Genomic DNA, 112145 nt, shown 5'->3' with positions numbered 1-112145 from the left:
GCCCGTGCCCGCGAATGGTTCGACCAGCAGAAGCTGGACGTGCTGATCGGCGGCACCAACTCGGCCACCAGCCTGGCCATGGCCGCCGTGGCCGCCGAAAAGAAGAAGCCCTTCCTCGCCATCGGCGCGGGCGCCTCCGACCTGACCAATGCCCAGTGCAGCCCCTACACCGTGCACTACGCCTACGACACCGTCGCGCTGGCGCGCGGCACGGGCTCGGCAGTGGTGAAGGACGGCGGCAAGAGCTGGTTCTTCCTGACCGCCGACTATGCCTTCGGCCATGCGCTGGAGCGCGACACCTCCACCGTGGTCAAGAACTCCGGCGGCGAGATCAAGGGCACGGTCCGCGCCCCGCTGGGCGCGGCGGACTTCTCGTCCTTCCTGCTGCAGGCCCAGTCCTCCAAGGCGCAGATCCTGGGCCTGGCCAACGCGGGCGGCGACACCATCAATTCGATCAAGGCCGCCAATGAATTCGGCGTCACGGCGAGCATGAAGATGGCCGGCCTGCTGGTGTTCATCAACGACATCCACTCGCTGGGCCTGAAAGCCACGCAGAACATGTACCTGACCGACGGCTGGTACTGGGACCTGGACGATGCCTCGCGCGCCTGGGCCAAGAAGTTCCAGAACAAGGTGGGCCGCAAGCCCTCGATGCTGCAGGCCGGCGACTATTCCTCGGTGTCCTACTACCTGAAGGCGGTGAAGGAAACCGGCACGGACGACGCCGACACGATCCTGAAGTGGATGCGCGGCAATCCGGTCAACGACTTCTTCGCACAGAACGGCCGTGTGCGCGAGGACGGCCGCATGGTCCACGACATGTACCTGATGCAGGTGAAGACCCCGGAAGAGTCCAAGGGGCCGTGGGACTACTACAAGGTCGTGGCCAAGCTGCCGGGTGACGATGTCTTCACCAAGCTGTCCGAGTCGACCTGCAAGCTGGTCAAGAAGTAAGACCGGGACGCACGGAATCCTCCGTGCGCCCGACGATGCCGCGCGCGGCCCCTGCCAGGGGTCCCGCCGCGCGCGGCGCCCGCAACGTTTCTTGTCTGTCGCTTCACTCCGATGACTGAAATCTTCGGCATTCCCACCCAGGCGCTGCTCGGCCAGTTGCTGCTCGGCCTGGTGAACGGCTCCTTCTATGCCATCCTGTCACTGGGCCTGGCGGTCATCTTCGGCCTGCTCAACGTGATCAACTTCGCGCATGGCGCGCTGTACATGCTGGGCGCCTTCGCGGCCTGGATGGGCATGGAGTATCTCGGCCTGAACTACTGGGTCATGCTGCTGCTCGGGCCGCTGCTGGTCGGGCTCTTCGGCATCGTGATCGAGAAGCTGTTGCTGCGCCATCTCTACAAGCTGGACCACCTGTACGGGCTGCTCCTCACCTTCGGCATCACGCTGCTGCTCGAAGGCCTGCTGCGCAGCTTCTTCGGGGTCTCGGGCCAGCCCTATCCCACACCGGACGCCTTGCGCGGCGCCACCAACCTGGGCTTCATGATCCTGCCGAACTACCGCGCCTGGGTCGTCGTCGCCTCGGTCGTGGTCTGTCTGCTTACCTGGTTCGTCATCGAACGCACCCGCCTGGGCGCCCTGCTGCGCGCGGCCACCGAGAACCCAAAGCTGGTCGAATCCTTCGGCGTGAACGTGCCGCTCATGATCACGCTGACCTACGGCTTCGGCGTCGCGCTGGCCGGTTTCGCCGGCGTGCTGGCGGCGCCCGTGCTGCAGATCTCGCCGCTCATGGGCAGCAACCTCATCATCGTCGTGTTCGCCGTGGTGGTCATCGGCGGCATGGGCTCCATCATGGGCGCCATCGTCACCGGACTGGGGCTGGGCGTGGTCGAAGGCCTGACCAAGGTCTTCTGGCCCGAGGCCTCCAGCACCGTGGTGTTCATCATCATGGCCATCGTTCTGCTGCTGCGCCCGGCCGGGCTGTTCGGGAAAGAGAAATGAATCGACAAGTGCTGGGCTATGTGGCTGCCGCCGCCATCGTCGCCATCCTGCCTTTCGCCGGGGTCTATCCGATCTTCGTCATGAAGATCCTGTGCTATGCCCTCTTCGCCTGCGCCTTCAACCTGCTGCTGGGCTTCACGGGCCTGCTGTCCTTCGGCCACGCGGCCTTCCTCGGCAGCGCGGCCTACGCCACCGGCCACGCAGTGAAGATGTGGGGCTTTCCCACCGAGCTGGGGCTGATCTTCGGCGCGGGCGTCGCGGCCTTGCTGGGCTTGCTGTTCGGGCTCCTGGCCATCCGCCGCAGCGGCATCTACTTCGCCATGATCACGCTGGCCCTGGCGCAGATGGTGTTCTTCTTCTTCCTGCAGGCGCGCTTCACCGGCGGCGAGGACGGGCTGCAAGGCGTGCCGCGCGGCACGCTGTTCGGCATCATCGACCTGCGCTCGGACATGAACCTGTATTACCTGATCATGGCGCTCTTCGCGCTGGGATACTTCATCGTCTGGCGCACCGTCCACTCGCCTTTCGGCCAGGTGCTCAAGGCCATCCGCGAGAACGAGCCGCGCACGCTCTCGCTGGGCTACGACGTCGACCGCTACAAGCTGCTGGCGTTCGTGATCTCCGCCGGCCTGGCGGGCCTGGCGGGCTCGGCCAAGACGCTGGTGTTCGTCTCGGCCACGCTGTCCGACGCCACCTGGCAGATGTCGGGCCTGGTGATCCTGATGACGCTGATCGGCGGGCTGGGCACGCTGACCGGCCCGGTGCTGGGCGCCTTCATCGTCGTGCTACTGGAGAACAAAGTCGGCGACATGGGCCAGGCGCTGGCCCAGCTCACCAATATCCAGTGGTTCCTGCGCATGGGCGAGTCGGTGACGATCGTGATCGGCCTCATCTTCGTCATCTGCGTGCTGGCCTTCCGCCGCGGCATCGTGGGCGAATTCCTGCACTGGCGGGAGCGCCGCGCGGCGCTGGTCGCCGAGAAGTAGGCGATCCGCTTGCGTCGCAAGCCGCCTGGCCGGATCCGGCCAGGCGCGAGCGCACTCACGTGCCTTCGCCTGCCCCCGTCTTCCCCAGCCCCAGATAACTCTCGATCACGCGCGGATTCGTGGCCAGCGACGCCGCCGGCCCTTCCAGCACGACCTCGCCGGTCTCCAGCACGTAGCCATAGTCGGCCACCTGCAGGGCCGCGCGGGCGTTCTGTTCCACCAGCAGGATGGAGACACCGGCATCGCGCAGGCGCGCGATGATGTGGAAGATTTCGCGCACGATGCGCGGCGCCAGGCCCAGGCTGGGCTCGTCCAGCATCAGCAGCGACGGCTTGGCCATCAGCGCGCGGCCCACGGCCAGCATCTGGCGCTCGCCGCCCGACAGCGTGCCGGCCGCCTGGCTGGCGCGCTCGCGCAGGCGCGGGAACAGGGCATAGACCTCGTCCAGCGTGCCGCGCCAGCCGCGTTCGCCCGCGCGATAGCGGCGGAAACCGCCCAGCAGCAGATTGTCCTCCACGCTCATGCTGGAGAACAGTTCGCGCTTTTCCGGCACCAGCGACATGCCGGTGGCCACGCGGCGTTCCACGGGCCAGCCACCCAGTGCCTGCGCGTCATAGCGCACATCGCCCGCCGCATGGCCGCTGACAGGCAGCGCGCCCATGATGGCGTTGAGCAGCGTGGATTTGCCGGCCCCATTGGCGCCGATCACCGTGACGATGGCGCCTGCCGGCACGGCCAGCGACGCGCCCGTCAAGGCATGGACCTTGCCATAGCGCACGGACAGGTTGGAGACTTCAAGCAGGGTGCGAGTGGCGTTCATCACGCGCGCTCCTCTTTGGCGGCCGCCTGCGCGGGCGCCACGTCCAGGTCGTCGTCGATGCCGCCCAGGTAGGCTTCCAGCACCGCGGGGTTGGCCTGCACCTCGGCGGGCGGCCCTTCGGCCAGCTTGGTGCCGAAATCCATCACCACCAGGTGGTTGGTCAGGCGCATCACGAAATCCATGTCGTGTTCGACCAGCAGGATGCTCATGCCTTCGGTGCGCAGTTGCGACAGCACGGCGGCCAGCGCCTGCTTTTCCTTGTAGCGCAGACCCGCGGCCGGCTCGTCGAGCAGCAGCAGCACCGGGTCGGCGGCCAGCGCGCGGGCGATCTCCAGGATGCGTTGCTGGCCCAGGGCAAGGTTGCCCGCCTGCTCATACAGGTACTCTCCCAGGCCCACGCGGCGCAGCTGGGTGGCCGCTTCGTGCAGCAGCCGTGCCTCGTCGGCGCGGTCGGCGCGCAGCGCGCCGCGCACGACGCCGGCGTTCGCGCGCAGGTGCGCGCCCAAGGCGACGTTCTCCAGCACCGACATGCCAGGCAACAGTTGCACGTGCTGGAAGGTGCGCCCCACGCCACGCGCCGAGATGGCGCGCGCCGGCAGGCCCAGGATCGATTCGCCGCGAAAGTGCACGCCGCCGGACGTGGCGGGCAGCACGCCCGTGATCAGGTTGAAGGTGGTGCTCTTGCCGGCGCCGTTGGGCCCGATCAGGCCGACGATCTCGCCCGCGCGCACCCCGAAGCTGATGTCATTGACCGCCACCAGGCCGCCGAAGGTCTTGCGCACGGCGTCGACCGCCAGCACCAGCTCGCCCGCCACGGGCCGGGCGCGCGCGGGCAGCGCTGGCGCCTCGGGCGGCGCGGCGCGGCCACGCGCGCCGGCACCGCCCGTCACGCGCTGCCAGCCCGCGGCAAGGAAAGGCCACAGGCCGTCGCGCGCATACTGCAAGGCGATGACGACCAGCACGCCGAAGACGATCATCTCGAAATTGCCCGTCAGGTCCAGCATGTGGGTCATGACGGTCTGGATCTGGTCCTTGAGCGTCAGCACCAGGGCCGAGCCCAGCAGGGCCCCCCAGACGCTGCCCGCGCCGCCCACCACGGCCATGAACAGGTATTCGATGCCGTGGTTCAGGCCGAAGGGGCTGGGGCTGACGGCGCGCTGCATGTGCGCATAGAGCCAGCCCGACACGCTGGCCAGCAACGCCGCATAGACGAAGATCACGACCTTGTAGCGCGCGGTGTTGATGCCGAAGGACTCGGCCATGCCCGCCCCGCTCTTCAACGCGCGGATGGCGCGACCCGGCCGCGAATCCAGCAGGTTGTGCGTGCCCCACAGCGCCAGCAGCACCGCGATCCAGATGAGGTAGTAGATGTCCCGCCCGGCGGCCATCGGCATGCCGAAGAGCGAAATGGGCGCGATGCCGGCGATGCCGTCATGCTTGCCCAGCGATTCCATGTTGCCGAAAAGGTAGTACAGCGACAGGCCCCAGGCGATGGTGCCCAAGGGCAGGTAATGCCCCGAGAGCCGCAAGGTGATGGCGCCCAGCACGAAGGCCAGCAGCGCCGTCGCGGCCAGGCCGGCCACGAGGCCCAGCCAGGGCGACAGCCCGATCTGCACGGTCATCCACGCCGAGGCATAGGCCCCGATGCCCACGAAGGCGGCCTGCCCGAAGGACGTGAGCCCGCCCACGCCCGTGAGCAGCACCAGGCCCAGCACGACGAGGCTGGCCAGGCCGATGTAGTTGAGCTGCGTGATCCAGAATTCCGGCGTGCCCGGCACCTGGGGCAGCACGGCCAGGAGCAGCAGGAAGCCGCCAAGAAGCAGACGCCGCGCCATTTATGCGTCCTCCTCGTGCACCGGGCCGCTGGCGATCGAGCGCCACAGCAGCACCGGGATGATGAGGGTGAACACGATGACTTCCTTGTAGGCGCTGGCCCAGAACGAGGCGAAGGCCTCGATGAGCCCCACCAGCACGGCGCCGCCCGCGGCCACCGGATAACTGGCCAGGCCGCCGATGATGGCCGCCACGAATCCTTTCAAGCCGATCAGGAAGCCGGTGTCGTAGTAGATGGTGGTGACCGGCGCGATCAGCATGCCCGAGAAGGCGCCGATGAACGCGGCCAACGTGAAGGTGAGCCTGCCCGACAGGGCGGTGCTGATGCCGACCAGGCGCGCGCCGCGCCGGTTGACGGCGGTGGCGCGCAAGGCGCGGCCATACAGGGTGTGGCCGAAGAAGGCCCAGAGCGCCGTGATGAGCACGGCGCTGGCGCCCACCACGAAAAGGCTTTGCGCCGACCAGCTGACCGCGCCGAAGTCCACCTGCCCCTCCAGGAAGGCCGGCGTGCGCCAGCCCTCGGCGCCGAAGAACACCAGGCCCATCCCCATGAGGGCGAAGTGCACGGCCACCGACACGATGAGCAGCACCAGCGGGCTGGCCTCGGCCAGGGGCTGGTAGGCGGCGCGATACAGCAGGGGGCCCAGCGGCACGACCAGCGCCAGGGACAGCAGCACGTTGCCCCAGAGCGGCAGTTGCTCGGCCACGGCGATGGGCGTGAGATAGAACAAGGCCCAGGGCACCAGCACACAGGTCAGCAGCGTGCCGCGCAAGGCCGAATAAATGCCGGTGCGCAAGGCCTGCACCAGCTCCATGCCCAGCACGACCGTGCCCGCGATGGGCAGCAGCCACACGGTGCCAGGCACCCTGCCCTCCACCAGCATGGCCAGGGTCAGGGCCCCGAAGGTCACGAATTCGCCCTGGGGAATGAAGATGACGCGGGTGACCGCGAACACCAGGACCAGCGCCAGGCCCAGCAGGGCATAGATGGCGCCATTGACGATGCCGTCCTGCGACAGGATCAGGGCGATTGTGAAATCCATCGGGAAAAACGCTTCCTTGCGCCGGGCCGCGGCGGCCCCGGCGGATCAGGGGGAAAAATCAGAGATCGGGCTGGTAGACCCACTTGCCGCCCTTGACGGTCACCATGACGCGGGCACGTTCGTCGAAACCGGCGTGCTCCGTGGGGCTCATGTTGAAGACGCCTTGGGAAACCGCCAGGTTCTGCACGCTTTCGATCGCGTCGCGCAGGGCGGCACGGAAAGCGGGCGTGCCCGGCTTGGCGCCGGTGGCGGCGGCCTTGGGCACGGCAGCCAGCACCAGCTGGCCGGCATCCCACAGGTGGCCGCCGAAGGTGTTGGTGGAGCCGGCGCCATGCGCTTTTTCGTACAGCTCGGTGTAGACCAGGGCCGAGGCCTTCACCGGGTGGCTGTCGGGCAGCTGGCTGGCCACCAGCAGCGGGCCGGCCGGCAGGATCATGCCCTCGCAGTCCTGGCCGCACACGCGCAGCACGTCGCTGTTGGCCGCGCCGTGGGTCTGGTAGATGCGGCCGGCATAGCGGCGCGCCTTCAATTCCTTCTGCGGCAGCACGACGGGCGTGCCCGAACCGGCCACCAGGATCGCGTCGGGGCGCGCGGACACGAGCTTCAGGATCTGGCCGGTGACGCTGGTGTCGTTGCGCGCATAGCGTTCCACGCCCACGACCTTGATACCGCGCTTTTCCGCCGCCTGGGTCATTTCGGTCAGCCAGCCCTCGCCATAGGCATCGGAGAAGCCGATGAAGCCCAGGGTCTTGACCTTCTGCCTGACCATCGCGTCGCCCAGGGCGGCGGCCATCAGGGCGTCGTTCTGCGGCGTCTTGAAGGCCCAGCGGCGCTTCTCGTCCACCGGCTGCACGATCTTGGCGCTGGCGGCCACGCTGATCATGGCCGTGCCGGTCTCGGCGGCCACGTCGACCATGGCCAGCGAGCCGGGCGTGCCGTTGGTGCCCAGCACCACGTCCACCTTGTCCTCGGCGATCAGCTTGCGGGTATTGCGCACGGCCTGGGTCGGATCGGTGGCGTCGTCAAGCACGATGTACTCGATCCTGATGCCGTCGACGTCGGTGGGCAGCAGGGCCACGGTGTTGCGGCTGGGGATGCCCAGCGAGGCGGCGGGCCCGGTGCTCGACACGGTCACCCCCACCTTCACCTGGGCCTGGGCGGCGCCCAGGGGCAAGGACAGCGCCAGAGCGGCAGTCCATGCGGACAGCCGGAACATGCTACGAGAGGTCATGGTGTCTCCTGGGTGCGGGGGCGCGATGCCAGACCGTGCCGCAACGCAGAGAATTTATGGGAATGAGCTGCTTTTGTAGGGCGGAATGATATCAGCCCCCCGGGATGGGATAATGGACAGAACCCTGGTGCGGCGCCGTGGTCCAATACCCTTCGATCCGTCCCCTTTGCAGTCCGGCAGGAGACCTCATGCAGAAAGTCACCAAAACCGACGCCCAATGGCGTGAGCAGCTCACCCCCGAACAGTATTACGTGGCCCGCCAGAAGGGCACCGAACGCGCCTTCACCGGCGAATACTGGAATACCAGCACGCCCGGCATCTATCGTTGCGTGGGCTGCGGCACGCCGCTCTTCGCCTCCGACACCAAGTTCGACGCCGGCTGTGGCTGGCCCAGCTATTTCGACCCCATCGACCCGGCGCGCGTGCGCGAGGAAACCGACACCAGCCACGGCATGGTGCGCACCGAGGTGCTGTGCAACATCTGCGACTCGCACCTGGGCCACGTGTTTCCCGACGGCCCGCCGCCCACCGGCCTGCGCTACTGCATCAACTCCCTTTCCATGACTTTCGAGCCCGATCCCGCATGAAGAAGTTCCTGTTCGATCTCTTTCCGCTGATTCTCTTCTTCGCGGCCTATCGCTTCGCGGACATCTATGTAGCCACGGCCGTGGCCATCGCCGCGGGCGTGCTGCAGATCGCCTGGCTCAAGCTGACGGGCAAGGCCATCGAGGGCATGCACTGGGTCAACCTGGGCGTCATCGTCTTCTTCGGCGGCGCCACCCTGCTGCTGCACGACGAGGCCTTCATCAAGTGGAAGCCCACGGTGGTCTACTGGCTCTTCGCCGGCGCGCTGCTCGGTTCCCGCTACCTGCTGGGCAAGAACCTGCTGCGCAAGCTGCTGGGCGCCAAGATCCGGATGCCCGACAACATCTGGGACCGCTTCAACGCCAGCTGGGCCCTCTTCTTCGTGCTGGCGGGCTGCGCCAACCTGTACGTCGCCTTCTCGGGCCACTACACCGAGAGCCAGTGGGTCAGCTTCAAGGTGTTCGGCCTGATGGGCCTGCTGCTGGTCTTCGTCATCGGCCAATCGGTCTGGCTGGGCCGCCACATGCAGGCGCCCGAGGAAACCGGCGCAGGCGCCGGCGACGACCTTCCCGCCAAGCCGCTGGCAGAACAGGAGCGCCAGCCATGAGCGGCGCCGACACCGAACGCATGGCGCTCATCCGCGCCCGCCTGGCGGCCCTGGAACCCCAGTCGCTGGACATCCTGGACGAGTCCCACCTGCACGCCGGCCATGCCGGCGCGGCAGGCGGCGCAAGCCATTATCGCGTCCGCATCGTGGCCGCCTGTTTCACCGGCCTGACGCCCGTGGCGCGGCATCGGCTGGTGTATCATCATTTGCAGGATTTGATCCCCTATCCCATCCATGCCCTGGCGCTGGATGCCCAGTCTCCCTGAAAGGAAGTTCCTTCCCATGAAACGTATCGCCCTGGCGCTGGCGGCCCTGACCCTCTCCGCTCCGCTGTACGCCCAGAACGTCGCGACGGTCAACGGCAAGGCCATCACGCAGAAAAGCGTCGACCAGTTCGTCTCGCTGCTCGTCACGCAAGGTGCCACCGATTCGCCCCAGTTGCGCGAACAGGTCAAGCAGGAACTGATCACCCGTGAAGTGCTGCTGCAAGCCGCCGAAAAGGCTGGCGTGGCCAAGCAGCCCGAAGTCCAGACCGAACTCGACCTGACCCGCCAGGGCATCCTGGTGCGCGCGCTGCAAGCCGACTTCCTGAAGAAGAACCCCGTCACCGACGCCCAGGTGCAAGCCGAGTACAACAAGCTGAAGGCCGAGCAAGGCAATCAGCAGGAATACAAGGTTCGCCACATCCTGGTCGAAGACGAGAAGCTGGCCAACGACCTGACCGCCCAACTGACGGGCAAGAAGGCCAAGTTCGAAGACCTGGCCAAGAAGAACTCCAAGGATCCGGGCAGCGCCGAGCGTGGCGGTGAACTGGGCTGGGCCCCGGCCTCGAACTACGTCCAACCTTTCGCGCAGGCCGTGACCGCGCTGAAGAAGGGCGAGATCAGCGCCAAGCCGGTGCAGACCCAATTCGGCTGGCACGTCATCCAGGTCGAGGACGCCCGTCCCGTGGAATTCCCCCCGCTGGACCAGGTTCGCCCGCAGATCGAGGAAATGCTGCGCCAGCAAGCCTTCACGACCTACCGCAACGGCCTGCGTGAAAAGGCCAAGGTGCAGTAAGCACGACGCGCCTTACGCGTGAAAAAGCCCCGGTCAGTGCATCTGCCGGGGCTTTTTCCTTGCCGGCGCCACACGGCATGGCATCAGGCAGGCAACACCGCGGTTGCCTCGATCTCGATCAGCATGCCATCCAGTGCCAGACGGGGCACGGGGATCAGGGTGCAGGCGGGCGGCGGCGCTTTCCCCCACAGGGCCCCCAAGGCCTGCGAGAACACACCCAGGCGTGCTTCGGAATGATCCACCACCAGCACGGTCAACTTGGCCACATCGCGCGGCTGGGCTTGCGCGGCATGCAGCGCGGTGACGAGATTGGAAAGGGCCTGCTGCACCTGCGCCGCGAACTCCGCGGGCAGCGCGCCGCTGGCATCCTCGCCGCCCTGCCCCGACACGTAGACCATGCGCGTGCAGGGGGAGACGACAGCCACGTGCGAATAGCCGTTGGGACGCGGATCGTACAGGCCGGGCGGGTTGATGAAGGTCAGGGGGGAAGGTGCAGCGGTCATGAGCGGCTCCTGGTGGCGGATGGCCCGGGAACCAGGCTGGCCACGGGCACGCATGCAAGTGCGATACCCGGCATGGTCGGACCTCAAGCGGGCTTGAGGTCAAGCCGTCACGGTTCGCTCACGCCACTTCCTCGTGCCCGAGCGTGCGCGTTATCGGCGCTGGCGCGACGACACGCCCCAAGGCTTCGTCTTCAGCGTCAAGGCGCCGCGCTACATCACCCATATCCGCAGGCTGCACGACGTGCGCACGCCCATGGCAAATTTCATGGCCTCGGGGGTGTTGGCGCTGGGTGACAAGCTGGGACCGATGCTGTGGCGGCGAGCCCGCTGACGCACGGCGCGTGGACGGTCGCGCGCCGCGCGCGGCGCACCGGGACGTGTATTGCTACTTCGACAACGACGTGAAGGTGTGCGCGCCACGCGATGCCCGCAGCCTGATGCGCAGGCTGCGGGTGCCGCTTGCGCCGGTCGCGCCGGCGCAGCGTTGGGCAAGCAGGCAGCCGTGCCCCGAGCCCGCTGTTCCCAAACCCGGCGCTAGGCCACTCCCAGCAAGGCTTTCAGCCCTGCCTCGTCCAGGATGGCCACGCCCAGCTCCTGGGCCTTGGCGAGCTTGCTGCCCGCCTCTTCCCCCGCCACCAGATAGGCGGTCTTCTTCGAGACGGAACCGCTCACCTTGCCGCCCGCCGCCAGGATGTGGCGGGTGGCGTCGTCGCGGGTCCATTCCGGCAAGGTGCCGGTCAGCACCAGGGTCTTGCCGGCCAGCACGCCGCCGCCCTGGGCCTGTGCCTCGGGCTGCGGATCCACGCCCTGCTGCTTCAGTTGCCGCACGACCTCGCGGTTGTGTTCCTCCTGGAAGAAACGATGCAGCGACCCCGCCACGACCGGGCCGACGTCGGGCACCGCCAGCAGCGCTTCTTCCGATGCATCCATGACCGCGTCGATGGAGCCGAAATGCCTGGCGGTATCGCGCGCGGTGGTTTCCCCGACATGCCGGATGCCCAGGGCAAAGATGAGGCGGCCCAGCGAGGGCTTGCGCGCCACGTCCAGCGCCTGCACCAGGTTCTCGGCGGACTTCTGGCCCATGCGGTCGAAGTCGGCCAGTTCCTCGGCCTTCAGCGTGAAGAGATCGGCCAATGATTTGACGCGATCGCTGTCGACCAGTTGATCGACCAGCTTCTCGCCCAGGCCCTCGATGTCCAGCGCCTTGCGTCCCGCGGCGTGCAGCAGCGACTGCTTGCGCTGCGCGGCGCAGAACAGGCCGCCCGTGCAGCGCGATACGGCCTCGCCTTCCGGACGTTCGATGGCCGAGCCGCAGACCGGGCAATGCGTGGCCATGACGAATTGCGTGGCGTCTGCCGGACGCTTGTCCAGCACCGGCCCCACGACCTCGGGAATCACATCGCCCGCACGGCGCACCACGACGGTGTCGCCGATGCGCACGTCCTTGCGTTCGATCTCGCCTTCGTTGTGCAGGGTGGCGTTGGTGACGGTGACGCCGCCCACGAACACGGGCTCCAGCCGCGCCACGGGCGTGATGGCGCCGGTGCGGCCCACCTGCACCTCGATGGCCAGCAGTCGTGTCGTGGCCTCTTCCGCGGGGAACTTGTGTGCGACGGCAAAGCGCGGCGCGCGCGCCACGTAGCCCAGCACGCGCTGGCCGGGCAGGGAATCCAGCTTGTAGACGACGCCGTCGATGTCGTATCCCAGGCCCGCTCGGGCCTCGCCCACGGTCGCGTAATAGTCCAGCAGGCCATCCGCGCCGGACTTCAGCGCGTTGTGGCGCGTGTTCACGGGCAGGCCCAGCGCGGCCAACCAGGCCAGCATCTCGCCGTGCGTCTCGCGCGGCAGCTCGGACGCCTCGCGCACGCCCGGCGCGGGCTCGTCGAAAAGGCCCGGCTGGCTGCGTGGCAGGCCATGCACTTCACCCCAGCTGTAGGCATAGAAGCGCAAGGGCCGGCGCGCGGTGATGCGCGGATCGAGCTGGCGCAGGCTGCCCGCGGCAGCATTGCGCGGGTTCACGAAGACCTTCTCGCCACGCTCGGCCTGCGCCGCGTTCAGGCGCTCGAAGTCCTCGCGGTTCATGAACACTTCGCCGCGCACTTCCAGCACGCGCGGCGCGGCGTCCTTCAGGCGCAGGGGAATGGACTTGATCGTCCGGATATTGCTGGTGACATCCTCGCCCGTGGTGCCATCGCCGCGCGTGGCGGCCTGCACCAGCACGCCCTTTTCATAGCGCAGGCTGATCGCCAGGCCATCGAGCTTCTGCTCGCAGAAATAGGCGGCCTGCGCCTCGGCGCCCAGCAGGCCCGCGCGGCGCAGCGTGTCGCTGACCCGCTGGTCGAAGGCGCGGGCTTCCTCGGGATCGAAGGCATTGCCCAGCGACAGCATCGGCACGGCATGCGTGACGCTGCCGAACGCGGCCACGGGCGCGGCGCCGACGCGCTGCGTGGGCGACTCGGGCGTGATGAGTTCAGGGTGCTCGGCCTCCAGCGCCTGCAGCGCGCGCATGAGCGCGTCGTACTCGGCGTCGGAGATTTCCGGGGCGTCCTGGGTGTAGTACAGGACGTTGTGATGCTCGATTTCTTCGCGCAGGCGCGCCGCTTCCTGGGCTGGGGCGACGCCGCCAGCCGACTTGCCTTGGCTCAAGAGAACACTCGCTGGGCTCGCGGGCTGGCGGCGCGCAAGCCGGCCTGCTCCAGTTGGGTATACAGCACCTGCAGGCGCTCGTCGATGCCGGCGTGGGCGCCGTCATGCAGGGGCCTGCCCTGGTCGTCCACCAGGTCCGCGCGCAGGCGCGCGGCCAGCTCGCGGCCAACCTTGACCATGCGGCCGAAGGGCTGGTCGTCGGGCGGGCTGCACGGCACGTCCAGCAGCAGGCTCAGGCGCTCGACCGTGCCCGGTCCGCCTTCGAAGGGTTGGCCATCGCCTCGCGACAGCGTGAAACGGGCAATGCCTTCGTCGGACAGCCAGCCCAGCCGGCCGTCCAGGTCGGCGAAGCCGATGTCGCGGGCCGCGCGCAGCACGGTATCGACAGGCTGGGCCGCGCCCAGCAGCACCGTCAGGCCCACCTGGGTGTCCAGGGCGGCGCAGGTGTCGTCCAGCCGGGCAGCGCGATCCAGCACGGCCTGCTGATCGGGCCCCTCGACCGTGGCCTCCAGCCTTTCGGCCAGGTCTTGCGCCCGTCCCCAGACCTGCGACCACTCGATGGCGGTCAGCGGACCGCTGCGGTTGGCCAGCAGCACCGCCAGTTGCAGCGACACATAGGATTCGTCGGACCGCAGGCGCGCCGCGTGGCGGCCGCGATCGCTTTCGGCAAAGACGCGTATGGGCTTGCGGCCGGCGCTGCGCAGGCCCTGCAGCATCGGGATCAGGTCGGCGCCACGCACCGAACCGGCCAGGGCGAGATCGATGACGACCTCGCTGCCATCGTCGGTTTCCTCGGTGTCGTGGGCCTCGGGCGCGGCAGCCGCGGCATCGTCACCGGCCGCGTCGTGGCGCGACGCGGCCATGCCCGGTTCACGGCGCCCCTCCGCGGGGCCGGCTTCGCCCGCGCCCAGCAGCGGGTCGTGCTCGGAGGCCGGGAAATGCGCCTGCATGCGCTCGCGCGCACGGCGATCCTGCCACCAGTTGAATCCCAGCACCAGGGCGATGATCAACACGCCCAAAACGACCAGTCCGATCTGCAAATCACTCATTCTTTTTACTCCGCTGCCAGTCCGCGAGGGACGGCGCCTACGGTACTCAGGCCGCCTCGGCAGCCCATTGCACCGCGGAATCGATGTCCACGGCCACGATACGCGAAACCCCTTGTTCCTGCATCGTCACGCCCACCAGTTGCTTGGCCATCTGCATGGCGATCTTGTTGTGCGAGATGAACAGGAACTGGGTCTGTTCGCTCATGCTGCTGACGAGGTTGGCATACCGCTCGGTATTCGCGTCGTCCAGCGGCGCGTCCACCTCGTCGAGCAGGCAGAACGGCGCCGGATTTAGCTTGAAGAGCGCAAACACCAGGGCGGTCGCCGTCAGCGCCTTCTCTCCCCCCGACAGCAGGTGGATGGTGCTGTTGCGCTTGCCCGGCGGCTGCGCCATGACCTGCAGCCCCGCATCCAGGATTTCCTCGCCCGTCATGATGAGCTTGGCCTCGCCGCCCCCGAACAGCCTGGGGAACAGGTCTCCAAAGTGACCGTTCACGGTCTCGAAGGTTTCCTGCAGCAAGGCGCGCGTCTCGCGATCGATCTTGCGGATCGCGTCTTCGAGCGTCTCGATGGCCTCGTTCAGGTCGGCGTGCTGGGAATCCAGGAAGCCCTTGCGCTCGCGCGCGGTGTTCAATTCGTCCAGCGCGGCCAGGTTCACGGAGCCCAGGGATTCGATCTGGCGCGAGATGCGTTGCACCTCGGACTGCAGCCAGTTCACGCGGCGCCACGACTCGTCCAGCGTTTCCAGGTCGGCGGCCAGCGCATCGCGGTCCACCTGGCGCGCGTCCAGCTGCTCGGCAAACTGCTCGATGGCCAGGCGCGCGGCCTGCTCCTGCAGCTGCAATTCCATGATCCGCGCCCGGCGCGGCTCGAGCGAGCGCTCGCGTTGCAGGCGCTCTTCGTCGGCGGAACGCAGTTGCGCCGACAGATCATCCAGCTCGATGCGGGCGCGCGACAGCGACTCCTCGCGCTCGGCACGCAGCTCCAGCGCATCCTGCAAGCCGGCCTCGGCAGCCGAGGCATCCAGCACGGCCAGGTCTTCCTGCAACTGTTCGAGCTCGACGCCGGCACGGCGGGTCTGCTCGGCAGCCAGCTGCTGGTTGCGCTGCAGGTCGACGATGCGGGCACGCAGGCCACGCTCGGTGAAGTCGGCCTCCTGGGCGGCGCGCTCCAGCTCGCGCAGGCGGGCACGGGCAGCCTCGGCCTGGGCGGCCAGGTCCTCGCCCGCGATCTCGGCGTCGGCGAAGACGGATTGCTTCTCGCCCAGCTCCTCGTCCAGCGACTCGAAACGGGCTTCCGCTTCCTCGCGGGCGGCGCGCAGCTCTTCCTGCTGCACGCCGATCTCTTCCATGTCTTCGCGCAGGCGCGCGGCGCGCTCGCCGGTTTGCTGGGCCTGCTGCTGCAGGCGTGAATGTTCAAGCTGCAGGTCGTGCAGGCGGCGCGTGACCTCGGACACGCGCTGGCGCGCCGGGGCCAGCGCCTGGCTGACCTGCTGCCAGCCGGCCTCGGCGCGGGCCACCGCGCTGCGGGACTGGTCGGCGATCAGTTGCTGCGCCTTGATCTCTCGCTGCAGGTTCTCGATTTCCTGCTGTCGCGCCAGCATGCCAGCCTGCTCGGAATCGGCGGCGTAGAAACGCACGCTGTGCGCATCGACCAGGTGGCCGCTCTTGACGACCAGCACCGCCCCCTCGGGCAGGCTGGCGCGCGCGCCCAGCGCCTGCGCCAGGTCTGGCGTGGTGTAGACGTTGCGCAGCCAGTCGGCCAGCAGGGTGCGTAGCGCCGGATCGGTGATGCGCAGCAGGCTGGCCAGCGGCGTCAGGCCGGCAGGCGGCGCCGGCACGGCAGCCGGCACGGGCAATTGATAGAACGCCAGGCGCGCGGGCGGCGCGTCCTCGGCGAAGGCGCGCGCCCAGTCCAGGTTGCGCACCTCCAGGCCGGCCATGCGCTCGCGCAGGGCGGACTCCAGCGCGGTTTCCCAACCCGGCTCGATGTGCAGCTTCTGCCACAGGCGGCCCAGGCCTGCCAGTTCGTGGCGGGCCAGCCAGGGTTCCAGCGTGCCCTGCTTCTGCACGTCTTCCTGCAGCTTGGACAATGCGGCCAGGCGGGCATCCAGCTTGGCCAGCGACTGGGCCTCGGCCTGCGCGGCCTGCTGGGCGCTGGAACGCTCGGCATCGGCCTGCGGCACGCGGGCCTCGAGCTCGGCCAGCGTCTCCTGGGCTTCATGCAGCTGGTCTTCGGCCACCGCCTTGGCACCGGCCAGTTCTTCCAGGCGCACGGGATCCGGCGCCTGCAGTTCGCGCAGTTCCTGCTCCAGGCGCTCGCGGCGCTGCTCCAGGCTTTGCAGCTGGCGGTCGGCGTCGCGCTGTGCCTGCGCGGCCAGCGCCAGGCTCTGCTCGACCTTTGCCAGCGCGCTGCGCATTTCGTCGCGTGAGGCGGCCGCTTCACGCACCCGGCGCTCGGCATCGGGCAGCAGCGTCTGCGCATCGGCCGCGGCGGCCTGAGACGCCTCGGCGCGCGCCGCGCCCTCGGCCAGCTCTTCCTCGGACTGGGCGATCTGTTCGGTGCAGTGTTCCTGCTGGGCGCGCCACTCGTCGATCTGCTGCTGCAACTGCACGCGACGCGCCTGCAGGCGGTTGCGCGAATCGACCACGTGGCGGATCTCGGCCTCCAGCGTGCTGACCTGCGCATTCGCTTCGTACAGGGCGCCCTGGGCCGTGTGCACGGCATCGCTGGCGGCGTAATGGGCCTGGCGGCGCGACTCCAGCGCGGCCTCGTCGGTGCGCAGGGCGGCGACCGCGCCTTCGAGTTCGGTTTGCGCCTGCTCGATTTCCAGCGCCTTCTGGGCGCGCTCTTTCTTGGCCGCGGTTTCACGCTGGAACCAGAGCAGGTGCTGCTTGCGCTCGCCGTCGGCTTCCAGCTCGCGGTACTGGCGCGCCACCTCGGCCTGGCTTTCCAGGCGCTCGAGCTGGCTGCCCAGTTCGCGCAGGATGTCTTCCACCCGCGTCAGGTTCTCGCGCGTGTCCGACAGGCGGTTCTCGGTTTCGCGGCGGCGCTCCTTGTAGCGCGAGACGCCCGCGGCCTCTTCCAGGTAGACGCGCAGCTCTTCGGGCTTGGCCTCGATGAGGCGGTTGATCATGCCCTGGCCGATGATCGCGTAGCCACGCGATCCCAGGCCCGTGCCCAGGAAGATGTCGTGGATGTCGCGGCGGCGGACCTGCTGGTTGTTGACGTAGTAGCTGCTGGTGCCGTCGCGCGTCAGCACGCGGCGCACGGCGATCTCGGCGTAGGTGCTCCACTGCCCGACGGCACGGCCCTCGGCGTTGTCGAACACCAGCTCGACCGAGGCGCGCGCGGCCGGCTTGCGGTTGCCCGAGCCGCTGAAGATCACGTCCTGCATCGACTCACCGCGCAGTTCGGACGCCTTGGTCTCGCCCAGCACCCAACGCACCGCGTCGATGATGTTGGACTTGCCGCAACCGTTAGGCCCCACCACCCCCACCAGCTGGCTGGGCACGGGGATGGCGGTCGGGTCGACGAAGGACTTGAAGCCGGCAAGTTTTATCTGGATCAGGCGCACGGTTGCAAGAAGGAAGAGAGAAGCGCAAGGTATTGCGGATCCGGGCGGACAAGGACCCGGGGCTAGGCCAAGGGACAGCGGCGATGCACGGCGTGGGCCGGGAACAACAGCCCGGCGCGCAGGTCCAGCCTTCAGGCCTGGCGCCGGTTTCCCTGGCGCCACCGGCATGCAAGGCCTGTCGGGACGGGATACCGCGGTGCAAAAGCGGCCCCATCCGGGGCCGTCTTCGTCATCGAGGCCAATGATACCGCAGGCGCCGCCGGGCCCAGCGGCTATACTCGCTGACACTTTTTTCCCAGCGATACAAATAGCCCCCGGCGCGCCCCAGCGGGGGAGTGACGCGGGCACCATCGGAGGCAACGCTTGAAACGAGGCTTTTACCTGGTCATGGGCGCGCAAGCGCTGTCGTCGCTGGCCGATAACGCGCTGTTCATCGCCGCCATCGCGCTCATCCAGGAGCTTCACGGGCCCGACTGGATGACGCCGGCCATGAAGTGGTGCTTCGCCGCCTCGTACGTCGCGCTGGCCGCCTTCGTGGGCGCCTTTGCCGACTCGTACCCCAAGGGCCGGGTCATGTTCATCACCAACGCCCTGAAGGTCACGGGCTGTCTGCTGATGTTCTGCTACGCCAGTTTCGGCCTTTCGTCCACCGGCCAGACCTATCTGGTGTGCGCCGCCTATGCCCTGGTCGGCATCGGCGCGGCCGCCTACTCGCCCGCCAAGTATGGCATCGTCACCGAAATGCTGCCGCCCCACCTGCTGGTCAAGGGCAACAGCTGGATCGAAGGCCTGACCGTCATCTCCATCATCCTGGGCACGGTCGTGGGCGGCTGGCTGATCTCGTCGAGCGTCTCCAGCTGGCTGCTGGCCCACGAATGGGCCCGCACGCTGGTGAGCACCCCCGCCGAGGCGGCGATCCTGGTGATCGCCTTCGTGTACCTGGGCGCCGCGGCCTGCAACCTGCTGATCCCGCACACCCACATCACCTATCCGCCGCAACAGAAGAACCCCATCAAGCTCATCGCCACCTTCCGGGGCTACGTGCGCACCCTGTGGCGCGACAAGCTGGGCCAGATCTCGCTGGCGGTGACCACGCTGTTCTGGGGCGCCGGCGCCACGCTGCAGCTCATCGTCATCGAGTGGGGCCGCTCGCACCTGGGCTACGGCCTGGACAAGGCCTCCATGCTGATGGGCGTGGCGGCGCTGGGCACCGTCGTCGGCTCCGTGCTGGCCGGCCGCATCCCGCTGACCCGCGCGCTGTCCGTGCTGCCCGTCGGGGCCCTGATGGGCGTGGTGGTCATGATGATGCCGCTGGTCTATTCGCCCTGGAGCGTCTACCTGCTGCTGCTGATCACGGGCGCGCTGGCGGGCTTCTTCGTGGTGCCCATGAACGCGCTGCTGCAGCATCGCGGCCACGTGCTGCTGTCGGCGGGCCACTCCATCGCCGTGCAGAACTTCAACGAGCAGTTGAACATCCTGCTGATGGTCGCGGCCTACACGATCATGCTGAAGCTGCACCTGCCCATCAACACCATCATCGTGATCTTCGGCCTGCTGGTCACCACGCTGATGGCCCTGGTCATCATCTGGGCCCGCGCCAACCTGCGCCGCGACCCGAGCCTGCACGGCCTCATCGGCCAGGAGGGGCACGGCAAGGCGCTCTGAGGCCCACGCCGCACGCATCATGCCCAGGCAAAAAGGCGCCCAAAATTGAACTGACCCCCAGAAGTTGGACAGTTTAAAAGGTCAGGCGGCCAAGGCCTGAGTTCGGTATTGCACCGGGCTCAGGCCTTTTAGTTTGAGCCGGATACGCTGGTGGTTGTAGTAGTGGATGAACTGGCCGATGGCTTTCTGTAGCTGGTCGATGCTGTCGTAGCGGTTCAGGTAGAAGCACTCGGTCTTGAGCGTGGCGAACCAGCTCTCCATGGCGGCGTTGTCCAGGCAGTTGCCCTTGCGCGACATGCTTTGCGTGAGGCCACGATCGGCCAGCATGCGCCGGTAGCTGGGCTGCTGGTACTGCCAGCCCTGGTCCGAGTGCAGCAGCGGTTGGTCGCCCGGCGACAGGCGGCGCATCGCCTTCTTGAGCATGTTGCCCACCAGCCCGAACAACGGACGCTCGCTGGTCTCGTAGGCCACGATCTCACCGTTGTACAGGTCCATCACCGGCGACAGATACAGCTTCTGGCCGCGCACGTTGAACTCCGTCACGTCGGTGACCCACTTCTGGTTCGGACGGTCGGCCTCGAACTGGCGTGCCAGCACGTTCGGCGCCACGCGGCCCACCTCACCCCGGTACGAGCGATACTTCTTCGGGCGCACCAAGGACTTCAGACCCAGCACCCGCATCAGCTTCTGCACCGTCTTGTGGTTCACGCACTGGCCAGCCTGGCGTAGCGCGGCAGTGATGCGTCGGTAGCCGTAGCGGCCCTTGTGGCGCGCATAGACGGCACTGATCTTGGCCTTGAGCCCCGCAGACTTGTCTGCCACGCCCCGCGCCTTCAAGTGGTAGTAGAACGTGCTGCGCGAGAGCCCTGCGACTGCCAGCAGCACACCTACGCGATGCTCTTGCCTCAACCCAGCGATCAACTGCGCTTTTTCTGCGCTGCCGCCCTCTTTTGCTGGATCAAGGCATCGAGCTTTTTTAGGTAGGCGTTCTCCGCTCGGAGGTACTCGTTTTCCTTGAGCACCTCCTCAAGGGTTTTCTGCTCTGGGGCTGTGGGCCCTGACGGTTTTACTGACTGATCTGACATGGCTCTGCATCCGCGCCGACGGCGCTCAAGGGCTTCATTTCCACCCTCATGATACTGACGCTCCCACCTACCAATGTGGCTCGCCGAGCGAATATCAAATGCTGCCGCAGTCTGCGTCAGAGACCACCCCTCACGCCACATCCGATTGAGCACCTGCAGCTTGAATGCCGCGTCGTAGCTCGCGCCCTTGCGACGCAGGCCGCACACCCCGTGCTCTCGATAGCTACTTACCCACCGCCTGACTGTGGCGTGACCAAGACCGTGCCTGGCGCCCACCGTCTTCGATCCCCCCGATCCTGACAGATACTCCTTCACTACCTTGAGCTTGAAACGCTCGTCGTACTTCGCCATGCAAAAACCCCCGAAGATTGGATTTCGTCCAACTTTCGGGGGTCAGTTCAAATTGGGCGCCTTTTTGCTGTATCGGCCGAACGGACTCAGCCCGCGGGCTTGTCCAGCGTGACGGCCAGTTGCAGGTCCTGCCAGGCCCGCGCCTTTTCCAACGGGCTGCGCAGCAGGTAAGCCGGGTGATAGCTGACCACCAGCGGAATCCGGCGTCCGTCAGGCGCGTCCAGGTGATGCACCCGGCCACGCAGGCTGGCGATGGACGCCTCGGTCTGCAGCAGCGTCTGGGCGGCGAAGCGCCCCACCACCAGGATGCGCTCCGGCTTCAGCAAGGTGATCTGGCGCAGCAGATACGGACTGCACGCCGCGATCTCCTCGGGCTTGGGATTGCGGTTGCCAGGCGGCCGGCACTTGATGACATTGGCGATGAAGACGTCCTTGTCCCGGCTCATGCCGACCGAGGCCAGCATGGCGTCCAGCAACTGGCCCGAACGGCCCACGAAAGGCTCTCCCTTGCGGTCCTCCTGCTCGCCCGGCGCCTCGCCCACCACCAGCCAGCGCGCTGCCGGGGCGCCCGTGCCGAAGACGGCCTGCTTGCGGCCATGGCACAGGCCGCAGGCGGTACAGCCCACCACCATCTCGCGCAATTGCGCCAGGTCGGCGCCCGCCACGGCGGCCGCGGTGTCGGCCGATTGCGGCATGGCCGGCGCCGCCGGCGCGGCGGCGGATCTGCCGGTCTTGCCTGGCATCAGCGCCTGGCGGGCAGCGGCAGCGGCCTGGCGGGCGGCGTTCGCATCCGCCGACGAAGGCGCGCGCGCCGGCGGCGGCGCCGGCGGGGTCTGGCTTGCCGGCGCAACGGCGGCGGCAGGTGGCGCAGTGCGCGTCTCCCCTGCCGAAACCTGCGTGGCGGCAGGCTTGGGCGCAGGCGGCGCCCCCCAGACTTTGTCGATGCCGATTTCGCGCAGCCACGCGCGCTGCAGCGCGCTGGGCCGCGGCGGCGCGGGCGGCACGAAAGTGTCGATGCCGGTCACGGCTGACGCTCCACGACGGCCAGCGGCTTCTGCAGCACGCGCGCATCCTCGCGCCCGCCGTGGGCGGCCGGGTAATAGCCACGCCGCAGGCCGATCTGCTTGAATCCCTGCCTGGCATAGAAGCGCTGCGCCTGCTCATTGGATGGCCGCACTTCCAGCAGCACGCCCTCGAGCCCCAGGGCCGCCGCGGCAGCTTCGCAATGCGCCATCAGATAACGCCCCAGCCCGCCGCCCTGCGCATCGCGGCGCACGGCGATGACCAGCAGATGCGCCACGTCGGGGGCGTGCATGGCGATGTAGAAGCCGGCAGCGGCGCCGCCGGCCTCGCGCAGCACCCAGGCCGGATAGCCTGCCGTCAGGGCATCCTGGATGTTGCGGGCGGTCCAGGGAAACGCCTGCACGGCGGTCTCGATGGCCAGCACCGCGTCGATGTCGCCACGCGTCATGGGCGACAGCGTCATGCCGGCAGGCAGGGCCGCGCCGCCCGCGGGCCCTGGCGCGGCCGCCGCCGGCCCCGGAACCCGGGCACGGGGATTGCCGCCAGCCCCTTCGGCCCGCTCGGCCGTCGTGAAGGCAACCTTGTCGCGGACATACAAGGGCGCAGCCAGCTCGGCCGGCACGGTTTCACCCCGCTGCCAGGCCGCCAGGCCCAGGCGCGCCACGGCGTCGGCGCCGGGCCGCAAGGCCGGGTCGCGCTCGCAGAGCGCGGGCAGGGCCATCTGGCCGGCATAGGCCTCCCAGGCATCGCCGGCAACCCGCACAGGCAGGCTGGTTTCGTCCACGCCCCATGCAGGCAGCATGGCCGCCAGCCAGTCCGGGACTGCCGCCGCTGGCATCAGCAGGGGCTCCACCAGGGTCTGCCAGGGTGCCTCCCCGGCCGCGCCACGGCGATAGGCGGCCAGGTAGACCTCTTCCATGCGGGCGTCCAGCGCCACCACCACGACCTGGCCGGGCCCGGCGGTGCTCTGGCTGGCTACCGCCAGATGGGACACCACCGGCAGCACCGGCAGGTCCAGGGCGAATGCCAGGCCCTGCGTCACGCCGCAGGCCACCCGCAAGCCGGTGAAGCCGCCCGGCCCCTGGCCGAAGGCCACGGCGCCCAGGTCCGCACGGCGCAGGCCGGCCTCGGCCAACAGGGCATCGGCCATCGGCAGCAGGCGCTCGGCATGTTCCTGGGAACCTTCGTGCTCGCGAAGCGTCACCTGTACTTCCCCTTTACACAGGCGCAACAGGGCCACGCCGCAACGCGACGAAGAGGTTTCCAGGGCAAGCAGGTTCAGCATCATGGAACCGGATTGTAAAGAACTGCGGCCCCGTGCCGCGAACGTTCATGTTCAGCCCTTCGTAAACTCCGTACGTTACTGAAAAATCGCGGCTTTTGTACTGATGACTGCTTTGTGTAATATCTTGTGTAAACCCACTAGCGGCCGTTTCCCGGCACTGTTACATTCGCGGCCATGAACACACAGACCTCCAATCCCTCCCGTAAAGTCCTCGTCGTCGACGATGACCCCCGCCTGCGCGATCTGCTGCGGCGCTATCTTTCGGAACAAGGCTTCAATGTGTTCGTCGCCGAGGATGCCAAGGAAATGGGCAAACTCTGGCAACGGGAACATTTCGATCTGCTCGTGCTGGATCTGATGCTCCCTGGCGAAGACGGCCTGTCCATCTGCCGCCGACTCCGGGGCGGGCACGACAACACGCCCATCATCATGCTCACCGCGAAGGCCGAGGAAATCGACCGTATCGTGGGCCTGGAAATGGGTGCGGACGACTACCTGTCCAAGCCTTTCAATCCGCGCGAACTGCTGGCCCGCATCAATGCGATCCTGCGCCGCCGCGGCACCGAAGAGCATCCGGGCGCGCCCAGCCAGGAAAACGAGTCCATCGCTTTCGGACCGTACACCCTGAACCTGTCGACCCGCACGCTCATGCGCAACGGCGAGACCGTGCCCATCACCACCGGTGAGTTCTCGGTGCTGAAGGTGTTCGCGCGCCATCCCAAGATCCCGCTGTCGCGCGACAAGTTGATGGAACTGGCGCGTGGCCGCGAATACGAAGCCTTCGATCGCAGCCTGGACGTCCAGATCTCGCGCCTGCGCAAGCTGATCGAGCCGAATCCTTCCAAGCCTGTCTTCATCCAGACGGTCTGGGGCCTGGGTTACGTCTTCGTCCCCGACGGCGGTGGCTGATACCCGGTCTGGCGCGGCCGGCGCGGCATCTCGCCACGCCGGTCCCCGCCGCCCATCCGCCTTGCGCGCCCTGGCTTTACGCCTGCGTCTGGGACTTTTCAGTCGTACCTTCCTGCTGCTGGCAGCCTTGATGCTGCTGAGCCTGGGCGCGTGGCTGCAAGTGTTCTTCAGTATGGAAATGGGACCGCGCGCCACGCAAATGGGCCAGCGCGTGGTGACGACCGTGAACATCACGCGCACGGCGTTGACCTATTCCGCCGAGGATGACCGCAGCAAGATGCTGCTGGATCTTGCCACCAACGAGGGCATCCAGGTCTATCCCCGTGCGCCCGGCGACGTCATCTCCCCCCTGCCCCCCGACAGCTACTGGCAACGCGTCGCCGCGCACATTTCCGCGCGCTTCGGCCCGACCACGCTGCTGGGCTGGTCGGTCAACGAGGTGCCGGGCTTCTGGGTCAGCTTCGAGATCAACAACGACAGCTACTGGCTGGTCTTCGAACGCGAACAGATCGGCCTGACCGGTGGCATCGAATGGCTGGGCTGGGCTGCCGCGGCGCTGCTGCTGTCGCTGATCGGCGCGGCCGTCAGCGTGGGCTTCGTCAACCGGCCGCTGTCACGGCTGGCCAAGACGGCCCAGATACTGTCGCGCGGCGAAACGCCGCCGCCGCTGCCCGAGACCGGTCCCATCGAGATCCGCGAACTGAACGCCAGCTTCAACCGCATGGCGCGCGACATCCGCCAGGCAGAGGCCGACCGCGAGCTCATGCTGGCGGGCATCTCGCACGACCTGCGCACGCCGCTGGCGCGCATGCGCCTGGAAATCGAGATGAGCGGCGTCACGGAAGAAGCGCGCCTCGCCATCGACGAGGACCTGGCCCAGATCGACCACAGCATCGGCCAGTTGATGGATTACGCCCGCCCGGCCGGCGCGCTGCCGCAGATGGCCACGGACATCTCCCAGGCGCTGAGCGAGCTCTACGACCGCGAGCGCAGCCACACCGAGTCCATGGGCGGCGAACTCATCGCCAGCATCGAGCCCGAGCAACTGGTGCGCATCACGCCGCTGGACCTGAAACGCCTGGTCAGCAACCTGATCGAGAACGCGCGCCGCTACGGCAAATCGGTCGATGGCCGCGCCTACATTTCGCTCAACGTCCAGGCCGAGGGAAGCCTGGTGGCCATCGAGGTCTCGGACCGTGGCCCCGGCATCCCGGCCGATGACATCCCCCGCATGCTGCGCCCCTTCTCGCGCGGCGATACCGCCCGCACGGGCGTGAGCGGGGCGGGCCTGGGCCTGTCCATCGTGGACCGCCTGCTGGGCCAGGTGGGCGGCACGCTCAAGCTGCTGCCGCGCGAAGACGGCGGGCTCACCGCCCGCATCGAACTGCCGAAAGCCCGTCTGCGCACCTTCCAGCTCGACGCCGAGAATCCCTGAGCCGATCCGCGCCCAGGGGCTGCCGCCCATGCCGCCCGGCGGCGGCCCATCCCGTAGAATGCCTGCAACAGGGGCCGCCGCCTCCCGCGGCCCCGGTCAACCCGCAGGAGAACCCATGAAAACCGTCGGCGACAAGCTCGAGCCCTTCCGGGTCATCGGCGTCAAACCCGGCTTCAATCAACACGAGGAAAACGGCGTTTCGGCTTTCGAGGACATCACCGAAAGCGCCTTCCCCGGCAAGTGGAAGGTGATCTACTTCTATCCCAAGGACTTCACTTTCGTGTGCCCGACCGAACTGGTGGGATTCAACAACCTGCTGGCCGAGTTCGAAGACCGCGAAACGGTCCTGCTGGCGGGCTCCACCGACAACGAATACGTGAAGCTGGCCTGGCGGCGCGAGCACCCCGATCTCAGCAAACTGGGGCATTACCAGTTCGCCGACACCAATGGCGCCTTGATCGATCAATTGGGCATCCGCGACCGGCACACGGGCGTGGCCCTGCGCGCGACCTTCGTGGTGGACCCCGACAACGTGATCCAGCACGTGTCCGTCAACAGCGAGAATGTCGGCCGCAATCCCGAGGAAGTCCTGCGCGTGCTGGACAGCCTGCAGACCGAGGGCCTGTGCGCGTGCAGCCGCCGGATCGGCGGCGCCACGCTCTAGGTACCAAAGGGCTCGAGGGGCCTCAGGCGCGCGCGATGAGCGCGACCACCGTGGCTGCGATCCCTTCCTTGCGGCCAAGGTAGCCCAGGTGCTCGTTGGTCTTGGCCTTCACGTTCACCGCCCCGGCCTCCACTTCCAGATCGGCCGCGATGTTCGCCACCATGGCGGCAGCGTGCGGCCCGATCTTGGGGGCCTGCGCATGCACCGTGGCATCGACGTTGACGACCCGCCAGCCCGCCTCCCGCACCTTGCCCCAGGCCGCGCGCAGCAGCACGCGGCTGTCGGCGCCCTTGTAGGCCGGATCCGTATCGGGGAAATGACGGCCGATGTCGCCCAGGCCGGCCGCGCCCAGCACGGCATCGGTCACGGCGTGCAGCAGCACGTCGGCGTCGGAGTGGCCCTGCAGCCCGTGGGTATGCGGGATCGTGACGCCCCCGATGATGAGCGGACGGCCCGTCACCAACGCGTGCACGTCGAAACCCTGTCCCACCCGGAACGCGAAAGTCATAGCCACTTCTCCATCCATTCGAAATCTTCGGGCCAGGTCAGCTTGGCATTGCGCGCCGCGCCCCTGACCAGCAGGGGCTTGTGGCCAGCCGCTTCCATTGCGCTGGCTTCGTCGGTCACCGGCGTATGGCGCAAGGCGGCGCTGCGCAGGGCCTGACGCAGGGCGCCGGCGCGGAACATCTGCGGGGTCTGCGCCAGCCACAAGGCCTCGCGCGGCACGGTGCGCGACACGCGCTCGGTCCCTTCCTTCACCGTATCGGCCACCGGCAAGGCCAGCAGCCCGCCGGTGCCGTCGGACAGGCAGGCGTCGATCAGCCGGCCCAGCGCGTCGGCAGGCAGGCCCGGCCGCGCCGCGTCGTGCACCAGCGCCCAGTCGCGCTCGCCGATATCGGGCTCGCGCAAGGCATTCAGGACCGTGTCGGCGCGCGTGCTCCCCCCGCAGGGCCGCACGACCGTGCGCGGCAGGCCGGCCAGGACGGCCTCGGCCCGCACGTCGCCGGGCGCCACGGCCACCCGGACCTGGCTGATGCGCCGGTCCGCGAGCAGGGCCTTGACGGCCAGGCGCAGCATGGGCTCGCCGGCCAGCAGGCGATATTGCTTGGGCGGGGTCTGGCCGCCCTGCGCATTGGCGCGGGCGCCGACGCCGGCGGCGGGGACGATGGCGATGATTCTGTCAGACATGGCGGAGGATTTTATAATCATCGGCGCGATGTCCACTTCAGCCTCCCCCCCAGCCGATATGCCGGCCGTTCCGGTTCCCGCCACCGCCTCCGTCCTTGCCGCCCTGAAACCCGGCCTGCGCCATGCCCAGCCGCGTCCCCCGGGCGCGGGCGACGCCTGGTGGCTGGCCGATATTGCCCACCAGGGCAAGCGCCCGCTGGTCATCCTGACCGCCGAACCGCTGGAGGCCCAGCGCCTGGCCGAGGAGATCCGGCTGTTCGCACCCGGCCTGCGCGTGCGCCAGCTGCCCGATTGGGAAACCCTGCCCTACGACAGCTTCTCGCCGCACCAGGACCTGATTTCCGAGCGCCTGCAGACCCTGCATTCGCTCATGCAGCGGCAGGTGGACGTGCTGACCGTGCCGGTCACCACCGCGCTGTACCGCCTGGCGCCGCCCGCCTTCCTGGCCGCCTACACCTTCGCCTTCAAGCAGGGCGACCGGCTGGACCAGGCGGCGCTGCGCGCCCAGCTCACGCTGGCCAATTATTCGCACGTCGACCAGGTCACCGCGCCCGGGGAATTCTGCCTGCGCGGCGGACTGATCGACCTCTTCCCGATGGGCTCGGCGCTGCCCTACCGGCTGGACCTCTTCGACGACCAGATCGAATCCATCCGCGCCTTCGATGTGGACACCCAGCGCAGCCTGTATCCGGTGCGCGAGGTGCAATTGCTGCCGGGCCGGGAATTTCCCATGGACGAGGCAGCGCGCAATCATTTCCGCGCGCGCTTTCGTGAAGTGTTCGAAGGCGACCCCTCGCGCGCCCTGCCCTATCGCGACATGGGCAACGGCATTCCGTTTGCCGGCGTCGAGTACTACCTGCCGCTGTTCTTCGACGACACGGCAACCTTGTTCGACTATCTGGCGGCCGACACCCTGGTGGTGTCGCAAGGCGACGCCGACGATGCCATCCGCCGCTTCGCGCAAGATACGCAGACCCGCTACCAGTTCCTGAAGAGCGACCGCGAACGGCCCGTGCTGCCGCCCGAACAGCTGTTCCTGTCCGGTGAGGCGCTGTTTGGCCACCTGAAGGGCTTCGCACGGCTGGCGCTGGACGCCGGCGCATGCCACCCTGATTTCGGCCCCGCCCCCGCCGTGGCGGTGGCGCGCCGCGCGGAAGACCCGCTCGGCAAGCTGCGCGCGCTGGTGGAAGAGGCCCGTACCGGACAAGGCGCGCGCCGCGTGCTGCTGTGCGCCGACTCGGCGGGCAGGCGCGAGACCCTCACCCAGATGCTGGCCGAGCACGCGCTTGCGCCCGACACGCAGACCGACACCATCGCCGCCTTCCTGGCCTCGCCCGCGCCCTTCGGCCTGACCGTGGCGCCCCTGTCGGCGGGCTTCACGCTCGCCTCGGGCGGCGTGCTGTTCCTGACCGAGAGCGACCTCTATCCTGGCCATGCCGGGGGGCCGCGGCGCGGCCGCCGCGCGCAGGAGCGCACCAGCAATGTCGAAGCGATGGTGCGCGACCTGTCGGAGCTGCGCGCCGGCGACCCGGTGGTCCATGCGCAGCACGGCATCGGCCGGTATCACGGCCTCGTCAGCATGGACATGGGCGAAGGCGAGATGGAGTTCCTCCATCTGGAATACGCCAGCGGCAGCACGCTCTATGTGCCGGTCTCGCAACTGCACGTCATCGCCCGCTACAGCGGCGCCGACCCTGAGTCCGCGCCGCTGCACCAGCTGGGCTCGGGCCAATGGGACAAGGCGCGCCGCAAGGCCGCCAAGCAGGTGCGCGACACCGCCGCCGAGCTGCTGGACCTGTATGCCCGCCGCGCCGCGCGCGAGGGCTACACCTTCAAGCTGCCGCCCGGCGACTATGAACTCTTCGCCGAAGGCTTCGGCTTCGAGGAAACCCCCGACCAGGCGGCCGCCATCAAGTCGGTGATCGAAGACATGACCTCCGGCAGGCCCATGGACCGCCTCGTCTGCGGCGACGTGGGTTTCGGCAAGACGGAAGTGGCGCTGCGCGCGGCCTTCGTGGCCGTGGCCAACAGCAAGCAGGTCGCCATCCTGTGCCCCACCACGCTGCTGGCCGAGCAGCACGCCCAGACGTTTACCGACCGCTTCGCCGACTGGCCCGTGAAGGTCGTGGAACTGTCCCGCTTCCGCTCGGCCAAGGAGGTCGCCGCCGCCATCGAGGGCATCAACAGCGGCCAGGTCGACATCGTCATCGGCACGCACAAGCTGCTGTCGAAGGACGTCCGCTTCAAGCGCCTGGGCCTGTGCATCATCGACGAGGAACACCGTTTCGGCGTGCGCCAGAAGGAATCGCTGAAGGCGCTGCGCGCCGAGGTCGACGTGCTGACGCTGACCGCCACGCCCATCCCACGCACGCTGGGCATGTCGCTGGAAGGCATCCGCGACTTCTCGGTCATCGCCACCGCCCCGCAGAAGCGCCTGGCCATCAAGACCTTCGTGCGGCGCGAGGACGGCAGCACCATCCGCGAAGCGCTGCTGCGCGAATTGAAGCGCGGCGGCCAGGCCTACTTCCTGCACAACGAAGTCGAGACCATCCACAACCGCCGCGCGCGGCTGGAAGAGCTGGTGCCCGAAGCGCGCATCGCCGTGGCCCATGGCCAGATGCCCGAGCGCGAGCTGGAGCAGGTCATGAAGGGCTTCTACCAGCAGAAGTTCAACGTGTTGCTGTGCACGACGATCATCGAGACGGGCATCGACGTGCCCAGCGCCAACACCATCGTCATCCACCGCTCGGACCGTTTCGGCCTGGCGCAGCTGCACCAGCTGCGCGGCCGCGTGGGCCGCTCGCATCACCAGGCCTACGCCTATCTGCTGACGCCTGGCGAAGACGCCATCACCAGCAATGCCAAGAAGCGGCTGGAGGCCATCCAGGCCATGGAGGAGCTGGGCTCGGGCTTCTACCTGGCCATGCACGACCTGGAAATCCGCGGCACGGGCGAAGTCCTCGGCGACTCGCAGTCCGGCAACATCCACGAGGTGGGCTTCTCGATGTACAACGAGATGCTCAACGAGGCCGTCCGCGCGCTGAAGGCCGGCGAGGAGCCGGATCTCGACGCGCCGTTCTCGGCGGGCTGCGAGGTCAACCTGCATGTCCCGGCCCTGCTGCCCTCCGACTATTGCGGCGACGTGCATGCCCGCCTGTCGCTCTACAAGCGGCTGTCGCACGTCACCGACGAGGAAGGCCTCATCGATATCCAGGAAGAGCTGGTGGACCGCTACGGCAAGCTGCCCGAGCCCGCCCGCGCGCTGCTGGCCACGCACCGGCTGCGCCTGGCGGCCGAGCCGCTGGGCATCCAGAAGATCGACGCCAGCGAAACGCAGGCCCTGCTGCAGTTCAAGGCCAAGACGCCCGTGGATCCGGTGCGGATCATCGAACTGGTCCAGAAGCAGCGCCACGTCCGCCTGTCCGGCCAGGATCGCCTGAAGATCGAGATCAAGGCGCCCGACCTGGTTTCCCGTGTAGAGGCGGTGCGCACCGTGCTGCGTGCGCTGGCCTGAGCCGCTCCCCACCCTGCTACCATTCCTCCTGGCTTTCTCCTGACGGCAATTCCATGACCGCCACGCATCTCGTCATCCAGTCCCCCGCCCTTGCCGCCGACCTCGTCGAACAGGCGGCCGCCGTCGCCATGGCCAACGGCTCCACCCGCCTGGGCACCACCGCCGTGCGCCTGATGGACGTCGATCCCGACCCGGGCACCCGCGCCGCCGTGCACGACTGGTGCGCCCAGGCCTCGGTGGACTACGCCTACGTCACGCCCGGCGTCGCACTGCGCCAGTGCAAGGTGCTGGCGATGGACATGGACTCCACGCTCATCAACATCGAGTGCATCGACGAGATCGCCGACATCGTGGGCAGGAAGCCCGAGGTCTCGGCCATCACCGAAGCCGCCATGCGCGGCGAGATCAAGGATTTCTCGGAAAGCCTGCGCCGCCGCGTCGCCCTGCTGGAAGGCGTGCCGGCCGAAGCGCTGGAACGCGTCTACACCGAGCGCCTGCGCCTGAACCCCGGCGCCGAAAAACTGGTGTCCACGGCCCAGGCCGCGGGTATCAAGGTGCTGCTGGTGTCCGGCGGCTTCACGTTCTTCACCGACCGCCTGCGCGAGCGCCTGTCGCTCGATGCCGCCCATGCCAATGTGCTGGAGATCGACCGCGGCGTGCTGACGGGCAAGGTCACGGGCGACATCGTGGACGCCTACGGCAAGGCCGTGCACCTGCGCGAGTTCGCCAGGCAGCATGGCGCCGCGCAGGAAGAGATCATCGCCATCGGTGACGGCGCCAATGACCTGCAGATGCTGGGGCTGGCGGGCTACTCGGTGGCCTATCGCGCCAAGCCCGTGGTGCGCCAGCACGCACGCTACGCACTCAGCCACTCGGGCCTGGACGGCGTGCTGAACTGGTTCGAATCCTGATCAGGCACCCGCATGGACGCGCTGCACACCGCTCGCCTCCGTCCCGCGACGGCTGACGCAGCCACGCAGGCGGCGCGCACGACGTCGGCCACGCCGTCCGCCATCGCGGGCAATCCGGCCGCAGCCGTCTCCTCGACCGCCAAGCTTTCCTCCTTCGCGCGGCAACTGAGCGACGCCGCCGCCCACGCCGCCTGGCGCGACAACGGCGCCAGCCGCGAGCAGTTGGCCGCCCTGGCCGGCACGATCACGGAGGCGCTGCTTGGCGCCCGCTATGACCAGGACAAGGCCGCGCACGACGCCGAAGTGCCCGACAGCACCGACCCGGCACGCCTCGCCCTGGCCGAGCAGGCCACCCGCTACGTGAATGATGAAGGCCCGAATCCGTTCAAGGGCCTGCCGCGCGACCAACTGGCCCTGATCGCCTACGACGAAAGCGGCACCTTCACGGTGAACGAGCAACGCGCCGCCTGGCTGGAATCCTACGACCAGGAACAAGCCTGGAAGCGGGCCGCCATCGCCAGGATGGACGAGGAACACGAGCGCCTGGGCAAGGTCTCGGAACGCACGCAACAGGGCATCCGCGACCACTATGCGTCGCTGCCGCCGATCGAGGCGGCGCGCTACGCCGAATAGACCGCCTGCATCTGGCGAGCCCGGCCGGGCGCGCCGTGGCGCTCAAGCCTGCGACGGCCCGCCCTGCACAACCTGGCCCGACGCGATATTCCTGACCGCCCGCGCAATCAGCGCCTGCACCGCCTGGTCGGCGGCCTGCGGGTCCCGCGCCTCACAGGCGCGCAGCAGGTCTTCGTGCAGCCCCAGCGCCGCCGCATCGGCGGAATGCGTGCTGGACGCCGAGAAGCTCGTTTTCAGCACTTCCGACAGCGCCCCGGCCAGTTGGCCGATGAACTGGTTGCCGCTGGCTTTCAGCAGCATGCCGTGGAAACGCAGGTCGGCCTGGATGTAGTCTTCGCGCGTGCGCGCGGCAACCATGGCCTCGAAGGATTCGCGCATCAGCGCGATGTCGGCGTCCGAGCCATTGGCCGCCGCCAGCCGTGCCGCCGCCGGCTCGATCACACGGCGCAGTTCGATCAGGTCCGCCAGGAACTTGCGGTCGATGGCGGCCGCCTGCGTGTGCCACTTGAGCACCAGCGGGTCGAACAGGTTCCAGTGCTCGCGGGGAAGGACGTGGGTGCCGGTCTTGGGCCGGATCACCACCAGGCCGCGCGCGGCCAGGGCTTTCATGGCCTCGCGCAACGCCAGGCGGCCGACGCCCAGGCTCTCGGCCAGGGCGGCCTCGGTGGGCACCTGGCCTTGCGGCGCGATCTCGCCCGAGACGATCCGGCGACCCAGCGTTTCGACGATTTGTTCGTGAAAGCTCTTGGGCCGAGTCACAGCCATGCCGGTCAACCATTCAGGGGGAAGTCCGGAAATTTAGCATAGTCACTCCTGGGGCCTCCGGGGCGACAAGGTCAGGAAGACGGGATTTCCTTGCCGGCATTTTCAATCATCATATAATATGCACATATGATTAAAAAGGAGGAGCCTCACAATGAAAACGTCCGCCGTCTCCCCGGCTGATATCCGCGCCAGTGTCATGGCCGTGCCGCCGTTGGCCCGCCACGCCGACCTCACCCTGAACCCCGGCGCCAATGCGGCGCTGATCCGCCACATCGAGGCAGGCGGCATCCGCACCCTGCTGTATGGCGGCAATGCCAATCTCTACAACACCGGGCTCTATGAGTACGCCAGCCTGCTGGACATGCTGGCCGAGCAGGCCAGCGAAAGCACCTGGGTGATTCCATCGGCCGGACCCGATTACGGCACCCTGATGGACCAGGCGCCGGTGCTGAAGGCACGGCACTTTCCTGCCGTCATGGCGCTGCCCCTGGCCTTCGCGGCCAGCCCGGGTGGCGTCGCGCGCGGCTTGCGGCTGTTCGCCGAGGCAGCCGGCACGCCCCTGCTGCTGTACATCAAGTCCGAGCAATACCTTACGCTCGATGCCATTGGCGCGCTCATGGACGAGGGCGTGGCCTGCGCGATCAAGTACGCGGTGCCCCGCGAGGACCCCGCGCAGGATGCCTTCCTGGGCGCCCTGCTGGACCGTGTCGGCACCGAGCGCGTGGTCTGCGGCCTGGCTGAAACGCCGGTCCTGACCCATATGCGTGAGTTCGGCCTGCCCAGCTTCACCTCGGGCGGCGTATGCATCGCGCCCACCCTCAGCCAAGGCCTGCTGAAGACCGCGCAGAGGCAGGACTGGGCCGCCGCCGAGCCGCTGCGCGACGCCTTCCTTCCCTTCGAGCGCCAGCGCGAACGCACGGGTGTCTTCGCCACCATGCATGATGCCGTGACGCTGGCGGGCATCGCCGACATGGGCCCCTTGCAGCCCATGCTGGAAAACCTGCCGCAATCGGCGCACGCGGCGGTCCGCCCGATCGCCGAGGCCCTGCTGGCCGCCGAGCAACAGGCCCGCCAGAAGGCCTGACGCCGGCACGGCGACACACAACACCGATAAAACCAAGGAGACACCCCATGATCCGTACCCTGCTGCTCGCCAGCATGGTGGCGCTGGCCGCCGCGCCTGCCCACGCGCAAGCCTACCCTGACCGTCCCGTGAAGCTGGTCGCGCCCATTCCGCCGGGCGGCGCCGGCGACATGGTGGCCCGGCTGCTGGCCAACGCCGCCTCGCAGGAACTGGGCCAACAGGTGATCGTCGACAACCGCCCCGGCGCCACCGGCAACATCGGCACGACCCTGGTGGCCCGCTCGCCGGCCGACGGCTACACCCTGCTCTTCTGCAGCATCGGCAACTGCGCGGTCAATGCCAGCCTGTACGCCAACCCAGGCTACAAGCTGCTGGAAGACTTCCGGCCCGTCATGCTCATCGGCTCGTCCATCAACGTGCTGACGGCCGGCCCCGACACCGGCATCGACTCACTGCAGACCCTGATCACCCGCGCCAAGGCCGGCAACATCTCCTATGCCTCGTCGGGCGTCGGCGCCTCCAATCACCTGGGCGGCGAACTGCTCAAGGTGTCGGCCGGCATCCCCATGCTGCACGTCCCCTACAAGGGCTCGGGTCCCGCCATCAACGATCTGCTCGGCGGGCAAGTCGACGTGTTCTTCGACAACGAGCCCTCCATCCTGCCCTTTGTCCGTACCGGCAAGGTCAAGGCCCTGGCCGTCACCGGCAAGACACGCTCGGCCAACCTGCCCGACGTGCCCACGCTGGTCGAGCTGGGCTACGCCGACTTCGTCATCGAACCCTGGTACGCCATCGCCGTGCCCAAGGACACGCCCGACGACGTGGTGGCGCGTCTGAGCAGCGCCCTGCGGGCCGCCCTGGCACAGGAAAAAGTGCAGCAGACGCTGCGCGCGGCCGGCATCACGCCCGCCGGCGGCACGCCCGAGCAGCTGGACACGCTGATCCGCAGCGAAGTCACGCGCTGGGCGCAACTGATCAAGCAGCAGAACATCCAAGGAAACTGAGCATGCGCATCACCGCACTGGAAACCATCCGGTTAAGCGAATATCCGAACCTGATCTGGGTGCAGATCCATACCGACCAGGGACTGGTGGGGCTGGGCGAGACCTTCCGCGGGGCGCAAGCCGTGGAAACCTATCTCCACACCATGGCCGCGCCGCAGCTGATCGGCCAGGACGCGCGCCGCATCGAGCGGCACAGCAAGACGCTGCTGCGCGGCTACCTGGGCTTCAACGGCAGCGGCGTCGAGACCCGCGCCGCATCGGCGGTGGACATCGCGCTGTGGGACCTGTTCGCGCAATCCTGCGGCCAGCCGCTGTACCAGATGCTGGGCGGCCTCTGCCACGAGCGCATGCGCGCCTACAACACCTGCGCGGGCAGCGACTACAACAACCGCAGCGTGCAGCGCCGCACCATCAGCAAGGGCCAGGGCGGCGTGCGCGGCCGCTATGACGACCAGGTCGCCTTCGTGGAACGCCCGGAAGAGCTGGCGCAGAGCCTGCTCGAGGAGGGTTTCACCGCCATGAAGATCTGGCCCTTCGACACGGCGGCAGCCCGCACCGATGGACAATTCGTGTCGGCGGCCGACATGCGAGAGGGCCTGGAACCCTTCGAGCGCATCCGCGCTGCCGTGGGTGACAAGATCGAGATCATGTGCGAGTTCCACTCCATGTGGAATCTCACCAGCGCGCTGGCCATCGCGCGCGAACTGAAGGCGCTGCGCCCGTTCTGGTCGGAAGACCCCATCAAGATGGACAGCGTGCAGGCGCTGGCCGATTACCGCCGCCTGGGCGGCCTGCCCGTGTGCGGCAGCGAAACCCTGGCCACGCGCGGCGCCTTTCGCGACCTGCTGGCCGCCGACGCGCTGGACGTCGTGATGGTGGACCTGTCGTGGTGCGGCGGCATCAGCGAGGCGCGCAAGATCGCGACGCTGGCCGAGGCCTACCAGAAGCCGCTGGCCCCGCATGACTGCACGGGGCCGGTCGTGCTGATGGCCTCGCTGCACCTCGCGCTCAGTTCGCCCAATGCGATCTTCCAGGAGATGGTGCGCGCCTTCGTGAACGGCTTCTACAAGGACCTGGTCACCGAGCTGCCTGTGTTCGACCACGGTTTCCTGCTTCCGCCCGACCGTCCGGGGCTGGGCACCAGCCTGGCGGAAGGCCTCAGGCAGCGCGAAGACGCCTGCGTGCGCATCACGCGCGCTTAAGCGGCTTCCCCCCAACGCAAAGCCCTGCCGGGCCGCGCATCCCGCGCGGCCCGGCAGGCCTGCGCACGCGCGTAGGCACCAGACCCACGCCGTCATCCATGAAAACAAGAGGAGACACCATGATTATCCGCAGCACACTCGCGGCCGGCCTGGCCGTGGGACTCTCGGCCAGCGCGCTGGCGCAGGGCAACGTCACGGTCTATGGCCGTATCGACATGGGACTGGAAATGGTCCAGCGCAGCGGCGGCGATGCGCCAAGCGACTCGTCGGGCCGCATGTTCACGGACACGTCCTACTGGGGCCTGCGCGGCTCGGAAGACATGGGCGGCGGCATGAAGGCCTATTTCAAGCTGGAATCGGGTTTCAACCCCAACGACGGCCGCGGCGGCGCGATCTTCAACCGCGAGTCCTACCTGGGCCTGAGCGGCCGGCTGGGCAGCCTGCAGGCCGGCCACCAGTTCGCGCCCGCCGTCACGCTGACCGGACGCCTGGACCCTTTCCAGCGCTCCATGAACGGCCTGATCCAGAACCTCATGCAGACGAATGCCGGCAACGCGCAGCGCGGCACGTTCTCGCAGCGGCAGAACGCCGTGCAGTACATCTCGCCCACGATGCAGGGCTTCACCGTGCGCGCGCTGTACGCCTTCAGTGAACAGTTCGCCGAACCCCGCGCGCTGAACCGCTCGCGCGCCCTGGGCCTGGAATATGCCAACGGCCCGCTGTACTCGGCATTTTCGTATGAGTCGAGCGAGATCGCCACCGTCCCCGCCGGCGGCACGCGTCGCAACGACACCTACCTGGGCGGGCTCACCTATGACTTCGAGGTGGTGAAGCTGCACGGCCTATACATGCGCAACAACCTCGAACATGCGCCGGGTGCGCACGGCTTCATGGTGGGGGCCAGCGCGCCTTTTGCTGGCGGCACGGTGCGCGCCTCGTACACCTGGCGCACGCTGCGCGGCGAGGACGGACAGGACGCCAGCGTGGCCGCGCTGGGCTACACCTATCCGTTGTCCAAGCGCACGATGGTCTACACCTCGCTCGCCTACCTGGACAACGGCCGCCAGGCCCGCTACGCCCTGTGGCCCAGCTCGAAGGCCGCGTCGCTCAGCGCACCGGGCCAGGACGTGCGCAGCCTGCAGGTCGGCATGCGCCATATGTTCTAGGCCTGGAACGGCAAGGCGCCGGCACCGCGCCGTCGCCTTGCCTTTCCTGGCGGGCGCGCTTGCGCCCCCTCGTGAGGCGCGCTCAGCGCACCATGCAAGGCCGCTTGCTGTCGAAGGTCCAGTTCGGGATCAGGTACTGCATGGCGATCGCATCGTCGCGCGCGCCCAGGCCGTGCTGCAGGTACAGCGCATGGGCGGCCTCCAGCTGCGCCTCGTCGATCTCCAGGCCCAGGCCCGCCTGTTTCGGCACCTTGACCTTGCCGCCTTCGATCTTCGGCGGCTCCTTGGTCAGGCGTTGCCCATCCTGCCATATCCAGTGCGTGTCCAGGGCCGTGATCCTGCCCGGCGCCGCCGCGCCCACGTGCGTGAACATGGCCAGCGAGATATCGAAGTGGTTGTTCGAATGCGAGCCCCAGGTCAGGCCCCATTCGTGGCACATCTGCGCCACGCGCACCGACCCCTGCATGGTCCAGAAGTGCGGATCGGCCAGGGGGATGTCGACCGACTGCAATTGGATCGCATGGCCCATCTGGCGCCAGTCCGTGGCCACCATGTTGGTCGCCGTGGGCAGGCCGGTGGCCAGGCGGAACTCCGCCATCACTTCCCGGCCCGAGTAGCCGCCTTCCGCGCCGCAAGGATCCTCCGCATAGGCCAGCACGCCGTGCATGTCCTTGCACAGGCGGATCGCGTCGCGCAGCAGCCAGCCGCCATTGGGATCCAGCGTGATGCGCGCCTTGGGGAAAGCTTCGTGCAGGGCATGGATGGCCGCGATCTCTTCTTCGCCGCGCAAGGCGCCCCCTTTCAGCTTGAAGTCCTGGAAGCCGTAGCGCTCGTACGCGGCCTGGGCAAGCTCGACCACCCCTTCCGGCGTCATCGCGACCTCGTTGCGGCGGCGCTGCCAGGCGCAATCCGCATCGGCCTCGACGCGATACGGCAGATCGGTCTTGCGGCGATCGCCCACGAAGAACAGGTAGCCCAGCATCTCCACCTCGTCGCGCTGCTGGCCTTCGCCCAGCAACTCGGCCACCGTCACGCCCAGGTGCCGTCCCAACAGGTCCAGTAGCGCCGACTCCAGCGCGGTGACCACGTGCACGGTCGTGCGCAGGTCGAAGGTCTGCAGGCCACGGCCACCGGCATCACGGTCGGCAAACCTGGCGCGCACCTGATTCAGCGTGCTGCGCAGTGCGCCGATGGACGAGCCGACCACCAGGCCGCGCGCCTCTTCCAGCGTCTTGCGGATGGCTTCGCCGCCCGGCACCTCGCCCAGGCCGACGTGGCCGGCGCTGTCGGTCAGGATCACGATATTGCGCGTGAAGAAGGGCGCGTGCGCGCCGCTCAGGTTCAACAGCATGCTGTCGTGTCCCGCCACGGGAACGACGCGCATGTCCACGACGGCCGGCGCCGCCTCTTTTCCTGCATTGCTCACTGCGTTCATGGTGCTCCTGCCTGCTGCTTGGGGAGGCGCGGGCCAGCCCGCGCCCGGGTGTTCCGGGTTATCAGTTGGCGGTGATGTTGCCGGTCTCGATCACCTGCTTCCAGCGCGCCAGCTCCTTCTGCTGGAAGGCCTCGAATTCGGCAGGCGTGTTGCCCACGATCTCGAAGCCCACTTCCAGCAGCTTGGGCTTGACGCTCGGGTCATTGACGATGGCCACGATGTCCTTGTTCAGGCGGGCACGCACATCCGCGGGCAGCCCCTTGGGCGCGGCCACGGCCTGCCAGGAATAGACCTCGGCATTCTTCACGCCGCCTTCGGCCATCGTGGGCACGTTCGGCAGCAGCGGGGAACGCTGGCTGCCCGTCACGGCAATGGCGCGCAGCTTGCCCGCCTGGATGTGCGGAATCACCGCGTTGATGTTCTGGAACGAATACTGCACCTGGCCGCCCAGCAGGTCCTGGATGGCCGGCGCGCCGCCCTTGTAGGGCACATGCACGCCCTTCGTGGCGGTCTGCTGCCAGAACAGTTCGGCCGTCAGGTGATCGGACGAGCCGCTGCCCGAGGAGGCGAAAGTCAGCGAATCCGGCTTGGCCTTCAGTTGCGTCACCAGCGCGGCCAGGTCCTTGGCATCGCCAGAAGGTCCCGCCACCAGTACGTTGGGCGCCTGCACGGCCACGGTGATCAGGTCGAAGTCCTTGGTCGGATCGTATTGCAGCATCTTCTGCAGGTGCGGGTTCACCACGAACACCGCCAGCGACGACACCAGCAGCGTATAGCCATCCGCCGCCGCGCGCTTGACCTGCGCCGCGCCGATGGCGCCCGTGGCCCCGGGTTTGTTCTCCACCGGGAAAGGCTGGCCGGTTTTCTCGGTCATCTTCGCGCCGATGATGCGGGCGATGTTGTCGGTGGAGCCGCCGGCCGGGAACGGCACGACGATGGTGACGGGTTTCGTGGGGTAGTCAGCGGCGTGGGCCAGCGGCGTGGCCGCCAGCAGCAGCGCGGCCAGGCATGCGCGAAATTTCATGGTGTCTCTCCGGGGCTATTGTGTGGTTATGGGCGTCGGCCTGGGATCGCCAGTGTTAACGCTAACAGCATTGTTAACGCTAACAGTCCGCGATGCAAGATAGAACGAACCAGGGTTTATACGGAGAAAAAAGCGCTACACCGCGCTGCTGGCACGCTCGACCAGGGTGAATCCCACGTCCACCACGCGCGAGGGCGGCGCGATGCCGCGGCCACGGTCGATGATGAAACGCGCAGCCTGCCCCCCGATGGCCTGGGCATCGATGCGCACCGTGGACAAGGCCGGCGTCAGGCTGGCCGCGAAATCCAGGTCGCCGAACCCGACGAGCGCCAGGTCTTCGGGCACCGGCACGCCCTGCACCTGCGCTTCGATCAGCGCCCCCAGGCCCAGCATGTCCGAGCTGCAGAACACGGCATCGACGCCTCCCGGCTCACGCAACAGACGCGCCAGCCCTTCCCTGCCCCCGGCCAGCGTGCCGGGCATCTGCACCAGCGACTCGGGCACGTTCGGCAGCCCCAGTTCGCGGGCACGTTCGATGAACGCCCGGCCACGCCGGAACGCCCGCACATCGCGGGCGGCCAGGATGCCCAGTTTGCGGCGGCCCTTGGCATGGAAGAAATCACAGACTGCCCGCCCCACCGCCTCATGCGAAAAGCCCACCAGCATGTCCAGCGGTTCGTCGCTGAGGTCCCAGGTTTCCACCACGGGAATGCCCGAGGCGATGAGCCGCTTGCGGCCGTGCTCGGAATGCATCACCCCCGTCAGGACGATGCCGTCGGGCCGCCTGCCGATGATCGCGTCCAGCAAGGCATCCTCGCGCGCATCCTCGTATTCGGTCTGGCCCAGCATCACCTGGTAGTTGTCGCGAGCCAGCGCCCGGCTGAGCGCCTGGACGCTGGCCGAGAAGATCGGTCCGGTGATGGTGGGCACCACCATCGCCACCAGGCGCGAACTGGTGTTGGCGTTCAAGCCGCGCGCCAGCAGGTTGGGCACATACCCCGTCTCGCGTATCGCCGCCCGCACGCGTTCCAGCGTGCCTTGCGACAGCTGGTCCGGTGAATTCAAGGCGCGCGACACCGTGATGGCGGACACGCCCGCCAAGCGCGCCACGTCATGCACGGTGACGCCGCTGGCGGATTGCCTGCCTGGCGTAGCGGGCGCTTTCTTGGGTCGAGACACGTTGACTGCCCTCGTGGATGACGGCGGAACATCGCCCCCGGCCACTGGCCCGGGCGCCGTCCCTGATGACACGAGGATGCTAACGCAAATCCGCCTGCCGACCCGCGGCAACCATGAAAACGCCGCCCCTGGGGGCGGCGTGTCCTGTCGTGCCAGATCGCGAGCGTGTCAGGCCATCTTGCGGCGGCGGCTGAGATAGCGGTACACGAAACCCGGATATCCCAGCACCAGGAACAGCGAGAAGGTGATGGCGTAGAACTCCCAGGCCTGGGTGTAGCGGTTGCCCAGCGTGGCCTCGACCGAGAAAGCCACCGCGCCGACCAGCGCGTAGAACACCAGCACCTCGCCCATGCGCAGCCAGAGCGGCTTGGCGACGGCCACCCCACCCTGCTTCCAGGGCACCACCGCGAACACGCGCTCCGTCAGGAACGGCAGGTTGGCCATGCCCAGCGAAAGCGCGATCAAGAGCCAGATGGCGATGTCCTGATTGTTCAGCATGGTCGTGGCCCCGTGAAACGCCTTAGAACGACAGCGAGGTGCGGATGGCCTGCACCGACACGGCCATCAGGCCGCCCGGCAGGATACCCAGCAACAGGATCAGGGCGCCGTTCACCGTCATCAGGCCGCGCTGCACGCAGCCGGTGGTCAGTGCCGGCGCGCCTTCCTCGGGCTCGTCGAAGTACATGACCTTCACGACGCGCAGGTAATAGAAGGCGCCGATCAGCGAGAAGATCACCGCCGTCACGGCCAGCCACACGTGACCCGCGCTGACCACTGCCTGCAACACCGCCAGCTTGGCGTAGAAGCCCACCAGCGGCGGCAGGCCGGCCAGCGAGAACATCAGCAGCAGCAGGATCGCGGCATGCCAGGGGCTGCGGCGGTTCAGGCCCTTCAGGTCGTCCAGCCGATCGCATTCGAACCCGTCACGCGACATCAGCAGCACCATGCCGAAGCCGCCCAGCGTCGTCAGCACGTAGACCAGCATGTAGAACAGCGACGCGCCGTAGGCATTGGCCGCGCCGTCGCTCTGGCCGCCCACCACGCCGGCCAGCAGGCCGAGCATGACGAAGCCCATGTGCGAGATGCTGGAATAGGCCAGCATGCGCTTGAAGTTGCTTTGCATGATGGCGGTCAGGTTGCCGATCGCCAGCGACAGCACCGCCAGGATGATCAGCATCGGCTGCCAATCGGCGGCCAGGCCGTGCAGGCTTTCGACCAGCAGGCGCAGCGTGATGGCGAAGGCCGCCAGCTTGGGCGCGCCGCCCAGCACCAGGGTCACCGCCGTGGGCGAACCGTGATAGACGTCGGGCACCCACATGTGGAACGGCACCACGCCCAGCTTGAAGGCCAGGCCGGCCACCAGGAACACCACGCCGAAGACCAGCGCGAGCTGTTCGGCCTGGCCGCTGGCCACCACGTCGGCCACTTCCGACAGGCCCAGCTGGCCGGTGGCGCCGTACACCATGGACATGCCATAGAGCAGGAAGCCCGAGGCCAGCGCGCCCAGCACGAAGTACTTCATGGCGGCCTCGGTGGCCACCACGTTGTCGCGGCGCAGCGCGATGAGCGCATACAGGGCCAGCGACATCAGTTCCAGGCCCAGGTAGATCGAGATCAGGTGACCGGCCGAGATCATGACCATCTGGCCCAGCAGGGCGAACAGCGTCAAGACGTAGAACTCGCCGCCACGCAGCATCTCGCGCTCGAGCGCGTAGCTGCGGCCATAGATCAACGTGACCGCCACAGCCAGGTAGGACGTCACCTTGAGCAGGTGGGCCAGGTTGTCCGTCACGTACATGCCGTGGAAGGTGTCACCCTGCACGCCGTTGTTCCACTGGACCAGCGACAGGACGGTCAGCGCGGCCAGCAGCGCCAGCGACAGCACGTGCGTCAGCTTGTGGGTCACGTCCTTGCTGAAGGCATCGATCAGCAGGATCGCCAGTCCGCCGATGAGCAGGAGGATTTCCGGTGCCGCCAGAGCGAAGTTGAATTGGGATTCCATCATGATCCAGTCTTACAGTTTCGACACAGCGACGTGCTGCAGCAGCGCTTCGACGGAGACGTGCATGACGTCGGTGAAGGGCTTGGGATAAATACCCATGAACAGCACGGCAATCGCCAGCACGCCCAGCATCGCGAATTCACGCGGGTTGAGGTCGGTCATCTCGCGCACGTGGGGATTGGTGATTTCGCCATAGGCCACGCGCTTGACCATCCAGAGCGAATAGGACGCGCCCAGGATCAGGGCCGTGGCGGCCAGCAGGCCAATCCAGAAGTTGTATTCGACGGCGCCCAGAATGACCAGGAACTCGCCCACGAAGCCGCTGGTGGCGGGCAGGCCGGCGTTGGCCATCGAGAACAGCACGAAGAAGGTCACGAAACGCGGCATCACGTTGATGACGCCACCGTAATCGGCGATCTGGCGGCTGTGCAGGCGGTCATACAGCACGCCGATACACAGGAACATGGCGCCCGACACGAAGCCGTGCGACACCATCTGGACGATGGCGCCTTCCATGCCGACCGTGTTGAAGACGAAGAAACCCAGCGTCACGAAGCCCATGTGGGCCACCGACGAATAGGCCACCAGCTTCTTCATGTCGGCCTGCACGATGGCGACCAGGCCGATGTAGATCACGGCGATCAGCGACAGCGCGATCATCAGGCCCGACAGCGTGTGCGAGGCGTCCGGCGCGATCGGCAGCGAGAAGCGCAGGAAGCCATAGGCGCCCAGCTTCAGCATGATGGCAGCCAGCACCACCGACCCGCCCGTGGGCGCTTCCACGTGGGCGTCGGGCAGCCAGGTGTGCACGGGCCACATCGGCACCTTCACCGCGAAGGCGGTGAGCAGCGCCAGGAAGATCAGGATCTGCGGCGTGTGGCCGAGCTTCACCTGGTGCCAGGTCTGGATGTCGAACGAGCCGCCCGAGGCGTGGTACAGGTAGATGAAGGCGACCAGCGTCAGCAGCGAACCCAGGAGCGTATACAGGAAGAACTTGAACGCGGCATAGACGCGGTTCGGTCCGCCCCACACCCCCACGATGATGTACATCGGGATCAGGGTGGCTTCGAAGAACACATAGAACAGCAGGCCGTCCAGCGCGGCGAACACGCCCACCATCAGACCCGACAGGATCAGGAAGGCGGCCATGTATTGCGACACGCGGTTGGTGATCACTTCCCAGCCGGCCACCACCACGATGATGGTGATGAAGGCGGTCAGCAGCACGAACCACAGCGAGATGCCGTCCACGCCCAGGTGATAGAAGACCGAGAAGGTCTCGATCCAGGACGCCTTCTCGACGAACTGCATGTTGGCCGTCGAGGCGTCGAAGCCCGTGTACAGCGGAAGGGTGACCAGGAAACCGGCCACGGCGCCGGCCAGCGACAGCCAGCGGGTGAAGCCGGGACGGTCGTCACGGCCCAGCGCCAGGACCAGCAGGCCAAAGGCTATCGGTACGAAGATCGCAAGCGTGAGCCAGGGAAAAGTAGAAGATGCCATCTCGCTTGCCATCAGTATTTGATCAACACGAAGAACGAAACCAGGGCCATGATGCCGACGATCATCGCGAACGCGTAGTGATAGATGTAGCCGGACTGCACATGGCGGCTGATCGAGGCGATCCAGCCCACCAGGCGGGCGCTGCCGTTGACCAGCAGGCCGTCGATGAGGCGGCGGTCACCCACCTGCCAGAAACCCTGGCCCAGCAGGCGCGCGCCGCGCGCGAAGATCTGCTCGTTGACCCAATCGACGTAGTACTTGTTTTCCAGGACCTTGATGACGCCCGACAGGCTGCGATGGATCGCGGCAGGCACGGCGGGGTTGATCAGGTAGCAGTACCAGGCCACCACGGCGCCGCCCAGCGCCAGCCAGAACGGCAGCGTGACGAAGGCGTGGATGCCGTAGGCCATCCAGTCGTGCCAGTGCGAACCCAGCTCTTCCATGGCCGGGTGCGCCGGCAGCACGGTGATCACACCGTCGAAGAAACCGCTGAAGAGCATCGGATCGACCACCAGCGCGCCGATGATGACCGAGGGAATCGCCAGCAGCACCAGCGGCAGCGTGACGACCCAGGGCGACTCGTGCGGCTTGCCGCCATGATGCCCGTGGCCGTGGTCGTCATGGCCGTGGGCGTGGTCATCGTGGCCGTGCGCGTCGTGGGCATGGTCGTCATGACCATGGCCGTGGCCTTCGCCGAAGCGTTCCTTGCCGTGGAAGACCAGGAAGTAGACGCGGAAGGAGTACAGCGAGGTGACGAAGACCCCGATCAGCGTGGCGTAGTAGGCGAAGCTTGCGCCCCACACATTGGCCGCGCCTGCCGCCTCGATGATGTGCTCCTTGGAGTAGAAGCCCGAGAAGAACGGCGTGCCGACCAGCGCCAGCGTGCCCAGCAGGAAGGTGATCCAGGTGATGGGCATGTACTTGCGCAGGCCGCCCATGTTGCGGATGTCCTGGTCATGGTGCATGCCGATGATGACCGAGCCCGCGCCCAGGAACAGCAGCGCCTTGAAGAAGGCGTGGGTCATCAGGTGGAAGATCGCGACCGAGTAGGCGGAGGCGCCCAGCGCCACCGTCATGTAGCCCAGTTGCGACAGCGTGGAGTAGGCCACCACGCGCTTGATGTCGTTCTGGATGATGCCCAGGATGCCCAGGAACAGCGCGCCGATGGCGCCGATCACGATGATGAAGGACAGCGCGGTGTTCGACAGTTCGAACAGCGGCGAGAAGCGGGCGACCATGAAGATGCCCGCGGTCACCATGGTGGCCGCGTGGATCAGCGCCGAGATCGGCGTCGGACCTTCCATCGAATCGGGCAGCCAGGCGTGCAGCGGCACCTGGGCCGACTTGCCCATGGCGCCGATGAACAGGCAGATGCAGGCCACCGTCAGCAGCATCCAGTCGGTGCCCGGCAGGTTCAGGCCGGCCAGCTTGTCGCTTTGGGCGAACACTTCGCCGTAGTGCATGGTGCCCGTGTAGGCGAACAGCAGGCCGATGCCCAGCACGAAGCCGAAGTCACCCACGCGGTTGATCAGGAACGCCTTCATGTTGGCGAAGATCGCCGTGGGGCGCGTGTACCAGAAGCCGATCAGCAGGTAGGACACCAGGCCCACCGCTTCCCAGCCGAAGAACAGCTGGACCATGTTGTTGGACATGACCAGCATCAGCATCGAGAAGGTGAACAGCGAGATGTACGCGAAGAAGCGCTGGTAGCCGGGATCGTCGGCCATGTAGCCGATGGTGTAGATGTGCACCATCAGCGAGACCGAGGTGACGACCACCATCATCATGGCCGACAGCGGATCGATCAGGAAACCGATTTCCAGCTTGGTCGAACCGATCAGGCTCCAGGTGTAGACGGTGCCGTCGAAGGTGTTGCCGGCCAGCACGTCCTTCAGCACGAACACCGAACCGATGGCCGACAGGGCCACCAGCAGGATCGTGAGGGAGTGCGCGCCGCGGCGGCTGACCGCCCGGCCCAGGAAGCCGGTGCCGAACAGGCCCGACAGGATCGCACCCAGCAAGGGAGCCAGGGCAATGAAGAGATAGAGGGAAATTGCGCTAGACATGTTCTTCTGTGTTCCCGTCAGCCCTTGAGGCGGTCGAGCTCGTCGACGTTGATCGTGTTCAGGTTGCGGAACAGCAGCACCAGGATCGCCAGGCCGATGGCGGCCTCGGCGGCGGCCACGGTCAGGATGAAGAACACGAAGACCTGACCGGCGGTGTCGCCAAACCAGCTGGAGAACGCCACGAAGTTCATGTTGACGGCCAGCAGCATCAGCTCGATGGACATCAGCAGGATGATGAGGTTGCGGCGGTTCAGGAAGATGCCGAACACGCCGATCGCGAACAGGATCGCGCCCAGGATCAGGAAATGGGGCAGCGTCAGGGTCATTTCTTTTCTCCTTGGGCGGCGTGCGCAGCGGCGGTGGGCGCGGCAGCGCCTTCAACCGACGCCTCGGCGGCCGGCGCCTCCGTGGGCTTCTCGACCTGCGGGGCGATCTTCACCATGCGGAAGCGGTCCTTGGCCTTCACGCGCACGGCGGCGGCCGGATCGTTGTAGCGCACGTCGTTGCGGCGGCGCAGCGTCAGCGCGATGGCCGCGACCATGCCGACCAGCAGCAGCACGGCGCCGACCTCCACGCCATAGACGTACTGGCTGTACATGGCCTCACCCAGCGTACGGGTGTTGTTGTAGTCGTCGGCCTGCTGGAAGGCGGGGCCGATGTCGGACCAGGACGAGGCCAGCACGAAGCCCATTTCCACGACCATGATGAGACCGATGGCCAGGCCCAGCGGCAGGTAGGTCCGCAAGCCCGTGCGCAGGGAATCGATGCGGATATCCAGCATCATCACGACGAAGAGGAATAGCACCATGACCGCGCCGACGTAGACGACGACGAGCAGCAGGGCCAGGAACTCGGCGCCGAGCAGCATCCAGATCATGGCGGCGTTGAAGAACACCAGGATCAGGTGGAGCACGGCGGTGACCGGGCTGGTGGCGGTGATCACGCGGAACGCCGCGTAGACCAGCACCAGGGCCAGCACGTAGAACAGGATGGTGGTGAATGTCATGTCGTGTCGGCCTGCGATCAGCGATAAGGCGCGTCGGCTGCGCGACGCTGGGCGATTTCGTTCTCGTAGCGATCACCGACCGCCAGCAGCATGTCCTTCGTGAAGTACAGGTCGCCGCGCTTCTCGCCGTGGTATTCGTGGATGTGCGTCTCGACGATGGAATCCACCGGGCAGCTTTCCTCGCAGAAGCCGCAGAAGATGCACTTGGTCAGGTCGATGTCATAGCGCGTGGTGCGGCGGGTGCCGTCGTCACGCACGTCCGACTCGATCGTGATGGCCACGGCCGGACAGACGGCTTCGCACAGCTTGCAGGCGATGCAACGCTCTTCGCCGTTGGGATAACGGCGCAGCGCGTGCAGGCCGCGGAACCGCGGCGAAGTCGGGGTCTTTTCCACCGGGTAGCGCAAGGTGACCTTGCGCTTGAAGAAATACTTGCCCGTCAGGCGCATGCCCTTGAGCAGTTCGGTCAGCATCAGGCTGCCGAAGAAATCCTTGATCGCTTCCATAACTCTTGCCTTTGTGCTCGGTCGCTTCAGTGCCAGATGTTCCAGGGCGTCTGCATCCAGATCGCCACCACCACGAGCCAGACGCCCGTCAGTGGGATGAAGATCTTCCAACCCAGACGCATGATCTGGTCATAGCGGTAACGCGGGAACGATGCGCGGAACCAGATGAACAGGGACACGACGAAGAAGGTTTTCAGGCCCAGCCAGATCCAGCCCGGGATCCAGTTCAGCGGCGCGATGTCCACGGGCGCCATCCAGCCGCCCAGGAACATGATCGAGGCCAGGGCCGACAACAGGATCATGTTGGCGTATTCACCCAGGAAGAACAGGGCGAAGGCCATGCCCGAGTACTCGACCATGTGGCCGGCCACGATTTCCGATTCGCCTTCCACCACGTCGAAGGGGTGGCGGTTGGTTTCGGCCACGGCCGAGATCACGTAGATGACGAAGAGCGGCAGCAGCGGCAGCCAGTTCCAGGACAGGAAGGTGATGCCGCGCTCGGCGAACCAGCCGCGGCCTTGGCCCAGCACGATCTCGTTCATGTTCAGGCTGCCCGACACCAGCAGCACCACCACCAGCACGAAGCCGATGGCCAGCTCGTAGGACACCATCTGGGCCGAGGCGCGCAGCGCCGCCAGCAGGGCGTACTTCGAGTTGGAGGCCCAGCCCGCCACGATGACGCCGTAGACGCCGATGGAGGTGATGGCCATGATGTACAGCAGGCCGGCATTGACGTTGGCCAGCACCGCTTCCGGACCGAAAGGCACCACCGCCCAGGCGGCCAGCGCCGGCATCAGGGTGACCACCGGCGCCAGGATGTACAGGACCTTGTTGGCCTGGCTGGGGACGATGACTTCCTTGGTCAGCAGCTTGAAGACGTCGGCGAAGGGCTGCAGCAGGCCGCGATAGCCCACGCGCGTGGGCCCGAGGCGCACGTGCATGAAACCGATCATCTTGCGTTCCCAGTACGTGAGATAGGCCACGCACAGGATGATGGGCACGGCGATGATCAGGATCTTGACGACCGTCCACACCACCAGCCAGGCCGTCGGGCCCAGCAACGCCACGCCTTGGCTTTCAAGAACGTTGAGCCATTCCATCAGGCACGCTCCACCGTCAGTTGACCGAAGGCGCTACCCAGTGCCGCAGTCTGCTCGAAACCGGCCGCGACGCGCACCGCGCCGTCCGCCACGTTGTTGTCCACCGCCAGCGGCAGCGTCACGCTGCCTTGCGCCGACGCCACCCGCACAGCCTGGCCGGCCTCCAGGCCGAGCTTGGCCAGGGTGGCGGCGTTGACCTTCGCCTGGGGCGCGCGCGAGGACGCGGTTGCCTGCAGCGAAGGGGCGCGGCGCACGATGGCGTCGCTGCGGTAGATCGGGAGATCCGCGGCGCGTTCCAGCCCGCCCTGCGCGGGCTTGCCCACGCCGAGCGCGGCCTTGACGTCGTTGGACAGGCGGCCTTCGATGCCCCCCACCAGCGCGGCGTCACGCACGCCCTCGGAGGTTTCGTCGTCGAAGCCCTGCAGTTGCAGCACGTTGCCCAGCACGCGCAGCACCTTCCAGGCCGGACGCGTCTGGCCCAGGGGCGCAACCGTGCCCTTGAAGCTTTGCGCCAGGCCCTGGGCGTTGATGAACGTGCCGGAGGTCTCGGTGAACGGCGCCACCGGCAGCATGACGTCGGCCCATTGTTCGGCCGAAGAACGGTAAGGCGTGAGCGCCACCGAGAACTGCGCGGCCTTCAGCGCCTCCACGGCCTGGGCGCCGTTGTCGGCATCCAGCAGCGGTTCGGCGTGCAGCACGACATAGGCCTTCAGCGGCTCGGCCAGCATGGCCTGCGCGCCCTTGCCGCCCTGCCCCGGCACGGCGCCGGCCAGGTAACCGCCCAGCGTGTTGCCGCCGGCGGTCAGGAAACCGAAACGCGCGGCCACGGCATCGGCCAGGTGGCGGGCGTTGGCGGCCAGCAGGCTGGCCTCGGGCGCGGCGACGGCCTGGTTGCCCAGCAGCACGGCGGTCTGCGTGCCGGCAGCCAGGAATTCGGCGATCTTGCGGGCAGCCTCGCTCGGCTCGACCGCGGCGAAGGCAGCCGGCGTTTCCGTGGACTTCAGGGCAGCCAGCGCCGCGCCGATCTCGGCCAGCGCGCGCGGCAGCGCCGAAGGCGCCACGGTCAGGCGGGCGGCGACCGGCAGCAGCGGATCGTCGGCCAGCGTGTCGACCAGCAGGATGCGCGCGCCGCGCTTGGCGGCCTGGCGCAGGCGCTGGGCGATCAGCGGGTGGTCCTTGCGCAGGACGGAACCCACGACCAGCACGCAGTCGACGGTGTCGAGGTCGGACACGGCCATGCCCAGCCACGGCACGCCAGCACGGGCGGCGTCGAAGGACGCATCGGTCTGGCGCAGGCGGAAATCGATGTTCTCGGAACCCAGCGCGCGCGTCAGGCGGGCCAGCAGCGAGAACTCTTCAGTCGTGGCGTATTCAGTGGCAAGCGCGCCGATCTGGCCGGCGCCGAAGCTGTCACGCACGCGGGTCAGGCCCTGGGCGACGGATTGCAGCGCTTCGCTCCACGACACTTCGCGCCACTGCCCATCACAGCTGCGCACCATCGGGGCGGTCAGGCGGTCTTCGTGCAGGCCTTCGTACGAAAAGCGGTCACGGTCGCTGATCCAGCACTCGTTGACGGCATCGTTCTCGAAGGGCACCACGCGCAGCACACGCTCGCCCTTGACCTGGACGACCAGGTTGGCGCCCAGGCTGTCATGCGGGCTGACGCTGCGGCGGCGCGCCAGTTCCCAGGTGCGGGCCTGGTAGCGGAACGGCTTGGAGGTCAGCGCGCCGACCGGGCAGAGGTCGATCATGTTGCCGGACAGCTCGGACTCGACCGAACGGCCCACGAACGTGGTGATCTCGGAGTGTTCACCGCGGCCCACCATGCCCAGCTCCATCACGCCGGCCACTTCCTGGCCGAAACGCACGCAGCGGGTGCAGTGGATGCAGCGCGACATTTCCTCGGCCGAGACCAGCGGGCCCAGGTCCTTGTGGAACACCACGCGCTTTTCTTCGTTGTAGCGCGACGACGAGCCGCCGTAACCCACGGCGATGTCCTGCAACTGGCACTCGCCGCCCTGGTCACAGATCGGGCAATCCAGCGGGTGATTGATGAGCAGGAACTCCATCACGCTCTTCTGGGCGGACACGGCGCGCTCGGAAGCGGTGTGCACCACCATGCCGTTGGTCGCGGGAGTGGCGCAGGCGGGCAATGCCTTGGGCGCCTTTTCCACGTCGACCAGGCACATGCGGCAGTTGGCCGCGATGGACAGTTTCTTGTGATAGCAGAAATGCGGTACGTACACCCCGAGCTTGTGGGCGGCATGCATCACCATGCTGCCTTCGGGTACTTCGACCTTATTGCCGTCGATGGTCAGTTCAACCATGATCTCTCGTCCAACCTTTACAGGTACTTCGGCACCACACAGCACTTGTGCTCGATGTGGTGTGCGAATTCGTCGCGATAGTGCTTCAGGAAGCCACGCACCGGCATCGCGGCGGCGTCGCCCAGCGCGCAGATGGTGCGGCCCATGATGTTGCCGGCCACCGAGTCCAGCAGGTCCAGGTCTTCCTGGCGGCCCTGGCCGTTCTCGATCCGGTTGACCATGCGATAGAGCCAGCCCGTGCCTTCCCGGCACGGCGTGCACTGGCCGCAGCTTTCCTCGAAATAGAAGTACGACAGGCGCTGCAGCGACTTGACCATGCAACGCGTCTCGTCCATCACGATGACCGCGCCCGACCCCAGCATCGAGCCAGCCTTGGCGATGCTGTCGTAGTCCATGGTGCAGTCCATGATGATGTGCGCGGGCAGCACCGGCGCGCTGGAACCGCCGGGGATGACTGCCTTCAGCTTCTTGCCGCCGCGCATGCCGCCGGCCAGTTCCAGCAGCTTGGAGAACGGCGTGCCCAGCGGGATCTCGTAGTTGCCCGGACGCTCGACGTCGCCCGACACCGAGAACAGCTTGGTGCCGCCGTTGTTGGGCTTGCCGATTTCGAGGTAGGCCGCGCCGCTGTTGCGGATGATCCAGGGCACCGCCGCGAAGGTCTCGGTGTTGTTGATCGTGGTGGGCTTGCCGTACAGGCCGAAGCTGGCGGGGAAAGGCGGCTTGAAGCGCGGCTGGCCCTTCTTGCCTTCCAGCGATTCGAGCAGCGCGGTTTCCTCGCCACAGATGTAGGCGCCATAGCCATGGAAGGCATGCAGCTGGAAATCGAATTCCGAGCCCAGGATGCCCTTGCCCAGGAAGCCGCCGGCGCGGGCTTCCTCCAGCGCCGCTTCGAAGCGCTCGTACACCTCGAAGATTTCGCCGTGGATGTAGTTGTAGCCCACGTTGATGCCCATCGCGTAGGCCGCGATGGCCATGCCCTCGATCACGATGTGCGGGTTGAAGCGCAGGATGTCGCGATCCTTGAACGTGCCCGGTTCGCCTTCGTCGGAATTGCAGACGAGGTACTTCTGGCCGGGGAAGCCGCGCGGCATGAAGCTCCACTTCAGGCCGGTCGGGAAGCCCGCGCCGCCACGGCCGCGCAGGCCCGAGGCCTTCACCTCGGCAATGACGTCCTCGGGCTTCATGCCCGTGGTCAGGATCTTGCGCAGGGCCTCGTAGCCACCGCGCTTGACGTATTCCTGCAGGCCCCAGTTGTCGCCGTCCAGGCCCGCCATGATCTGCGGCGAGATGTGGCGATCATGGAAGCACATGGTGCGGGCGGCATCGTTGCCTGCCGGATCGGGGGCCAGGCCCTGCGAGTAGTTGCGCAGGTCGAAACGTTGGAGATCGAGCGTAGTCATAGTGAAGCGCCTTGGGCTTTCAGATCGTCGAGCATGGCGTCGATGCGTTCCTCGGACATGCGCACGCACATATGGCGGTTGTTCACCAGCAGCACCGGGGAATCGCCGCAGGCGCCCATGCACTCGCCTTCGACCAGCGAGAACAGGCCATCGGCCGTGGTTTCGCGGAAACCGATGCCCAGCTTCTTCTTCAGCAGGTCGGCGGTCTTTTCACCGTCGCGCAAGGCACAGGGCAGGTTGGTGCAGACCGAGATCTTGATCTTGCCGACCGGACGCACGTCGAACATGTTGTAGAACGTGGCGACTTCCTGGACGGCAATGGGCGGCACGCCCAGGTAGTTGGCGACGTCCTCGATCACCTCGGGCGAGACCCAGCCGGCTTCGACCTGAGCAATGCCCAGCGACGCCATGATGGCGGACTGTCTCTGCTCGGCGGGGAACTTGGCGAGTTCCCTGTCGATCTTCTGGTAGGCCTGTTCGGAGAGCAGCATGATTTGAATCCGAAAATAACGGTGCGAGCCGGCCGCCTTAGCGGTCGATCTCGCCGAATACGATGTCCTGCGTGCCGATGATGGTCACGGCGTCGGCGATCATGTGACCGCGCGCCATCTCATCCAGCGACTGCAAGTGCGCGAAACCCGGGGCACGTATCTTCAGGCGGTACGGCTTATTCGCGCCGTCGGCCACCAGGTAGATGCCGAACTCGCCCTTGGGATGCTCGACGGCGGCATAGGCCTCGCCGGGCGGCACGTGGAACCCTTCGGTGTACAGCTTGAAGTGGTGGATCAGCTCTTCCATGGTGGACTTCATGCCGGTGCGCTTGGGCGGCGCGACCTTGTGGTTGTCCGTCATGACCGGGCCGGGATTGTTGCGCAGCCACTCGATGCACTGGCGGATGATGCGGTTGCTCTGGCGCATTTCGGCCACGCGGACCAGGTAGCGGTCATAGCAGTCGCCGTTCACGCCCACGGGCACGTCGAAGTCCATCAGGTCATAGACTTCGTAGGGCTGCATCTTGCGCAGGTCCCAGGCGATGCCCGAGCCACGCAGCATGGGGCCGGTGAAGCCCAGGGCCTTGGCGCGATCGGGATCGACCACGCCGATGCCCACCAGGCGCTGCTTCCAGATGCGGTTGTCGGTGAGCAGCGTCTCGTACTCGTCGACACAGGCGGGGAAGCGGTTGGTGAAGTCTTCGATGAAGTCCAGCAGCGAGCCCGAACGCGCGTCGTTCATGACGCGCATTTCCTTTTCGCTGCGGTACTTGCTGTTCTGGTGCTGGGCCATCGTGTCGGGCAGGTCGCGATAGACGCCGCCCGGACGGTAGTAGGCCGCGTGCATGCGCGCGCCCGAGACCGCTTCGTAGCAGTCCATCAGGTCTTCACGCTCGCGGAAGGCATACAGGAACACCGCCATGGCGCCCACGTCCAGCGCGTGCGAACCCAGCGACATGAGGTGGTTCAGGATGCGCGTGATTTCATCGAACATCACGCGGATGTATTGCGCCCGCAGCGGGGCTTCGATGCCCAGCAGCTTCTCGATGGCCATGACGTAGGCGTGCTCGTTGCACATCATGGACACGTAGTCCAGGCGGTCCATGTAGGGCAGCGCCTGGATGAAGGTCTTGTGCTCGGCCAGCTTCTCGGTGCCGCGATGCAGCAGGCCGATGTGCGGGTCGGCGCGCTGGATGACTTCGCCATCCAGTTCCAGCACCAGACGGAGCACGCCGTGGGCGGCCGGGTGCTGCGGGCCGAAGTTCAGCGTGTAGTTCTTGATTTCAGACATCTCAGCGACCTATCCCGTAGCTGTCCTCGCGGATGATGCGCGGGGTGATTTCCCTGGGTTCGATGGTGACCGGCTGGTACAGCACGCGCTTCTGCTCGGGGTCGTAGCGCATTTCGACGTTGCCCGACAGCGGGAAGTCCTTGCGGAACGGATGGCCGATGAAGCCGTAGTCGGTCAGGATGCGACGCAGGTCGTCGTGGCCCTCGAAGACCACGCCGTACAGATCGAACGCTTCGCGCTCGAACCAGTTCACGCCGGGCCACACGCTGGTCAGCGACGCCAGCACGGGGAATTCCGACGAGGGGGTGAAGGTGCGCACGCGCAGGCGCCAGTTGTGCGTGACGGACAGCAGGTGGATCACGACCGCGTAGCGGCCGGGATAGGCAGGCGCCGTGCCCTGGGGATCACCGACCTTGCCCACGCCATACGTGGAGTAGTCGACGCCACAGAGGTCCACACAGGTCTCGAAGCGCAGGCTGGATTCGTCGCGCAGGCGGGTCGCGACGGGCACCCAGCTTTCGGCGGGCACGGTCAGCGTGAGCTCGCCCAGCGCTAGGGTCAGGGACACCGCGTCGCCGAAGGCGGCTTGCAGATTGTTTTGCAGGGTTTCTAGCCGGGTCATGTCATGTATCGTCGTTACAAGCGATGAGGCCTAGCTGAGGCGGCGGGCCGCGATGGCCCGCGGCACGCTCAGCGGGCGATGGTGTTGGTCTTGCGGATCTTGTTCTGCATCTGCAGCAAGCCGTAGACCAGCGCCTCGGCCGTGGGCGGGCAACCCGGCACGTAGACGTCGACAGGGACAATGCGGTCGCAACCGCGAACCACCGAGTACGAGTAGTGGTAGTAGCCACCACCGTTCGCACAGGAACCCATGGACACGACCCAGCGCGGCTCGGGCATCTGGTCGTAGACCTTGCGCAGCGCGGGACCCATCTTGTTGCACAGGGTGCCTGCCACGATCATCAGGTCCGACTGGCGCGGACTGGGGCGGAAAATGATGCCGAACTGGTCGAGGTCATACCGGGCTGCGCCGGCATGCATCATCTCGACCGCGCAACAGGCCAGACCGAAGGTCATGGGCCACATCGAACCGGTCTTCGCCCAGTTGATGAACTTGTCGGCGTTGGTGGTGATAAAGCCTTGCTTGAGGATGCCGTCTATGGCCATAGCTGTCTCTGTCTCGCTGACTCAGGAACGCGGCGGGATCACTCCCAGTCCAGCGCGCCCTTTTTCCATTCGTAGATGAAGCCGACGGTGAGCACGGCGAGGAACACCATGACCGTCCCGAAGCCGACCATGCCCAACTCGCCCTGCGCAATGGCCCAGGGGAACAGGAAGGCGATTTCCAGGTCGAAAAGAATGAACAGGATGGCGACGAGGTAATAGCGCACATCGAACTTCATGCGCGAGTCTTCGAAGGCCTCGAAGCCGCATTCGTAGGGGGAGAGCTTTTCCGCATAGGGCTTGCGCGGACCGATGGCCGCACCTGCCAGGAGAAGGCCGAACCCCATGAGGGTTGCCACCACGATGAATAGCAGGACGGGAAAGTATTGGTGCAGGTTCATCCAGGAACTTCCGACAAGTGCGCAAACTTATAGATTGTAGCATTCGTGAAGTCTCAAGCACCTGACCGAAGGCTGACGAACAGACAGCCTGCGTGGCGCTTATTCCCCACGACCGCCACCATCCGGTTGATCGGCGACACAGCCATGTCCGCAAGACACACCGTTCCACGGACAAGACAGTTCCCACGCCCGCCACGCCGCCCCAACAGATCGAACAGGCAAATGAAAAAGCCACCTCCGAAGAGGTGGCTTTCTTGAGCGGGCCCGAAGGCCCAGCCCGATCAGGCTTCGACCCGGCCACGAGGACCGGGCTCGGCAGGCGCGGCAGATGCCGCGCTGACCGATTAGAAGCGGTGACGCAGGCCCACGCCGACAGCGGTGCTCTTGACGTCGTCCAGGAACGCGTAGTTCTTGGCGTACGAACCGTAAGCGTACACGTTGGTGCGCTTGGACAGGTCGTAGGTGTAGCCCAGGCTGTAGACGTTCTGGGTGGCGTCGGCAGTGCCGGCACCGTTCGAGACCGACTCGTTGGGGTCAGCACGCTGCCACGAACCGAACAGGCTGCCGGGGCCCACGGGGGCCGACAGACCAACCAGGTACGACTTGACCTTCAGGCCGTCGTTGTAGACGTTCGAGTTGAAGCCCGTACCGTCGATGGTGTAGCCGCCTTGCAGGCTAGGAGCAGCCGAACCGATCCAGCCGTCCTTCGATTGGCCGTAGGCCAAAGCCAGCTTGACCACTTCGAAGTCGTACGTACCGCCGACCAGCCACGCGTTGATGCGATCGCTGCCACGGGCCAGAGCCGAGTTGCCGTTGATGCGGTCATACGAAGCAGCAACGTTCAGGGGGCCGTTGACATAACGCACGCCGGCGTTGATGGCACGATCCTTACGGTTGGTCTGGAATTCGGAGGTATCGCCATCGGCAATATCAAAGGAGTACAGCGCGCCGACCTGGAAGCCACCGAAGCTGGGGGTCAGGTACTTGACGGCGTTGTCATAGCGCAGCGTGGCGGTTTGACCGAAGGACGAACCAATGTGCGATTGACCGTAGGAAGCGGCGAACGGATCGATCGGGCCGAAGAAGTCCGACGACACGTTGGTTTGACGACCGACGGTCAGCGTACCCCAGTTGTCCGAAGCCAGGCCCAGGGTGGCTTGACGACCGAACAGGCGGCCGCCTTGGCCCGAGCGGCCGGTACGCGAGTTGAAGCCGCTTTCCAGCGTGAAGATGGCGCGCAGACCGTCACCCAGGTCTTCCGAGCCACGCAGGCCCCAGCGCGAACCGCTTTGGGTGCCATCGATCAGACCGGTGCGCGAAGCCTTTTCCAGTCCACCACCCTTGACTTGCTGGTAGCCGACGCCAACGTCAACGATACCGTACAGGGTCACCGAGGTTTCCGCTTGGGCGGCACCAGCGAAGCCGGCCAGCACGGCGGCGGCGAGCAGAGTCTTTTTCATTTAAGAAATCTCCGAAGATTTGAGTGACTGGAGCATCGGGTAGATCATCAAACCCGCTACCCCGCTAACTCCGCGAAGGGAAGTTGAAGCTATTGCATCAAAAATCCTCTGGCGTGGCTATGTTCTGCGCCGGAAAAGTCGCAGAACAGTGCCAGGTTGTTGGGTTCGTGCAACATCAAAGGGGGACAAATTGGGAATTGCGAGGGTTTACCCGGCAACCTTGCTTCATAGGCAAGATTGGCGCGCCCTCAGATTCGTCCCTGATATTCCCGCTGCGACACCAGCACACATGCCAGCAACCATGCGCCGGTCACGGCGTAAGCAGCCAAGACGTCGCTGAAATAATGCACCTGCAGCACCACCCGGCTGTAGCCGATGGCGGCGACCAGCATCCCTGCCAGCCCGGCGACGGGCAGGCGCCAGTTGCCGGGCACGGTCCGCAGCAACAACCAGGCCAGCATGCCGTAGACCGACAGCGCCCCGGTGGCATGCCCGCTCGGGAAGCTCCAGCCATGCGCCTCGGCGAACCCGTGCACATGCTCGGGACGTACCCGGGCGAAACTCGCTTTCAGGAAGGTATTGAGATAACCCGCAACGGCCGTGGCGGCGACCCACACGCCGGCGTCCTTCCAGCGCCGGCGCCACAACAGCACCAGGAGCACCGCCGCCCCCAGGCCGATGAGGAAGTTCCGGTCACCCAGGGTCGTGAACAACGCCAGGCCCTCGAGCAGGGGCGCTGGGGCATGCTGCGCCAGCGACGCCGCCAGTGCCGCGTCGAAGGCCACCTGCCTGGATGCCGCGCCACCCTGCCCGACCGCCAGCACGGCGAATATCGCCCCCCCGGCGCCAGCCCATATCAATTTGGACCTGCTGCCACCCTGCCCCAGTCGCCACGCCGCCAGCGCGCCAACGCTCGCGCCCGCTGCCAGCCAGGCAAACAGCACGATGCCCGGGTGCCTGCCCAGCAACTCGGCCCACGCCATTCCAGGCCTCCCCGTCAGTGGTAGCCGAGCGCGACGCCCAGCGGATCAGGCTCGGCCACGCGCCACGCCTGGCGCGACAGTGCCAGTTCGTGCTCTGCGGCGGGAACGAAGGAGTTCGCGCTGACGAGGTAGTCCCAGCGCTGCACACGACAAACGGAGGCGCGCGTGCGTTCGGGCGCCCAGTCGATGATGTTCACGGAATTGGGCACGCCACCGCGTATCCGCTGCGACACCGCCGTGCCGGCCTGCACGGCCCAGGTGCCCTGCTGGTTGATGCGTGCGGGCAGCGGCGCCACATACGGCAGGTGGATATGTCCGCCCAGCAGCAAGTCGGCGCCGGCTTGCGACCACACGCGCATGGCGTTCTCGCGCCCCCCCGCCAGATTCACCTGATCGCTCTCCACGGCTGCCACCAATGGATGGTGCATCAGCACGATGCGCAACTGGCCTGGGCGCGCGCCATCCAGCAGGCGCGCCACGCGCTCGATCTGGCGGGACGAGACATAGCCGTTCTTGTGCCGCTGCGGCCGCGTGGAATCCACGCCGATGGCCAGCAGCGTGTCCGAGGAATAGACAGGCTCGCGATCCGGTCCGAATGCGCGCCGGTAGTTTCCATAAGGATCCAGCAGCCGGGCCACGATATTGAAGAGCGGAATGTCGTGATTGCCGGGCACCACCAGCGTGGGTACGGCCAGTCGGTCGACGAAACGGCGGGCGGCGGCGAACTGCGCGCTGCGGGCGCGCTGGGTGATGTCCCCGCCCAGCAGCACCAGTTCAGGCTGACAGGCGCGGACCAGCCCCACCAGGGCATCAACCACCGCGGGTTGCTCGGTGCCGAAGTGCGGATCGCTCAGATGCAGGACAGACGTCATGCGCGGTCCGCCGGGTCGATGTCACGCGGCACCAGCAAGGGCAGCTTGTGCTCGGCGACGCGGTACACCAAGGGCGCATCCATATGGAAGATCTCGCCATCCATCGCCACCTTGTGGCGATTGCGGCGCCCTTCCTTGCGCAGTTTCACGCGCAGTTCATGGAAGCCGAAGCTGACGACGTTTTCCGCGCGGCCCAGGCGGCTCAGCATGCCCAGCAGGATCATGCCGTAGAGCGCCAGCGTGCCGACAGGCTTGGGGCTCATGGCCACCAGGCCGCCTCGCCGCAGGATCTCGCCCTCCGTGAAACCCAGCTGTTCGAGCTGCAGCGGGTTGTTGCCCACGACCAGCGTCGGCGTGCGCAACTCGCGCAGCTCGCCGTCCTTCACCAGCTCCAGCCTCAACTGGCGCGGCCGCTGCAGCAAGGTGACCAGGCCCGAGATCAAGGCCACGAAGCGGCTGCGGCCATAACGCTGCTTGTAGGCCTCGCGGTCTTCCAGCAATTGCGGATACAGGCCGACACTGGCATTCACCAGGAATGCACGGCCATTGAGCGTGCCCACCTGCACGGGAACGATGTGCGCGTTCAGCAAGGCGTTCGTCGCGCGCTCGGTATGGGCAGGAATGCCATAGGCGCGGCCAAAGTAATTGAACGTGCCTTGGGGCAGGATGCCAAAAGGCAGTCCCGTCCCCAGGACGACCTGCGTCACGGCATTGAGCGTGCCATCGCCGCCGGCGGCCACGACCACGCCATGATGGCGGCGCGCCTGCTCCGCCGCCCATTGCGCCGCGGCGGTCAGATCCGAGGGATCGCGCACGAGCTTGATTTCATGGCGGCGGCCGCCTGCCTGCAACACGCGCTGGATGACCGCGCGCGTGTCGCCCGCGTCGTCACGGCCCGATCCCGCATTCAATACGATAAAGAACGGCGCCTGCGCAGGCACGGGCTCGCCATGGGTGGGTAGGGGGTGATCGTTCAGCATGGCCGCACCTTATCCCATGCCCCAGGGGGGAACAACACGCCCGCCCTGGGACAGGTAACGAAAATGCAAGACGCATGCAGCCCTGCCAAATCAGGCGCTGGCGGGCATTGCGAAAGACCTCGATACGCCACAAGCCATCGCATCGCATCCCTGCCTTTTTCACGACAGCCCTTGCAGGCGGGCGCTTTGTGGCCTGGTTACAAAATACACATTGGGTAGCCGCCATCGTCCCGTCTTCATCCCGCGCCGTCCGTGGCGCGATCTCAAACAAAAACATGGCTTGCAGTCCACCCCAAAAATTAACGAGAATTAATCCACTTTGACCAAGGCTCCGCCCATAATCCACGGTTGCCCACTCATGACCCAAGCTTTCATGCAGACTGAATTCGCCAACCGGGCGGCGGCCTTGCGCGCACGCCATGACACGCTGCAGCGCGAGCAACCCAAGCAGCGGGCGCGCCAGCGCGCCCAGACACTGGGCGTGTCCGAGGCCGAGCTGGTTGCCGCGGCCTGCGGCGACTTGCGATCGACCCGCCTGGCCGGCGCTCCCAAGGACATCTTCAAGGCCTTGGGCGAACTCGGGCCGGTCATGGCGCTGACGCGCAACGAGTGGTGCGTGCATGAGAAGCATGGCGAATACCTGCCCTACTCCGAAGAAGGCCCCGTGGGATTGGTGCTGGGCAAGGAGATAGACCTGCGCGTGTTCTTCCGTGGCTGGACGCATGCCTACGCCGTCCACGAGGCCGGCCGCGACAGCATCCAGTTCTTCGACGCCGCGGGCACCGCCGTGCACAAGACCTACCGCACCGACGCCACGAACGGCCCGGCCTTCGATGCGCTGGTGGCACGCCATGCCGGCGACCCCATCTGGCCGGAGGTCTCCCCCGCCGCCGCCCCCGCAGCGCATGCGCCGCTGACCGATCCCTCGCAACGGCAGGCGCTGCGCGACGCATGGTTGGCGCTGCGTGACACGCACGAATTCCATCCCATGCTGCGCCGGCTGGAAGTCGGACGCCTGGCCGCATTGGAAGCCGCAGGCGATGACCTGGCGCAGCGTGTGCCCGACACGGTGGCACAGACCATGCTGGAGACCGTGGCGCAAAGCGGCACGCCCATCATGTGCTTCGTGGCCAATGACGGCATGGTGCAGATCCACACCGGCCCGGTGAAGACCCTGCGCCGCACGGGCCCATGGTTCAACGTGCTGGATGCCGACTTCAACCTGCACCTGAATACCGAAGCCATCGCCCAGAGCTGGATCGTGAACAAGCCCACCGCCGATGGCTGGGTGACGTCGCTGGAACTGTATGCCGCCGATGGCACGCTGATCCTGCAATGCTTCGGGGCCCGCAAACCCGGCAAGCCCGAGCTCCAAGAATGGCGCGCGCTGATGACCAGCCTGTGCGCCACGCCGCTGGCCGCCTGACGGCAGCCTGCGCCTTTCCCGCCCGCTCACGCAACACGCGCAACATCCGACATGCTCAAGACCCTGCTTTCCTTCCTGCTGCTTGCCATCGCCCACACCAGTCTTGCCGCGCCCGCGCGCGTGGTGAGCCTGGGCGGCGGCATCACCGAGATCGTCTATGCGCTGGGCGCCGGCGACACCCTGGTGGGCAACGACCTCTCCAGCCTGTATCCCGCCGAAGCCACGCGCCTGCCACGCGTGGGGTATTACCGCGACGTCTCGGTGGAAGGCGTGGCGTCGCTGCGGCCCGACCTTGTCCTGGCCTCGGACCAGGCTGGCCCGCCGGCCGCGCTCGACAAGCTGCGCGCATTGGGCATCCCCGTGCAGATCGTGCCTGACGCACCCACCCTCGCCTCGCTGCAGGCGCGCATCGAACAGGTGGGCGCGGCGCTGGAACGCAAGCCGCAAGCCGAGGCGCTGTTTGCCGGCATCCGCCGCGACCTGGACGCGTTGGGCGCCCCGCCCAAGGACAACGCGCCACGCGCCCTGTCGCTGATGGCGCGCGGCGGCACGCCGCTGGGCGCAGGTCAGGGCACGGCAGCCAATGCCATGCTCGAACTGGCGGGGCTGCGCAACGTGCTGGCCGGCCAGCAAGGCTACAAGCCGGTCACCGCCGAAGCCCTGGCCGCCACCGCGCCCCAGGTCATCATCACCACGCACATGACCGAGCAGGCACAAGGTGGCATGGCCAAGCTGCTGGCGCAGCCCGGTATCGCCAGCACGCCCGCCGCGCGCGACAAGCGTGTGTTAGTCATGGACGACCTGCTGTACCTGAGCTTCGGCCCGCGCCTGCCCCAGGCCATCGCCGAATTGCGGCGCGCCGTCGCGCAGTGAGCCAGGCTGCCGTCCCGCGCGACGAGTCGCCCCCCATGCCGCGCGCCTGGCGATCCCCCCGCCCCGTCCTGATCGGCCTCGCGCTGGCCTTGCCCGCGCTCATGCTGCTCTCCACGGTCAGCGGCGCATTCAAGATCCCGCTGGCCGACCTGCCTCGCCTGGTGTGGAACCCGGACATGCTGGACGTCGTCGCACGCAGCGTGCTGCTGGAAATCCGCCTGCCGCGCATCCTGCTGGGCGTCATCGCAGGCATGGGACTCGCCGTGGCCGGCGCGACCATGCAGGCCCTCTTCCGCAACCCGTTGGCGGACCCGGGGCTGATCGGCATTTCTTCCGGTGGCGCGCTGGGCGCCGTGGCCGCCATCGTGGTGGGCGGCGGCGCGCTGGCCGTCGCGCCCGCCGCGTTCCTGGGCGCCCTTGCCGCCACATTGCTGGGCTACCGCCTGGGCCGCCGCCAGGCCGGCATGGCCGGCCTGCTGCTGGCGGGCATCGCCATCAATGCCGTGTGCGCCAGCCTCATCGGCCTCTTCACCTACCTGGCCGACGACACCCAGTTGCGCAGCCTGGCATTCTGGAACCTGGGCAGCCTGGCGGGCGGCAGTTGGCCGATGCTGGCATGGCTGGGACCGTGGACCCTGCTGCTCAGCCTGCTGGCCATGCGCGAATGGCGCGCCATGAATGCGCTGCTGCTCGGCGAACGCGAAGCGCAGCACCTGGGCTTCGCGCTGGCCGCGCTGCGCCGCCGCCTGGTGCTGTTGACCGCCCTGCTGGTCGGCCCCATCGTGGCCGCCACCGGCATCATCGGTTTCGTCGGGCTGGTCGTGCCGCACCTGCTGCGCCTGACGCTGGGCGCGGACCACCGCGCGCTGCTGCCCGCCTGCGCGCTGGGCGGCGCCTGCGCCCTGACCCTGGCCGACTGGCTGGCGCGCATCGTCATCGTGCCGGCAGAGTTGCCTATCGGCATCGTCACGAGCCTCGTGGGCGGCCCCTTCTTCCTTTGGCTGCTGGCCAGCCGCCGAGGCCCTTGATGCTGCAGGCCCACGACATTGCCGTCATGCGCGGCCAGCGCCAGGTGCTGGGCCCCGTCAGCGTATCGCTGGCGCCGGGCGAAGTGCTGGGCGTGCTGGGCGCGAATGGCGCAGGCAAGTCCACCCTGCTCTGCGCGCTGGCGGGTGAGCTGGCTCCGCTCAGCGGCAAGGTCATGCTGGACGGACAAGCGCTTTCCACCTGGACGCCGGCCCGGCAGGCACGCCGCCGCGCAGTGCTGCCCCAGACGCCCGGCCTGTCCTTCGACCTGGGCGTGCAGGAAGTCGTCGCCATGGGCGCCTACCCCTTTCCCAGCCTGTCACCCGCGCAAGTCCGGACGCTGGGCCACGACGCGCTGAGCCGGGTAGGCCTGGCCGGCCTGGCCGCGCGCCGCTATGGCGAGCTGTCAGGCGGAGAACAGCAACGCGTGCAATTCGCCCGCGTGCTGGTACAGGTTGCCGCAGCCTGCGAGACTTCCGGGGAGGCGTGTTATCTGCTGTTGGACGAGCCGGTATCCAGCCTGGATCCTCGGCGGCAACTCGAATTGCTGCACATCGCGCAAGACCTGGCGCGCACCGGCAAAGTGGGCGTCCTGGCCGTGCTGCACGACCTCAATCTGGCCGCGCGCTGGTGCGACCGGCTGCTGCTGCTGGCGGAAGGCAGGATGCTGGCGATGGGCACGCCAGCCGAGGTGCTGACACCACCGGCACTGGAAGCCGCCTATGGCGTGACGGCCACGGTGCTGCCCCATCCGCACGAAGCCAGCCGGCCGCTGGTGCTGTTCTCGTGAACCAGGCTGGGGCCGTCCACGACGGCCCTGCCCCTCAGTGCGCGCTGGCCGCCAGCGGCGGCGCACTTTGCCGCCAGGCCTGCAGCAGGCTGTAGTCGATCTGGAACTCCTCCCGCCCGCCGGGAATCGAGGCGGCCAGCGACACCAGCGACGCCAGCCGGTCGCCCATGGCCGGATCATCCTGCAATGCCGGCATGCGCTGGGAAAACTGCTCCAGGGGAGGAAGGCTCATGGCCAGGTAGTGCTCGCCCAGGAACCAGCGGTAGACGACGTGGCACGACGCACGGTTGTAGATCTGCTCGACCGAACGCACGCCGTATACGACCTGCAGCACCGCCAGGCGCAGGGCGAGCACGCGATCCGCCACGTCCGGGTCGGTCCAGGTATAGCCGCTTTCGTCCATCTCGCCGAACAGGCGGCACTCGCGCTCCAGCATGGCCTCGACATGGTGGCACAGGGCCACCAAGGGGTGATCATCCGGGATCAGGGCGAGCAGGGGCGCGATGCGCGCCATCATTTCCTCGTGGGGCACGAGGCACAGCCAGGGATCCTTGCCTTGGTACACGGTCACCGTCTCCTTTGCCGCAACGTCCAGGATGTCTGGCCATTGCGCCTCAAGCTCCTGCTGCGTGACGAAATAGGTCGTCTTCGTGGGTTTCATACTTGTCATTGATCCCAAACCACCCGCCCGTGCGCCACCTTGCCGGTACGCCCGCGAGTCGCATCATCCTGAATTCATACCGGACTGACAAGGCATTTCAGGCTACCCTGGCGCGCACCGGCCACACATCCCAAAAGAAAGAACACCGCGGCCTTTGTCGCCGAATGTTCACGCAGTCTACGCCGCGATAGATTGCGACCCCATGTCCGTGTCGGCTTCCCACAACCTGCGCAGGGAATCCGCCACACGGCGGTAGGGGGCGCTTTCCTCGCGCAAGCCCACCATGACGTGCACCTGCGGCAAGGCGGGGAAGCCCTGCGCGGACGTCTGCACCACGTGCTGCGGCTCCACCCGGCTGCGGGGCAACACGGCCACGCCCAGGCCGCTGTCGATGGCGCGGCGCATGTTGTCGTTGGAGCTGCTGGAATAGCTGACGAAGAAAGGCTTCGCGTGCTGGGCCAGGCAACTCAGCGCCGCCAGCCGATACACGCCTCCCTCGGGATGCAGCACCAGCGGCAATTCCGCCGCCGCGGTGAAATCCAGCGCTGCATTCGCCACCCAGCACAGCGGCTCCACGCCCCAGGTTTCCTGCACCGGCGCGAACACCGTGTCCCCTACGCTGTCCAGCATGCGCACCACCGCCACGTCGAGGTTGCGCTCGCGGAACGTGCGCAAGACCGAGGTCGACGACAACGACAGCACGCTCAAGCGCAAGCCGGGCAACTCGCCACGCAGTTGCTCCACGTATCCCGGCATGGCGGCCCACATGAAATCATCAGGCACGCCCAGGCGCACCTGCCCGCACAGCTCGGGATGCTGCACCGTATGGCAAGCCTGGCCGAAACGCTGGAGCACATCCCAGGACGCCTGCAGGAAGCGGCGGCCCGCCGGCGTGAGCCCCACGAATTTTCCCTTCGCGCGCAACAGCAAGGGGCAGCCCAGCAGGTCCTCGAGCTCCTTGATGCGCTTGGCCACCGCCGACTCCGAGCGATGCAGCAGTTCACCCACCAGCTTCAGGCGGCGCAACTCCGCGATGCCCACGAAGGCCCGCAAGTGATCGAGCGTAATCCGGGAGTCCGATCCGACGATCTCCTCGGCGCGCGTCATGGCCACGCCTTGAGGTCCGTTCATCGTCCATTCATCCTGCCGACTGTTCAACACTGCACCCCTTTGTTGATAAGCAACTGCCTTCTTTCGAACGTCATTTCCATTTCACACGCGTGACGAAATCCATACGCCATACGCGAAAAATCAAAATAAAAACTCACGATATTTCTCTGTGACAATCAGATGCGCAGAGCGTCGTGAAAGTGTTCACTAACCGCCTAAAAATTCCATTAACAAGTTGCGCAAACCCACCTATATTCTGAGCCGTCGCTGAAAAGATTCTCACCCCAACGGGGATCCCAACGCGCTGCTTCGCGCCGGATCGCGGGCCCCACCCGGGCCTCTTGTCCTGAAGGACACCGGCACCACGCAAATGCGAGATGAAGGTTGTCCATGCCAACAGATACTCTCGACCCCGATCCCTCCGACAGCCTCGGCCACTCCCGCGGCGCGTCATCCGGTACCGGCGGCGTTCGCATCACGATGAACGAATGCGGCAAGAAGTTCGGCACCTACGCCGCCAAGGCCGCCGAAGACGATGTCTGCGTCACCCGCTACGGCAAGCCCTCCATCTGGATGATTTCGCATGCCAAGCATGCGCGTAGTCCGGACATCGAAAAACTCATTCCCCGCGACCATCCGCTGTATCACCTGCGCGAACCCGTCGACGCGAAGATCGCCGCCCATGCCGGGCTGCTGCACCAACTGCTTTGCGACAACCCCCGCAGCCCCGAGCCCGAACCGGTGGTGCGTGCACTGCTGATCTATGCGCTGTTTTCCATCGGCCCCGATCGCGCCCTGCACTTCGAGATTTCCTACAACATGCTGTACCGCTGGTTCGTCGGCTTCACGCTGTTCGACGACATCTGGCCACAGGAAACCATGTCCGACGCCACCCGCCGCCTGCTCGCGCACCGCGACGTGGTGACGCTGGTGCATGACCTGGTGGCGCTGGCGAAATCGATGCGCAGTTTCGGCACCGACGAGTATGAGTTCCGCATCAACTATGCGCTGCTGGACGCCTGGCGGCTTGGCGTGGCGTCCCAGGGGGAACCGGTGCCGCTGGCCTGACGGTTGACGCGCCATTGTTCTGGCGGGAATCGTCTCGCGAACCTTGGGTCGGGAGTCTAGGCCTGTGATGCGACATCCCGATGAAATATGTCCCGGAACATCGACCGGACAGGCGATGAGACTGTTTTCAACGGCTCTTGCGGACGATGCCGCCCTCGCCCAGCTCGGGCAGGGTGGGCACCGCAAGACGCTCGGTGACGCCGGCGCGTTCGATGACGATGCCGCGGGACGCTATCTCACGCAGGGTCGTGGCATGCCCCAGGCGGTCTCCCACCACATACGCCCGCGGCGGCGCGCCATTGACCGACAACATGGCGGCCGCGGCGGAGCGCGACACCATCACACCCGCCACGGCGACATCGAGCGACTCATCGCCGGGCGTCAACCAGCGCGCCACGGCCTGGGCGGTACCATCCGCGCCAGCCGGCGCGGCCTCGGCCTGCGGCACGCCGGGCAGGGGCGTCAGCCATTGCACGCCCCAATACGCCAGGCCCGACACCAGTGCCACGCACGCCAATGCGCCCAGCAGGGCAGGACGGGCAGCGGGATCCTTGAGCGAGGCGAAGCTTTGCATGAACGGCACTCCTGGCAGCGGACAGTGGTCGGCGCAATGTGCGACGGCTGCAGGGACTCTATCAGGCCAGAGTGGTCCGTTTTATTTCACATGTCGGCCACATTGCGCGCCTAGGATGGTCTTTTGCTCGCCCTGCCTCCCGACTGGATATCGCCGCATGAAGCGCGCCGCGCCACTGTCCTCCGTTCACCACGTCCAGCAAGGCTTCACGCTGATCGAGATCATGGTCGTCATGGTCATCATCGGCATCGCCACCACGGCCATCGGGCTGTCCATCCGACCGGATCCCTCCCGGGCATTGCGCCAGGATGCGCAACGCCTGGCACAGCTGTTTGCCATTGCGCAAACGGAAGTGCGCCTGGATGGGCGGGCCATCGCCTGGCAGCCCGAAGCACGGGGATACCGCTTCGTGCGCGCCGCGTGGCAGGCGGGGCCGGATGGAATGCCCGTGGCGTCGACACGTGCGGGACTGGATGAATTCGGACGGGACGATGCGCTGCGGCCAAGGGATTGGCAGGCGGAAACCGTCAAGGTCACGCCGCCCGGCCCGCTGGTGCTGACGGATGAATGGATCGGCACGTCGTGGACCTTGGCCCTGTCCGACGGAACAGCCACGGTGGAGCTGGTCAGGGAGGCGAATGGACGGTATGTGGTTCGCTAGGCGATTGGCGCGCAAGACTGGGGTGCACGCACGTGCCCAGGCCGGCTTCACGCTGGTCGAGGTGTTGGTGGCCTTGGCCATCGTCAGCGTCGCGCTGGCCGCCGCGTCGCGAGCCGTGGCAAACCTGACCGAGAATCATGGGCAGTTGCGAGACCGTTCGCTGGCGCAGCTTTCCGCGGAGAACCGCCTGGCCGAACTGCGGCTGGAAGGCGCTGCGGTACGGCCGGGGACGCAGCGCAGCGACTGCCCGCAAGGGCAGTTGGTGCTGGTGTGCCTGACGCGCGTCACGGTGTTGCCCAGCGGCTTGCGGGAAGTGTCGATCGACGTGGTCAGGAAGGAGAAGCCCGTGCCGCCGGTGTTGTCGATGACGCAGGTGTTGGGGGGTGGAGAGGCAGTGGGAGCGGGAAGATGACAGGTCAGCCACCCAGCGTTGCCATGGGGCGTAGGCGTTGCGCCCAAGCGGGTTTCACGCTGATCGAAGTGATGGTGGCCATTCTCATCATGGCCATCATCAGCGTGATTTCGTGGCGTGGACTGGACAGTATTACGCAGGCGAGCGAGCGGATTGACGATGGCGCGCAGGCATCTGCGGCGCTGCTGAATGCCATCCGGCAGTTCGAGCGGGATGTTGCCTGGCGGGCGGATGGGGAAATGGCGGTCAGCACACAGGCAACCAACGCAGGCAATACTTCGCTGCGCAACGTGCCCCTGCTGCCCGCGAGCCTGCACATCGAACGGCTGGCTCGCGTGCCCTGGCGGGTAGAAATCGTTCGCGGTGTGGCTGGTTCGCCCGGACAGTGGCAACGCGTCCAGTGGTGGCAGGAAGGCGAGACACTCTTTCGTAGTGCCGCAGCAGGCTCTGACCTGTTCCCCCTGCCTTTTCCTCGCGAGCAGGATCGCGTGGCTGTGCTGGAAGGCGTGGGCCGCATTGATGTTCGAGCTTGGCGTCCCGGACAAGGCTGGGAAAACCTGCCCGCTCAGCATGGGCGGCTACAAGCTGGCGGGCTGGAACTCCAACTCGCGATGCGGACCTTTCAGGGAGACGCAACCTATCGGCGGGTAATGCTGCTGGAATGATCCGGCGAATAGACAACTACCAGCTAGCCAAGGCTGCACAGACTCGCCGCCACAAAAAAGGGCCGGTGTCAAGCCCTTCGTACCAATGACTGACGGCATGAAACGGTAAGTGGGACAATAGGTTATCTATTGCGGAGGCGGCTATGGGAGGTCTCAGTGTTGTGAGCTAGGAGCCACATAGGAGCGTCGGGAGAGTAAGAGGCATCGTGCTTCGTAGGGCTCGATTGCCTACACAGCGGCGCTTATCGGCCCATCGTAGCCCAATACGTCGTCACTTTTCAGATCAACGAATGCGCAGCTTCGGGCTACGCGCCCGAGGAATCATCCGTTTAGTCAGCGACCAGCATCCGCTCGATTTCGGGTGTGTGGTATTGCTGCAAAGGGATCGGGCGACTCATGCCGGCTGATGAACGCAATGCGCATCAGCCGGCCAGTCGATTTTTCGGATCCACGCTTGGCGTTGGAAAGCGCCACGCTCGGCTTGTCCCCTGATGGAGGACGCGCAAAGTCTCATGCAAGCGACCGGGTCAGGCTTCCAACAGGTGCTGCAGGTAATGCGCGACATCGACTGTTTCAATGCCGTGTTTTGCATTGAAGGTGTTGGCCTTGTCCCACCACATCCCATCACCCAGCGCGAAGGCGGCCCGGTAGCGCGTCATGACATCATCAGGAGCCAATGCAAGGTCGGCGCGCAACTTGTCCAGCGACCACAGCGTCTTCTCGAACGCATATCCGGTGACGCGCTCGACGACCTCAGCCAACTCGCCATAGGAAATCGTATCGCCGGCCACATACACCACCTCGTTGGCGATGCGTGGCTCGGCCAGCAGTATCTCCGTGGTGAGCCTGCCAATGTCTTCCGGCGTCGTGACCGTGACCCTGGTGTCCCAGGTACCCAGGCCATGGACAGTCCTGGCGGCAAGGTTCACCACGTCGAACGCCGGCTCGAACAGGAAGCTGGTGAACATGCCGGTGGAGATGATCACCCACTCGGTCTGCTGCTGCGCGCGCAGCAGTTGGCGTACTTCATATTGCTCGTCGAACACCGGTTGGCCACTGCCCTGTCCGACCACATCGTAGTCAACGCCGAACTGCCACGGGAAATAGCGCTCGACCTTGGCGTCTAGCGCGGCGCGGGTGATTTTCAACTGCGTGCCAGGGCCAGCGACGAAGCCGGTGCAATTGACCACCGTGCGATAGCGCTCAAACAAGGCTTGCAGGGCGGCGGCATCGCCCGCCAGATCGAAGCCAATGACCTCCACACCCAACGCCTGCAGGATACCGAGACTTTCGATATCCCCGGGGCGGGAGCTGGAGACAGTCTGCGGTGAGACAACAACTGTGACCGATTGGCGGCGCTCGGCCGCGCGCGGAGCGAGCGCACGCAGCACCGCCATGCCCAGTTGACCGGCGCCAAGGACCAACAGGTCACGGCGATTGGATTCGTTTGCTGACATAGACATAATTTCTCATACTCAAATAAATGAATGATTTCGCACCAGCCCGCGAGAACGGCCAACGAGCGACTCCGTGACGAGAATCACGCAAAATTGTGCTTCCATCCTTGTCACTTGCATGGAAGTTTAGTTCCATGGCAGTAGATGAAAAAGCGGACAAAGCCACTTTCACTATTTGAATAAATGCAATAATTAGTCATTTCAGTCCTGACGCGATGAAGGCCCGAACACTGGTGCCTTAGCTCGCCCCCACAAGGAGATGTTCACCATGGATAGACTGCAAGCCATGGAGACTTTCGTGCGCGTGATCGAGGCCGGCAGTTTCAAGCAGGCTGCCGATACACTGAACGTGCTTGCGTCAACCGTCACGCGCAACATCAAGGAACTGGAATCGCACCTGGGCACGCGGCTGCTCAATCGCACAACGCGCGCTGTCAGCGCCACCGATGCGGGTCTGCGCTTCTACGACAGTTGCAAGGCGATCCTGCGTGAACTGCAGGAGGCCGAGGCCCAAGCCTCTCAACAAGCCGAAGCGCTGCACGGCACGATCAAAATCGGCACCACCTCGTCGCTGGCCAGGCATTGCCTGATTGCAGCCTTGCCGGCGTTCATGCGCCGCCACCCCCGAGTCGAACTGGAACTGCATCTGTCTGACACCACGGCAGATGTCGTTCGACAGGGACTGGACTGTGTCATCCGCACCGGCACCCTACGCAACTCACAGTTGGTGGCCCGGCGCATCGGTCGCTTTCACTGGATCGTCTGCGGCGCCCCGGATTACTTTGCGCAGTACGGAGCGCCTGGCAACCTCCAAGACTTGCAACAGCACGTCGCGGTGGGCTTCCACGGCGGCCACGGTGGACGCCTGGCATATTGGAATTTCCAGGACGGCGCGCAGACCACTGCCATTGCCATGCGGGAATGCATACGCGTCGATGACACCGACGCCTACGTGGAAGCCGGTATCGCCGGCCTGGGCCTGATCCGCGTGGCCAGCTACATGGTGCGAGATCACTTGGCTGCAGGCCGACTGGTCCGTGTGCTGGAGGCGGCGCATGCCGAACCGGAGCCAATTTCCGTTCTTTACCCACACAGCCGGCACCTTTCCCCGGTCGTGCGGGCTTTCGTCGACTGGGGCAGCGAAGTGGTGGCGCGGGCATCAAGCCAGTGGTGATGCAACTGGCCATTGAAGACCTGCGGCTCCACCCTGATTCTGCGCTCTTACAAGTTTTCGATCCTGTGCGATGAAGGCTCCCAGCACGTGAATGACTACGACTGCCTCAGTTCGTCGGCTGTTCTCGCAAGAATCTCGGCCAGAGAACACGGCGCGCATCCGGTCAAACGCTCGATGTCACCGCTGACGAGGTCATAAGCGCCGCGCGCCTGCCGCGCCTTCATGGATATCACTGCGTCGATAATGACCTCAGGCAGCCCCGCCTTGATCAGCCCGGCTCGCAGTCCTTCGGCGGGCATCACGTTCAAGACGAAAGGACGCTGCACAAGCTGCTCAATCAACCTGCAGACCGTTTCACTGCGCAGGACGTCAGATCCCGTCAGCTGATAAATGGCGCCCTCGTGGCCCTCACTGGTCAGTGCAGCGGCTGCCGCTTTGGCCACATCACTGCGCGAAACGAAACTGACGCGACTGTCCGCGAGCGCGGAAAGCCCGCCTGCAGTCAAGGACATCCGCACCTCTTCGGCCAGCGTCTCGGAAAAATAGCTCATTCGCAGAATCGTCCAAGCGGGGATCGTGCTCTTGATCAACGCCTGCTCACTGTGCCAGTACGCCGCGCCAACGGCTGGCTCCTCCTCACGTTGCGTCCCGGTTGCCGACAACAGGAAGACGTGGCCGACCTGGGCGCGTGCCGCCGCATCCAAGGCCGCCAGCATCTGGCGTGAGCGGATCCCCGGCCGCAAATCAGGCCCGGGAATCAAGAGCAGGCGATCCAGGCCCTGATAGGACGCCACCAATGTCTCGGGTTGGTCGTAGTCGCCCACGCGGCCTGCATAGGCTCGATCGGTCTTGGGCGTGCGCGAAATCGCCACCAGATCTTCAGTCGCGACCGTTTCCACCAATGCCTGGACCACTGCGCTGCCAAGCTGGCCACTGGCACCGCTCACACCTATTCTCATCATCACACTCCATAGTTATTTATTGTTCGTTAGGATAAATTGGTTCCTATAATCCAACAAGAACGCACTAATTCATGCGTGAGGTACACCAATGTTCCTGTCGGCACAAAGGAGAAGCCATGGAGAATTTGGAGGCTGAATGTCGCGGCCTGGCAGACGTGATTGCACGCATTGGCGACAAGTGGACGGTCATGGTCTGTGGCCATCTGTCAGAAGGCACCCACCGTTTCAACGCGTTGAAGCACCGTATCCCCGGCATCTCTCACCGGATGCTGACCATCACCCTGCGCGGACTCGAACGCGATGGACTGGTGGCGCGCAAGGCCTATGCCACCGTCCCGCCGAAGGTCGAGTATTGCCTGACCCCATTGGGGCGAAGCCTGACAGAACCTCTGGCAGCCCTGGCAAGTTGGGCGCGAGAGAACCGGCCGGCCCTTGAACAAGCCCGTGCCGCATTTGATCGTCGTACCGCGCAGGACTGACCTGACCTTGTCGGAGAGCAGCGCTGGCGCTGTGAAGTGATGAAGCACGCCGGTAATCAGCGGCGCATGCGAGGCCTCATCCCATCAAGTCGCGCCACTTGGTCATGCGCGCGCCCAGGTCGAGCGTATCGCCATCCACGCTGAAGCGGCCGTCGCCCTGGTGATGGATCAATCGCGTTTCCTTGCGCGCGGCGTCGATCCAGATACGCTGGACCTCCAGCACCCACAGGTTGTAGCGGCGTACCCAGCCGTCATCGGCGACGCGGCATTCCAGGTTCGCCCAGCATTCGCACACCAGTGGCGCCTCCACGGTTTGCGCGGATGCGGGTGTCAGGCCGAAATGGGCGAACTTGTCGAGCGCATCGCCCGAGCAGTTGCCGATGTCCACCACCGTCTCAGCCAAATCCACCGTCGGTACCGCCAGCACGCATTCACCCGTGTCCGACAGCGCCTGATGGCTGTGATCCCATGGCCCGATGATGGCCCCGACCAGGGGCGGATCGTGCTGCATCATCATGTGGAAGCCCATCGTCATCAGGTTGGCCCGGCCATCGGCGGCGCGGGTGGCGACCAGCACGATAGGGCCGGATTCGAGGATGCGGTAGGCCTTTTCGGCAGGCAACTCGTTGAGCATGGTGTGATCTCCTGATGCACCAGAGAGGCACGCAGCATCCAGCCGCGTGCCCGCCCTCGTGCGAATTTACTCCGCGAAATCAGTGGCATCGGATGCGCCACGCCATGCGTCCAGATCCTTGCGAACCGCCTGCATCTTCTGCTCGGCCAGCGTGTTGGCAATCTTGCCGGCGAACAGATGCACCGGCGGCTCGGCAACGGTTGCGGCTTGCAGGATCAGCGTGGCCACTTTCTCTGGGTCGCCTGCCTGCTTGCCGTCCAGGCCGTTCAAGTGCAGATCCAGCGAGGCCTGCGCCTCGGTGTAGTCGGCAATCGAACGCTTGGCCACGACCAGCGTGTCCTTAGACAGGAAACCAGTGCGCACCGGGCCGGGATAGACCACGGTGGCCTTGATACCTAGCTCGGACAGTTCGGCGGCCAAGGTCTCGGTCAGGCCAGCGATTGCGAACTTGGAGGCAACGTAGCTGCCCCAGCCCGCATAGCCGCCCTGGAAGCCGACGATGGAGGCCACGTTGAACACATGCCCGCTGCGCTGCGCGCGCAAGTGCGGCAGCGCGTAGCGCAGCACATGCAGCGGCGCGAACACGTTGACCTCGAAATTGCGGCGCAGTTCGGCATCGCTCAGCGCCTCGATGGTGCCCTGCTGACCGTAGCCGGCGTTGTTGACCACGCGGTCGATGCGGCCGAAGGTGGCAACGGTCTTGTCGATGGCGGCTTGGACACTGGCCTCATCGACCAGATCCACCTCCAGTGCAAGCAGCCTCTCGCTGCTGTCCCCAAACGCCTGATTCAGGCTGGCCAGCGTGCGTGACGTAGCGGCCACCGAATCGCCACGGGCCAATGCTTGCCGGGCCAGAGACAGGCCAATGCCGCGTGCGGCGCCCGTGATGAACCAGACTTTGGAAGGGTTTGCTTGTTGTTGCATGGATGAAAACTCCTATGAGGTTGAAATATGGGTTGCGTTACTGGATGGCCACGCTCATGCCGCCATCGGCCATGACCACCGCACCGACGATGTAGCTGGCCTGATCCGAAGCCAGGAAGGCGGCGACTTGCGCGATTTCCTCGGGACGCGCCGCTCGGCCGATGGGGGCCTTTCGTCCATGTTCTGCCAGGTAGGCCTGGCCATCGGGTTGGATGGCGTTGGTGATGTTGGTGACGGCATCGCCCGAACCCACCGCGTTGACACGAATGCCGTGGGAGATGGCCTCCAGCGCCAGCGTGCGGGTCAATTGCGCCAGCGCGCCCTTGGACGCGGCATAGGCAGCGATGCCGGGAAAGCTCTGGTAGCAGGCGTAGGAGCCGATGTTGACGATGGCGCCGGAGCCAGCGGCCATCATCGGGCGCATGGCGGCGCGGGAGAACAGGAAGGCACCGGTGGCATTGACCGACAGCACATGGTTCCATTCCTCCAAGCTCATCTCGGCGACCGGGCGGTTGATGATGATGCCGGCGTTGTTGACCAGAATGTCCAGGCGGCCAAATTGGTCGATGGCTGTCTGCACGGCCAGTTCAGCGCTGGCTTCCTGCGCCACGTCGGCCACGATGGGCACCACACCCTCACGCGCCAGGGCATGGACGTTATCGCCACGGCCCACCGCGATGATGCGTGCGCCCTGGCGATGCAGCAATTCGACAGTTGCCAAGCCGATGCCGCTGGCCGCGCCAGTGACGATGGCTACTCGACCGGCGAACGGCAGGATAGGTGAGGAAATATTGGCTTCGGACATAAAAACTCCTTGTAAATGAATAGATGTCAGGATCAATACGGACTGGCCGTGGGACGCACGATGAGCTCGCTCACGTCCACGCCATCGGGCTGGGTAATGGCATACGCAATGGCCTGCGCTACGGCCTGCGGCGGCAAGGCGATGCGGCGGAACGCAACCATGGCCTCGCGCGCGCCTGGATCGGTGATGTGATCGGCCAGTTCGGACTCGACCACGCCGGGGCTGACCAGCGTCACCCGGATGGCACCGGTCTCCTGGCGCAGCCCATCGGAGATGGCGCGCACTGCGAACTTGCTGGCGCAATAGACCGCAGAAGACGGCCACACCTGATGCGCGCCGACCGAGGCGATATTGACGATGTGCCCATGGCCTTGCGCCTGCATGATCGGCAGCACGGCGGCAATGCCGTGCAGCACGCCGCGCACGTTGACGTCCAGCGTACGGTTCCACTCCTCGATCTTCAGCGCGGCCAGTGGCGAAAGTGGCATGACGCCGGCGTTGTTGATAAGCACATCGACGCGACCATGCGCGGCATGTGCTTTGGCGACGATGGCTTGCAGATCTTCGAGGCGTGTGACGTCCAACTGCATCGCCTCGACATGGCCACCCTCGGCGCGCAGTTCTTCTTGCAGGGCGGTGAGCCGGTCCAGGCGCCGCGCGCCGATGTAGAGGTGGTGGCCTTGCCGTGCCAAATGGCGGGCCGTGGCCTCGCCGATGCCGCTGCTGGCACCGGTGAGCACGATGACCTTAGCGGTGTCTGGTGTCGTGGATGGCATGATTTCTCCTTGTGCTTTCTTGGCTGGCGCGGGGGCAAGCCAAGGCATTGCAAACAAGGTGAAATCGTAGACAGAACCGCCTGTACGGACTAGGTCGGTACCTCTTGCATCATTGCCTAATCCTATTCATGACCAACCATAATGCGGCCATATGATGCAAAAATATAGCCGTTTCATCATTCCAAGACGGTAACGCAATGCCCTATGCACAACCCGACCTGTCACGACAGGCGGAGATGGCCGACCTGATCCTGCAACTGGCTCCGCAGGAAGGCCACACCCGCTCACTGCTCGATGGCGTGCGCCTGATGCGCGCCGATCACCCGCTGGGCCGCACACCCGTGCTGTACGAGCCGAGCATCGTCATCGTCTGCCAGGGTCACAAGCGAGGCTACCTTGCCAATCGGGTCTATCACTACGACCCTCAACACTACTTGGTGCTATCGGTGCCACTGCCGTTTTCCACCGAAACCGACGCCAGCCCCGATGAGCCCTTGCTGGCGGTGTCCGTGCGTCTGGACATGACCGCTGTGGCCGACCTGGTCATCGAGGTCGATCAACAAGCCAGCGCAGCGTCCACGGCGCCCGCCGGCATCGTCTCGACGCCCTTGGACGCTACGCTGGCCGACACCACTGTGCGCTTGCTGCGGGCATTGCGCTCGCCACTCGAAGCACGGGTGCTCGGGCCGGCCATCGTGCGGGAATTGTGCTTCCGCGTGTTGCTTGGGGAACAAGGCGGCGCCATCCGCGCGGCCCTGGCCAGCCACGGCAACTTCGGCCGCATTGCGCGAGTGCTGCGGCGCATCCACACCGACTACGCCCAGCCGCTGGACGTGGCCGCGCTGGCGAACGAGGCGGGCCTGAGCGTGCCGGCCTTTCATGCGCATTTCAAGACCGTGGCCGCTACCTCGCCCATTCAGTACATCAAGTCGGTTCGGCTGCACCAAGCACGGCTGATGATGATTCGCGACCATGTCACCGCCGCCGGCGCTGCGGTGCGCGTGGGCTACGAGAGCCCCTCGCAGTTCAACCGCGAGTTCAAGCGCCTGTTCGGCCGCAGCCCCGGCGAGGAAGCGCGCGAAATGCGCTCGGCTTTTGCGTTGATGGAGCCGGCGCAGCTTGCGGAGGCTGCAGCGATGCATTGAGGCGCTCAGGGTAATCCACCAACCTGTCGCCACTTTGACCAACAAGGTGGCTTCACTTTATCGCTACTGAGTTATGAATCAAACGAACTCTCCCGAACGCACACTGACGATCGACGGCGCCCGCATAGATGGCATCGCGGATTTCTACGCTGAGATCAATCGCGTCTTCATGGCGCAGGAAGACTGGGAACTGGGCGTCAGCCTCGATGCGGTGGACGACATGCTCTACGGAGGGTATGGCGCAGCGCAAGGCAATGCTCCGGTAAGGCTACGCTGGCTGAATGCCGAGCACAGTCGTACAAGACTCGATATCGCCGCAACGCGCGCCCACTACCTCGACAAGCTGGCCCGCCCTGATACCTTCAACCACCAGCACTGGCTGGGTGTGCTGCATGCGTTGGAGGCTGGCCAGGGCCCGACGTACTTTGAGCAAATCTGTCAGGTCATCGCCGGCCATCCCCACTTCACGCTGGAACTGGCTTGAACTCTTGCCACGCAAATCGTCAGCAATCGCTGTGTCGTCACAGGGCTGCTTGTCAGGCTGTTTTTCGTGCCGATTGTGATGCCGCTTGCGCAAGACACTCATCCAGCAGGCCCGTGGCGTAAGCGATATCCGGTGATTTGGACGTAAACAGAATGCGATAGATCACCGGCGCCACCACTTGATCGAGCAGCTTCTGCGAGTCGGGGGGAGAAGCGCCTTGCTCCACCCCTCTGGTAATGATGCTGTCCAGCGTGCTGAGGATGCATTCTGTACATTGTCCCGCCCGATCAGTATTGCCTAGCGCCAGCGCTTCGCGCAGCAAATCACGGCCTGGCCCGGAGCCCATCTCGTCGACAAACTGCTCTAGCCATGTCGACAGATCCTTGCGCCAGTCGCCACTATCAGGCGGTAGCGCATCGGTCTGAAATTGGCGCACCGCCACATCGGCTAACAACGGTGCCACGCCGCCCCAACGGCGGTAGATGGTCGAAGGCGTCACATTTGCCCGGGCGGCGATCATCGGCACGGTGATTTCAGCTGTGGGCTTTTCCTTCTTGAGCGACTCCACTGCCTCCAGCACAACCGCCTGTATACGTGCGGCACGGCCACCGGGACGACTGCCTGCCGGTTGGGTCGCATCCGTCTGATTCTTCAAGGAAAGCCCTGCATCTTTCATGGTGTGCCCCGATAGCTGTCGCTTCAAAGCCAATCGACACTAAAGCCAATAATTAGCTTTAGTGGTAGAGTGACGTCTCAAAAGCAATATTTTAGCTTTTATCGAAGGCGACATGTTATGACTACTCTTCAGCACACACGGCCAGCCAGCGGAGGCACAACGGCCTCGTTGGCGCTGCACGGCCTGACCATCATCCTGTTCTTTGCGGCGTCGAGCATGACGACCCCGCTTTTTCCGCTATATCAGGCCAGTTGGGGAGTCTCGGCCTTCCTGATCAGTGTGATTTTTGCCGCGTATGTGGGCGCATTGCTGCTCTCGCTGCTTTTCTTGGGCGCACTGTCCAACCATTTCGGCAGGCGCGCGGTCATCGTGGCGGCTCTCGTTGTTCAGTGCGTCGCGATGGTCATGTTCCTGGTTGCGGACAGCGGCCACTGGCTGGTTGCTGCGCGGCTGGTGCAAGGTTTCGCCACCGGAATCGCGACCACTGCCGTGGCTGCGGCGTTGCTGGATGTAGATCAAAAGGCTGGCGCGATGATCAATAGCCTGGCGCCTATGGTCGGCATGGCCGTGGGCGCACTTGGGGCTGGCGCGTTGGTTCAGTTCGCGCCGCTACCCCTGCACCTCGTGTATGCCATCGCACTTGGGATCAGCCTGATTCAGCTCGTACGGACGCTGGTGTCCGCAGAAACCTTCCCGGATCGGCGCAGCGACGGCTGGTCGGTGCGGCCAAGGATCGAGATTCCGCGTGGCTTGCGCTCGACTTTCGTGCGCATTCTTCCGCTGAATGTGGCGGTTTGGGGTTTGGGCGCGCTGTTCCTCTCGCTGTTGCCAGGACTCTTCCATGAAATGGCGTCCACCCCGTCCATGGCATGGCTGAGTGGCGCTGCCGTCGGGGTCATGACACTAGCGGGAGCAGCAGCGGTACTGCTGTTGCGCCACCGGTCTGCGGCGAACGCACGTCGTTGGGCTGGACTGACGATCATCGCTGGCACCGCCTTGGTTTTAGCTGGCACGGTGCTGCACAGCCCAATTCTGATCCTGCTGGGATCGCTGCCGACAGGCATCGGCTTCGGTGGCGGATTCCTGGGTGTGCTGCGCAGCCTGGTGACACAGGCGCGGGCAGAGGAACGCGCCGGACTGGTTTCGGCCTTCTACATTGCCAGCTACTTACCCAACGCGCTTTTGGCAATGGCTGCAGGTTACGCTGCCCAGCACCTGGGATTTCTCCCGGCCGCGCAGTTCTTCGCGATCTTCATCATCGCGATGGCGGCATGGTCGCTGGGCATCAAGCTAGGCGACAACAATCGTTGACGCGCGTTTGCTGATGACGATTTATGCGTCGGCATCACGGTTCGATGGCAGATTTTTTGTTTTGCTCTCTTTTAAACCACCGATCCCCCCCCATGAACGCCTCCAACATATGCGGGATCAGCGTCGCGGCATCCACGGCCTCGCCATACGCCTGCGCGTGCAGCGCGGCATAGCGGTCGAGGTCGGCTTTCAGGGTGGCCGGGCAAGCGAAGGTCAGTTTGACGCTTTCGGTCTTGGGCAGCGGCCCCAGCCGCAGTTTCCTAGTCGTGCTCATCGGGAAGTCCCCTTGTTGAAGAACAGCGGCTGATAGGGCCGCAGCACCAGATCGCGGTTGACGATGATGCGCACCGGCAAGCCGGGGCGGCTGGTCAACGTGGGTTGGATGTTGAGGTTACGCCGGGTCACTTCCTGGCCGACCTGGTTCACGGTGTCCTGCAGGCTGTCGCGCCCGGCGATGATGACGCGATCACCGTCCTGGCGGTTCTCGGGTGCGGCCAGTTCGGCACCGACGCCCAGCAGCGTGGTCAGCACGGCACCGGCAAAGATCCGATCCCAATGCCAGTCCACGTCGTCTTCCAGACCGGCATAGCCCGCCGGGTCGGTGCCGATCAGGTTGTCGAGCGTGAGCGAAGACGTGTCCGGCAGGATGATCCGGTTCCACACTACCTGCACCCGGCTCTGCCCGTAGCTGACCTGACTGTTGTAGCGACCCAAAATGCGCGAGCCCTGCGGGATCAGCAGGAACTTGCCAGTGGCGGTGTCGTAGATCGGCTCCGTCACCGTGGCGATCACGTCGCCCGGCAGGTCGGACTTGATGCCCGTGACCAATGCCCCCGCGATGACCGTTCCGGCCATGACCTGATATGGCGAGGTAGGCATTTGCAGGTTGCTGGAATTACGGGTTTCCGTAGAGCCGCCCGTCAGGAACGCCTCTTTCTGATCTTGTCGGTTCTGCACGGCAGTCGGATCAGCGGGCTGGGCCGCCGTCGAGGCCGGGCCAGCGGCCAGCGGGTCGAAAGCGGCATTGGCAGCGAAGCCTGGCGCGACAGCGACCTGCGACTGCGCCACGGGCGCTGACTGCGGGGAGCCAGTGCGGAAGAATACCGATGAAGCTGCCGCCGCTTCTTCTTCCTTGCGCAGCGCATCGTTGGGGGCGGAGCCCGGCGCGGCATACGTGGCGGCGACCGGCTGCTGCGAGTTCACGATGGCTGGCCCCAGGTCGCCGGGCAAAGGAGGCCCCAGCTCTGGCACGTCCGGGGGCAGCGCCGGCAGCTTGGAATAGTCTGTCGGCAGCGCATCCAGTCCTTCGGAGCGCGAGACGCGATCCACGTTGTACAGCTCCGTGGATTCGCCCGCACCGCGATGCTGCGGTTGCAGCGACCAGATCAGCGCGCCCATCACGCCAACCGACAGACCGCCGACGAGGATGGCCAGCGTGCGCCGGTTCAGGCGCGTGACCGGGCGCGGTTGGGCGCGCAGCGCCACCGCCTCGGGTGCCACCTTGTCCGCCTGCGGCGTGGCAAGGTCGGGAATGTCGTCCTGGCTCATGCTCAGTTCCTCCCGGCGATGCCATCCGTGCGCTCGATGCGCACCACATCGCCCTCGTCGGCTCCCAGGCGCAGTTCTGCCGCACCGAACAGGCGATCCACGATGTAATACGGCGAGCGGAAACGATAGTTCACCAGTTGCCCGTCACCCTGCGCACCGATGACGAACAGCGGCGGCAACTCGCCCTGGGCAATGCCCACCGGGAACTGGATATAGACCTTCTCGCCATCATCGAAGGCGCGCAGCGGCTTCCATGGCGGATTGCTGCCGCTGATCGCATAGCGAAAACGAATGTTCTCCAACGACAGACCCGCATCGACTGGCGCGGCAGCACTGGCGGCCTGTGCCTGGCGCTGCAAGGCCAGCATCCGATCCTTGGGGTAGTCCCAGGACACCGACGCCATCCATGCCTTGTCAGTTGAAGTCAGTTCCAGCAGGTACGTCCTGCGACTGGTGGTGATGACCAGATTGGTCTTCAAGCTGGAACGAATAGGCTTGACCAGCACATTGACGCGCAGATCGGCACCGCTGCCGCTGGAGGTATCACCGACGATCCAGCGCACGGTATCGCCCGCAGCGACCGTCACCAGTTCCTCGCCGGGCTGGAGCGCGATCACCGTCACGCGGCCCACCGACGCATAGACCTGGTACAGCGCGCCATCGGTGAACGGCCAGACCTGGATCGCATTGACGTAGCCCTCTCGGGTCGGCGCAATGCGCGCCTCGGCATTGGCGCGGGAGACGCGCACCTTCTCGTCGGCAGGCTCCGGTGCCGCCGGGGCTGCATCAACGTCCGGCAGCGGCTTCAACTGCGCGGGCAATGCCAACGGTTCGGGCACTGCCACCACTTCGATGGGTTTGGGCGGTTCGGGCAATGGCTGGGCCTGCACCGGCTCATCGAGCGAGATCACCGGCGGCGGTTTGCCCTGCGTGGCGCAGCCCGCAAACAGAACAGTCGATGCCAGCAGGATCAGCGGCAATGCGGTTTTACGGAAACGTGCATTCATGGTTTGGCTCCTTCAGAAGAATCCAGTTCACGGCTCCACGACAGGCCATTGACGTAGATGCCCAGCGGGTTGCGGCGCAGGCGTTCTTCGGTGCGTGGGGTCTGCTGCACGATGGACACCACCGCCGTCCATCGCTCCAGCCCGGCCGCCGCGCCATTGACGTAGCGGCGTTCCGTCCAGCGCACGTTGAACGACGCATCGCTGGCGCGAACCACGCTGGTGATCTGCACCGTCACCGACTCCTTGCCAATACGGGCGAACGGGTCATTCACCCGCGCATAGTCGTTGAGCACCGCCGCGCCCCGGTCGGTGGTGTAGTCGTAGGCATCGAGCCAGTTCTGGCGCACGACGATGGGGTCGATGGACAGCGAGCGCACCAGACCAATGAAGCGCGCGATGTGGTGCGCCGTCTGCGCATCGGTGGGCCGATACGGCGTGGCCGCTTCGCCCACGGTGCGCACCTGGCCAGACTGATCGACCTCGATCACATAGGGCGTGACGATGGATTGAGCCGAGCGCCACACCAGACCACCGGCCATCAGCAGCGCGAGCGTCAAGCAGCCAAAAGCCATCAGCCGCCAATTCTTCGCCTGCACGCGGGCCGAGCCGATGCGCTCGTCCCACACCTGGGCGGCGGCTTGATACGGGGTGGCAGGCTGCGGCGTGTCGGCATAGCGCACCTGCGGTCGTTTGAATCGCATGGAGTTCTCCTTGAAAGTCAGCTATCGGAATCGCGCAGGCTCGGGCCTTGGCCCGAACCGCCGCCGTCGCCACCGCGCAGCGTGTGCGCGGCCGTGGTGGTGGCCTGGGTGAGTCGTTGGCGGCGTTGCAGGCGCTTCGCCCAGTCCGGTTGTCCCTGCTTCTGCGCGTTGGCTTCGCCAGCGGTATCGCCTGTGGTGGCCTGCCCGGAACTGGCGGCACCACCACCTGAACCACCATCGGTGCCAGAGCCTTGCCAGCCTGCTTTGAATGGCGCGGCAGCCTTGGCCGCCGCTGCCTTGATACCAGTACCTGCACGTTGGCCTGCCGCCTGTGCGCCGCCTTTGGCAACACTACCCAGCCCTGCCATCGCACCTTTGGCTCCGCCGCCTGCAGCGGCAGAACCAGCCTGGAAAGCCGACTTCGCACTGCCAGCCGCCGAGGTCACGGCCCGCGCGCCAGCCCCGGCCAGCTTGGCGGCAGCAGGTGCCATGCGTGCCCCGGCCATCACGGCACCGCCCACGCCGGTGGCAGCGGCACCCACGGCCACCGCCGCGCCTGCTGCACCGATAGCAGCACCGGCCATCGCGCCTGCACCAAGCTGCGGCGCGCCGGAGACAAGTCCGGTGGCAATACCAGGGCCGAAGATCCCCAGCGCCAGCAGCGTGAGCGAGGCCAGCATGATGACCACCGCATGGTCGATGGACGGCTCGTCGGGATGCACCTGGAACTCGGCAAACAGGCCTGAGCCGATGCCGACGATGACGGCCAGCACCAGCACCTTGATGCCCGACGACACCACATTGCCCAACACTTTCTCGGCGAGGAAGCTAGTCTTGTTCCACAGCGCGAACGGCACCAACACGAAGCCCGCGAGCGTGGTCAGCTTGAACTCGATCAGGGTGATGAAAAGCTGGATCGCCAGCACGAAGAAACACAGGATCACCACCGCCCAGGCCAGGAACATGACCACGATGGGCGTCATGTTCACGAACACTTCGGGAAAGCCCGCCATGTCGCTGATCTGCTCAAGGATCGGCGCGGCCGCGTCGATGCCGGTCTTGGCCAGGCGGCCCGGTTGCAGGAAGTCGCTCATGCTCATCGTCGAGCCGCTGGCCGTCAGGCCCAGGCCCGCGAACGAGCGGAACACGATGCTGGCCAACCAGTTGAAGTTGATGATGATGTAGGCGAAGGCGCCGACGTAGAGCACCTTGCGCAGCAGCTTGGCGATCACGTCATCGCCTTGGCCGGTGGCGTGGCTCATCGCCCAGTACAGCCCGGCGATGGTCATGTCGATGACGATCAGCGTGGCGGTGAGGAATGCGACTTCGCCCTGCAGCAGCCCAAAGCCCGAGTCGATGTAGCGCGAGAAGGTGGCAAGAAAGCGGTCGATCACTGTCACGTCATTCATGGCACCTCCCCCTCGAAGGGCATGGCGTCCTGGTCACTGGCGGGTGTGTCGAAGCTCGGCGGGATCGGCGGCAACTCGGCCAGCGTGCGGAACTCGTCAGGCTCGGTTTCACCGGCGAAGAAGCGCCGCCGGAAAGCATCGGCAGCGGCCAGGCAGGCGTCTTCGCCTGCCGTCGTCCTGTCGGCGGCACACTGTGCACGCAAAGCCTTGAGCCGCACGGGATCGGCGGCCAGGGCAGCGGCCAGGTCTTCGGTCGGCTGCTGGCTGCAAGCGACCAGCAGCACAGGTAGCAGCAAGGAAACGCATCGCATGGCCGTCTCCCGTCAGTTGCCGTAGAAATCCACGCGCTGCGGCGTGTAGGGCGTGCCATCCCCCAGGAAGCGGCGCGTCACTTCACGGCCACGTTCGACAGCCGCCGCCTGGCGTGCCAGTTCTAGCGCGGCGGCGCGCTCTTGCGTGATCTGGAGCTGCTGCGCCTGGATGGACTGCTTGGCCTGCAAGGCCAGAAGCTGGTTGGTCGCCTGCATGGCTTGCAGCGCGCCGGTGGCTGACTGACTCTGGCTGACTAGGTCGGACAGCGCACTTTCGTCTTGCGCCAGGTTCTGCGACACCTGCGCCTGCATCCGCATCGCGGTGTGCAGGCCGTTCAGCGTGTTCTTCCAGCGCTCCTGCGCATCGCGCAGCATCTGGTCGCCGCTGACGGTCGCGGCATACTGCTCCGGGTACAGCCGGGCGAAGGTGGCATCCATGCTCTGCACGTCGTAGGCCAGGCCGCGCGCCTCGGCGATCAGGCGTTCGGTGGTCGCCAGCGTCGAACGCAGGCGATTGACGATATTGAAGTCCAGATTCGCCAGATTGCGCGCCTGGTTCATCAGCATCTGCGCTTCGTTCTGAAGCTGGTTGATCTGGTTGTTGATCTGCTCCAGCGTGCGCACGGCGGTCAGCGTGTTCTGCACGAAGTTGGACGGATCGAACACTGTCAACGCGGATGCGGGCGGAACGGCCAGAAGCGACACCGACAGCACGGCGGCGAGCGAGGCGGACAGCAAACGGGGCTTGGTCTTCATGGTGAAACCTCCAGGGGATCAGATGCGAGGAAGGACGCCGCGGCCGGTGAAAAACCGGGGAAAGAAGGCAACAGGTCGGCAGCCCAATCGAGGCTGCGATGACGCAACCAGGCACCGGCAAACCCCGGTGTGCCGGCGTTCAACAGCACGCGATCCATGTCGCGTTGGTCTTGCGGAGTGGAAGCCCCGGCAAAGGCCAGCGTGGCTGGCCCCAGGTCGAGGTCGAACAGGCGATTGCCCAGGCGAGATTGGTAGTAGTAGTCACGCTTGGGCTGCGCGGTCGCCACGATCTCGATCTGGCGCGCGTTCAGCCCGAAGCCTTCGTAGATCGTGCGGATCTGCGGCTCGGTCGCCTGTGGGTTAGGGAGAAAAATCCGACTGGCACAGCTTTCGATTACCGCCGGAGCAATGCTCGAATCCTTGATGTCGGCCAGCGACTGCGTGGCGAAGATGACGCTGACGTTCTTCTTGCGCAGTGTCTTGAGCCATTGCCGGATGCGGGCGGCGAACACCGGGTCATCGAGGAACAGCCAGGCTTCATCGAGGATCAGCAGCGTGGGCGCGCCGTCGAAGCGTTCATCGAAGCGGGCGAACAGGTAGCCCAGCACGGCCAGCACTGCCGCCTTGCTGTGCATCAGTTCTTCCATCTCGAAGCACTGCACAGAGCCTGAGCCAAGACGATCCGAGTCTGCGTCCAGCAGCTTGCCGTGCGCGCCGCCCAGCACATAGGGTGCGAGCGCCTGGCGCAGTGCGTTCGATTGCAGCAGCACCGACAGGCCCGTCAGCGTGCGTTGCTCCACCGGCGCACCGGCGAGGCTGCCCAGTGCCGACCAGATCGCTGCCTTCTCGTCCGGGCCGATGTCCACACCTTCATGCAGCAGGCGGCCTTCCACCCACTCTGCGGCCCAGGTGCGGTAGCCCTCCTGGTCGATGCGGGCCAATGGCTGGAAAGCAATCGCCCCGTCGTTGCCCAGGTCGTAGTGCTCGCCGCCCAGCCCCAGGATGGTGGCGCGCATGGAGCGCCCCATATCGAAGGCGAAGATCCGCGAGCCGGGATAGCGGCGAAACTGCATCGCCAGTGTGGCGAGCAACACCGACTTGCCCATGCCGGTTGGCCCGGCGACCAGCGTGTGGCCCACGTCGCCGATGTGCGTCACCAGCCGGAACGGCGTCGCGCCGTCGGTGCGGGTGACGATCAGCGGTGGGCCATCCAGATGCGCGTTCTTCTCCGGCCCGGCCCACACAGCGGACAACGGCATCATGTGTGCCAGGTTCAGCGTCGAGACGATGGGCTGACGCACATTGGCATAGGCATTGCCGGGAATGGACGACAGCCAGGCATCCACCGCATTGAGGGCTTCGGGGATGGTGACGAAGCCTCGGCCCTGGATGACGCGCTCCACCATGCGCAGTTTCTCGTCGGCCACCGCTGGGTCGGTGTCGAGCACCGTCACGGTGGCCGTCAGGTAGCCAAAGGCGACTTGATCGCTGCCCAGCTCCTGCAAGGCAGCATCGGCGTCGGCGGCCTTGTTGTTGGCGTCGGTATCGACCAGCGGGCTTTCCTGCTGGAAGATGGTTTCGCGCAGCAGCGCGACGACGTTCTTGCGCTTGGCGAACCACTGGCGGCGCAGGCGGCCCAGTTCCTTTTCCGCCTCGGCTTTGTCCATGCAGACAAAGCGCGTGCTCCAGCGGTAGCCGAAGCCCAGGCGATTGAGGTCGTCCAGAATCCCCGGCCAGGTCGAGGTCGGGAAGCCCCGTACCGACACCACCCGCAAGTGCTGGTCGCCCAGCATGGGCGCGAGGCCACCGACCAGGGCGGCATCGGCCAACAGTGCGTCGATGTGGAACGGCACGTCGGGCACGCCGACGCGGTAGCGCCGCGTGGACACCGTGGCGTGCAGGTAGGTCAGCGTCTGCGCGTCATCCAGCCAGGCAATTTCCGGCATCACGCCGTCGAGCAGGTCGAAGACGCGATCCGTTTCAGCCACGAAGGCTTCCAGCCGACCCTGCCAGTCCACGCCATCGCCCGGCGCGTTTTCATAGAGCATCTTGGCGGCTCGGGCGCGGGATTCTTCCGGCGGCAGGTAGGCCAGCGTCAGGTGGTAGGCACTTTCATAGTGATGGCCCGATTCCTCGAAAGCCGCGCGGCGTTCTTCCTCCACCAGCCAGGACAGCGGTTCGGGGAAGTCGGAACGCGGATAGCCCGCCGCAGCGCGGCGCTCGGCTTCAATGAATAAGGCCCAGCCCGATCCGAGGCGGCGCAGTGCGTTGTTCAAGCGCGCCGACGTGGCGATCAGCTCGCCTTGCGTGGCGCTGTCCATATCCGGCCCGCGAAAACGTGCTGTGCGCTGGAACGAACCATCCTTGTTCAAGACGACGCCCGGCCCGATCAGCCCGGCCCAGGGCAGCCAGTCGGCCAGCAGCGCGGGCCGCTGGCGGTATTCGGCAAGGTTCAGCATGTCGGCTTCTCCCTATGCGTCCAGCAGCGGCTTGTGCTTGATGTGCCGAGCGAAGACCTGCATGAACTGCGGATCGACGCGAGCGCCCCAGACCGCCAGCGAATGGCCGACGATCCAGAGCACCACGCCGGGAATCCACAGTTGCAGGCCCAGCCCGACGGCGGCGGCCAGCGTGCCGTTGGCGATCGCCAGGGTGCGCGGCGCGCCGCCCAGCAGGATCGGCTCGGTCAGCGAGCGATGCAGCGGAATCTCGAAACCGGGTGCGAAACCCGGCGCACCTTCGTTGGCGGCACTCATACGACCGCCCCGCCGGAGAAGCTGAAGAAGGACAGGAAGAACGACGACGCGGCGAACGCGATGGACAGGCCGAAGACGATCTGGATCAGCTTGCGGAAGCCGCCCGACGTGTCGCCGAAGGCCAGCGCCAGGCCCGTGGCGATGATGATGATGACCGCGACGATGCGGGCCACCGGCCCCTGGATCGACTCCAGAATGGATTGCAGCGGCCCTTCCCAGGGCATCGAGGAACCGGCGGCCTGCGCGGTGCCGGCCGTCATCAGCATGATGGCGGCCAGCATCAGGCCCCGATGGGCAGGCCGGGCCAGGCGCCGCAGGCGTGCAAGGATGGGAGCCGGATTTACGGAAGTACGGAAAGCATGGGTAGGCGTCATGGCAGTTCTCCAGAGGGATCGGGGGACGGGAAAGGCGCAGCGGTGGCGGCGCAGGAAACCGGCGGCAGCTCGGGAAGCGGCGCTTCCAGCGCGTCCGCCAGTTGGTAGCCGGCGGCGTCGAAGCCGACGACGCGGGCGATGCTTTCGACGCGGCGCTTGCGGCCACGTCCGGCGATGTGGATGACGACGTTGACCGCCTCGGCGATCAGCGCACGCGGCGGGTTCACCGCGACTTCGAGGATCAGTTGCTCCAGCCGCAGCAGCGCGCCCAGCGCGGAACCGGCATGGATGGTGGCGATGCCGCCGGGGTGGCCGGTGCCCCAGACCTTCACCAGATCCAGCGCTTCGCCGCCGCGCACTTCGCCGACGATCACGCGATCCGGGCGCAGCCGCATCGTGGCGCGCACCAGCTCCTGCATCGACACCACGCCTGCACGGGTGCGCAGCGGCACATGGTCACGGGCGGCGCATTGCAGTTCGATGGTGTCTTCGAGCACCAGAACGCGGTCGCCGGTGGCGGCGATCTCGGCCAGCAAGGCATTGGCCAGTGTGGTCTTGCCGGTACTGGTGCCTCCGGCGATCAGGATGTTGTGCCGCTCGCGCACGGCATGACGTAGGAACTCGGCCTGCCCAGCGCTCAGAATGCCGTCGGCCACATAGCGATCCAGACCGATGATGCTCACGGCACGCTTGCGCAGCGCAAAGGCCGGGCCGGGTGCGGCGGGCGGCAAGATGCCCTCGAAGCGTTCGCCCGTTTCAGGCAATTCAGCCGTCAACAAAGGTTGGCCGCGATGCACTTCCGCGCCAACGTGGGCAGCCACCAGCCGGATGATGCGCTCGCCATCAGCTTCGGGCAGCTCCACGCCCAACGGCGCACGGCCCGACGACAGCCGATCGAGCCATAGTGTGCGGTCGGGGTTGAGCATGACTTCCACCACGTCCGGGTCTTCCAGCGCGGCGGCAATCACCGGCCCCATCGCCGTGCGCAGCATCTGGATGCGGCGATCCTGGGACGCCGCAGCGGATGAACGCGGCTCGGGCGGGATTTGAGGAACGACACTCATGGCGCACGCTCCGCAGTGCGCTCATGGGCGGCAGCCATCGCCGCCGCGTCATCCATGCGCATTGGGTCGGGGTGCAGCTCTTCCACCACATCACGCACCAGGCTTCGACCGCGCAGCAAGTGACGGCCCAGTTGTTCGACGAACTGCTCGAATCGTGCCTTGCCTTGGGCGCGAGCCGCGTCCTGATGGGCCTCCGGCACCGGCGTGCTGACGGTCAGGTAGTAGCGAATAAACAGCGCCAGCGTTTCGATCTGGATGTTCTGGTCGCGCTCCAGACGCTCGGCTTGCCGCGACAGGCGATCCAGACGCTTGGCAATGGCGGCCTCGCGCTGGTCGCCGGCATCGGGCGACAGCCAGGATGCCAACGCAGCGGCGACGATGCTGGACTTGGACACGCCTTTCTTGGCGGCCAGCTCATCCAGACGCTTGGCGTGCTCGTGCTGGATGAACAGGTTCAATCGGTATTGGCTCATAAGTCGATTCCGTCGTTGGGGTTCAGCGATGCCAGCCGCGCCGTGCGTTGCAGAGCGGGGTCGAGCTGGCCGGAAAGCACCGGGGGCATGTCGTCGTCATCAAGCAGCGACAGGTCGCTGGTCGAGGCATCCATCTCGGGGGCATAGGCGATGGCTTCGGACAGTTCGGGCTGGCGGCGTGGGCCGCCGTCGTCGGTCGAACCCAAGGCCTCCAGGTCATCGGCGGATGCCGTGGCCGGTGCCGCAGGAACCGCAGGGATCGCCAGCCCGCTCCAGTCGTCAGGTCGTGCAGGCGGCACATCGGCATAGCGGCCTGCCGCCACCGCAGGCGGCGGAATTACCCGTTGCTTGAAATTGGCGTCGGCGAAGTAGCGCAGCTTCTTCGCCTTGATCGGCGCAACACTGGACACCATCACCACCGCCTCATCGGTCGGCAACTGCATCACTTCACCCGGCGTCAGCAGTGGCCGTGCGGTTTCTTGGCGCGACACCATCAGGTGCCCCAGCCACGGGGCAAGCCGGTGGCCTGCGTAGTTGCGCTGGGCGCGTAACTCAGTGGCCGTGCCCAATGTTTCAGAAATGCGTTTGGCCGTGCGTTCGTCGTTGGTGGCGAAGGTCACGCGCACATGGCAGTTGTCCAGAATCGAATGGTTCTGCCCATATGCCTTGTCGATCTGGTTCAGGCTTTGGGCGATCAGAAAGCTGCGAATGCCGTAACCGGCCATGAAGGCCAATGCCGTCTCGAAGAAGTCCAAGCGGCCCAGCGCCGGGAACTCGTCGAGCATCAGCAGCAGCTTGTGGCGGCGTTGGATGCCGTCACTGCCATCCAGCGATTCGGTGAGCCGCCGGCCGATCTGGTTGAGGATCAGCCTGATCAGCGGCTTGGTGCGCGAAACGTCCGACGGCGGCACTACCAGATAGAGCGATACCGGGTGCTCGGCAGAAATCAGGTCGGCGATGCGCCAGTCGCAGCGCGAGGTGACTTCGGCCACCGTGGGGTCGCGGTACAGCCCCAGGAATGACATGGCGGTGGAGAGCACGCCCGACCGCTCGTTGTCCGATTTGTTGAGCACTTCGCGGGCAGCGGATGCAACGACGGGATGCTGGGAATCGCCCAGGTGCTTGGTCGTCATCATCCGGTGCAAGGTCAGCTCGAATGGGCTGGCCGGGTCGGACAGGAAGTTGGCGACGCCGCGCAGCGTCTTGTCTTCCCCCGCGTACAGCACATGCAGGATCGCCCCGACCAGCAGCGCGTGACTGGTCTTCTCCCAGTGATTACGCTTCTCCAGCGCGCCTTCGGGATCGACCAGGATGTCGGCGATGTTCTGCACGTCGCGCACTTCATGCGCGCCGCGCCGCACTTCCAGCAGCGGGTTGTAGGCTGCCGAACTGGCATCCGTCGGGTTGAACAGCAGGCAGTGGCTGAATCGGCTGCGCCAGCCAGCGGTGATCTGCCAGTTCTCGCCCTTGATGTCGTGGATGACGGCGGATGCCGGCCAGGACAACAGCGTAGGAACCACCAGGCCCACGCCCTTGCCGGAGCGCGTCGGCGCAAAGGTCAGGACGTGTTCCGGCCCTTCGTGCCGCAGATAGTGGCCGTCATGCTGACCAAGAAAGACGCCAGCAGGCTGCGTCAGCCCGGCCTTGCGAATGTCGGCGGCATCGGCCCAACGGGCCGAGCCATAGGTCGTCACCTTGCGCGCCTGGCGCGAGCGCCATACCGACATGGCGATGGCGACCACCACAGCCAGCAGGCCGCTGCTTGCCGCGATCATGCCGCCGGTGTCGAAAACCTGCGGCGCGTAGGCGTCGAAGAAGAACCACCACTCGAACAGCTTCCACGGGTAATAGACCGGCGTGCCGTAAAAATAGAACCAAGGCGCGCCCAGGCGTAGCTGGTAGCCCAATGCGGCGGCTGTCCATTGCGTGGCACCCCACACACCGGCGATCACGATGCCGAACACGGCGGCGATCTGCCCGAACAACACGCCCTGAGCTTGCATACCCTGGCTTCCGATTTCTCCTGCGCTAATTCCTCGTGGAAAACGCGGCACAAAGGCGTGCCGCAGGCGTCAGGATCGGTGCCGATTCAGTGCCGGTCAAAGACCGTTATCGGCAGCAAGATGATGCAAAAAGCATGGTTTCATGCAGGGACGAAACCAGTAAAAACGCCGCAGGCGTGGGCGCGCTGCGGCGTGTCGAGAAATAAAATGAGGATGTGCGGCAAGCCGCCAACGGTCAGAACTTCGGCGGCGCTTCCGGTGGTGTGTAAGGCACCTTGCCGTCGCCAAAGAAGCGCTTGTTCGTCGCCTCCGCCACGTGGTTGCACAGCACGTCGCCCATCGTCGGGCGCTCGGTCTTGCAACGGCGGCGCAGCTCCTTCAAGCGCTCGGGATTGGCCGCTAGTTCTTCTACGGTCGGCACATTGGCTACCTGCTTCGATGGCTCGGATGGGCCGCAGGCGGACAGTACAGCGACCGACAAAAACAGAACAATCAGCTTCAGGCTCATGGTTCGATTTCCTCTTGAAGATCAGGCTCAACAGGTAGTGGGGATCTGCGGTCTTCCGGAGAGTCGATGGCCTGCACGCGCTCGATGAAACGCGCCAGCACGTCCGATGATTCACCTTCGCGGTGCAGCACATAGGTGGTCAGCATGGGGGAACGGCCCGCCAGCGGACGGGCGACCACACCAGGCTCGCGACTACCCGCGATATGCGGTGCTCCAGCAAGGCCCAAGGCGAAACCCGCCGCAACCAGTGCCATCATCAAGTCGAACGAGGCGACTCGCTCAGTAATCAAAGGTTCCATGTCTATCCGGCGAAGCACCCGATCCACCTGGCGGGCATGGCCCTCGCAGATTTGGGGATCGCATAACACCAAAGGATGACGAAGCACCTCTTCCAATGGGATACGCTTGTGTCTGAGCAACGGGTGACGCGCGGGAACCGCCACCATCAGCGCATCGCTCCACACCATCTTAGCTACGATGCCGTCGCCCACTTCGTCGGACTGCGCAAAGCCCACGTCGTACAGATCGTCCTGCAACCCCTTGATCTGTTGCGACAGCGGCACCTCGAACAGTCGGATCTCGACTTCGGGTTCCTCTTGGCGGCACAGCGCCAACAAGGTCGGCAGGCGCGATGGCGTGATGCCATCGGATAGCGCAATGCGCAACTGGCCGTGAAAGCCATTGGCTGCTGCCTTCACGCTATCGCGCGCCTGCTGCAAGGCGGTGAAGATGCGCGGCACATGCTCCAGGAACAGTTTTCCCGCTCGGGTCAGCCGCGTGCTGCGGCTAGTACGGATGAACAACTGTTCTCCGAGGTCTTCTTCCAGCTCCTTGATGGTGCGTGACAGCGGAGACTGCTCAATATGCAGCCGTTCAGCAGCGCGGGCAAAATGGAGTTCTTCTGCTACAGCAATAAAGCAGCGAAGGTGACGAAATTCCATAAACTAGCTCTTCAGCTCGAATAGAGCGTCAACACTCTGACTGGATATAAGAGGCAACTCTGCGTCCTTTCCTCCTGGCAGTCGCTGGATATCCCGAATTTCGCTCCATATTGCTTGATTTGTCATTTGAGGCTCAATTCAACTGTCTCCAACTGCCGCCCAGCGCACGTATAAGATCCACCGAAGCCCGTAACCGGGCCCCCTGAGCACGCACTAGTTCTAGCTGTTGCTCAATTAATGTTCTCTGCGCATCAAGATAGTAGAGGTAATCACTGTCGCCAATTTCAAACCGACTCTGCGCTTCGCTTGATGCGCTTTGAGCGGCCTCCTGTGCCAGGCGGAGCTGCTCTATTGCTTCATCAAGCGTTCGTATCGAAACCAAACTGTCTTCGACTTCTCGGAAAGCCTTGAGTACGGTTCCTCTGTATGCCGCGACTTCTTCTTGGTACCGTGCTCGCGCTTGCTCAATAGTTGCCTCGCGTCTTCCGCCATCAAAAATTGGCAAACTTAGAGCGGCCCCCACCAAAGGCCCCAATAGAAATGTTCGCTGCGACCAGTTGAATAGATTTCCTAAGCTGGATGACTCATAACCGGCAGATCCGGTTAGGCTCAGCGCGGGGAAATAAGCTGCCTTGGCCACGCCGACTTCCGCATTGGCAGCAGCCATCCGCCTTTCAGCGGAGGCGATATCAGGCCGGCGTTCCAACAATGATGATGGCAAGCCTGGCGGTATATTGACGGTGATGAAAAGCTGTTCATGACTGTCGTAGAAAAAATCGCTAGGTGCTCGGCCAAGGAGGACAGCCAATGCATGTTCCACAATCGCACGTTGACGTTGTACTGCAGTCAATGTTGCCCGTGATTTTGCTAATTCCGCTTGGGCGCTGGACAGGGCGCCCGGCCTTATAACGCCTTCAGCCAATTGCCGTTCAATCAGGCTTATTGTCTTTTCTCTGGTCGCCACAGCGCCCTGAGTTAGATGAATTTCACTATCTAACTGTCGAAGCAGGAAATAGGTGCTCGCCACATCAGCCTGAACCAAGAGTTTCAAAGCTGCCAGGTCATTTTTCTTGCTTTCATAATTCGCACGCGTAGCAGCAACCGCCGACGAGGTTTTTCCGAAAAGATCTACCTCGTAGGCTACTGACACCTGTGCCCGCCAGTAACTTTGATATATTTCTGGATCTCCATCTGGCAGGTATTGACCAGCACTCGAAATTCGCTGCCTTGTAGGGCCAGCGCTTGCCGAGACACTTGGGTAATAGGCTGCTTGTGCGTCCTTTATTAGAGCCCGAGCGCGGCCAAGCTGCGCTACTTTTGCGGCGATATCTTGATTCTCTGAAAGAGCTTTCGACTGTAGATCGGTTAGTTGCTCATCTTGAAATACACTCCAATCAGTATTGGATAATTCCTCAGGCACCGGCTCACCGATCTTCCAATTCCCAGCAACCTCTATATCCTCAAGCGATGGCGTCAATGCCTCCTTGTAGCTGTCGGGGACATTTAATGTCGGGCGTTGATAGGATGGAATCACGGAGCAGCCCGTCATTACCGATGCCAAGACGGCAAGGCATAATATTCGAGAGTCTATATTTCCTCTTATTTTCATTACTTATTCCCCCTTCTGACCAATAGCCGAGTGTGGCAACGTCACAGGAGGCTCATGTTGCGCGGCAGAATGCAGCTTTCCCGACGATAATTTTCGAGCAAGAAGATAGAAGACTGGTGTCAAGAAAAGGCCAAAGAATGTCACGCCCAGCATGCCGAAAAATACCGACACACCGATTGCATGTCGCATCTCCGCGCCAGCCCCGGTAGAGATGACCAGAGGGATCACGCCCATGATGAAGGCAAGAGATGTCATTAGAATCGGGCGAAGTCGGAGACGGCATGCTTCGAGAACCGCATCCAGCGTGCGCCATCCCGCCATCTCCAACTCCCTGGCAAATTCCACGATAAGAATCGCGTTCTTGGATGCCAGTCCGACCAGCACGATCAGACCGATCTGCGTAAAGATGTTGTTGTCCCCCTTCGTTATCCAAACGCCAAGGAGCGCGGAAAGAATGCTCATAGGGACAATCAGGATCACGGCCAGGGGCAGTGTCAGGCTTTCGTACTGAGCAGCAAGGACAAGAAAGACCAGCAACACGCACAAAGGGAAAATCCAAAGCGCGCTGTTGCCCGCGATGATCTGCTGGTACGTCAGATCGGTCCATTCATACTCGATACCTGAGGGCAGGGTTTGCGCCGCGATGCGTTCTATCGCCGCCATAGCCTGCGAAGACGAATATCCTGGTGCCGGCGAGCCGCTGACATCGGCGGAGGTATAGGCGTTGTACCTGGTGACTAGCTCAGGGCCATAGCTTTGCTCAATGGAAGCTACCGTGGACAGGGGCACCATCGCTCCGGCTGCCGTTCTGACTTGGAGCTTCAGCACATCCTCGGGATGAGCGCGATATCTGCCATCCGCCTGCACGCGAACCTGATACACGCGCCCCAACATGTTGAAGTCGTTGACGTAAAACGATCCAAGATTAGCCTGCATCGTCTGGAAGATGTCCGCGACCGATATCCCATACTGCTTGGCCGCAATGCGGTCGATGGACACATGCAACTGGGGGACATTGATCTGATAGGTCGAGAACAGCGACGTCAGCTCCGGTGCAGCCCTGGCTTTAGCCATGAATTCCTGGGTGGCCTTGAACAGAGCGTCGTAGCCGAGGTTGCCTCGATCCTCCAACTGGACCTTGAATCCGCCAGTAGAGCCCAGGCCCATAACCGGTGGCGCGGAGAACACGCCTGCAAACGCGGCTTTCTCCAGGCTTGAATACTTGCCGTTTAATGATGCCGCGATTTCATCGGCACTGAGACCGGCTCGCTCCGAGAACGGTTTCAAGAGAATAAAAGTCAGCCCGGAGTTTGCGCTGTTGGTGGTTCCGTTGAGTGACAGCCCCGCATATGACGAGGTGCGTGCCACTCCGGGTTCGGCCCTGGCAACCTCATTCATTTGCTTCAAAACAGCGTCCGTTCGATCAAGCGATGCGCCTGCCGGAAGCTGGACGAAGCTGATCAGGTATTCCTTGTCCTGTGAGGGGACGAATCCGCCTGGAATGCTTCGGCTCAGGAGGACCGTGATTACCACGAGCACCGCGTAAACGGCGACAACGAGAACCTTGCGCCGCCCCAGCCAAGCAACGCGCTGCCCATAGCGTTCCGAGCTGCGAGAAAAGGCGCTATTGAACCAAGCAAAGAAGCGCCCGAATACTCGATGCATGAGCCGGGTCAACCAGTCCGATTGCGCCCCATGCGGTTTCAGCAGCAGCGATGCCAGAGCCGGCGACAGCGTCAAGGAATTGACTGCAGAGATCACGGTCGAGACGGCAATCGTGACTGCGAACTGCTGGTAGAACCGCCCCGTTAATCCAGACAGGAAAGCCAGGGGAACGAAAACAGCCACAAGCGTCAGCGCGATTGCGATGATTGGGCCGCTTACCTCTTTCATCGCGCGGTAGGTCGCTTCACGAGGGAGCATTCCGGTTTCGATGTTTCGCTCGACGTTTTCCACCACAACGATGGCATCGTCCACCACGATACCGATGGCAAGCACAAGACCGAACAGGGAAAGCGCATTGATAGAAAATCCGAAGGCATGCAGGAAGGCCATGGTGCCAACAATGGACACCGGAACAGCCAGCAGCGGGATGATCGACGCACGCCAAGTCTGAAGAAACAGAAACACCACGATCACCACGAGAACGATCGCTTCGACCAACGTGTGAACCACCGCTTCAATGCTCGCCTCCACCGACTTGGTCGGGTTATAGGCGATCTCGTAATTCAGCCCGTCGGGAAACTGTTGCTGGAGCCGCGTCATCGTGCGCTCAACGTCGGATGCAATCTTGAGCGCGTTGGCCCCCGGTGCCTCTTGAATGGCAACCGCCACGGCCTCCCGCTCATTCAGATAGGTGCGCATGCCGTAGCTTTCTGCGCCCAGCTCCACTCGCGCCACATCCCGCAGCAGAGTCGTCCGGCCGCTCTGATCGGCGCGCAGGACGATATTGCCGAACTGTTCCGGACTGCTCAATCTGCCGTCGGTACTGACGGTCATCTGCAAGGGCGCGTCGGCCACCGTGGGGGCCGCGCCGATACTGCCGACTGCCGCCTGGGAATTCTGCTCTCGTATCGCAGCGATGACATCGGACACTGTCAGGCCACGTGCGGCGACCGCCGCGGGATCGAGCCAGACACGCATGGCATAGCCGCCTGGCCCCCATACTGTTACCTGGCCAACGCCTTCGATCTTCGCCAGTTCATCCTTGACATTGCGAATCGCATAGTTGCTGAGGTAATTGACATCGAACTGGCCGTCGGGAGACTCCAGGTGAACCGCAAGCGTAATGTTCGGTGAGCTTTTCACGGTTGTGACGCCCAAACGCTGTACCTCTTCGGGCAGACGTGGAAGCGCTTGGGACACCCGATTCTGAACCCACTGCTGCGCTTGATCCGGAGAGGTTCCCAATTTGAACGTCACGGTCAGGTAGAGATTGCCGTCATCATTTGCCAGCGACTGCATGTAGAGCATGTGCTCCACGCCATTGACTGACTCCTCAATGGGTGCGGCGACAGTTTGAGCGATCGTCGTGGCATTGGCCCCCGGATACTGCGCGTGAACCACGACAGACGGAGGGACAACCGCGGGATATTCGGAGACGGGCAGACGGAATAAGGCAATCAGCCCGCACAAAAAAATCAGCGTTGATAGGACGCCCGCGAATATGGGCCGATCAATAAAAAACTTTGAAATATTCATGTCAATCCCGCACGCCCTCATCAGCACCCGGGTCGGGAGGAACATCTGACTTCACTTTCTGACCCGGCTGAACGCGTTGTGCCCCGTCGACAATCACGAGATCTGCAGCACGCAAGCCTTGCAGTACTACCCTTTGCGTACCCTGACGGCTGCCGAGCGTCAGAATCCGCCGCTCGACTTGACCGTGGCCGTCGACGACAAGGACGAAGCGTCTGTCCTGATCGGTGCCGATAACAGCCTCGTCGATCAGCACCGCCCGATAAGCTTTTCCGGTTTGGAGGCGAACCCGGGCTTGCAGGCCGGGAATCATGATGCCATCCGTATTTGGCAGTAATGCGCGCATCCGGAGCGTTCCAGATCGCGTATCCAGTTGGTTGTCAACGGAAACCAGGGTTCCGCTATGCGGATAGTTTTCTTCGGCGATCAACCCCACCCTGACCGATGTGTCGTGAGCGCTCTTCGGATTACTGTAGTAGCGAAGATATGTGCGTTCATCGGCATTGAAAGAGACATAGATGGGACTTTGGCTAACAATTAATGCAAGCGGAGCTGCATCTTCTCCGGCCTTGATCAAATTTCCTTTGGTAATTTCAGCCCTTGAGATTTTTCCTGAAATGGGAGCAACGATTTTTGTATAAGCCAGATCCAGTTCTGCGCGCTTTACGCCAGCCTCGGCTGCCTGCAACGAAGAACGCGCCTCTTGCGCATCGTGTTGCAGCGCATCGAAATCTCGACGTGCGATCGCATTGGCCTCCACAAGACGTTTGCCTCGCTCCAATTCCTTAGCAGTGAATTGCACCCGATCGCGCGCTTGGGAGAGCATCGCCTGCATGCGCTGTAGTTCTATCGCGAATGGTGCAGGGTCGATTGAAAAGAGAAGCTGACCTTGGGCCACCTGCTCACCGTCCTTGAAATGAACCGCGGCGATCGTTCCCGCTACACGGGAGCGAACCTCCACGCGTTCTGGCGCTTCGAGTCGTCCCGTATATTCCTCCCAATCGGTCACTGTTTCTTCTGTCGCGGGCTTGACGGTAACTGTTACCAACGAACCATCTTCAGTGACACCCGCATTTACATCCGACGTGCGATAGTACGCCGCCGTGGTGCATAGGGCGAGAACGAGTAGTAGCGGAAGGATTCTCCGCTTTAGCTGGATTGGCATAGAGCAATTTCTTTTTGGTTAATAGCGCAAAAACTTAATGGCGGGTGATCGCTTCGATCACTCCCGGCATTAGTCATTTTTTTGCCATAATTTCTTTGACTTCTTTTTCTCGAACCTTCATGGCCATGGCAGTCAGGAAAACCTTGAAAAAGATCCCGCTAACAAAGGCACTCAGCGTAAGAGTGAAGAATGCGGAAACGACAAGGTCGGCCAGAAGGCTTCCGCTACTAAGAATCCTCGGGCGGTAGATCAGGATGCCGAGAAACACCACCCAGTGACTCATGCAATAGAAACACTGGAAGAGATAACCGACCATGTGCCCCAGCTTTTGCGTCCACGCTCGCAGCGGCGCGAAAACTTCGGTGTGTGTGATGGTGATGGCGATGCTGCTGGCAGCGAGGGCCAAGACAAGACATGCCCAGAAGGCATGCAGACTTTCATTGGTGAGGTAGGCATTCATTTCAATGACATCCAGATTGACGTGATTCGGTGAAGAGCTTGATTAGGCTTACGATAAAACAATCAAGAGATTGATTGAATGATAGAGTGAGTGTACCATGCTGTCAATGAGCACTCACGATCTGTCATCAGTCTTCAAGGATCCCGCCGACCTTGCCGACGTCGCAAAGACGTTGGGGCATGCCCACCGCTTGATGCTTCTACACCACATCTCCCAAGGCGAGAGTTCGGTGGAGCAGCTAGCCGAACGTTGTGGCTTGACCCTGGCGAACGCTTCGCAGCATCTGCAGCTCCTTAAGCGCGCTGGTTTTGTGGCGACCCGGCGTGAAGGTAAGCATGTCATCTACGCGCTGGATGATGCACCGGTGGCTGAATTGACCACCGCGCTCTGGAAATTCGTTCAACACAAGCGCAGCCAAATCGCACAGGTCGCCATGGATAGCTTGCATGAGCGCGACAAGCTGGAAGGTCTTACAGTTGAAGCATTGCTGCGCCGGCTATCTGAGGAGGCTGTGGTGCTACTGGACGTGCGACCGAGTGATGAGTTCACAGACGGCCACCTTCCCGGCGCCATCAATATTCCCCTGGATCAACTGGCTAGTCGGCTAGAGGAGTTGAAGACAGGTTCTCCGATAGTTGCCTACTGCCGAGATCCATACTGCGTACTGTCATCTGAAGCTGTGGCGTTGCTTCGCGCACGAGGTCACGAAGCACTGAAATTGTCGGGTGGCTTCCCGGCGTGGCGAGCCGCCGGTTTAAACGTTGATATCGCTGAAGGCTGATCCTGTGCGGGTATTTATTCATCTTCGGAGAGTGTTGAGAGAGGGATAAATCCAGGTTCAGCCATAGAAACATACGTGGCTAGCTAACCTACAATAGGCCCACGTTGCCTCCCAAACTCCCAGGACGCCCGGCCGCCGCGCATCGTCGCGGTGAGCTGCTTCCCCAGCCGCTGTTCGATCACCGGCCGCCACGGCACTAGGCTAAATCCCATGCCGTCATCGAGCATCGCGTAGCGACCGCTGGCGAGCATGACGGAGCGCCGGTAGATGCCGGCCACGCGCGTCCCGTCCGTTAAGGGTCGATGTTCCAGGCCAGTTTCTGCGGCAATGTCCTTTGCCGCCTGCGCCAGATCCCGATTGCGCAGCGTCCCCAGCAGGTTGCGAGCTAGGATCACCCGCAGCCCACGCCGCTGGGCCAGCCCGTGTTCTTCGAGGAAGTTGGCGCGCTGCTGCAAGGCTTCTTTGACCTCGGCACCAAAGCCAAAGTCACCCAACCCACGTCCGCCGCCGAGCAATTGCTGGTCGAGCCATGTCGCGCCGATCACACGGGCCTGCCGCTCGATAGGCAGATGCGATTTCAGTTCCACCGCCACGCCGCCTAGCCGTTGCACGTCGTACTGGCGGCCACGCTCAGCCAGGTCGTCCGGCACCTTCCATAGCCCTTCGGCCACGCGCTCCACGATGCCGGCCCGGCGCAGGGCTTCCAGCCGGCGAACGTGGGCCGCGACGACTTCCTGCGGGTCACGTCCGGCCTTGGCCCGGCCCTGCTCGATCGCCAGGTGATGATCGGTGCGGTACAGGCCATCGCTCGCCAGCGCGGCGATGCTCTTGTCGGCCGCCCGCACCTCGGCGGAACCGCCTACCTCCACTACCGCGCCGGTGGGATAGTTCGCCAGCTCGTCGCGGGCATTCAAGGCGACGTAGTGGGCCTTGCCGTCCACGCCGTCGATGACCAGATAGCTTCGGTCGTGCAGCTCGTCGGCCAGCCCCTTGGCGGCCACACGGCCAACGATGGTGCGGCCGGTTCCGTCGGCATCCTGGCCCGGCTCGAACACCGCCAGCTCGCGCAGCTTACCGCTCATGGCACGCTGCATCGTTCGGATGATGTCGCCACGCTCGCCCAGGGCGCGCAAGGTCTTCTCGGCATCGGCATGAATGGCCCAGGTGCCGGGCTGCGTCTCGTCGGCCAGACCCAGGCGCTGCAAGCGTTGCAGGCGGCCGATCAGCAGCAGGCGCTGACGTTGCAGCGCCGGTGCGTTGAACTGTTCGATCTGCACCCGGCCATTCTCGTCGGCCTCGCGTTGCAGGGTACGGTCGAGGCTCGTCCACCGCTCTTGCTCCACCTCACGCTGCAAGGTCTGCTGGATCTCCAGTTCGGTGCGCGGCCCCAGCCATTCCGTCGCCAGCTCGGCGGCCCGGTGGCGGAAGCCGTGGGCGATGTAGTCGCCGGCGATGATGAGGTCTTTGCCGGTGTCGTCGCGCCCGCGCACGATCAGGTGTGTGTGCGGGTTGTCCGTGTTCCAGTGATCGACCGCTACCCAATCAAGCCGCGTCCCCAGGTCGGCCTCCATTCGGTTCATCAGGTGCCGGGTGTAGGTGCGCAAGTCGTCCAGCTCGGCCCCGTCCTCCGGAGAGACGATGAAGCGGAAATGGTGCCGGTCGTCCTGGCAGCGTTCCTTGAAGGTGTCGAGGTCGGCTTCGTCGGCCTGCGGCCCGTAGGCCCGGCCGGGTTCGCCATCGCGGCCCGCGCCGTCGCGCTCGATGTAGCGCAGGTGCTTGGCGAGCGATTGCGGGCTGGCGTTACGCTGGTTGACCAGCAGGGTCTTAATGGTCACTCGCCGCGACATGGGCGTGAGCTTTGACCCAGCGAAGCGCGCCGCTGTGTGGCCGCGCCCCAGGCGTGAGCCGGGCCGCTGGCCTGCGCGTGCGCCGCTGTCACCGGCTGCGGAATTTCGCATCGAGGACTTGCCGCCGCTGGCCTTGCTTGCCTGCTTGAGTACCTTGGAAACGAAGCTCTGTCCCTGGCCCTTGCCCGGGTTCTTCGGGGCGCTGGGGCGCACCCGGAAATCGTCGTCGCGGCGGTCGGTCATGGCTGCGCTCCTCGAAAGTTACGGCGTGTCCTGTCGTGCGAAGCACGCGGACATGCCTGCATTGGCGCAACCCTCACGCCGAACACGGCACGGCGGCGAAGCCGCTCCGTGCCGTGCCACCCCCATGTGCAGACTGGCTTTCGACGCGGCCCGGTGCTGCGTCCTTTTGTCTTGCCTTCCGCCTTTGCCCCTCGCTGTCGCTTCGGGCGTCGGCGGCCCGGCGGCGCTGCGCTGCTTGCAGCCAGCCCGCCGGCGAACGCGCCAATGGCCGCAGGCCGAGCGCGTTCGAGGCAAGACGCCTGCACGCTGGACGGCTGCGCCGAAGGCAGCGCGAAGTGCGGTGCGAATGCACCCGTACTGCACGCGCGACGACACGGCGGCAGCCACTGGAACGACATGCCCGATGGCACGATGAGATGCACGGCAACGTGCAGCGAATCGGCGGCCATCATGGGCGTGTCTCCAGCCAGACCGGATGCGCGACGCCGATCACGGCGGATGCGCTGACCGGGCCGAAATACCGGCTGTCGAACGATGCCGGATTGGTCACGCTCAACAGGAACAGCTCGCCCGGTTCGAGGCGGCGGCAAAGCTGCAAGGATGGCAGCGGCCGGCCCAGCCGGTCGGCAGGCAGCACGGCGGCCGCAGGCTCGCCGTCGATGCGTACCTGACCGGCGACGATGCAAACGTGTTGCGGCGCGACCGCGCCCACACGTTTGAGCAGCGGAACGCGCGTCGGCAGGTAGCCGCGCTGCCCGGCCAGCATGGCGGCCCTGGCAGGCAGCGGCACCAGCACGATGCTGTCCACGGACAGCGGACGTGGCAGCGAGGCGGTGCGCGGGTCGAACGGTTCGATGCGATACCAGCCGACCGCCACGCTGTCGGACGGGTTGTAGGTCAGTCGCGGCAGCGGCGACACGAAAGCCGTCCAGGCCAGCGCAGCGAAGCCGATGGTGGCCAGTGTCGCCACGACGATGCGAGCACGCAGGCGCGAGCGAGGACGCGGCGCAACGGCAGGCGCGTTGGCGGTGGTGGTCGGGGCGGTCATGGCAACACCTTCCCGGTCAGCCAGGCGGCGTGCCGTTCGACGGTGTATTCGGGCAGCGCAAGGCGCGCCGCCAGACGGTTGCCCAGCGTGCGCCAGAAGGCGGGCGACACGTCAATGGCAGCGATGCCCAGTGCCTCGATGCCGCCGATGCGTTCCAGCACGGCGCGCACGTTGGCATCGCCTTCGGTGTGCAGCAGCAGGCGCGCGCCCGGGTGCACGCCGGGGATGCGCTGCGCCGCGTCCAGTGGCGTGCAAGCCTGCATCACCATGAGCTGCCAGCGGATCGTTCCATAGTCGTTGGCCTGCCAGCGGATGCGGCAGAGCATTGCGCCCGGCAGGAACACCGCGCAGCGCCGCCAGCGGTCTAGCTGGAGCGTGCGCGCAGGTTCACCGAAGCGCAGGTAGAGCTTGAAGCGATGTTCGAGGTAGGCCAGCGAAACGCGCGTCAGCGGCACGTTGTCGGCCTGTCCGGTGAGTGCTGCGGGATGCAGCGGCAGCGCAGCCGTGGCCGCGCCAGCGGCAGGCGAAGCGGATGTGGTCATGGCGTGTTCTCCCTGTGGTTCTCGGGAAACTCCCGCTCCAGCAGGCCGCGCAGCAAGTCGGCCACGGTCACGCCTTGCGTGAAGGCCGACACCTTGATGCGCGCCCGCATGGCGGGTGTGATGTCGAGGGTCAGGCGCGCGGTGTAGAGGTCGCCTTTGCCCAGCACATCGGCATCGCCTTGGCGAATCCACGCTTCGGCGTGCGGATTCGCGGGCGGACGTGCACCGATGCCGACGCGCTTGCCCGTGCGTTTGCTGTTGGGTGGCTGCTGCGCTGTCATGTCGGCCACCGCAGCAGTTCGTCCACCAGGGCGGTGATTTCGCGGGCGGCGGCGCTGTCGGGCGCCGTCTCGCGTGCGAGCCTGCCAGCGGCCACGCTGTCGGCGAACACGATGCGCTGATGCACTTCCGCGCGCAGCGCAGGAAGCGGCTGTTCGGCCAGCGATTGCCGCGCTTCACGGCCGATGATGGTGGTGCTGACGCGCCGGTTGATGACGAAGGCTGCGCGGAGCAGCGGACGGAACACCTGCGCTTCGCGGATCAGCGAAACCATTTCCGAGCTGGCCCAGAGGTCGTAGGGGCTGGGCTGCACCGGGATCAGCACACGCTCGGCCGCCAGCAGCGCGGAGCGCGCCAAGGCGGCGATCCTGGGTGGCCCATCAATGACGACGTGATCGGCCCGCCTGGCGAGTTCTGGCGCTTCCTGATGCAGCGTTTCGCGGGCAAGGCCCACGGCGCTGAACAGCCGTGGCAAGCCTTGCTGGCTTCTGCGTTGCGTCCAGTCCAGCGATGAACCTTGCGGGTCGGCATCAAGCAGGATGACCTGCTGGCCCCGCAGGGCCAGTTCCCCGGCGATATGGGTGGCGAGTGTGGTTTTGCCGACGCCCCCTTTCTGGTTGAGCAAGGCGAGAATCATGGCGCAGCCCTCCGGCTGAGAAGACCAGCCTGTTTTTGCCATGCCGAACGGGGTTGGTTTTGCCCTTGATTTCGCTGTTGGATTTGCCGCTGATTTTGACTTCCGGCAGTTGTCCACCGAAACGGCGCTTCTCTACTAAAAGTTAGAGAATTTAAGTTAGGTAAGTTAGAGGGCCGGGAAACCCAATGTTGGCGCGGCTTTGCAGCCGATTGGCACGCCTGATAGCACGATAAGGACACGCCTGATAGCACGATACCCCGCACGCCTGATAGCACGACACTATTCACAGGCTTTCCCGGAGTTATCCCCGTGCCGTCTGCGGCACGGGCCGGAAAGTCAGCAATTCCGTTCCATCGTCCGGCATGCGCTCGATTCCAAGGACATAGCCAGGCAACGATTGCCGCGCAACCAATGCGCGCAGATCGCAGGCGAAATCGTAGGGTTTGGCGGTACTGCCGGATTTCTGGTGCAGATAGCGAAAATCGAACTGCCAGCCATATTCCTGCTTGCCGCCATGCTTGCGCACCAGGCGGTACAGCCAGCGCTCGATGCCGCCGGTCAAGCGGAAGTACGTCGGGTCGATGGTCAGCACCAGGGCGGCATCCACCACGCCCGCATAGAACCAGTCTGGCAGGATCAGCTCGATGCCCAGCGGCGTGCCGCTGGTATCGGCCAGTTCCTTCCACTCGTTGATCCAGGAAAAGCGGTGCAGCCGCCTCCCGGTCGTCTCGCGGATGGAGGTGGCCACCGTGGTCGATTGCAGGCGATCCAGCGCCGCTTTCAGGCGCTGGTAGTCGCGAGAGCCAGTACCGCGCCCGATGAAGCGTAGGATCTCGTAGGGTGTGGCACGCATCAGCCGGGATGTAGGTAAACCCGCGTCCTTGGCTTCGACGATCTGGCTGGCAGCCCAAATCAGGATGTCCGCATCCCAGATCGTGGCGATGCCGTGCTCCTGCGTGCCTTCCACGCGGATGGTGATGTTCCCGCTGCGAAAGTCGATCGGCACTGTGCGCCGTGACTTTGCCAGCGAGAAGAACGGATAGGCCATCAAGTCCTGGGCATCGCGCGGCGCCATGTCGCCCGGCAAGGCGCGAAACAGATCGAGCTGTTCGCGCTCTTGCGGCGGTCGCTGCCGGGATGGCAGCGATGGGCTGGACATGGTGATGGCCACCGGCGATGCACCAATCAGCGGCGATCACGGTAATCACCCGCATGGCGCTCGGCGTACTCGGGGTCGGACGTGGCGTCGAAGCTGCGCGCATCGGCCCAGGCATCCAGGTCGGCTACGGCATACATGACGCGCCGGCCGAATTTACGGAACTTCGGCCCGCCGCCGATCACGCGCTGTTTCTCCAGCGTGCGCGGCGAGAGGCGCAGGTAGTCAGCGGCCTCGTCGTTGGTGAGATAGCGTTGGGGCTGCGCAGGCGCAGCGGCAACAGTGGCGGCAGGCCGCAAGGGAGCAGGACGCATGGGAAGTACCTCCATCAAGCCCGGCCACACCACGCGGCCGGATAGAGGCACTTTCAAGAAATTCAGGCTTCTTGCTAAGGGACGAATTGCAGGGACTGCAAAACGTCCCCCTTACTGCGATGCAACTGGCGCAAGCTGCGCCAGACTGCGATAGCCGCCGCGCATCAGCGCCTCGCCACGACGCACCAGCCGCCGCACGCGGGCACGCAAGGCGCTGTCCTTATGCCAGTCAGCCGCGACGGCATCCACACCGAACAAGCCTTCAGCCACCTCGCGCAAGGATGCACCCGCCTGGGTCGCATCGAGCGCCTGCAGGGTGTGCAACTCCAACAACGCAACCGCCGACGGGCGTGGCCGAGTCGTCACCACGTGCGCAGCCTCCGGCAATCCAGCCAGCTTGTTCAACTGGGCGATCAGCGCTTGGTAGCGGCCGCATGGCACCGCGCAGGCGCGGATGGCATAGGCGTAAGCCGTGCCATCGACCAGGCCGGGCGCGAGCGCGAAGCGCAGGCAGCACCCCGGCCATCGCGCCACTAGCACCAAGCGCTTACCGTCGTGAATCAGGTGTTTGGTGCCTGGAATACGCCAAAACTCGAACACGACCGCATCGGGTGGCGGGTCGGCGTCTGGGTAGAGCTGCACCACGGCATCGTGATCGGGGAACCAGGCCGGGTGCGCGTCCCGCGCATCTAGGGCCGGGTCTTCCAGCAGGCGCAGCCCCCAGCGCTGCGCCGCATCTGGCCTGCGACGACGGCGCAGCCAGTCGAGCCGGTAATCAGGATTGCGGCGCAGGTACTCCCAGGCCAGGGCTGGGCCATCGAGATGCAGCGTGTAAAGATACGCGGCGTTCGGATACCAGTGCTCGTGGTGTTCATCGCTCGGGTCTGCCATGTCGTAACCTCCTGTCGGACAGCAGGAACGTCGCCACGGGCGTGAAGAAGGCAAACTACGGCGTCATCGGCAAACCGTCATGGATGGCTGGGTAAACTGGCAGTGTCAAGACCGATTGGCTCCGAAGCGTTGCGTGGTTCGTCCGAATGCGACGACCGCGAAACCCGAAAATGGTGCGCGGCATCGGATACCGTGCCGCAGCCCGCGCCAAAGATCATGACTGTTTGCAGCAGACTCGCACCGCTTCGGTGCAAGAGTGCCGATTCAGACCGTACAGGTCACAGATCAGACCAAAATAGACTGAATGCGCCCGCCTTGGATGTGGTGGTTCAGTCTGGAATGGAGCCGTTTTCCTCTGCCAGCCGCAGATATTCCGATAACCGCCGGGTCGGCTGGAAGTAGCGATCACGCATCACGGGCTGCTTGCGCGGGCCGACGATGGATGCCAAATCGGACAGCTTCACTGTGCCCAGGGCAGGCATGCCCAAGCCCAGGTCGATCAGGCCATAAGCGGTGTCACCGTCTGCGGGGTCAAGCGCTGCCAGCAGCCAGGTCAGGTGCGCATCTGGCGTGAACAAGCGAACAACCGGCAGTGGATCGGTTTCTTGCCCGTCAGCGCGGGCTTGACCATTGACCAGCAAGCGGATGCGGTCGTCGTCGGCGATGAGCATCGTCATGGCTGTGTTCCTGCCAATACCCGAATCCGCATTGCCGCTTGTCTGCCTTCCCACGCAAGCGCAGATGCGCAAACCCACACTTCCCCAGAAGCGCAAAGACACACAGGCGCATGTGCGGAAGTCAGAAAAGGCACGAATCAGGTTCTCCGCTTTTAAAGAAAGCCGCCGATGCGGATTTCAGTAAAGACACAAAACAGGTGAAACGAATGAATGAGTTAAATATAACGTGGTTTTAATTGTGCTGTAGATCGACGCTTCTATCTATGCAGAAGCGTACCGTCCAGCGTGGCCGACCGGCCGGCACCACCACCTTTGACGCCGAACTGGCCCAGGCCTTCGGCGCTGCGGTGCGTGCGCTGCGCACGGAGCGCGGCATCGCGCAGGAGACGCTGGCCAATCTGGCGGGCGTCGAGCGTTCCCATATGGGCAAGGTCGAGCGTGGCGAGCACCAACCCACCCTGTCGCTCATCTTCAAGATCGCAGGCGCACTCGAATGCAGCACGACAGTGCTGATGGCCGAGGCCGAAAGCCGTCTTCAGGCTATCGAAGCGTAGTCAGATGCAGGAAATGCCCCGCCGCGATGGGCGGGGCGCTGCGGCGGTTATGCCGCCTGCGGTTTGGTGCGCGACCAGATCAGATCGTGCGTGCCGCTCTCGCCTTCGATCAGGCGGGCATAGATCGGTGCCGGGAACGAAGGATCGTCGAGCGTCACGGACAGGTATTCGCGTCCGGCCTCGCTGGTCTTCTTCCACGCCGCGCCGATGTCGTGACTGGCGGCCTGCAGGCGGAAGTCAGGGGCATTCTCGCTGATGCCTTTGTCGTTGGGAACCAGCTTGACCTTGACGTTGAGCGTCAGGGTACGAAGCGTGCCGGTGTAGCCATCTTTGTCTGCGGTGAAGGTGCCGATGTTAGCCATGATGATTTCTCCTTTCGGGTTGAACAAGGTCGCGCCAGTGCGTCCTTGTTGTGATCCGTCCGGCGGGGGATGGGCTGGCCGCACCGCGCAGCGGTCGCAACACCGTGGAGAACCTGGAAGCGAAAAGAATTTGTCCCGCGAGGAATGCGCGCAGCGCAGGGGAAATTGTTTTCGCTGCAAGGTTGCGGCCATGAAGCCCATGGCGCAGCCGTGCCACCGCCAGGATTCACAACAACACAAGGACGTACTGGCCGCCCGCTCCCGACTGGAGACATGGCCGACTCGGCATCCCCGAGCGACGGCTTCACCGGCCTGCGCCCTGACACGAGCCAGGACAACACCCAGCGACAAGGTGAAAGCGCCCCTGACGTTGCAGGTGGCCTCTTGCATGAGGCGTGGCGTGGAAGCTTCATTGCAGCGCTGGGCGGCGTGTCGGTGAACCGTCCTTCGTGACGACCAGGCGACGAACCGCCAGCGTCGAGGACGGCATGCTTTCGTGCAACCTGCGGCAGCAAGCTAGGGCGTAGCCCCACAAGCCCCGCCCATTGCGGCGGGGCGCTGGCCGGGCCGATCCGGCACATGCCGGTTCGGCTGCATCGAGGGGCGCCAAGCATCGCGCGGCTGGGATAGCCCGCAGGGCTTTCCCCCGGAGGCAAGCGCAGCGCGCATCGCCGTAGGCGCGAAGGCGTGAGGGATTAAAGCCGAATGGCCGTGACGGCGAAGTCAACATGGGGGCGCAGTTCGCAAAGCCCGGCAGCGCTTCGCGCCGACGCGCTCAATGTACCTGAGTTAAGTTATACAAGGCACTGACAGAAAATAGACTCACGCGGGCCTATCCCGTTCTAACAGATGGTGGCTACATCAGTTTCTACGTCAAGAAGGACAGCGTGATGTTCTCGGCATGGTTAGCATCGGTGCTGAGTGGACGGTCCAATCGTCATAACGAATGAGTAACTTGCTGGGGGAAGTATGAGTTTGGTCGAACAAGCCCTTGAGGCAGCGCTACCGAAGCTGGCTATTGATTTCTTCATCGTTTTCTCAAGATTCGAGTGCGCGCTGAAGAGGTCTGGGCAGTATGCCATTGGCAACGATGACAGGGTCGATCCTGACTGGGATGGTTTTGCCCGAGACCTTGGCCCCGAATTCCTGAGCGATGTCATCGCCCAAGGAATTGCCCCCGTCTTAATTGGCAAGCCACCCAAAAAGCAAGTGAAGCTTGCCGATGGAACGCTTGGATGGAAGGACACGGGCGCCGTCAAGAACACGGCTGATCTCTTTCTTGCGATTCGCCGAGCGAGAAACAATCTTGCCCACGGCGCTAAATATCAAGACGGCGGCGCCGGTCATGCGGATTTTGTTGAAGGCTCTGAAAGAGACGATGTGCTTCTCGGCCAATCAATGGCTGTGCTGACTTTGGCTCTTGAGGTTCGTCCCGATATTCATAGCTTTTTTCGGCGCTACTGAGTGGTGGCCAT

The 112145-nt window shown here is 65.2% G+C and carries 111 protein-coding genes (2 of these 111 running past the window's edge); 36 read left to right on the top strand and 75 right to left on the bottom strand.

Annotated elements, in window-relative coordinates; all coding sequences use genetic code 11:
• The 3 genes from ODI_RS07080 to ODI_RS07070 all read left to right on the top strand — a co-directional run.
• Nucleotides 1-954 carry the 3' portion of an ABC transporter substrate-binding protein gene (locus ODI_RS07080; protein ID WP_067755404.1) on the top strand. 252 nt of this gene lie to the left of the window's left edge, so the window shows 954 of its 1206 coding nt (coding positions 253-1206); its start codon lies off the left edge, out of view; its stop codon occupies nt 952-954.
• A 111-nt stretch (nt 955-1065) separates the two neighbouring features.
• Nucleotides 1066-1953, top strand: coding sequence for a branched-chain amino acid ABC transporter permease (locus tag ODI_RS07075; protein WP_067755409.1), 888 nt, complete (start codon nt 1066-1068; stop codon nt 1951-1953).
• Nucleotides 1950-2939: a branched-chain amino acid ABC transporter permease gene (locus tag ODI_RS07070; protein WP_067755418.1), complete on the top strand. Its 990-nt coding sequence runs from the start codon at nt 1950-1952 to the stop codon at nt 2937-2939. Before ODI_RS07075 ends, ODI_RS07070 begins: the two co-directional genes overlap by 4 nt.
• A 55-nt stretch (nt 2940-2994) precedes the next feature.
• Here the strand turns inward: ODI_RS07070 and ODI_RS07065 are convergent, their stop codons facing one another.
• From ODI_RS07065 to ODI_RS07050, 4 genes are read right to left on the bottom strand one after another with little or no spacing between them, the layout of a single operon-like run.
• Nucleotides 2995-3759: an ABC transporter ATP-binding protein gene (locus tag ODI_RS07065; RefSeq protein WP_067755422.1), complete on the bottom strand. Its 765-nt coding sequence runs from the start codon at nt 3757-3759 to the stop codon at nt 2995-2997.
• A complete protein-coding gene (locus ODI_RS07060; RefSeq protein ID WP_067755426.1) occupies nt 3759-5594 on the bottom strand; it encodes a branched-chain amino acid ABC transporter ATP-binding protein/permease in 1836 nt (611 codons plus the stop codon). Before ODI_RS07060 ends, ODI_RS07065 begins: the two co-directional genes overlap by 1 nt.
• Nucleotides 5595-6635 (bottom strand): branched-chain amino acid ABC transporter permease, encoded by a 1041-nt coding sequence (locus ODI_RS07055; RefSeq protein ID WP_067755428.1) that lies wholly within the window; start codon nt 6633-6635, stop codon nt 5595-5597.
• Between the two features lie 58 nt (nt 6636-6693).
• Nucleotides 6694-7866, bottom strand: a complete 1173-nt coding sequence (locus tag ODI_RS07050; protein ID WP_067755431.1) for an ABC transporter substrate-binding protein — start codon at nt 7864-7866, stop codon at nt 6694-6696.
• 188 nt (nt 7867-8054) lie between these two features.
• Here ODI_RS07050 and msrB point away from each other — a divergent pair, with 188 nt between their 5' ends.
• From msrB to ODI_RS07030, 4 genes are read left to right on the top strand one after another with little or no spacing between them, the layout of a single operon-like run.
• Nucleotides 8055-8453 carry a peptide-methionine (R)-S-oxide reductase MsrB gene (gene msrB / locus ODI_RS07045; RefSeq protein WP_067755434.1) on the top strand — a complete coding sequence of 133 codons (399 nt, stop codon included), beginning with the start codon at nt 8055-8057 and terminating at the stop codon, nt 8451-8453.
• On the top strand, nt 8450-9058 hold the full coding sequence (locus ODI_RS07040; protein WP_067755436.1) for a septation protein A: 609 nt from the start codon (nt 8450-8452) through the stop codon (nt 9056-9058). The genes msrB and ODI_RS07040 overlap by 4 nt, the downstream gene beginning before the upstream one ends.
• Nucleotides 9055-9324 (top strand): BolA family protein, encoded by a 270-nt coding sequence (locus ODI_RS07035; protein ID WP_067755437.1) that lies wholly within the window; start codon nt 9055-9057, stop codon nt 9322-9324. Before ODI_RS07040 ends, ODI_RS07035 begins: the two co-directional genes overlap by 4 nt.
• Nucleotides 9325-9340: 16 nt before the next feature.
• A complete protein-coding gene (locus tag ODI_RS07030) occupies nt 9341-10117 on the top strand; it encodes a peptidylprolyl isomerase (RefSeq protein WP_067755438.1) in 777 nt (258 codons plus the stop codon).
• 83 nt (nt 10118-10200) lie between these two features.
• Here ODI_RS07030 and ODI_RS07025 read toward each other — a convergent pair whose 3' ends face one another.
• Nucleotides 10201-10620, bottom strand: a complete 420-nt coding sequence (locus ODI_RS07025) for a RidA family protein (RefSeq protein WP_067755441.1) — start codon at nt 10618-10620, stop codon at nt 10201-10203.
• A gap of 133 nt (nt 10621-10753) precedes the next feature.
• On the opposite strand from ODI_RS07025, the gene ODI_RS22670 reads away from it, so the two are divergent.
• On the top strand, nt 10754-10951 hold the full coding sequence (locus ODI_RS22670; protein ID WP_067755444.1) for a DUF72 domain-containing protein: 198 nt from the start codon (nt 10754-10756) through the stop codon (nt 10949-10951).
• A 203-nt stretch (nt 10952-11154) separates the two neighbouring features.
• On the opposite strand, the gene ligA is transcribed toward ODI_RS22670, so the two are convergent.
• From ligA to smc, 3 genes are read right to left on the bottom strand one after another with little or no spacing between them, the layout of a single operon-like run.
• Complete coding sequence (gene ligA, locus ODI_RS07015; RefSeq protein WP_067755449.1) at nt 11155-13266, bottom strand: NAD-dependent DNA ligase LigA; 2112 nt, start codon at nt 13264-13266, stop codon at nt 11155-11157.
• Entirely contained in the window at nt 13263-14315 is a 1053-nt protein-coding gene (locus tag ODI_RS07010; protein WP_067755453.1) for a cell division protein ZipA C-terminal FtsZ-binding domain-containing protein, read from the bottom strand. Before ODI_RS07010 ends, ligA begins: the two co-directional genes overlap by 4 nt.
• 46 nt (nt 14316-14361) lie before the next feature.
• A complete protein-coding gene (smc, locus tag ODI_RS07005) occupies nt 14362-17892 on the bottom strand; it encodes a chromosome segregation protein SMC (protein WP_067755455.1) in 3531 nt (1176 codons plus the stop codon).
• A gap of 363 nt (nt 17893-18255) precedes the next feature.
• Between smc and lplT the strand changes: the two genes are divergently transcribed.
• A complete protein-coding gene (gene lplT / locus ODI_RS07000; RefSeq protein WP_067755459.1) occupies nt 18256-19557 on the top strand; it encodes a lysophospholipid transporter LplT in 1302 nt (433 codons plus the stop codon).
• 81 nt (nt 19558-19638) lie between these two features.
• On the opposite strand, the gene ODI_RS06995 is transcribed toward lplT, so the two are convergent.
• The 3 genes from ODI_RS06995 to tsaB form a co-directional block, all read right to left on the bottom strand.
• Nucleotides 19639-20993 (bottom strand): IS3 family transposase gene (locus ODI_RS06995; RefSeq protein ID WP_098020808.1). Its coding sequence is split into 2 segments (ribosomal slippage): nt 19639-20537 and nt 20537-20993, totalling 1356 coding nucleotides; the frame shifts between segments, so codons are not numbered across the junction.
• Nucleotides 20994-21079: 86 nt separating this feature from the next.
• On the bottom strand, nt 21080-22018 hold the full coding sequence (locus ODI_RS06990; RefSeq protein ID WP_082985496.1) for a uracil-DNA glycosylase: 939 nt from the start codon (nt 22016-22018) through the stop codon (nt 21080-21082).
• Nucleotides 22015-23304, bottom strand: a complete 1290-nt coding sequence (gene tsaB / locus ODI_RS06985; RefSeq protein ID WP_067758981.1) for a tRNA (adenosine(37)-N6)-threonylcarbamoyltransferase complex dimerization subunit type 1 TsaB — start codon at nt 23302-23304, stop codon at nt 22015-22017. Before tsaB ends, ODI_RS06990 begins: the two co-directional genes overlap by 4 nt.
• Nucleotides 23305-23475: 171 nt before the next feature.
• On the opposite strand from tsaB, the gene ompR reads away from it, so the two are divergent.
• From ompR to ODI_RS06970, 3 genes are all read left to right on the top strand, one after another.
• Complete coding sequence (ompR, locus tag ODI_RS06980; RefSeq protein ID WP_067758984.1) at nt 23476-24210, top strand: osmolarity response regulator transcription factor OmpR; 735 nt, start codon at nt 23476-23478, stop codon at nt 24208-24210.
• Between the two features lie 61 nt (nt 24211-24271).
• A complete protein-coding gene (locus tag ODI_RS06975) occupies nt 24272-25645 on the top strand; it encodes a sensor histidine kinase (RefSeq protein WP_067758987.1) in 1374 nt (457 codons plus the stop codon).
• A gap of 115 nt (nt 25646-25760) precedes the next feature.
• Nucleotides 25761-26309, top strand: coding sequence for a peroxiredoxin (locus ODI_RS06970; protein ID WP_067758990.1), 549 nt, complete (start codon nt 25761-25763; stop codon nt 26307-26309).
• 22 nt (nt 26310-26331) lie between these two features.
• Here the strand turns inward: ODI_RS06970 and ispF are convergent, their stop codons facing one another.
• Complete coding sequence (ispF, locus tag ODI_RS06965) at nt 26332-26817, bottom strand: 2-C-methyl-D-erythritol 2,4-cyclodiphosphate synthase (protein ID WP_067759005.1); 486 nt, start codon at nt 26815-26817, stop codon at nt 26332-26334.
• Nucleotides 26814-27497: a 2-C-methyl-D-erythritol 4-phosphate cytidylyltransferase gene (gene ispD, locus ODI_RS06960; RefSeq protein WP_067759008.1), complete on the bottom strand. Its 684-nt coding sequence runs from the start codon at nt 27495-27497 to the stop codon at nt 26814-26816. The genes ispF and ispD overlap by 4 nt, the downstream gene beginning before the upstream one ends.
• A 58-nt stretch (nt 27498-27555) precedes the next feature.
• Between ispD and mfd the strand changes: the two genes are divergently transcribed.
• From mfd to ODI_RS06945, 3 genes are read left to right on the top strand one after another with little or no spacing between them, the layout of a single operon-like run.
• A complete protein-coding gene (gene mfd, locus ODI_RS06955; RefSeq protein WP_098020861.1) occupies nt 27556-31011 on the top strand; it encodes a transcription-repair coupling factor in 3456 nt (1151 codons plus the stop codon).
• Between the two features lie 53 nt (nt 31012-31064).
• The gene (serB, locus tag ODI_RS06950) at nt 31065-31922 is read left to right on the top strand and encodes a phosphoserine phosphatase SerB (protein WP_067759014.1); all 858 of its coding nucleotides are present in this window, start codon (nt 31065-31067) and stop codon (nt 31920-31922) included.
• A gap of 12 nt (nt 31923-31934) precedes the next feature.
• Nucleotides 31935-32555, top strand: coding sequence for a hypothetical protein (locus ODI_RS06945; RefSeq protein WP_067759017.1), 621 nt, complete (start codon nt 31935-31937; stop codon nt 32553-32555).
• A gap of 42 nt (nt 32556-32597) precedes the next feature.
• Here the strand turns inward: ODI_RS06945 and ODI_RS06940 are convergent, their stop codons facing one another.
• Nucleotides 32598-33320, bottom strand: a complete 723-nt coding sequence (locus tag ODI_RS06940; RefSeq protein WP_067759020.1) for a FadR/GntR family transcriptional regulator — start codon at nt 33318-33320, stop codon at nt 32598-32600.
• Between the two features lie 151 nt (nt 33321-33471).
• On the opposite strand from ODI_RS06940, the gene ODI_RS06935 reads away from it, so the two are divergent.
• The 4 genes from ODI_RS06935 to ODI_RS06920 all read left to right on the top strand — a co-directional run bounded on the left by ODI_RS06935 (nt 33472) and on the right by ODI_RS06920 (nt 37776).
• Nucleotides 33472-34404: a dihydrodipicolinate synthase family protein gene (locus ODI_RS06935; RefSeq protein ID WP_067759023.1), complete on the top strand. Its 933-nt coding sequence runs from the start codon at nt 33472-33474 to the stop codon at nt 34402-34404.
• A 47-nt stretch (nt 34405-34451) separates the two neighbouring features.
• A complete protein-coding gene (locus ODI_RS06930) occupies nt 34452-35408 on the top strand; it encodes a Bug family tripartite tricarboxylate transporter substrate binding protein (RefSeq protein WP_067759026.1) in 957 nt (318 codons plus the stop codon).
• A gap of 2 nt (nt 35409-35410) precedes the next feature.
• Nucleotides 35411-36610 (top strand): mandelate racemase/muconate lactonizing enzyme family protein, encoded by a 1200-nt coding sequence (locus ODI_RS06925; RefSeq protein ID WP_067759029.1) that lies wholly within the window; start codon nt 35411-35413, stop codon nt 36608-36610.
• 119 nt (nt 36611-36729) lie between these two features.
• Entirely contained in the window at nt 36730-37776 is a 1047-nt protein-coding gene (locus tag ODI_RS06920) for a porin (RefSeq protein ID WP_067759032.1), read from the top strand.
• A gap of 82 nt (nt 37777-37858) precedes the next feature.
• Here the strand turns inward: ODI_RS06920 and gudD are convergent, their stop codons facing one another.
• The 22 genes from gudD to ODI_RS06810 form a co-directional block, all read right to left on the bottom strand.
• A complete protein-coding gene (gene gudD, locus ODI_RS06915) occupies nt 37859-39211 on the bottom strand; it encodes a glucarate dehydratase (protein ID WP_067759036.1) in 1353 nt (450 codons plus the stop codon).
• Nucleotides 39212-39272: 61 nt separating this feature from the next.
• The gene (locus ODI_RS06910) at nt 39273-40235 is read right to left on the bottom strand and encodes a Bug family tripartite tricarboxylate transporter substrate binding protein (RefSeq protein WP_067759039.1); all 963 of its coding nucleotides are present in this window, start codon (nt 40233-40235) and stop codon (nt 39273-39275) included.
• A 135-nt stretch (nt 40236-40370) separates the two neighbouring features.
• Nucleotides 40371-41414 (bottom strand): LacI family DNA-binding transcriptional regulator, encoded by a 1044-nt coding sequence (locus ODI_RS06905; protein WP_067759042.1) that lies wholly within the window; start codon nt 41412-41414, stop codon nt 40371-40373.
• A 168-nt stretch (nt 41415-41582) separates the two neighbouring features.
• The gene (locus ODI_RS06900; RefSeq protein WP_067759044.1) at nt 41583-41912 is read right to left on the bottom strand and encodes a DUF2818 family protein; all 330 of its coding nucleotides are present in this window, start codon (nt 41910-41912) and stop codon (nt 41583-41585) included.
• A 22-nt stretch (nt 41913-41934) separates the two neighbouring features.
• On the bottom strand, nt 41935-43419 hold the full coding sequence (gene nuoN, locus ODI_RS06895; RefSeq protein WP_067759047.1) for an NADH-quinone oxidoreductase subunit NuoN: 1485 nt from the start codon (nt 43417-43419) through the stop codon (nt 41935-41937).
• 9 nt (nt 43420-43428) lie between these two features.
• Complete coding sequence (locus tag ODI_RS06890; protein ID WP_067759402.1) at nt 43429-44916, bottom strand: NADH-quinone oxidoreductase subunit M; 1488 nt, start codon at nt 44914-44916, stop codon at nt 43429-43431.
• An 11-nt stretch (nt 44917-44927) separates the two neighbouring features.
• Nucleotides 44928-46982 carry an NADH-quinone oxidoreductase subunit L gene (nuoL, locus tag ODI_RS06885; protein WP_067759050.1) on the bottom strand — a complete coding sequence of 685 codons (2055 nt, stop codon included), beginning with the start codon at nt 46980-46982 and terminating at the stop codon, nt 44928-44930.
• A gap of 17 nt (nt 46983-46999) precedes the next feature.
• A complete protein-coding gene (gene nuoK, locus ODI_RS06880) occupies nt 47000-47308 on the bottom strand; it encodes an NADH-quinone oxidoreductase subunit NuoK (RefSeq protein WP_067759053.1) in 309 nt (102 codons plus the stop codon).
• The gene (locus ODI_RS06875; protein ID WP_067759056.1) at nt 47305-47988 is read right to left on the bottom strand and encodes an NADH-quinone oxidoreductase subunit J; all 684 of its coding nucleotides are present in this window, start codon (nt 47986-47988) and stop codon (nt 47305-47307) included. The genes nuoK and ODI_RS06875 overlap by 4 nt, the downstream gene beginning before the upstream one ends.
• A gap of 17 nt (nt 47989-48005) precedes the next feature.
• Complete coding sequence (gene nuoI / locus ODI_RS06870; protein WP_067759059.1) at nt 48006-48494, bottom strand: NADH-quinone oxidoreductase subunit NuoI; 489 nt, start codon at nt 48492-48494, stop codon at nt 48006-48008.
• A gap of 26 nt (nt 48495-48520) precedes the next feature.
• Nucleotides 48521-49594: an NADH-quinone oxidoreductase subunit NuoH gene (gene nuoH / locus ODI_RS06865; protein WP_067759062.1), complete on the bottom strand. Its 1074-nt coding sequence runs from the start codon at nt 49592-49594 to the stop codon at nt 48521-48523.
• Nucleotides 49594-51921 carry an NADH-quinone oxidoreductase subunit NuoG gene (gene nuoG / locus ODI_RS06860; protein ID WP_067759065.1) on the bottom strand — a complete coding sequence of 776 codons (2328 nt, stop codon included), beginning with the start codon at nt 51919-51921 and terminating at the stop codon, nt 49594-49596. Before nuoG ends, nuoH begins: the two co-directional genes overlap by 1 nt.
• A 17-nt stretch (nt 51922-51938) precedes the next feature.
• On the bottom strand, nt 51939-53321 hold the full coding sequence (nuoF, locus tag ODI_RS06855; RefSeq protein WP_067759068.1) for an NADH-quinone oxidoreductase subunit NuoF: 1383 nt from the start codon (nt 53319-53321) through the stop codon (nt 51939-51941).
• On the bottom strand, nt 53318-53812 hold the full coding sequence (gene nuoE, locus ODI_RS06850; protein ID WP_067759071.1) for an NADH-quinone oxidoreductase subunit NuoE: 495 nt from the start codon (nt 53810-53812) through the stop codon (nt 53318-53320). Before nuoE ends, nuoF begins: the two co-directional genes overlap by 4 nt.
• A gap of 37 nt (nt 53813-53849) precedes the next feature.
• Nucleotides 53850-55103 (bottom strand): NADH-quinone oxidoreductase subunit D, encoded by a 1254-nt coding sequence (locus tag ODI_RS06845; RefSeq protein ID WP_067759074.1) that lies wholly within the window; start codon nt 55101-55103, stop codon nt 53850-53852.
• Between the two features lies 1 nt (nt 55104).
• Nucleotides 55105-55725, bottom strand: a complete 621-nt coding sequence (locus ODI_RS06840; protein ID WP_067759078.1) for an NADH-quinone oxidoreductase subunit C — start codon at nt 55723-55725, stop codon at nt 55105-55107.
• 68 nt (nt 55726-55793) lie between these two features.
• On the bottom strand, nt 55794-56270 hold the full coding sequence (locus ODI_RS06835; RefSeq protein WP_067759082.1) for a NuoB/complex I 20 kDa subunit family protein: 477 nt from the start codon (nt 56268-56270) through the stop codon (nt 55794-55796).
• 38 nt (nt 56271-56308) lie between these two features.
• Nucleotides 56309-56668: an NADH-quinone oxidoreductase subunit A gene (locus tag ODI_RS06830; RefSeq protein ID WP_067759085.1), complete on the bottom strand. Its 360-nt coding sequence runs from the start codon at nt 56666-56668 to the stop codon at nt 56309-56311.
• Between the two features lie 344 nt (nt 56669-57012).
• Nucleotides 57013-58128 (bottom strand): porin, encoded by a 1116-nt coding sequence (locus tag ODI_RS06825; protein ID WP_067759088.1) that lies wholly within the window; start codon nt 58126-58128, stop codon nt 57013-57015.
• Nucleotides 58129-58376: 248 nt separating this feature from the next.
• On the bottom strand, nt 58377-59111 hold the full coding sequence (locus ODI_RS06820) for a phosphatase PAP2 family protein (RefSeq protein WP_067759090.1): 735 nt from the start codon (nt 59109-59111) through the stop codon (nt 58377-58379).
• A gap of 14 nt (nt 59112-59125) precedes the next feature.
• A complete protein-coding gene (locus ODI_RS06815) occupies nt 59126-59983 on the bottom strand; it encodes a metallophosphoesterase family protein (protein WP_067759093.1) in 858 nt (285 codons plus the stop codon).
• Complete coding sequence (locus ODI_RS06810; protein WP_067759096.1) at nt 59980-60963, bottom strand: diacylglycerol/lipid kinase family protein; 984 nt, start codon at nt 60961-60963, stop codon at nt 59980-59982. Before ODI_RS06810 ends, ODI_RS06815 begins: the two co-directional genes overlap by 4 nt.
• Before the next feature lie 358 nt (nt 60964-61321).
• Between ODI_RS06810 and ODI_RS06805 the strand changes: the two genes are divergently transcribed.
• Genes ODI_RS06805 through ODI_RS06790 form a run of 4 tightly spaced genes read left to right on the top strand, consistent with a single transcriptional unit; the run spans nt 61322 to nt 65078 of the window.
• Nucleotides 61322-62389, top strand: coding sequence for a hemin-degrading factor (locus ODI_RS06805; protein ID WP_082985498.1), 1068 nt, complete (start codon nt 61322-61324; stop codon nt 62387-62389).
• A gap of 51 nt (nt 62390-62440) precedes the next feature.
• Nucleotides 62441-63262: a heme/hemin ABC transporter substrate-binding protein gene (locus ODI_RS06800; protein WP_067759099.1), complete on the top strand. Its 822-nt coding sequence runs from the start codon at nt 62441-62443 to the stop codon at nt 63260-63262.
• A 35-nt stretch (nt 63263-63297) separates the two neighbouring features.
• On the top strand, nt 63298-64290 hold the full coding sequence (locus tag ODI_RS06795) for a FecCD family ABC transporter permease (protein ID WP_067759102.1): 993 nt from the start codon (nt 63298-63300) through the stop codon (nt 64288-64290).
• Nucleotides 64287-65078, top strand: coding sequence for a heme ABC transporter ATP-binding protein (locus ODI_RS06790; RefSeq protein ID WP_067759104.1), 792 nt, complete (start codon nt 64287-64289; stop codon nt 65076-65078). The genes ODI_RS06795 and ODI_RS06790 overlap by 4 nt, the downstream gene beginning before the upstream one ends.
• Nucleotides 65079-65112: 34 nt before the next feature.
• On the opposite strand, the gene ODI_RS06785 is transcribed toward ODI_RS06790, so the two are convergent.
• On the bottom strand, nt 65113-65739 hold the full coding sequence (locus tag ODI_RS06785) for a transposase (RefSeq protein ID WP_067759106.1): 627 nt from the start codon (nt 65737-65739) through the stop codon (nt 65113-65115).
• Nucleotides 65740-65916: 177 nt separating this feature from the next.
• Nucleotides 65917-66870: a LysR family transcriptional regulator gene (locus ODI_RS06780; RefSeq protein ID WP_067759108.1), complete on the bottom strand. Its 954-nt coding sequence runs from the start codon at nt 66868-66870 to the stop codon at nt 65917-65919.
• 369 nt (nt 66871-67239) lie between these two features.
• Between ODI_RS06780 and ODI_RS06775 the strand changes: the two genes are divergently transcribed.
• Nucleotides 67240-67917 carry a transposase gene (locus ODI_RS06775; RefSeq protein WP_082985499.1) on the top strand — a complete coding sequence of 226 codons (678 nt, stop codon included), beginning with the start codon at nt 67240-67242 and terminating at the stop codon, nt 67915-67917.
• Between the two features lie 127 nt (nt 67918-68044).
• Here the strand turns inward: ODI_RS06775 and ODI_RS06770 are convergent, their stop codons facing one another.
• Nucleotides 68045-68491 (bottom strand): hypothetical protein, encoded by a 447-nt coding sequence (locus ODI_RS06770; protein ID WP_067759112.1) that lies wholly within the window; start codon nt 68489-68491, stop codon nt 68045-68047.
• A 157-nt stretch (nt 68492-68648) separates the two neighbouring features.
• Here ODI_RS06770 and gspH point away from each other — a divergent pair, with 157 nt between their 5' ends.
• The 3 genes from gspH to ODI_RS06755 are packed head-to-tail and all read left to right on the top strand — an operon-like array spanning nt 68649 to nt 70229.
• On the top strand, nt 68649-69152 hold the full coding sequence (gene gspH / locus ODI_RS06765; protein WP_067759115.1) for a type II secretion system minor pseudopilin GspH: 504 nt from the start codon (nt 68649-68651) through the stop codon (nt 69150-69152).
• A gap of 22 nt (nt 69153-69174) precedes the next feature.
• Nucleotides 69175-69564 (top strand): type II secretion system minor pseudopilin GspI, encoded by a 390-nt coding sequence (gene gspI / locus ODI_RS06760; protein ID WP_197707138.1) that lies wholly within the window; start codon nt 69175-69177, stop codon nt 69562-69564.
• Nucleotides 69561-70229: a PulJ/GspJ family protein gene (locus ODI_RS06755; RefSeq protein WP_067759120.1), complete on the top strand. Its 669-nt coding sequence runs from the start codon at nt 69561-69563 to the stop codon at nt 70227-70229. The genes gspI and ODI_RS06755 overlap by 4 nt, the downstream gene beginning before the upstream one ends.
• 527 nt (nt 70230-70756) lie before the next feature.
• Here the strand turns inward: ODI_RS06755 and ODI_RS06750 are convergent.
• Nucleotides 70757-71686 (bottom strand): aromatic alcohol reductase, encoded by a 930-nt coding sequence (locus ODI_RS06750; RefSeq protein WP_067759123.1) that lies wholly within the window; start codon nt 71684-71686, stop codon nt 70757-70759.
• Nucleotides 71687-71954: 268 nt separating this feature from the next.
• On the opposite strand from ODI_RS06750, the gene ODI_RS06745 reads away from it, so the two are divergent.
• Complete coding sequence (locus tag ODI_RS06745) at nt 71955-72860, top strand: LysR substrate-binding domain-containing protein (RefSeq protein WP_067759125.1); 906 nt, start codon at nt 71955-71957, stop codon at nt 72858-72860.
• A 95-nt stretch (nt 72861-72955) separates the two neighbouring features.
• Here ODI_RS06745 and ODI_RS06740 read toward each other — a convergent pair whose 3' ends face one another.
• Nucleotides 72956-73807, bottom strand: a complete 852-nt coding sequence (locus tag ODI_RS06740; protein ID WP_231968211.1) for an NAD(P)H-binding protein — start codon at nt 73805-73807, stop codon at nt 72956-72958.
• 131 nt (nt 73808-73938) lie between these two features.
• Between ODI_RS06740 and ODI_RS06735 the strand changes: the two genes are divergently transcribed.
• Nucleotides 73939-74301, top strand: coding sequence for a winged helix-turn-helix transcriptional regulator (locus ODI_RS06735; RefSeq protein ID WP_028353758.1), 363 nt, complete (start codon nt 73939-73941; stop codon nt 74299-74301).
• Nucleotides 74302-74377: 76 nt separating this feature from the next.
• On the opposite strand, the gene ODI_RS06730 is transcribed toward ODI_RS06735, so the two are convergent.
• From ODI_RS06730 to ODI_RS06715, 4 genes are all read right to left on the bottom strand, one after another.
• The gene (locus tag ODI_RS06730; protein ID WP_067759130.1) at nt 74378-74935 is read right to left on the bottom strand and encodes a flavin reductase family protein; all 558 of its coding nucleotides are present in this window, start codon (nt 74933-74935) and stop codon (nt 74378-74380) included.
• 66 nt (nt 74936-75001) lie between these two features.
• On the bottom strand, nt 75002-75859 hold the full coding sequence (locus tag ODI_RS06725; RefSeq protein WP_067759132.1) for an SDR family oxidoreductase: 858 nt from the start codon (nt 75857-75859) through the stop codon (nt 75002-75004).
• A gap of 37 nt (nt 75860-75896) precedes the next feature.
• The gene (locus tag ODI_RS06720) at nt 75897-76664 is read right to left on the bottom strand and encodes an SDR family NAD(P)-dependent oxidoreductase (protein ID WP_067759133.1); all 768 of its coding nucleotides are present in this window, start codon (nt 76662-76664) and stop codon (nt 75897-75899) included.
• 32 nt (nt 76665-76696) lie between these two features.
• A complete protein-coding gene (locus ODI_RS06715; protein WP_067759135.1) occupies nt 76697-77440 on the bottom strand; it encodes an SDR family oxidoreductase in 744 nt (247 codons plus the stop codon).
• 197 nt (nt 77441-77637) lie between these two features.
• Here ODI_RS06715 and ODI_RS06710 point away from each other — a divergent pair, with 197 nt between their 5' ends.
• Nucleotides 77638-78585 carry an AraC family transcriptional regulator gene (locus tag ODI_RS06710; protein ID WP_231968210.1) on the top strand — a complete coding sequence of 316 codons (948 nt, stop codon included), beginning with the start codon at nt 77638-77640 and terminating at the stop codon, nt 78583-78585.
• 73 nt (nt 78586-78658) lie between these two features.
• Nucleotides 78659-79069: a barstar family protein gene (locus ODI_RS06705; RefSeq protein ID WP_067759140.1), complete on the top strand. Its 411-nt coding sequence runs from the start codon at nt 78659-78661 to the stop codon at nt 79067-79069.
• Nucleotides 79070-79121: 52 nt separating this feature from the next.
• Here the strand turns inward: ODI_RS06705 and ODI_RS06700 are convergent, their stop codons facing one another.
• Nucleotides 79122-79745: a TetR/AcrR family transcriptional regulator gene (locus ODI_RS06700; protein WP_067759142.1), complete on the bottom strand. Its 624-nt coding sequence runs from the start codon at nt 79743-79745 to the stop codon at nt 79122-79124.
• A gap of 117 nt (nt 79746-79862) precedes the next feature.
• Here ODI_RS06700 and ODI_RS06695 point away from each other — a divergent pair, with 117 nt between their 5' ends.
• Nucleotides 79863-81056: an MFS transporter gene (locus tag ODI_RS06695; protein WP_067759145.1), complete on the top strand. Its 1194-nt coding sequence runs from the start codon at nt 79863-79865 to the stop codon at nt 81054-81056.
• 34 nt (nt 81057-81090) lie between these two features.
• On the opposite strand, the gene ODI_RS06690 is transcribed toward ODI_RS06695, so the two are convergent.
• The 19 genes from ODI_RS06690 to ODI_RS06600 form a co-directional block, all read right to left on the bottom strand.
• Nucleotides 81091-81330, bottom strand: coding sequence for a DUF2274 domain-containing protein (locus tag ODI_RS06690; protein ID WP_067759147.1), 240 nt, complete (start codon nt 81328-81330; stop codon nt 81091-81093).
• Nucleotides 81327-82604, bottom strand: a complete 1278-nt coding sequence (locus ODI_RS06685; protein ID WP_067759149.1) for a TrbI/VirB10 family protein — start codon at nt 82602-82604, stop codon at nt 81327-81329. The genes ODI_RS06690 and ODI_RS06685 overlap by 4 nt, the downstream gene beginning before the upstream one ends.
• A 2-nt stretch (nt 82605-82606) precedes the next feature.
• The gene (gene trbG, locus ODI_RS06680) at nt 82607-83611 is read right to left on the bottom strand and encodes a P-type conjugative transfer protein TrbG (protein ID WP_067759152.1); all 1005 of its coding nucleotides are present in this window, start codon (nt 83609-83611) and stop codon (nt 82607-82609) included.
• Entirely contained in the window at nt 83608-84312 is a 705-nt protein-coding gene (gene trbF, locus ODI_RS06675) for a conjugal transfer protein TrbF (RefSeq protein WP_067759154.1), read from the bottom strand. Before trbF ends, trbG begins: the two co-directional genes overlap by 4 nt.
• 17 nt (nt 84313-84329) lie before the next feature.
• Nucleotides 84330-85721: a P-type conjugative transfer protein TrbL gene (trbL, locus tag ODI_RS06670; protein WP_067759156.1), complete on the bottom strand. Its 1392-nt coding sequence runs from the start codon at nt 85719-85721 to the stop codon at nt 84330-84332.
• Nucleotides 85718-86032: a hypothetical protein gene (locus tag ODI_RS06665; protein ID WP_067759158.1), complete on the bottom strand. Its 315-nt coding sequence runs from the start codon at nt 86030-86032 to the stop codon at nt 85718-85720. The genes trbL and ODI_RS06665 overlap by 4 nt, the downstream gene beginning before the upstream one ends.
• 12 nt (nt 86033-86044) lie before the next feature.
• Nucleotides 86045-86788 (bottom strand): P-type conjugative transfer protein TrbJ, encoded by a 744-nt coding sequence (trbJ, locus tag ODI_RS06660; RefSeq protein ID WP_067759161.1) that lies wholly within the window; start codon nt 86786-86788, stop codon nt 86045-86047.
• Nucleotides 86785-89247, bottom strand: coding sequence for a conjugal transfer protein TrbE (trbE, locus tag ODI_RS06655; protein WP_067759163.1), 2463 nt, complete (start codon nt 89245-89247; stop codon nt 86785-86787). The genes trbJ and trbE overlap by 4 nt, the downstream gene beginning before the upstream one ends.
• A 12-nt stretch (nt 89248-89259) precedes the next feature.
• On the bottom strand, nt 89260-89544 hold the full coding sequence (locus ODI_RS06650; protein ID WP_067759165.1) for a VirB3 family type IV secretion system protein: 285 nt from the start codon (nt 89542-89544) through the stop codon (nt 89260-89262).
• Complete coding sequence (locus ODI_RS06645) at nt 89541-89918, bottom strand: TrbC/VirB2 family protein (protein WP_067759168.1); 378 nt, start codon at nt 89916-89918, stop codon at nt 89541-89543. The genes ODI_RS06650 and ODI_RS06645 overlap by 4 nt, the downstream gene beginning before the upstream one ends.
• Entirely contained in the window at nt 89915-90982 is a 1068-nt protein-coding gene (gene trbB, locus ODI_RS06640; RefSeq protein ID WP_067759170.1) for a P-type conjugative transfer ATPase TrbB, read from the bottom strand. The genes ODI_RS06645 and trbB overlap by 4 nt, the downstream gene beginning before the upstream one ends.
• Nucleotides 90979-91455 carry a ribbon-helix-helix protein, CopG family gene (locus tag ODI_RS06635; RefSeq protein WP_067759172.1) on the bottom strand — a complete coding sequence of 159 codons (477 nt, stop codon included), beginning with the start codon at nt 91453-91455 and terminating at the stop codon, nt 90979-90981. The genes trbB and ODI_RS06635 overlap by 4 nt, the downstream gene beginning before the upstream one ends.
• Nucleotides 91452-93458, bottom strand: a complete 2007-nt coding sequence (locus ODI_RS06630; RefSeq protein WP_067759174.1) for a conjugal transfer protein TraG — start codon at nt 93456-93458, stop codon at nt 91452-91454. Before ODI_RS06630 ends, ODI_RS06635 begins: the two co-directional genes overlap by 4 nt.
• Before the next feature lie 235 nt (nt 93459-93693).
• Nucleotides 93694-93960 (bottom strand): EexN family lipoprotein, encoded by a 267-nt coding sequence (locus tag ODI_RS06625; protein ID WP_425524402.1) that lies wholly within the window; start codon nt 93958-93960, stop codon nt 93694-93696.
• Nucleotides 93961-93962: 2 nt separating this feature from the next.
• Entirely contained in the window at nt 93963-94907 is a 945-nt protein-coding gene (locus ODI_RS06620; RefSeq protein WP_067759178.1) for a LysR family transcriptional regulator, read from the bottom strand.
• Between the two features lie 133 nt (nt 94908-95040).
• On the bottom strand, nt 95041-96516 hold the full coding sequence (locus ODI_RS06615; RefSeq protein ID WP_074046850.1) for an efflux transporter outer membrane subunit: 1476 nt from the start codon (nt 96514-96516) through the stop codon (nt 95041-95043).
• A gap of 3 nt (nt 96517-96519) precedes the next feature.
• Nucleotides 96520-99717 carry an efflux RND transporter permease subunit gene (locus tag ODI_RS06610; RefSeq protein WP_067759406.1) on the bottom strand — a complete coding sequence of 1066 codons (3198 nt, stop codon included), beginning with the start codon at nt 99715-99717 and terminating at the stop codon, nt 96520-96522.
• Nucleotide 99718: 1 nt separating this feature from the next.
• A complete protein-coding gene (locus ODI_RS06605) occupies nt 99719-100879 on the bottom strand; it encodes an efflux RND transporter periplasmic adaptor subunit (RefSeq protein ID WP_074046851.1) in 1161 nt (386 codons plus the stop codon).
• Nucleotides 100880-100952: 73 nt separating this feature from the next.
• A complete protein-coding gene (locus tag ODI_RS06600; protein WP_067759184.1) occupies nt 100953-101339 on the bottom strand; it encodes a DUF1360 domain-containing protein in 387 nt (128 codons plus the stop codon).
• 106 nt (nt 101340-101445) lie between these two features.
• On the opposite strand from ODI_RS06600, the gene ODI_RS06595 reads away from it, so the two are divergent.
• Nucleotides 101446-102120 (top strand): ArsR/SmtB family transcription factor, encoded by a 675-nt coding sequence (locus ODI_RS06595; RefSeq protein WP_067759408.1) that lies wholly within the window; start codon nt 101446-101448, stop codon nt 102118-102120.
• A gap of 83 nt (nt 102121-102203) precedes the next feature.
• On the opposite strand, the gene ODI_RS06590 is transcribed toward ODI_RS06595, so the two are convergent.
• From ODI_RS06590 to ODI_RS06540, 9 genes are all read right to left on the bottom strand, one after another.
• A complete protein-coding gene (locus ODI_RS06590) occupies nt 102204-104210 on the bottom strand; it encodes a relaxase/mobilization nuclease and DUF3363 domain-containing protein (RefSeq protein ID WP_067759187.1) in 2007 nt (668 codons plus the stop codon).
• A gap of 448 nt (nt 104211-104658) precedes the next feature.
• Nucleotides 104659-105258, bottom strand: coding sequence for a S26 family signal peptidase (locus ODI_RS06580; protein WP_067759190.1), 600 nt, complete (start codon nt 105256-105258; stop codon nt 104659-104661).
• Nucleotides 105255-105800 (bottom strand): DUF2840 domain-containing protein, encoded by a 546-nt coding sequence (locus ODI_RS06575; RefSeq protein ID WP_067759193.1) that lies wholly within the window; start codon nt 105798-105800, stop codon nt 105255-105257. The genes ODI_RS06580 and ODI_RS06575 overlap by 4 nt, the downstream gene beginning before the upstream one ends.
• The gene (locus ODI_RS06570) at nt 105797-106081 is read right to left on the bottom strand and encodes a chromosome partitioning protein ParB (RefSeq protein ID WP_067759411.1); all 285 of its coding nucleotides are present in this window, start codon (nt 106079-106081) and stop codon (nt 105797-105799) included. Before ODI_RS06570 ends, ODI_RS06575 begins: the two co-directional genes overlap by 4 nt.
• Nucleotides 106078-106716 (bottom strand): ParA family partition ATPase, encoded by a 639-nt coding sequence (gene parA, locus ODI_RS06565; RefSeq protein WP_067759196.1) that lies wholly within the window; start codon nt 106714-106716, stop codon nt 106078-106080. Before parA ends, ODI_RS06570 begins: the two co-directional genes overlap by 4 nt.
• A gap of 301 nt (nt 106717-107017) precedes the next feature.
• The gene (locus ODI_RS06555) at nt 107018-107875 is read right to left on the bottom strand and encodes a replication initiator protein A (RefSeq protein ID WP_067759414.1); all 858 of its coding nucleotides are present in this window, start codon (nt 107873-107875) and stop codon (nt 107018-107020) included.
• A gap of 26 nt (nt 107876-107901) precedes the next feature.
• Nucleotides 107902-108186: a helix-turn-helix transcriptional regulator gene (locus ODI_RS06550; protein ID WP_067759199.1), complete on the bottom strand. Its 285-nt coding sequence runs from the start codon at nt 108184-108186 to the stop codon at nt 107902-107904.
• Nucleotides 108187-108297: 111 nt separating this feature from the next.
• A complete protein-coding gene (locus ODI_RS06545) occupies nt 108298-109077 on the bottom strand; it encodes a DUF2285 domain-containing protein (RefSeq protein ID WP_067759200.1) in 780 nt (259 codons plus the stop codon).
• A 329-nt stretch (nt 109078-109406) separates the two neighbouring features.
• Nucleotides 109407-109754, bottom strand: coding sequence for a DUF2958 domain-containing protein (locus ODI_RS06540; RefSeq protein ID WP_067759202.1), 348 nt, complete (start codon nt 109752-109754; stop codon nt 109407-109409).
• A gap of 263 nt (nt 109755-110017) precedes the next feature.
• Between ODI_RS06540 and ODI_RS06535 the strand changes: the two genes are divergently transcribed.
• The gene (locus ODI_RS06535) at nt 110018-110308 is read left to right on the top strand and encodes a helix-turn-helix domain-containing protein (RefSeq protein ID WP_067759203.1); all 291 of its coding nucleotides are present in this window, start codon (nt 110018-110020) and stop codon (nt 110306-110308) included.
• A gap of 47 nt (nt 110309-110355) precedes the next feature.
• On the opposite strand, the gene ODI_RS06530 is transcribed toward ODI_RS06535, so the two are convergent.
• Nucleotides 110356-110670 (bottom strand): DUF736 domain-containing protein, encoded by a 315-nt coding sequence (locus tag ODI_RS06530; RefSeq protein ID WP_067759206.1) that lies wholly within the window; start codon nt 110668-110670, stop codon nt 110356-110358.
• A gap of 969 nt (nt 110671-111639) precedes the next feature.
• On the opposite strand from ODI_RS06530, the gene ODI_RS06510 reads away from it, so the two are divergent.
• Both ODI_RS06510 and ODI_RS06505 read left to right on the top strand, forming a co-directional pair.
• Complete coding sequence (locus tag ODI_RS06510; protein WP_067759208.1) at nt 111640-112134, top strand: hypothetical protein; 495 nt, start codon at nt 111640-111642, stop codon at nt 112132-112134.
• 9 nt (nt 112135-112143) lie between these two features.
• Nucleotides 112144-112145: a 2-nt sliver of a transcriptional regulator gene (locus ODI_RS06505; protein ID WP_067759210.1), read on the top strand. The gene runs 517 nt beyond the window's last position; just 2 of its 519 coding nucleotides fall inside the window; its start codon straddles the right edge of the window (only 2 of its three bases are visible, at nt 112144-112145); its stop codon lies beyond the right edge, outside the window.

Origin of the sequence: Orrella dioscoreae (assembly GCF_900089455.2) — a bacterium.
Taxonomy (GTDB): domain Bacteria; phylum Pseudomonadota; class Gammaproteobacteria; order Burkholderiales; family Burkholderiaceae_B; genus Orrella; species Orrella dioscoreae.
Note: the sequence above shows the minus strand (reverse complement) of the source record. Positions and strands in the feature narration are given on the sequence as shown.

Excerpts from the sequence above, each read along its gene's own strand:
- ODI_RS07075 (WP_067755409.1), top strand. The coding sequence starts at position 1,066 with ATGACTGAAATCTTCGGCATTCCCACCCAGGCGCTGCTCGGCCAGTTG.
- ODI_RS07070 (WP_067755418.1), top strand. The coding sequence starts at position 1,950 with ATGAATCGACAAGTGCTGGGCTATGTGGCTGCCGCCGCCATCGTCGCC.
- ODI_RS07065 (WP_067755422.1), bottom strand. The coding sequence starts at position 3,759 with ATGAACGCCACTCGCACCCTGCTTGAAGTCTCCAACCTGTCCGTGCGC.
- ODI_RS07060 (WP_067755426.1), bottom strand. The coding sequence starts at position 5,594 with ATGGCGCGGCGTCTGCTTCTTGGCGGCTTCCTGCTGCTCCTGGCCGTG.
- ODI_RS07055 (WP_067755428.1), bottom strand. The coding sequence starts at position 6,635 with ATGGATTTCACAATCGCCCTGATCCTGTCGCAGGACGGCATCGTCAAT.
- ODI_RS07050 (WP_067755431.1), bottom strand. The coding sequence starts at position 7,866 with ATGACCTCTCGTAGCATGTTCCGGCTGTCCGCATGGACTGCCGCTCTG.
- msrB (WP_067755434.1), top strand. The coding sequence starts at position 8,055 with ATGCAGAAAGTCACCAAAACCGACGCCCAATGGCGTGAGCAGCTCACC.
- ODI_RS07040 (WP_067755436.1), top strand. The coding sequence starts at position 8,450 with ATGAAGAAGTTCCTGTTCGATCTCTTTCCGCTGATTCTCTTCTTCGCG.
- ODI_RS07035 (WP_067755437.1), top strand. The coding sequence starts at position 9,055 with ATGAGCGGCGCCGACACCGAACGCATGGCGCTCATCCGCGCCCGCCTG.
- ODI_RS07030 (WP_067755438.1), top strand. The coding sequence starts at position 9,341 with ATGAAACGTATCGCCCTGGCGCTGGCGGCCCTGACCCTCTCCGCTCCG.
- ODI_RS07025 (WP_067755441.1), bottom strand. The coding sequence starts at position 10,620 with ATGACCGCTGCACCTTCCCCCCTGACCTTCATCAACCCGCCCGGCCTG.
- ODI_RS07010 (WP_067755453.1), bottom strand. The coding sequence starts at position 14,315 with ATGAGTGATTTGCAGATCGGACTGGTCGTTTTGGGCGTGTTGATCATC.
- tsaB (WP_067758981.1), bottom strand. The coding sequence starts at position 23,304 with ATGATGCTGAACCTGCTTGCCCTGGAAACCTCTTCGTCGCGTTGCGGC.
- ompR (WP_067758984.1), top strand. The coding sequence starts at position 23,476 with ATGAACACACAGACCTCCAATCCCTCCCGTAAAGTCCTCGTCGTCGAC.
- ODI_RS06970 (WP_067758990.1), top strand. The coding sequence starts at position 25,761 with ATGAAAACCGTCGGCGACAAGCTCGAGCCCTTCCGGGTCATCGGCGTC.
- ispF (WP_067759005.1), bottom strand. The coding sequence starts at position 26,817 with ATGACTTTCGCGTTCCGGGTGGGACAGGGTTTCGACGTGCACGCGTTG.
- ispD (WP_067759008.1), bottom strand. The coding sequence starts at position 27,497 with ATGTCTGACAGAATCATCGCCATCGTCCCCGCCGCCGGCGTCGGCGCC.
- mfd (WP_098020861.1), top strand. The coding sequence starts at position 27,556 with ATGCCGGCCGTTCCGGTTCCCGCCACCGCCTCCGTCCTTGCCGCCCTG.
- serB (WP_067759014.1), top strand. The coding sequence starts at position 31,065 with ATGACCGCCACGCATCTCGTCATCCAGTCCCCCGCCCTTGCCGCCGAC.
- ODI_RS06945 (WP_067759017.1), top strand. The coding sequence starts at position 31,935 with ATGGACGCGCTGCACACCGCTCGCCTCCGTCCCGCGACGGCTGACGCA.
- ODI_RS06940 (WP_067759020.1), bottom strand. The coding sequence starts at position 33,320 with ATGGCTGTGACTCGGCCCAAGAGCTTTCACGAACAAATCGTCGAAACG.
- ODI_RS06935 (WP_067759023.1), top strand. The coding sequence starts at position 33,472 with ATGAAAACGTCCGCCGTCTCCCCGGCTGATATCCGCGCCAGTGTCATG.
- ODI_RS06930 (WP_067759026.1), top strand. The coding sequence starts at position 34,452 with ATGATCCGTACCCTGCTGCTCGCCAGCATGGTGGCGCTGGCCGCCGCG.
- ODI_RS06925 (WP_067759029.1), top strand. The coding sequence starts at position 35,411 with ATGCGCATCACCGCACTGGAAACCATCCGGTTAAGCGAATATCCGAAC.
- ODI_RS06920 (WP_067759032.1), top strand. The coding sequence starts at position 36,730 with ATGATTATCCGCAGCACACTCGCGGCCGGCCTGGCCGTGGGACTCTCG.
- gudD (WP_067759036.1), bottom strand. The coding sequence starts at position 39,211 with ATGAACGCAGTGAGCAATGCAGGAAAAGAGGCGGCGCCGGCCGTCGTG.
- ODI_RS06910 (WP_067759039.1), bottom strand. The coding sequence starts at position 40,235 with ATGAAATTTCGCGCATGCCTGGCCGCGCTGCTGCTGGCGGCCACGCCG.
- ODI_RS06900 (WP_067759044.1), bottom strand. The coding sequence starts at position 41,912 with ATGCTGAACAATCAGGACATCGCCATCTGGCTCTTGATCGCGCTTTCG.
- nuoN (WP_067759047.1), bottom strand. The coding sequence starts at position 43,419 with ATGATGGAATCCCAATTCAACTTCGCTCTGGCGGCACCGGAAATCCTC.
- ODI_RS06890 (WP_067759402.1), bottom strand. The coding sequence starts at position 44,916 with ATGGCATCTTCTACTTTTCCCTGGCTCACGCTTGCGATCTTCGTACCG.
- nuoL (WP_067759050.1), bottom strand. The coding sequence starts at position 46,982 with ATGTCTAGCGCAATTTCCCTCTATCTCTTCATTGCCCTGGCTCCCTTG.
- nuoK (WP_067759053.1), bottom strand. The coding sequence starts at position 47,308 with ATGACCCTGACGCTGCCCCATTTCCTGATCCTGGGCGCGATCCTGTTC.
- ODI_RS06875 (WP_067759056.1), bottom strand. The coding sequence starts at position 47,988 with ATGACATTCACCACCATCCTGTTCTACGTGCTGGCCCTGGTGCTGGTC.
- nuoI (WP_067759059.1), bottom strand. The coding sequence starts at position 48,494 with ATGGAAGCGATCAAGGATTTCTTCGGCAGCCTGATGCTGACCGAACTG.
- nuoH (WP_067759062.1), bottom strand. The coding sequence starts at position 49,594 with ATGGAATGGCTCAACGTTCTTGAAAGCCAAGGCGTGGCGTTGCTGGGC.
- nuoG (WP_067759065.1), bottom strand. The coding sequence starts at position 51,921 with ATGGTTGAACTGACCATCGACGGCAATAAGGTCGAAGTACCCGAAGGC.
- nuoF (WP_067759068.1), bottom strand. The coding sequence starts at position 53,321 with ATGACTACGCTCGATCTCCAACGTTTCGACCTGCGCAACTACTCGCAG.
- nuoE (WP_067759071.1), bottom strand. The coding sequence starts at position 53,812 with ATGCTGCTCTCCGAACAGGCCTACCAGAAGATCGACAGGGAACTCGCC.
- ODI_RS06845 (WP_067759074.1), bottom strand. The coding sequence starts at position 55,103 with ATGTCTGAAATCAAGAACTACACGCTGAACTTCGGCCCGCAGCACCCG.
- ODI_RS06840 (WP_067759078.1), bottom strand. The coding sequence starts at position 55,725 with ATGACCCGGCTAGAAACCCTGCAAAACAATCTGCAAGCCGCCTTCGGC.
- ODI_RS06835 (WP_067759082.1), bottom strand. The coding sequence starts at position 56,270 with ATGGCCATAGACGGCATCCTCAAGCAAGGCTTTATCACCACCAACGCC.
- ODI_RS06830 (WP_067759085.1), bottom strand. The coding sequence starts at position 56,668 with ATGAACCTGCACCAATACTTTCCCGTCCTGCTATTCATCGTGGTGGCA.
- ODI_RS06825 (WP_067759088.1), bottom strand. The coding sequence starts at position 58,128 with ATGAAAAAGACTCTGCTCGCCGCCGCCGTGCTGGCCGGCTTCGCTGGT.
- ODI_RS06820 (WP_067759090.1), bottom strand. The coding sequence starts at position 59,111 with ATGGCGTGGGCCGAGTTGCTGGGCAGGCACCCGGGCATCGTGCTGTTT.
- ODI_RS06815 (WP_067759093.1), bottom strand. The coding sequence starts at position 59,983 with ATGACGTCTGTCCTGCATCTGAGCGATCCGCACTTCGGCACCGAGCAA.
- ODI_RS06810 (WP_067759096.1), bottom strand. The coding sequence starts at position 60,963 with ATGCTGAACGATCACCCCCTACCCACCCATGGCGAGCCCGTGCCTGCG.
- ODI_RS06805 (WP_082985498.1), top strand. The coding sequence starts at position 61,322 with ATGACCCAAGCTTTCATGCAGACTGAATTCGCCAACCGGGCGGCGGCC.
- ODI_RS06800 (WP_067759099.1), top strand. The coding sequence starts at position 62,441 with ATGCTCAAGACCCTGCTTTCCTTCCTGCTGCTTGCCATCGCCCACACC.
- ODI_RS06795 (WP_067759102.1), top strand. The coding sequence starts at position 63,298 with ATGCCGCGCGCCTGGCGATCCCCCCGCCCCGTCCTGATCGGCCTCGCG.
- ODI_RS06785 (WP_067759106.1), bottom strand. The coding sequence starts at position 65,739 with ATGAAACCCACGAAGACGACCTATTTCGTCACGCAGCAGGAGCTTGAG.
- ODI_RS06780 (WP_067759108.1), bottom strand. The coding sequence starts at position 66,870 with ATGAACGGACCTCAAGGCGTGGCCATGACGCGCGCCGAGGAGATCGTC.
- ODI_RS06775 (WP_082985499.1), top strand. The coding sequence starts at position 67,240 with ATGCCAACAGATACTCTCGACCCCGATCCCTCCGACAGCCTCGGCCAC.
- ODI_RS06770 (WP_067759112.1), bottom strand. The coding sequence starts at position 68,491 with ATGCAAAGCTTCGCCTCGCTCAAGGATCCCGCTGCCCGTCCTGCCCTG.
- gspH (WP_067759115.1), top strand. The coding sequence starts at position 68,649 with ATGAAGCGCGCCGCGCCACTGTCCTCCGTTCACCACGTCCAGCAAGGC.
- ODI_RS06755 (WP_067759120.1), top strand. The coding sequence starts at position 69,561 with ATGACAGGTCAGCCACCCAGCGTTGCCATGGGGCGTAGGCGTTGCGCC.
- ODI_RS06750 (WP_067759123.1), bottom strand. The coding sequence starts at position 71,686 with ATGTCAGCAAACGAATCCAATCGCCGTGACCTGTTGGTCCTTGGCGCC.
- ODI_RS06745 (WP_067759125.1), top strand. The coding sequence starts at position 71,955 with ATGGATAGACTGCAAGCCATGGAGACTTTCGTGCGCGTGATCGAGGCC.
- ODI_RS06735 (WP_028353758.1), top strand. The coding sequence starts at position 73,939 with ATGGAGAATTTGGAGGCTGAATGTCGCGGCCTGGCAGACGTGATTGCA.
- ODI_RS06730 (WP_067759130.1), bottom strand. The coding sequence starts at position 74,935 with ATGCTCAACGAGTTGCCTGCCGAAAAGGCCTACCGCATCCTCGAATCC.
- ODI_RS06725 (WP_067759132.1), bottom strand. The coding sequence starts at position 75,859 with ATGCAACAACAAGCAAACCCTTCCAAAGTCTGGTTCATCACGGGCGCC.
- ODI_RS06720 (WP_067759133.1), bottom strand. The coding sequence starts at position 76,664 with ATGTCCGAAGCCAATATTTCCTCACCTATCCTGCCGTTCGCCGGTCGA.
- ODI_RS06715 (WP_067759135.1), bottom strand. The coding sequence starts at position 77,440 with ATGCCATCCACGACACCAGACACCGCTAAGGTCATCGTGCTCACCGGT.
- ODI_RS06710 (WP_231968210.1), top strand. The coding sequence starts at position 77,638 with ATGCCCTATGCACAACCCGACCTGTCACGACAGGCGGAGATGGCCGAC.
- ODI_RS06705 (WP_067759140.1), top strand. The coding sequence starts at position 78,659 with ATGAATCAAACGAACTCTCCCGAACGCACACTGACGATCGACGGCGCC.
- ODI_RS06700 (WP_067759142.1), bottom strand. The coding sequence starts at position 79,745 with ATGAAAGATGCAGGGCTTTCCTTGAAGAATCAGACGGATGCGACCCAA.
- ODI_RS06695 (WP_067759145.1), top strand. The coding sequence starts at position 79,863 with ATGACTACTCTTCAGCACACACGGCCAGCCAGCGGAGGCACAACGGCC.
- ODI_RS06690 (WP_067759147.1), bottom strand. The coding sequence starts at position 81,330 with ATGAGCACGACTAGGAAACTGCGGCTGGGGCCGCTGCCCAAGACCGAA.
- ODI_RS06685 (WP_067759149.1), bottom strand. The coding sequence starts at position 82,604 with ATGAGCCAGGACGACATTCCCGACCTTGCCACGCCGCAGGCGGACAAG.
- trbG (WP_067759152.1), bottom strand. The coding sequence starts at position 83,611 with ATGAATGCACGTTTCCGTAAAACCGCATTGCCGCTGATCCTGCTGGCA.
- trbF (WP_067759154.1), bottom strand. The coding sequence starts at position 84,312 with ATGCGATTCAAACGACCGCAGGTGCGCTATGCCGACACGCCGCAGCCT.
- trbL (WP_067759156.1), bottom strand. The coding sequence starts at position 85,721 with ATGAATGACGTGACAGTGATCGACCGCTTTCTTGCCACCTTCTCGCGC.
- ODI_RS06665 (WP_067759158.1), bottom strand. The coding sequence starts at position 86,032 with ATGCGATGCGTTTCCTTGCTGCTACCTGTGCTGCTGGTCGCTTGCAGC.
- trbJ (WP_067759161.1), bottom strand. The coding sequence starts at position 86,788 with ATGAAGACCAAGCCCCGTTTGCTGTCCGCCTCGCTCGCCGCCGTGCTG.
- trbE (WP_067759163.1), bottom strand. The coding sequence starts at position 89,247 with ATGCTGAACCTTGCCGAATACCGCCAGCGGCCCGCGCTGCTGGCCGAC.
- ODI_RS06650 (WP_067759165.1), bottom strand. The coding sequence starts at position 89,544 with ATGAGTGCCGCCAACGAAGGTGCGCCGGGTTTCGCACCCGGTTTCGAG.
- ODI_RS06645 (WP_067759168.1), bottom strand. The coding sequence starts at position 89,918 with ATGACGCCTACCCATGCTTTCCGTACTTCCGTAAATCCGGCTCCCATC.
- trbB (WP_067759170.1), bottom strand. The coding sequence starts at position 90,982 with ATGAGTGTCGTTCCTCAAATCCCGCCCGAGCCGCGTTCATCCGCTGCG.
- ODI_RS06635 (WP_067759172.1), bottom strand. The coding sequence starts at position 91,455 with ATGAGCCAATACCGATTGAACCTGTTCATCCAGCACGAGCACGCCAAG.
- ODI_RS06630 (WP_067759174.1), bottom strand. The coding sequence starts at position 93,458 with ATGCAAGCTCAGGGCGTGTTGTTCGGGCAGATCGCCGCCGTGTTCGGC.
- ODI_RS06620 (WP_067759178.1), bottom strand. The coding sequence starts at position 94,907 with ATGGAATTTCGTCACCTTCGCTGCTTTATTGCTGTAGCAGAAGAACTC.
- ODI_RS06615 (WP_074046850.1), bottom strand. The coding sequence starts at position 96,516 with ATGAAAATAAGAGGAAATATAGACTCTCGAATATTATGCCTTGCCGTC.
- ODI_RS06610 (WP_067759406.1), bottom strand. The coding sequence starts at position 99,717 with ATGAATATTTCAAAGTTTTTTATTGATCGGCCCATATTCGCGGGCGTC.
- ODI_RS06605 (WP_074046851.1), bottom strand. The coding sequence starts at position 100,879 with ATGCCAATCCAGCTAAAGCGGAGAATCCTTCCGCTACTACTCGTTCTC.
- ODI_RS06600 (WP_067759184.1), bottom strand. The coding sequence starts at position 101,339 with ATGAATGCCTACCTCACCAATGAAAGTCTGCATGCCTTCTGGGCATGT.
- ODI_RS06595 (WP_067759408.1), top strand. The coding sequence starts at position 101,446 with ATGAGCACTCACGATCTGTCATCAGTCTTCAAGGATCCCGCCGACCTT.
- ODI_RS06590 (WP_067759187.1), bottom strand. The coding sequence starts at position 104,210 with ATGACCGACCGCCGCGACGACGATTTCCGGGTGCGCCCCAGCGCCCCG.
- ODI_RS06580 (WP_067759190.1), bottom strand. The coding sequence starts at position 105,258 with ATGACCGCCCCGACCACCACCGCCAACGCGCCTGCCGTTGCGCCGCGT.
- ODI_RS06575 (WP_067759193.1), bottom strand. The coding sequence starts at position 105,800 with ATGACCACATCCGCTTCGCCTGCCGCTGGCGCGGCCACGGCTGCGCTG.
- ODI_RS06570 (WP_067759411.1), bottom strand. The coding sequence starts at position 106,081 with ATGACAGCGCAGCAGCCACCCAACAGCAAACGCACGGGCAAGCGCGTC.
- parA (WP_067759196.1), bottom strand. The coding sequence starts at position 106,716 with ATGATTCTCGCCTTGCTCAACCAGAAAGGGGGCGTCGGCAAAACCACA.
- ODI_RS06555 (WP_067759414.1), bottom strand. The coding sequence starts at position 107,875 with ATGTCCAGCCCATCGCTGCCATCCCGGCAGCGACCGCCGCAAGAGCGC.
- ODI_RS06550 (WP_067759199.1), bottom strand. The coding sequence starts at position 108,186 with ATGCGTCCTGCTCCCTTGCGGCCTGCCGCCACTGTTGCCGCTGCGCCT.
- ODI_RS06545 (WP_067759200.1), bottom strand. The coding sequence starts at position 109,077 with ATGGCAGACCCGAGCGATGAACACCACGAGCACTGGTATCCGAACGCC.
- ODI_RS06540 (WP_067759202.1), bottom strand. The coding sequence starts at position 109,754 with ATGACGATGCTCATCGCCGACGACGACCGCATCCGCTTGCTGGTCAAT.
- ODI_RS06535 (WP_067759203.1), top strand. The coding sequence starts at position 110,018 with ATGCAGAAGCGTACCGTCCAGCGTGGCCGACCGGCCGGCACCACCACC.
- ODI_RS06530 (WP_067759206.1), bottom strand. The coding sequence starts at position 110,670 with ATGGCTAACATCGGCACCTTCACCGCAGACAAAGATGGCTACACCGGC.
- ODI_RS06510 (WP_067759208.1), top strand. The coding sequence starts at position 111,640 with ATGAGTTTGGTCGAACAAGCCCTTGAGGCAGCGCTACCGAAGCTGGCT.